Genomic DNA, 112,402 nt, shown 5'->3' with positions numbered 1-112,402 from the left:
TCGCGCGCGGCCAACTGCGCCTGCTCGGCGGCGACGCGGTCGCGCTCGCGCTGCACGTCGCGGCGACGCTTCAGCTCCGTCGCGCGCGCCTCGTGCGCCTGCAGCTGCTCGCGCTGCGCCCGCGCCGTCAGCTGCGCCGCGTGCTGCCGGGCCGTCGCCGCCTGCAGCGCCTCCGCCGACGCGTCGCCTAGGCCGGTTTGCTCCGCCGTCACCTGCTTGAGCGCCACGTCGGCTTCCTTGTAACGCGTCGACAGCTTGGCGTTCAGCTGGCTGCCGTACGCCTCCAGAGAGAACAGCCGCTGCAGCATTTGGCGGCGGTCGCTGTCCCCCAGCGACAGGAACTCCGCGAACTTGCCCTGCGGCAGCACGACCGCACGCGTGAAGTCATGCATCGACAGCCCCAGCGTCTCCTGTACGGCACGCGTCACATCCTTGCTCTTATCGGCGAGCACGACGGATTCCACCGCCGTCAAACCTGCCACCGCCGCCTCGTCGCCAGCCCCTAGCTGAACAAACCGGCTAAGCGTCTGCAACAGCGAGTTCTCGCCGCTGCGTTTGTATTGCCGGTCCACTCGGTATCTCTCTCGTCCCTTGGAACTCGCGAGCTCGAATGTGAAGGAGACGGATAACGTCATCTCCGCATGATTCAGTATCCCTTGCGTGCCGTTGCTCGCCCTCTCGACCACGCCGTACAGTGCCAGCGTCATCGCGTCCAGAATCGTCGATTTGCCGCTGCCGGTCGGCCCGAAAATGCCGAACACGCCGGCGTCGCACAGGCGGGTGAAATCGATATCCTGCTTATCCCGGTAGCTCTGCAAGCCGGCAATCGTCAATCGGATCGGCCTCATCCCGCCTTCCCCCTCTCCTCGTCCGCCGGTTCCCCGCCCTCAAGCAGCAGCTCCATGAACAGCTGCACAAGCTCCGGCTCGGCTTGGGCCCCCCCGGTCTGGCGGGTGTAGAAACGGCGAAACAGCTCGTCCACAGGCAGCCCTTCCCTCTCGGCAGCCGCTCCGGTCGGTTCATCCTCCCCTGCCGAAACCCGATACACGGGACGAATCGTCACGATGCCGGCATGCCGCTTCCGCAATTGGCCGATCTGTTCCATCCCCATCGATTCCGTCAGATGGATGTCCAGCTCGATCCAGGCGTTCGCATCCCGCCCTTCGTCGATCCAGCGATGAACTTCCTCGAGCCCCGCCTTAGCCTGCCAACGGACAAGCGGTCGTCCGGCAGAAAGAAACAGCTCCTGCTGACCTACAGGCGCTTCCGCTCCCGGGGCAAGCTCAAGCACAGTGACCGATTTGGCTTGGCCGGCCTCAGAAAAACTGTAGGCGAGCGGCGAGCCGCAATAGCGAATCCGACCCGGTCCTTTCACTTCCTGCGGCCGATGCAGATGGCCAAGCGCCGTATACTGCGCCCCGCAAGCAAAAACGCTCGGGTCTACCGTATAAGCGCCGCCGACTTGGATCGGCCGTTCGGAATCCGACTCGTAGCCGCCGAGCACATACAGATGGCTCATCGCTAAATTGATTGTATCGGCGCGGAACCCGCGGCTTAAATGCTTCATAAGTCCCGCCACCCGCTCTGAATAAGCGCCGCGCAGCGTCTCTTCGTCGAAAGCCTCCGTCAACAGCTCGCGCAGCCTCGACTCGGACGGGTACGGAAGCGCCGCGATAACGGCTCGCTCCCCCGTACGAGCCACATCGACCGTCACAGGATCCGAGGAAGGCAGCCCGATCAAAGTAATGCCCTGCCGCTCCGCCAGCGGCCCCGACGCGGCCAACCGCTCGGGATTGTCATGGTTGCCGGCAATCGTCACGATAGGAAGCCGTCCACCGTCCGCAATCCGCGCGATACCGTCGTAGAACAGCAGCTCCGCCGCGGAAGGCGGGTTCACCGAGTCGTACACATCCCCCGCCAGCAGCACCAGATCGATTCGCTCGTCCTTGACGAGCTGCGCCAGCTCATCCAGTAACCGCGCTTGCTCCTCCAGCCGGCTGCGGCCTTCCAGCAGCTTGCCCAGATGCCAATCCGCCGTGTGCAGCACACGCATGCGGCGCTCCTCCCCTCATAGCCTGATCGTATGCGCCCCGTCGAAAAAGTAAAGCAGCTGCTCCTTCACGGGACGCTTCCATATTTGCTCGATCGCTCTTGCATATAGATTCAATTGGAACCGATACCGCTCTACCAGTCCGTTCAGCCGTCCGTCGTTTGTCTGATCCGTTTTGTAGTCCACAAGCACGAGCTCGCCGTTTTCCTCGAACAAGCAGTCGATGACCCCTTGAATAAGGATCGTCTCCTCCCTCGCCGACGGTTCAGCATTCGGATACACATCGCCGGCTTTCAACCCGTAGCTGAACGGCACCTCACGGACGACCCGGGCGGATGCCAGCATTCTTCTCCCTAACGGAGATTCGTAGAACGAATGAATCACGTTCGCGTCCGCTTCCGCCCTTTGCTCCGCGGTAAGAAGCTGCTTTGCGACCATTTGATCCATCGTAGCTTCAACCCTCTGTAAAGACACCCCCGCGTCAAGCTCGACATGCTGCATGACCGCGTGATAAACCGTTCCGCGTTCGGCCGCATTCATCCGCCGCTGCTCGACAAATTTGGGACGTCTGTACGGGATCGGCGGAGCAGACGGTACTACCCGCCTTTCCTCGCCTTCACTCTTCATCGGATCCGCTGCTTGCAGCCACAGTACCTGCTCTTCTTCCTCCAGTTGCTTACGGTTGTCCGTAAGCCGCTTTAATTCCGTCACCGACGTCTTCGAGAACAGCTTGGACAGCTCCGCATGCGGATTGCGCCAATTAAGCGCTTCTTTTACCCGCTCCGCAAATGCGGAATGTACAGCAGGCGCCGGCTCCAGCTGCGACACTGCCTCCATCCGATCATCCGCGAATCTACCCTCGACGGCCGCAGCCGCTTGCAGCAAACCGTCCATACGAAAGACGCCGAACGACCACTTGGAAGGCTCGAGCTCCATGCTGAACGTACCTGCTCCGCTGTCCGGCTCCGGCACCGGTTCTCCCATCCCCGCCCATTCCCGCAGCGGCGTCGCTTGCGGATGGCGAACCAGAGCAGGCCCTATCCAATCGAGAAAACATCTGCCCTTCGCCAGCTCATAGTCCGGCAGCACCCATTCGCGATGGCTGAGCATGCCGCTCCATTTGAGCAGCTGCTTCTCCACATTCGCGAGCGTACCGAGCAAATACAGTTTCTCCTTCGGACGCGTCAACGCTACATAGAGCACCCGCATTTCCTCGGCCAGCATCTCCATCCGCATCCGTTTGCGAATCGCCAGCATCGGCAGGGTCGGATAGCTGACTCTTAGACTCGTATCGACGAATTTCGGGCCGAGCCCTAGCTGCTTGTGCATCAAGAAAGAACCGTTCAAATCCATCAGATTGAACTTTTTGCCTAGACCTGCTACGAATACGACGGGAAACTCGAGTCCCTTGCTCTTATGGATCGACATAATGCGGACTACGTCCTCCTGCTCCCCAAGCGCACGTGCCGTGCCCAAATCTCCGCCATTCTCCTGCATGCGCTCGATAAATCGCAGAAACCGGTACAACCCGCGGAAAGAAGTCGACTCATACTGTCTGGCCCGATCATAGAGCGCGCGCAAATTCGCCTGCCGCTGCAGTCCGCCGGCCAACCCGCCTACATAGTCGAAATAGCCGGTTTCTCGGTAAACCGTCCAAATAAGGTCGGCTAGCGAGCCTTCCCGTGCGGACGCCCTCCAACGCTCCGTCTGGCGCATGAACCGGCTCAGCTTGGCGGCAAAAGCCGGTTTTCCCTGCCCGGCTTCTTCCATCCCGCTTTCGATCCCCGGTTCGTCCTTATCGCCCTCGCTCGACAACTCTTCCGCGCAAGCGGCTACCGCCTCGTAATAAGGTCCGTGCTTGCGGAACAATCTGGCTTGCGCCAGCTCGTCGGCCGTCAGCGCGAAAATCGGCGAACGAAGCACCGCCGCCAGCGGGATGTCCTGATACGGGTTGTCGATCACTTGGAGTAAGGAGAGAATCGTCTCTACCTCCGTCGCGGCGAAATACCCGCTGTTCAGCTGGGCATAGACGGGCACGCCGGCCTGCTGCAGCTCCTCCAGCATGGTGGAGGACCAGCCGGAAGGTGAGCGAAGCAAGATAACTACGTCGCGGTATTGCATCGCCCGGAAGCCTCCCGCACCGCGGTCGTAAACTTGGAACGGCGGCTCGCCGGTTTCCCCTCGCAGTCGGCGAATTGTAGCCGCAATGAGCCTCGCTTCGAGCTGGGCCGTCTCGGCCTGCTCCTCTTGCTCGGCATCTCCGGCTTTATCCGCTTGCCCCCCGGCACCCGGATCCTCGCCTTCTTCTTCCCCTTCACCGGCCTCGTAAGCTCCCGGCTCCGGCGCCGCCTTGTCGATCAGCAGCAGCTCCACCGAGCAGTCGTTCGGACTGTCCGGGTAAGCGGCTCCGCATACGAGCCTGGCTGCTTCGTCATACTCCATCTCCGCCACCGCGACGCTCATAAGCTGCTTGAACAAGAAGTTCACGCCGTCGACGACCTCGCGGCGGCTGCGAAAGTTGCGCGCCAAGTCGATCCGCTGCCCTTCCTCTCCGCCGCCATGCCGGTAAGCCTCATACTTGTTCAAGAACAGCCCCGGCTCTGCCAGCCGGAACCTGTAGATGCTCTGCTTGACGTCGCCGACCATAAACCGATTGCCTGGGCCTCGCGCCGCCATCAGCTCCACGATCGCTTCCTGCACCATATTCGTATCCTGGTATTCGTCCAGCAGCACCTCGGCGAATTGCTGCCTGTATTCGTCAGCCGCATCCGACGGCAGCGTATGGGCCGGAGTCGAGTCGGAATGGCGCAATATGCGCAAGCAATAATGCTCGAGATCGGAGAAATCGACCAGCCCCTTCTCCGCCTTCATCGCCCGGAACCGTTCGGCGAACTCGTTCACGATGTCGGCCAGCTTGGCCATGATCGGCGCCATGGCGGTCAACTCGCTGCGGTATTGGTCCGCCGTTCGCTGGAACAGCTCCTCCTGCAGCGCGTACAGCTGCTTCTTCGCTTGCTCCCGCAGCTTCTTGACCTGCTCCTGCACCTGCTTGTCCACATCGCCGCTGCGGCTTGCGTTCAGCTTGCCGAACGCTGCGGTCTGGAACAGTGCGAACAACGAATCCCAAGCTTCAACGCCCGCGGAAGCCGTCTCCAGCAGTTCGGCGACAACGACCCGATCCGCTCTCAGATTCGCTATGTATGCGGTCGGCCCTCCCGGGCTCTCCGCCAGTTGCTCGGCTTCGCTCAGCAGCCCCTCGACGCCCCGCAGCTCCAGTCTCGCATCCTGCAGCAGGCTACTGAGCCAGCCGCCGAAGCCGCCCGCGCTGCTCCCCGCTTCCCCCTGCTCAGCTGTCGCGAAGGTGTCGACGACACCGCTCAGCCAGTTCTCCGGCCATGGATGGCTGCGCGAGAAATCGTACAGCTGCTGAATGAAACCCGACAGCGCCTCATCGCCCCGCTCCCCGCCGAACCAGTCGACGAGCTGCCAGAAGGCGTCGTTCTCCTCGCTGTGGCCGTACTCCTCCTCCATCAGCTCCGCCAGCAAATCTTGGCGCATCAGCTCCGTCTCGGTTTCATTGGCGATTCGGAACGAAGGGTCCAGCTGTACTCGCGCAAAATACCGATGCACGATTTCCAGGCAGAACGAATGCAGCGTAGTAATCGAAGCGCGATGGATGAGCGATATTTGCTTCTTCAGATGGGTCGAATGCGGATTGCGCTGCAGCTCCTTCTCGAGCGCTTCTCGGATGCGCTGCCGCATCTCGCCCGCGGCGGCGTTCGTGAACGTCGCCACAAGCAGCCGGTCGACGTCGATCGGCTCCTGTTCGTCCGTCACGCGGCGAATGATCCGCTCGACGAGCACTGCGGTTTTGCCGGAGCCGGCGGCGGCGGCGACGAGAACGTTGCCGCCCCGAGTCCGGATCGCCTCCCACTGCTCATCGGTCCAACTGCTTCCCGCCGGTTTGGCGTCGAGGCTATTCGCTGTTGTCGTCATGTCGTCGCCTCCTTCGCTTCGATCGCCTGCCAAACGTCGGACTTGCCGATGACCTTCAATCGGTTGTAAGTATCGCTTCCTGCGGCCGGCTCGAAGCGGCAGACCGGCTTGTACGGGCAAAACGTGCAAGCCAGCTTGGGCCCGAGCCTGTACGGCTTGATGTCGACGCGGCCGTCCGTAATTTGGTTGCCGATTTGCTGCAGCACGCTGCGCACATAGCTCCTCAGGCTGTTCCATTGCCCTATGCTCGCCACCGCCGACGTTTTGTAGAAGCTCCCATCCGTCTTGAGCCCGGCCGGGATAAGCGTCGATTGGCCGCTCTCGCTGGCCAGTCTCCGGTCCATCAGCTGCACGGCGTCCAACTCCTCGAGCAGCAGCCCGCGCATCTTGAACCGTTTGAGCAGCTCGGCCTCCGCCTGTTCGATTGTCAGCCTGTTTTTCTTCTGCAGCATCGGATTGTGCACGTGAAAATACAGCACGCCCGCCGGCTTCGCCTCGCGGCCCAGCCACCGTTCGGCGTGGGTAATGACAACGTCCAGGTAGGTAAGCATCTGCAAGGACAACCCGTAATACACATCGCTCATCTTGAGCTCGGTCGGGCTGGACTTGTAATCGATGACGCGCAGCAGCATTCCCTGCTCGCCCTCAGCACGGTCCACGCGGTCGATCCTCCCGATCATCTCCATGACCGAACCGTTATCGAGACGAAACTCGAGCGGCGGCAACGGCTGCCCGGGGCCAAAGCCGAGCTCCAGCCCTACCGGCTCGAACGCTCCATGCTTCGCATGCTCGCCCAGCACGGCTGCGGCGCGCCCTACGATCATCTTCAGCTTGCGCGCCACGTACCGGTGACGGTTGGAGCTGAGCAAGATTTCGGCTTGCAATCGCGGCGCAAGCTCGTCCACGGCGTGCGCGGCCAGCGAGAACAGCTGCTCATGCGACAAGGCCCCCCACGGCGTATCCTCGCTCGCCAGCAGCTGGGCGACCCGGCTGAGCGCGGCATGGAACAATTGCCCGATATCCGGCGATTCGAGCTTGTATACCCTCCGCTCCGACAGCTTGAGGCCGTGGGAGGCGAATTGGGAAAACGGGCAGGCGACGAACCGCTCCAGCCGCGAGACGCTAGCCCGCAGCCTCTCGCCATAAAGCGCCCGGCTCACCGGCGAAGAGAGCGAAGGCTCCCGGTTCGTAGCGAACAACGAATGCAGCGCCTGCCTCAATCTTGGCTGCCAATCCGGCTGTCCGGCGAACCAGTTGTAGACTTCCCACCATATTTCCGGGATCGCTCGCCCTTTGATCCACTCCCGCAGCTGAACGGCGAGCATCGACAACGCCTTGCCCGGATGAGCGATGAAGCCTGACGTCTCCTCCTCGCCTGCGCCCGTAGCGGGCTCCGAGAGCAGCATTTGCTCCAGGGCGTTCGGGAACAAACGGCGAACCCGCTTTACAATCTCTGACGGGAGCAGCGCTCCCCCCTCTTCGTCGGCTAGCGGGTAGCTGATCCATAAATGATGGCTTGGCGTCGTAAGTGCCGTATAGATGAGAAATTGCTCGTCCAGCAGCTTCCGGCGATTGCCTTCGGCCATCTCCATGCCGCCCTCGATGAGCAGCTCGCGCTCGTTCTCCGACAGCAGGCCGTCCTCCTTCAGCTTCGCCGGCAAGACACCGTCGTTCGCGCCGAGCACGTAGGCTCGCTTGATGCGGCTTGATCGCGTCCGGTCCATGCTGCCGATCAGCACTTGGTCAAGCGCCGGCGGCACGAGCGCCAGCTTGAGCTGGTCGAGGCCGGTTTCGATCAGTTCGGCGAACATCGGCAGCGTCAGCTTCTCCGTACCGAGCATCTCGACGATCTGGTCGAGCAAATCGATCGCGCTGCCCCATACTTGGCTATGCTCACGTGCCGCTTCCGGCCTCCCCGCTTCCAGGTGGCCCTCCGCCAACCGCTCCAGCTTCGCCGGTACTTGCAGCTGTTCCAGGAATATGTATAAAGCTTGCGCCATCTCCTCGACTGATTTCGCCGCTTTCATCGCCTGCTCCAGTGCCGACAGCGGCGACACGACCAGCTGGCGGCAATGGTGCAGCAGCTCGGTCAAGCGCTGATCCACGACCGGCTCGACGCCGCCGTCCTCCAGCTGCATGCGCAGGCGGGCAGGCTCCCAGCGGCGAGGCTCCCTCCACCGGGAGCCGCCCTGAATCCCCATCGCCAGCACGATATTTTCCAGCTGGCACATGCCGTCGCGCAGCTCGCGAGGCGAGCACCGTGAGTCCTCCGGCGCGGACCCCGCTCGCATGAGCGGCAGCAGCAGCTCGGTCTTGACGCAGCGGAAGACCGCGTCGTGACGCCAATTGCCGCTCACGACCTCCAGGGCAGCGCGGATGAGCTCCGACAGCGGATGATGCAGCAGCGATCGCTTCTGGTCGAAGAAAAACGGGATGCCGCTATCCTCAAGCGTCACCGCCAGCAAATCGCGGTAGTGCTCCATGTTCCGAACGAGCACCGCCATATCGCGCCACCGGTATCCATTCTCCCTGACTTGGCGGATCATCTCGCGGGCCAGTCCTTCCACCTCCGCTCGCCGGTTCACCGCACTTTGCACGGAGATGTCGATATAGCGGCCGGCAGGTTCCGCGAACGGTGTGGCGGTTCGATCGCCGAAGTTCGTTTCCAGATACGCCAGCATCGGGCTATGGCGATAACGCACCGCCGGTTCGGGAGCCAACACTTGGACGTCTACCTGTTCCGCTCCTACTTGTTCAGCGATTTGCTTGAGTCGAATAAGCGTGCGTGCCGTCGGGTGGAACGGATCGAGCTCGTCCGGCCTATCTTGCGGTCCATAATCTCGATCTACACATAAGGTGATCGTCACACTTCGGCAATTCTTCATCAGCCGTTCGAGTACTACGAACTCTTGCGGCGTAAATCCGTGGAAGCCATCCACCCACACATCCGCGCGAGCCATCGAGGATGTATAGCCAATCTGCTCGGCGAGCAGCGACAGGTAATCTTCGGAATCCACATAATGGCGGTTCATAAACGCCTGGAATCGGCCATAAATGTGACGGATGTCATGCAGCTTGTCCGCCGTCGTGCCTGCAAGCTCCGGCTGCTCCGTATGCTTCTTTACGTGCCGGTTCAGCTTGTCTTCATCGATCCCATACCGCCGGAACTCGGTGAACAGCTTGTTCAGATGCTCGATAAAGCCCCTCCGGTCGGCGGTTTGGCCAAACAGGCGCAGCTCGTCCTTGTGCTGCTGGAGAAGCCGGTGCAGCAGCATCGCTTTGCCGCTGTCGTCGATATGAATTCGTGCCATGCCTCCGGTCTCCTGCATAACGCGGAACGCCAGACGGTGGAAGCTCAGCACCTGCGCGCGGATCATCCCGTCCAGTCCCGGCGTCCCGACCAGCGTCGCTTCCGCTTGAAACGTCGCCTGCTCCGGCACGAGCAGAATAAGCGGATCTCCCTCAGGCGCCTGAAGCAGACGATCGCGAATCTCGTCCAGGCAGCGACGCGTTTTGCCCGTCCCCGCCCTTCCCAATATGTATCGTATGGCCATAAAGACCTCCTGCCGAAACGTATGTTCTCTTTTTTTCTATTCTATCATAGTTTGCGAGATTGCGCGCTCCAAACAAAGCCGATGATCGCTCCGACCATGTTCAGTATAAGATCATCTACGTCGAAGCTCCCTAGCTTGGTCGCCAACTGAGCTGTCTCCACTAAGAGCAGCAGCGCTAGCGACACGAAGAAAAAAGGAAAAAAGCGGGATGTCGCGCGTATCCAAACCGGGACGAACCAGCCGATCGGGATGAACAGCACGATGTTGCCGAACAAGTTTTTAAACCAAGTCTCAAAGTTGAAGTAGGCATAGTTCGTAATGTAATTGGAAATCGTCTGAAACGGAATCAGGTTGTATCGGTAAGGCGCATCTTCCAGCAAATGCTGATGAGGGCGCACGAATAGAAGCTTGAACATAAACACCGCATAAATCAGGCTGAGCAGCATCCAGAACGCTCGCCATCTGTACCGCCTTGGCGGTCTCGTTGTTCGGACTGCGGACGAACGTTTCATCGGCGCTCCCCTTTCAAACGATTAGTAGAACTAGGTTACCACAAGATAGCGAGGATCGAAAGAGGACTACCAAATACAAAAAACCGATTCCGCAGCAGGACTCGCTGAAGAATCGGCCTATTCAAGTTAATTTAATTTTTCTTTATCGCACATTGATCAAATTGGACTTTTGCAACAGCCGTTGCATCGTCGTCGCTACTTCCGCTCTCGTCATATGGGCTCCCGGCGCGAGAAGGGAATCGTCTCTTCCCGAAATGATACCGGCCTTGACACTGTCTGCGATTCCTGCAAGCGCCCAATCGGACACCCGGTCGAAATCCGCGAACGAGGCAACGATCTCGGCTGCGCTCTGCCCAGTAGTAATACCTTGAAGCTTCGTAATCGTCATCGCACGGGACAAGATCACCGTAGCTTGCTCGCGAGTAATGGTCTCGTTCGGGCGGTAAGTGCCGTCTTCGAATCCGTTGATCAACCTGTACTCCGATGCGGTGTAAATCGCCTTGCCGTACCAGTCGGAAGCGCCCACGTCCGAGAATTTGCTAGGACCGCTTTCCAGTCGCAATCCTAATCCTCGTACGATGATCGCCGCAAACTCTGCACGAGTTATGGCTTGATCCGGACTGAATTTGCCGTCGCCCGTGCCGTCAACAACTAACCGCGAGCCCATTTCGTTCACCGCATCCTTCGCCCAGTGCGCCGACACATCGCCGAACTGCAGCGGATGCCATACGACCGAGTAGGTGCTGTTGGTCAAACTATTGATCTTCGCATAGTATTTGCCGTCTATTTGTACCACTTGAGTCGGCACATGGCGAACGGTGCCATCCGGCTCCATAACTACGCCTGTCGTAATCCGGCTAGGGTCGACTCCGTCCGGAATGGCAATCGTCCGTTCAACATAGGCATTGAACTTCGATATCACTTCGGTTCGGTCGCCATATACCGCTGTTACCGTGAAGTTCAACGGCGGGACTACGATCGCCAGCCCGTTCGCTTCAGCCGCTTGCTTAACGGAGCTTACGGTCTCGGTAGAAGGTGCGGCAATTTCAATGCGAATCTTGACATCCTTCAGCTCCAGGCTCACGCCGAAACGTTCGGAGACAGCATCGATATCGATCAGCTGTGCAGGCAGCGTATAACTTGCCTGCTCCGTGCGAATCTCGACAACCGCGTGCTTCGCCTCCATGCTCTTCACCATGCGGCCGTTCAGCTCGCCGATGACGACATCGCTGCTTGTGGTGACTGGAATCGTGATCGTGGCGCGATCACCTGCCGCTTCAAGACGCTGCTGCAGCTTCTCTTCATCTACTAGGATCGTCGTAACCTTTTGACCGTTCACTTCTTTCGTTTCTGCCGTCCCCGCACTTTCCGGCTTTCCGTTAACGAGTACATCCACACCTGATTTAACCGGAGGCGATGTAGGCGGCGTGTTGCCGTTATTCTCAGGTTCCGACGGCGGCGTGTTGTCGATCTCCGACCATTTCGCGTATAGCGTGATGTCGGCTGTCACCGTATCGACGGCAAAATTCCACGGAGTGGTGCCTGCCTCCTCTTTGTACCAGCCTACGAACGTATATCCGCTCATAGTCGGAGCCGTCGGTGCATGAAGGAGTGAACCGGTTGCCACACTTCCGACAGCCGTTACCTCACTGCCTCCCTGCGAATCGAAAGTTACCGTATAGGCTTGCACTACCGTCACTTTTCCGTCCGCAAACGACTTGTCCATTTCGGTCATCGACGGATCAGTCACCGAATATTTCTGCACAGAACTGGAATTAGGAATCGTAAGCGGCTTGTCGCCGGCGGCTGCCGTCGATTTGATCAGGAAGTCGATCGTGAACAGCTTGTCGCCGCCGACAAGCGGCGTTTCACCACCGTCGCTGTCCGCCCACGCCGCTCTAAGCCAGCCGTTCGCATTGTCGTAATTCGAGTCGAAATAATCGCCTGCATTGCCAGTGATGCCCGTCACTTCAAGCGCTGCAGCATCAAAATGGATTTCCATTTGGTAAGATCCGACGCTGTAGGTCGTGCTTGTTACGGTAACCGGAACCTGCACCGACGCACCAGGCAATCCGGTCGTGCTGCCCGCCCCGATCGCGACGGTGTGCAGTGCCCATTTCGCGTACAATGTTATGTTGCCGGTCACTTGGTCAGTAGCAAAACTCCACGGGTTGGTGCCCGCTGACTCCTTGTACCACCCGACGAACGAGTGACCGTCCTTCGCAGGAGCCGCTGGAGTTTGGATGAGCGAGCCTGTGGTCAACCCGCTCACGCCCGATACCGCATTGCCGCCTTGCGAATCGAAGGTTACCGCGAATGTTTGCGCTACTGTCACTTTCCCGTCCGTGAACGATTTATCCATTTCGACCATGGACGGATCGGTCACCGAAAAATACTGTAAGTTACCGGGTGTCGGAATCGTCAGCGCTTTGTCGCCGGCGGAAGCCGTCTGTTTGATCAGGAAGCTGATCGTGAACAGCTTGTCTCCCGCGGCAACCGGCGTTTCCCCGCCGTCGCTGTCCGCCCACGCCGCTCTCAGCCACCCGTTCGCATTGTCGAAATTCGAGTCGAAATAATCGCCCGCTTCTCCGGAAATGCCCGTCACTTCAAGCGCTGAGGCATCAAAGTGGATTTCCATCTGATAAGAACCGACACTGTATGTCGTGCTTGTCACGGTGACGGGTACTTGTACAGTAACTCCCGGCAGACCACCTGAGGTTCCCGCCCCGATCGCTACCGTGTGCAACGCCCATTTCGCGTACAAAGTGATGTTGGCTGTCACCAGGTCTGCGGTAAAGCTCCACGGATTGGTGCCTGCCGCCTCCTTATACCAGCCGACGAACGAGTAGCCGTTCTTCGTCGGGGCGACAGGGGCATCGACGGTCGCTCCATAAACCGCTTGGATGACGCTTGTCCCCATGCTGCCGCCTTGAGGATCGAATGTCACCGTTGGCGCACTCGGCGCCGAGACGGTTACGCCTCCCGCCACGATACTGCTAGGGGCAATCGGATCGTCGCCCTCGTACAGGAAGCTTTGCCCCGTCACCGCCGTCACGACCGACAGCCCTGGCGTCGCATCGCTTTTGATTTTGAAGTGAAGCGTAAACACTTTCTCTTTCCCAAGTAGCACATGTGTCAGTAATACAGCCGTTACTTGGATCTTGCCGGCGCTTGGCATGCTGGATTGAAATGTTTCCAGTCCGCTCACACCCAGTTCGTCCGTTACCTCGTTGCCTAGCACCAGCTCCAGCACGGCAGGATCGTATTCGATCGTGATATCGTACTTCCATACCATATCTTCCGGCGTTACGTAGACCGCTACTTGAACCGTGTCTCCCTTAGCCCCCTCCGCAACTCCCACTTCAACGGGGCCGGTTGTCTGGTCCGCCCCCGCTAACGAAGCGAAGGAACTCATCATCATACAAATAATCAACCAGATCGAAACCATTCTGATAAACGCTCGGGAACGGCCGCTGCCCCATTTACCCATTGGCCGGCGCCCCCTTGCCTGCACAAATCGCCAGAATCGCCTGCACATCGAGTTGATCCCATACGTTATCGCCGTTCATATCCAGCGCCTGCTTCTGGTCGTCCGTCAGCGTAACCTTGCCATTGATGTACTTCGTAAGCAGCAGAGCATCCGCATTCGTAATAGCGCCATCTCCATTACCGTCACCCAGGAGGATCCATTTCGCATAAAGATCGACATTCGCCGTACCCATGCTGAAGGTCGCCCCCACAGCGTAGTTCGTGCCGGTTCCTCCAGCTGCCGTATTCCAACCGACAAATCTGTAACCTGTTTTCAGCAGATTGCCTGTGTTTCCAGCCACTGTAACCGACGTTCCTTGCTCATACGAATTGCTGTCCGACGGAGCCGTACCGCCCGAACTGCCGTTTCCGTAGTAGGTTACCGTATTTCCTGAAGTCCATTTCGCATAAAGCGTCACATCCTCCCCGTCAATGCTGAAGGTCGCTCCAGTGGCGTAATTCGTGCCGGTTCCGTCTGCCGACGTATTCCAACCTGCGAATTTGTAGTCGGTTTTCACCAAAATATTTGTATTCCAAAGGGCCGTTACCGAATCCCCATGCAAATACGGCTTGCTGACACTCGGCAAGTCGCCCCCCGTAGCACCATTTTTGTCGTAGGACACTTTAAAGAGAGGGAAAGAATTGGATTGGAGAATAAGACCTTTATCCCCGACCGCTACAAAGCTATTATTCGAGTAGTAAATGCCTTGAAGCGCCGATGTCGGGATGGTTTTGCTCTGCACCCAGGAAGCTCCGTCCAGGGAGTACCATATGGAACGATTGGCAATTACCGCTGCAAAAATACCGTTGCCGTAGCCGATATCCGTTACTTCGGAATTCACGCCCATCGAGTGGCTCGACCATACCGTCCCGTCGCTGGAGGTGACAATCCCTCCCTGCCTTCCCCCCGCTACGTAAATTTGGTTGCCATACACAACGCTATACAGGTCTAGCGTAGTGCCTGAATCCGGCTTACTCCAAGTTATACCGTCCGATGATGTAACAATCGTGCCGCCTGTTCCGACAGCCACAAATTTATTATTGCCGTAGTGGACCTCCATGAAATAACTGGTGGTGCCGGACGTTTGGGTCGTCCATGTCAGTCCATCCGGGGAAGTAATGATGGTTCCGCTTTGACCGACAGCAACAAACCGGCCGCTCCCGAAGGCAATATCGCTCAGATTCGAGGTGGTGACGGAAACGGATTGAGCGCTCCAGCTCACACCGTCCGTAGATGTCGTTATATAGCCGCCCCCGCCTACACCCACAAATCGGTTGGCGCCATATTGGATACGTTTAATTTGCATCGATATATTAACCAAATCTCGATTTAACCAAAACGTTCCGTCGTCGGAAGTCAGAATGTTGCTCGCATTTCCGGTTGCCACAAATTTGTTGTTGCCGTAAGTGATCCCGTGAAGAGCTCCTTCACTATTCACTGCAGAGCTTCGGGTGGTCCATGCGATCCCGTCGCCTGAAGTGATTATTTTGCCGGCTGCCCCTACGGCGACATAAGTATCATTGCCATAGCTGCTGCTCAGTAAAAGGTTCGTAGTGCTTGCATCCCGAGCTACCCATGTCGCTCCATCGGAGGAAGTATACAAGGTATTCGTGTTGCCCAGAAGGGAATACGCTCGCGCAATGAAGAGGCCGTTAGCAAAGCTTACACCTCCGTTGAACGATTTATCAGTCGGTATCGTCCGAGCGGTCCAGGTCACTCCGTCTGGAGAAGTCGAAATTTTGCCGCCAGATACTATGGCAAAAACTCCGTTGCCGTAGCTGACACCATTTATCAAAGAGAGGATCGTAGTCGAACGCGTTGACCACGTAATCCCATCTCCGGAGCTTAGAACGGTGCCCGAATCCCCTACCGCAACAAAGACGTTATTGCCGAAGCTGACGGCATTCAGAGTATTCGTTGTACCGGACGTTTGCGGCGTCCAGGTGACGCCTCCGTTATCTGAGGTTATTATGATGCCGGTGTATCCGACCGCAACGAATACACCTCCGCCATAACTGACTTTATTGAGAATGGCGGTTGTTCCCGAGCTTTGGGTTGTCCAGTTGATCCCATCGCCCGATGTAATGATCCTGCCGTCCGCCCCTACCGCTACATAAGTGCTGCCACCATAGGTAACATCGTTCAGATGGCTCGTCGTACCGGATGTTTGCAACGTCCAGTCTATCCCGTCTTCGGATGTCATAACAGTACCGTTCGCGCCTACCGCTGTAAAAGTGCCATCGACGAACACTACGCCGGTTAAAGTATTGCCCGTCGGCAATGGCGCCCGCTTCGTCCATACGTCTGCGGTAGCGTCAGCCCACGCCTGCAACGGCCATGCTCCGGACCATGCCAACAGCAGCATAATCGCACTTAGTACAGCCCGTTTCATCTTGCTGCGCATTTCCATTCCTCCTCGTTTCGATAGAATAGTACAAAAGCTTACACGGAACCATTATAGAAGACGATATCTATAGTCCGTAACTCCCAATTTATTTAGGACTAACGAAATAGAACCGCTCCGAATGAGCGGTTCTGAATCGAATCTAGATTTATTTTCTCAGATGAACGAAAAAGCTCGTCCCCCTATCTTGAGCGCTTTCCACATAGAGTGTCCCATTATGCTTTGCAATTACATTTTTACAGTAAAACAGCCCGAGTCCGTAATGACGGTTCGTCTTTTTGGTTGAATAGAACGGATCGAATATCGCGGAGAGCGATTGTTTCGGAATCCCTTGGCCGGTATCGTGGATTTCCAGAATGACATCTTTGGAAGTTTCATGCAGGCTGACAGTGATGATTCCGTTCTGCTCGACGGCATCGACCGCATTCGTTACAAGGTTATGGACCACCTCTTTGACATGCACCGGATCGCAATAAACAGGCGACACTTTCCTGAAGTCTCTCCGAAACGTCACGCCTTTGCCAATCGTATTCTCCACACCGCTGAGCGCCAGCTCCACAATGGACTGAAAATCGGAGCGTTGAAGCTCGACGCGGACCGCCTGCACTTTATCGTGAATTTTGTCGATCATCGACTGGACATGTCCTACTGAGGCTGAGGCCGTGTCTATCAAGTGCTGCATATCGTCGAGCCCTGCCTGGTCGATAGGGCCTGTACGGGACTGATCGCTGCAAACGGTTTTCAATTGATGAAGCAACAGATCGAGCTTGGCGACTTCGTTTTTGACGGTATGGTTGAGCAAAGTTGTACTGTTTTTCATCGTATGCCACGAAACGTCGGCCTTGTATTGCTCGATTTTCAGCTTGACGCCCAGCACTCCCCTACTGATTCCCATAACAAGGAAAATAATCAAAAAGCAAAGAGAAACCACGTAACTGTACCGCCATAAATCAATCCCCGCCATGTAGCCTATATAACTGATCACTATCCAGAGCATCACAGGGATCATCAATACATTCGTGAACAGGCGCTCTCTCTTCTTAAACGGGTGCTTCTCTCTGAAGCAAGCTATGAGCAGTGAAACAGAACCGGCGATCCACATGACCGCGACATAGATCACCATGGGGAGCGCGTTGTAGTCTTCATAATTGATTTGCCGGATCGTTGACAGAGGCGTGAACAACCAGACAAGGAAAATGGCCGCCGCCCCGAGCATTCCAAGTTTTTTTCGTGTGGCGATATCGAACAAATCCGAATGAACGATACCGAACATGCCGAATGTATAAGCCAAAGAACAATCCGCCATAAAATTCAAACTGTTAATCAACAAGGCGGGCGCTTGGCTGAGTTGAATATCTATATAGGAGCATACCACGCTGAGACACACTGCAAACAAAAAGGCGCTCCCCCACAGCATGGATGCACGGTCTTTGTTTTTGATCAGGATGACGCTCGCGAGGATGGATACGATGAGGAAGGAAATGATCATTCGTGAAACTCCCGGTTTTTCAGCCCTCTGCTCTTGATGATGCGCACAACTTCCTTTATGGATTTCGCCTGGAATTTGCGAATGATGGCCGTAATTTGATTTTTGAGCGTGCTCTCCGATTTCCCGAGCTTTTCGGCCATGGTGATGCGACCGTACCCTTCCTCGTTGAGCGAAATGATTTCTTTCTCCGCAGCCGTCAGCCTGTTGATCTGCTCGGTTTCCTTCAGCCTAATAAATTCTTTTACTAGAATCGATTGAGGGGAATTGGCTTGCATCACTTCGCGAACAACCGCCGGGATTTTCCTGAAGTCGCTTTTCCTCACATAATGAACGGCCCCGGCCGTAAAGGTATCCAGGATGACTCTTTCTTCGTCGATGGAAGTCAGCGCAATGACCTTCGTATCGGCCCTCATCAAGCTAAGCTCCAGCGTCGCCTCGATCCCGTCCAATTGATTCGGAGCGAGATGAATATCCATTAGAACGACATCGACCGGGTGGTCGGTGCAATAAGCTATAGCCTCATCCTTCGACTGGACGGCTTGTACAACACGCATCCCCGGCTCCATGTTAAGAAACCGAGTCAGCTGCGTTCTCCATACGGGATCATCTTCTACGAGCAGAATTGTGGTTGACACTCCACATCCCCCTTCGACCCTTTTCAACGAAATGCGGCTCGTACCTCGATTATACCTGAGTTTCGAGGACGTGGCACCAATTTCTTCCTCCCTTCAGCGTCGATGGCTCCAAAATAAAAACACGCGTCGGATCCAATCCGAAACGTGTTTATTGTCGTTGCGTTATCCGCTTGAACGTTTGCCAACCGACTCTCGGACTACTAGCTTCGGCTGCAGCATCACTTGGAGCGAGTCTACGGTAACGTCGGACAGCTTGTCCAGCAGCATCGAGCAAGCCATTTTGCCCATCTCGTAATCCGGCTGCTTGATCGTAGTCAGTGGCGGAGTGACCATCTGGCTGAACTCGATGTTGTCGAAGCCCATAACCGAGATGGCATCCGGCACTTTCACTTGATGCTCGGCCAGCTCATGGAGCACACCGAAGGCGGTCAAATCGTTGCAGGCGAAAATCGCGGTCGGATGCTCCTGCAGCTCCAGCAGCTTGCGGGTAAGCCGCTTGCCGTTCTCGAATTCGAACGTTCCGGTATAGATCGGGGATTCCGATTCCGATACTTGGTAGCAGCCGTCCTCCAGACTAAGTCCGTGCGCGCGAAGCGCTTCCTGGAAGCCCTGCAGGATCAGCCTGCGGCTCGGGCGGTCGAGCGGTGCGGTCACATATCCGATTCGGCGATGGCCTTGCTCGATGAGGTGGCTCGCCGCCATATAGCCGCCCCTACTGTAATCGAACTCGATCTGCAGCACATCGGGCACATCGAGCTGCTGTTCAATGACAACGAGCTGAAGCCCCAGCTTCATCAGGCGGCTGATCAGCTTGCTGTTGCCGGAGATGGAGGACAAGATGACGCCCTTTACCTGCTTCTCGAACAGCGTCTGCAAGTAGTCCTCCTCCAGCTTCCCGTCCTGAAGCGAGTTGCAGAGGAGCACGTGGTATCCTCGCCTGCGGGCGATTTCCTCCACGCCTAGCATGACCGACGCGTAAAACGGGTTGCTGATGGTGGGAATAATGACGCCGATCGTCATGTTTCGGTCCGTCTTAAGCTGCTTGCCGATCATGTTCGGGATGTAATGATGCTCCTCGGCCAGCTGCTGGATTCGTTCCCTCAGCTTCTCGCTGACCGGATAACTGCTATTGCTGAGGACGCGGGAAACAGTTGCGCTCGAGACGCCGGCTATTCGGGCGATGTCGTGGATCGTTACGCGTTTGTTCATCGGCACATCGGCTTAGCCCTGGTTGACAGGCAGCAACGATGCGGAATTTTGGTCGAGGTACAAATGCCAGTCACCATGCGTTTTCAGAATCGTGGCGGGCACGGTATTCGTAATGCCTTCGGCCAGCGTGCTGCGGATCGCCTGCGCTTTGACGGCGTGAGGGACGACGGAAATGATCGTTTTGCTCGCCATGATTTGATGCACGGTCATCGTGATCGCGTGCGTGGGTACAACCTCCAGCGATTCGAACCAGCCTTCGCCGAGCTGCTGCTGACGGCAGGCGGCATCCAGCTCCACGACCTTGTACGCTTCTTTGGTTTCAAAATCGGCAGGCGGGTCATTGAACGCGATGTGGGCGTTTTCGCCGATGCCGATCAGGGCCAGGTCGATCGGGGCTTTGCGGATTTCCTCGGACAGCTCGACCAGATGGGCGGAGACATCTCCCTCTCCGTCCACAAAATGAGCCTTCTTCACAGATGCAAACGAAAGGAAACGCTCCTTCAAATATTTGCGAAAGCTGGCTTTGTGCGTCTCCGGCATGTCGATGTACTCGTCCAGGTGGAACATCTCCACCTTGCTCCAGTCGATGGACTTGCGGCTAATCGCTTCGAAGAACGGGAATTGCGAGGCCCCTGTCGACAAAATAATGCGGGCATAGCCCTGCTTCGCGATCGTATCGTTCAAAAGGCTGGACGCTTGCTCGGCAGCCGCTTCACCTAACAGCTGAGCGGTTTCCAATACATGTTTGTTCATATTTTGTTTCCTCCTAATAGTTCTTGAATCGTTACTACTCTGCCTTCCGCTATTGAGACATTGGCTGCCGCACCGATCAAGAGCGACATCGCTCCTGCCGTGCTCCCGGCATGCTGCCCTAACGGATCGGGAATGCCGCCCCGGAAAATCATGTCCAGCAGCCTCTCGTCCCCGCCGCCGTGACCGCCGCCCGAAACAGGGATGTCATAGCTGACCGTTTCGCCGTTCGGCTTAATAATCCGAATGCGTTCCGAGTGTACGCCTTTGGATAGCGGTCCGCTGTGCATCGCCGCGACCTCCATCCGGCCTTCGGTGCCGGTCAGCGTCATTTTCCAGCCTTCCTCCGGGCTATACGCCACCAACGAATAGCTAAGCTGGGCTCCGTTCTGATACCTCACTTGCACGCTCATCGTGTCGTAAATATCGATCTCGTCGCGGAATACGCATTTGTCGCGGATGTAGCCGTCCTCGCCCTCAGCTTGCAAATAATAACGGTTATGAAGGTCATTCCGCTCCAGATCGAAATAAAGCTCGCAAGCTTGCTTGTGCGCACAGGTGAGACACCGGCTTCCCCTCGCTTCTCGGTTCGGCCCGTAGAAGGCAAGCCGGCCGAAAGCATGCACAAGCTCCGGTGTGGCGTCCATCCACCAATTTACGATGTCGAAGTGATGCGTCGACTTATGCACGAGCAGGCCGCCGCTATGCTCCAGCTGCGAATGCCAGCGCCTGAAATAGTCGGCCCCATGGGAGCGGTCCAGAAACCAATCGACGGAGGCATGCTGGACTTGGCCGATCACGCCTTGCCGAAGCAGCTCTTTGACACGCGCCATGTAAGGCACGAACCGGAGATTGAACGTAACGGTCAGCTTCCTGCCGGATCGCCGCTCTGCAGCCAGAATAGCCCGGCATTTGTCTCCGTCGGTCGTCATCGGCTTCTCCGTTACGACATCGCAGCCCGTATCCAGCCCGGCAATGATGTACTCGTGATGCGTAGCATCCGTACTGGCGACGACAACCGTATCCGGGCGCGCCGTCTCCATCATCGTCCGAAAATCCTGGAATACCGGCACGTTCCCGCATTCCTCGCTCAGCGTTCGAGCGCGAATCTGATTCACATCGTACAGTCCGACAAACTCGACGGCATCCTTCAACTCGGCAGCGAACGGCTTAGCGAACATGTATCTTGCTCGGCTGCCCGCGCCAACAAGCACTACTTTTTTCCGCATCGAATCACCTTCCATTCCATAGAGAACCAATAGAAAATGTATAGTAATCGATTACTATGATTTCTACAGTAAGTTTAGCACACTTTCTCCGCCTTCGTCACGCAAAATGTACAGGAGTCGTGTTCCCCCTTGAATTGTCTTTCTTTTCTCACAATTATTGCCGTTTTCGCGAACTGGAATTGCTTATACTAGCAGTATTAGGAGAGGAGGGCTTGCAGCGATGGAGAAAAAATGGTACCGCAAACGAAAGGACAACGACGGGAAAGTGATTGTCGTGAAAGCCGATATCTCTCCAGTCGGAAATGGACAACCGAATCTCCACACCTCGGTTTCCGAAGATACGGCGGAGACGATTGCGCGAGAACGTCGCCTCATTCATTGGATGGATGAAGCGTACGCGGAATTCGAGCGAGGCGGGGGCATGGAGGGGCTGAAGGGAAAAGGAAAGCCTATCCTCGTGCCCGACAGCGATCCGATGAACTCGATTTTGAAAAACGCCAATATCCTCCCTCCATGGCTGGAGCTCCAGCATCAAATCCGCGATCGGACCCGGAAGCTGGTCGAGTTGCTTGACCGGACAGCCCGAGTCGGCTCTGAGGAAGAAGAGGAGCTTGGCGCGATCAATGCGATGATCAATCGCTACAATCGAATGGTGCCCACGCCTGTTTTGCAGAAAGGCCGCCTGCACCTCGACTCGATCAAGGAACAACTGCAGCTTTGGATATGAGAAAAATGGGTCAATCGGACAGATAGATGCCGCTTGGACGGGATGAATAAGGCCGGCAAGGTCGCCCTTGCCGGCCTATTTTATGCTTTTATAGCTGCCTGCGTCGACGGGGCGGAGCCTTCTCCCTTCTGAAGCCGGTACATCTTGTGATAGCGGCCTTCGGCAGTCATCAGCTCGTCATGCGTGCCGCTCTCGACGATCTCGCCGCGGTGCAGGACGAGGATGCGGTCCGCATCCCGGATCGTGGACAGCCGATGCGCGATGACGAACGTCGTGCGCCCCTCCCGCAGCACATGCAGCGCTCGCTGGATCGTATGCTCGGTTTCGCTGTCGATGCTCGCCGTCGCCTCGTCCAGGATGAGAATGGCCGGGTTGAACGCCAACGCTCTCGCAAATGAGATCAGTTGCCGCTGTCCGGCGGACAACGTATTCCCGCGTTCGACGACCGGCTCATGGAGCCCTTGCGGGAGCTTCTCCACGAACGACTCGGCGCCGACATCGCGCAGTGCCTGCCGGATCGCGTCCTCCGAGATGTTGTCGTCGTACAGCCCCACGTTGAACCGGATATCGCCGGTGAACAAGAAAGGATCCTGCAGCACGATCCCCATATGGCTCCGGAGCTCTTGTTTGGAAATGTTGGCGATATTTTGCCCGTCTATCGTGATGTTGCCCCGGGTCGGCTCATAAAAGCCAAGCAGCAGGTTCATAATGGAGCTTTTGCCGGAGCCGGTGTGACCGACGATGGCGATCGTTTCCCCTTGTTTGGCCTCGAAGCTCACATTGTTCAACACATAATCTTCGCCGGTATAGGCGAAGCTCACACGCTCGAACCGGACATTTCCCTGAGGCCGAGGGACCGTCGGATGGTCCTCGATCTCGACGCCAGGCTGGTCGAGCAATGCGAACACCCGCTCCGCGGATACGAAAGCACGCTGAGCATTCGTCAACTGATCGAAAATCCCGATGATCGGCTGGAAGACGCGGCCCAAGTAATCGATGAACGCATAGAACACCCCGAACGAAATAGCCGTCTGCAGCGACTGACCTCCGAAATACCAGATGACCATCGCAGTCGTAATACTGCCGACGAAACCCACGATATTTCTCGCCGAGAACGAGTACAGCCGGAATTGCTTGCGCTGATTCCTATAGCGGTCTTTGTTCAGCGCTTCGAATTCATCGCTTCGGCTCTTCTCTCGCCGGAACGCTTGGATGATCGGCATCACATTGATCGTCTCGTTCAACATGGCGTTCATATCGCTTAACCGAGCGCGCATAATCGTGACATAGCCTTTGGCGTACTTGAGATGCAGCTTCATGACGAAGTAGAAAAACGGGATAAACGCGAGCAGCAGCAGAGACAGCTTCCAATCCAATATCGCCACGGCCACATAGATGCCGAGCAAATTGACGCCGCTGACGACAAAGGTGGCCATGAAGCTCATGTACAGATCGCGAATCGCTTCTGTATCGTTGGCGATTCTCGAGACGACTTGGCCGATCGGCGTATTGTCGAAATATCGGACCGGGATGCGATGAATATGCTTCATGATGTCCATCCGCATCTTCTGAACAATGCGCAAGGCAGCGGTCTGCAGCACATAAGACTGGGTGAACGTCAACACCCCGGATACGGCAAGCAGTCCCACATAGAGCGCGACGAGCCACATGATCGGTACGAAGTCATGTCTATAAAAGTCGAGCACATTGTCGGAGTCGAGCGTTATATTGGAGCCGTTCGACGGATCGGTCAACACAAAGAAATCGTCCCGCTGGCGGATTTGCACCTTTTGCCAGCCGGCTTCAGCCTGCTCTCCGGACAGCCAATCCTCGCGGATATAGGCACTCCCCTGAAACTCGACGAACTTCGTATCGGTCGGAACTTCGCCTGGAGCAGTCTTGTACCAGGTTTCCTCGATCGCGAGAATATGTTTGTCGATGATCTCTTTGGCGATATACGGACCGGCTAGCTGAGCAGCTACAGCAAGCACCAGGATCAACAAAGCCGCTATGATTCGACCCTTGTACTGCAGCGCGTAGCTCGTCAACCGACGGGCAATCGGCACTTGACTCTCGGGTTCCTTCCATTCCATCGCACTCACTCCTTCTCCAGCTCGCTCATGAGCGATGATTCCATCTGCTGCCGCTCGACTTGTTCCTTATACCAGCCGCCTTGCGACATCAGTTGCTCATGCGTTCCCCGCTCCGCGATGCGGCCGTCCTCAAACACGAGTATCAAATCCGCATGGCTCACGGCAGACAAACGATGGGTGGCGATAAGGGTTGTCTTGCCCGCGCGTTCTCGACGGATGTTCTCCAGAATGCGCGCTTCCGTCCTTGCATCGACTGCGGAGAGCGCATCATCCAGAATTAGAATTTCAGGATCGGCCAGCACTGCCCTGGCAATGGACACGCGCTGCTTCTGCCCGCCGGACAGCATGACGCCGTACTCGCCGATGACTGTGTCGAGCCCTTCCTTCATCAGCGCGATATCCTCGCGCAGCGAAGCGAGCGTCACAGCCTCATCCAGCCGCTCCGGCGGCGCTCCCTCCATCCCCAGCATAATGTTCTCGCGAATGCTCTTGGATAACAGGAGATGCTCTTGAGGGACATACCCGATCCAGCTCTTCAACTTGTCCAGGTTGATTCTCTCGATCGGCACGCCGGTCAGGAGCAGTTTGTTTTGTTCGATCGGGTACTGGCGGAGAAGCTGCTTGAGCAGCGTGCTCTTCCCGCTGCCGGTCCGGCCGACAATACCGAGCGTTTGTCCACGATTCAGCCGGAACGCAACATCGCTCAGACTGTCCGAAGCGGCGTTCGGATACCGGAACGTCAGTCCTTCGAATTCAATCGAGATTGGCAAGTCCACGGCAAGCGGCTTCTCGGACTCGCTCACGTCCGCCTTCTGGGCGAATGATTGATACATACGGTCGGCGGATGCGCTGCCGCGCTGCAATATATTGATGAATTCACCGAAGGATATCATCGGCCAGATGAGCATCCCCAAATAAATATTAAACGAGACCAGCTGGCCTAGCGTCAGCTCGGTGTGAAATACCAAGTAAGAGCCGTACCCGATCCCGATGGCGTAGCTCACACCGACGATCGTCGAAATAACCGGCTGGAACAACGAGTTGACGACGGCCACCTTGCGGTTCATCTCCATGACATTGCCGGTAACCTGGTCGAAGGCATGCAAATCCCGGCTCTCCTGTACATAGGAGCGCAGGACGCGCAAGCCTGAGATCGACTCTACCGCATGATCGTTCATTCGCCCGAACGAGGCTTGCGCTTCCATGAAGCGCATCCGCATCCGTTTGCCGAGCACGTTGATGGCGATCGCCAGGAAGGGCAGAGGAATCAGAGCCGCCAGCATAAGCTTGTAATCGATGAAGACGACCATCGTCACCAGCACGATCGAAGTCCCGACAAGCGTACTCACCAGCGTGAGCACGCCGAAGCCGGCCGTCTGGCTGATCGCGACGACGTCGTTCGTCGCCAGCGCCATCAGGTCGCCCGTGCGGTTGCGGTGGAAGAACGACGGGGTCATCCGCAGCAAGTGGCGGAACAGCTTCGACCGCAAGTCCGACTCCAGCACCGCTGAGTTGCCGAACAGCGTATTGACCCACACCAAATTCAACAAATAGACGAACACGCTTAAACCGACCAGGAACAGAACGGTGCGTCCGAGCTCCTCCGCTGTCAGCGTGCTCGTGCGGATCGAGTCGATGACCGAGCCTATGATGCGGGGAGGAATGACGGCCATCAGATTGACCAGGATGAGCACGCCGATCGCCAGCGCATAGTGCGCTGCTCTTTCTCTGAAAAACCATGATAATTTGGATACGAAATTCATAAACTTCAACCCTCCGAACGATCAGAACATACGTTCCTTTGTCTGGACTATTTTCCCATTATACCTCATTGTCTGTCAAGGGACGAAGGGAAATTCAACTATTACGCAAATTTTCCTCTCTTCTCTTGATTCAAGCCCTCGTTACCGCTATGATGGGGACGAACAGGTAGCAGCCCAAATTCGAAGGAGGTTCTTCCATTGACATATTTACCGTCATCCAACCGTTACGACTCGATGAAATACAACCGCTGCGGGAAATCCGGCTTGAAGCTGCCGGCGATCTCGCTCGGACTATGGCATAATTTCGGCGGCATCGACCGTCAATCGAACATGCGCGACATGCTGATCCGCTCGTTCGATTTGGGCATCACCCATTTCGACCTGGCCAACAATTACGGTCCCCCGCCAGGATCCGCCGAAGAACATTTCGGCCGCATCCTGAAAGCCGATTTCGCAGCATTCCGCGACGAGCTCGTCATCTCCACTAAGGCAGGCTACTACATGTGGCCGGGGCCATACGGCGATTGGGGCTCCCGCAAATACCTCATCTCCAGCATGGATCAAAGCTTGAAGCGGATGGGACTCGAATATGTCGACATTTTCTACTCCCACCGTCCCGATCCGGAAACGCCGCTGGAAGAAACGATGAGCGCGCTCGATCACCTGGTCCGCTCCGGCAAAGCGCTTTATGTAGGGATCTCTTCCTACTCGGCGGAACAAACGGCGAAAGCCTCGGCCATCATGAAGCAGTTGGGCACTCCGCTCTTGATTCACCAGCCTTCCTACTCCATGCTGAACCGTTGGATCGAGCACGGCCTGCAGGATGTACTGGACGAGGAGGGCATCGGCAGCATCGCTTTTTGCCCGCTTGCCCAAGGCGTGCTGACCAACAAATATTTGACAGGCATTCCGGATGATTCTCGCGCCTCCCGCAACGCTTTCTTGAAGAGCAAGGACATTACGGAAGACAAGCTGGCAAAAGTCAGTGCGCTTAACGAGCTGGCTGCCGAACGCGGACAATCGCTGGCCCAAATGTCGCTCGCTTGGGTATTGCGGGGCGGACGCGTCACTTCGGCGCTGATCGGCGCGAGCCGGGTCTCTCAGATCGAGGAGAACGTAGCCGCGCTCAGCAATCTGACATTCAGTGAAGCCGAGCTGCGGGCCATCGACGACATCGTCGGAACCGGCAAGTAAGTACGGAGCTTCATTTGGAACGAATAGACGAGGGGGACCCATATGTCCGATGACAACCGCAAGGATGGAGAACTTGCTCCGCATCCTGATGCGCCTGTGGAAGAGGAGCATCTTGAAAAAAACGAACGCGCAGCGTCTTCCGGGACTGCCGATCGAGGCAGCATCGTGGAGCGGCTTCGACAAGCGGAGTTCGAAAGACTGGACCGCGAATCGGACGGGAGCAAGAGCCAAGCTCCGCCATCGAGGCCCAATCCTGCCAACGTTTCAACTGTCAAACCAGAAGCCGCAATCGTTTCCCGCAGCAGGAAGCAAGTTTGGAAAGGCGTCGGGCTCGTGTTCCTGCTTCACCTGATGTTGATTTTCATTCCGGTCGCATACTTGTTCATCGGGCTGATTCAATGGTTATACCTCATTCCTATTATTCTTATTAACAAAAAAGATCCCTCGCTCGTCCGAGGAATCTGGATTGCGGCGACCGCCACTTTCGTGTTGAATGCCGTTTTCTATCTCATCGTGATCACCACTTAAAGCCGGGCATGCACCTGCAGGATCGCAAATTTCAAGTAATCTCCCTCGTCGACGCCAAGGATGTGCGGGTGATCTTTGCCCGCCCCCTTGAACTCGATCAGCCGGACCGTTTTGTTCGCATCGGCGGCGGCAGCCTGGATCGTCTCCAGGAACAGCTCCGGCCTCACATGATACGAGCAGCTGGCCGTCACCAGGTACCCGCCCTCATTGACCAGCTTCATCGCGCTTAGATTGATTTCCTTGTAGCCTCGACAAGCGGCCTCGACCGCTCCTTTGGTTTTGGCGAACGCCGGCGGGTCCAGAATGACCACATCCCAAGTGCGACCCTGCTTGCCGATCGGCTTCGACGTGTCAACCTTCTTCGTTTGTTCCCCCGCTCCTCGCGACTTCCGCTCCTCCAGCCCGCTCACTTGCTGTCTCAAATAATCGAAAGCATCCGCAACCACAAACTCAACCCGATCCTCGAACCCATTCAGCTGCACATTGCGTCTCGCGCTATCAATCGCATGCTCGGAAATATCGAGGCAGGTTACTTTTTTGGCACCATACTTGCAAGCATGCAGCGTAAAGCTGCCCGTATGCGAGAAACATTCCAGCACCGTGGCGCCGTCCCAATAAGGGAATGTGACTTCCTTGCCGTTCGTATTGAAAGGGGCTTTCCTGACTGCCGCACGACTACCCGCTTCAGGCTCCGTCTCCACTTCGCGAAGCTCGACACCGCTCCGCTTACCCCAACCTAGCATCAGCTTGGATAAAGAGGCACGATTTTCTCGCTGGTCAAAAAAATAACCGGTCTTCTGGCCTTCGACAATATCCACTTCCAATTCCAGTCCGTTCTCCATAATCCGCACATACCGCGGACAATCCCCGTACAGCACGCCGGTCCGAAGCTCCAAACCCTCCAGCTTGCGCACAGGAACGTCGCTTCGTTCGTAAATGCCTGCAGGCTGCAACACATCAATCAATGCACCAACGATCTCCTCGCGGCGGCGATCCATGCCGAGCGACAAAATTTGGACGACGAGCACATCCGCATAACGGTCAACGACCAGCCCCGGCAAAAAGTCCGCCTCGCCGAAGACAAGCCGATAGGCGTTCGTCCCTTCCACGAATCGCTCTCGATGCTCCAAGCATCGTTGGAGCCGCTCTACGAAAAAGGCCCGATCCATTGATTCCAGCGAAGTATAAGACACGATTCTGACGACGATCTGGGAAGCCGGATTGATATACCCTGTCGCTAATACCTGACCTTGATGCGTCGCAACGTTCACCAAATCGCCGGCCTCGTACTCGCCCTCGATCCGTTCCACTTCGTTCTGAAAAATCCAGGGATGCCCTTGCTCCAAACGCTTCTTTCTTTTCCGATCCAACACTACGCTTGCCATCCCGATCTCCCCCTGTAACAACGGGCCTGATCAATTGCTTGTCATGCCTGTCTGCCCTGCCACATATTCTTTGATAAGTTCGTCCATTTCGTCCCCGAAGGAGCGACTATGATTCATTCCGTCCTGCTGCCGCTCGCCATTGGCCTGGGTGTGTTCCTGACCGGCATGAAGGTGATGGAGTTGGCTCTGCACCAATGGGCCGGCCCTTATCTCACCAGGCTGCTGGAACGGTTCACGCGCACGCCGGTCCGCGGTATGCTCATAGGTACCGCTGTAACCGCCGTTCTCCAGAGCAGCAGCGCTATAACTGTCTTATGTATCGGATTGGTCAACGCCGGCTTGATGAGCTTCCCCCGTACGTTAGGGATCATCTTGGGCACGAATATCGGGTCCTGCCTGACGACGGAGCTGATGGGACTGAACATCTCCCATTACTCCCTTCCCATCTTGCTCGCGGCTGCTGCGGTATGGATTTGCACCCTTGTCCTCGCTCCATTCCGTTCGTTCCGGCTTCGCCGCTATCTGCACAGCGTCCGCTGCCTGTCGCTGGCCATCTGCGGACTGGCTGCGGTGCTGCTCGGCATCGTCGTCATGCAGACGATGGTCCCGGACTTGCAATCACGCGGCCTGTTCACGTGGTTCGTCGAGCATGCGCAGCGGAGCGTGCTGTGGGGCGTCCTCGCCGGTGCGGTCGTCACCGCGATCGTCCACAGCAGCGCCGCCGTCATCGCGATGACGATGGGGCTGGCCGCCGTGCAGGCGATTCCCGTGGAAGTCGGCATCGCCATCGTCATCGGCTCCAACGTCGGCACATGCGCCACGGCGCTCATCGCCAGCATCGGCGGCAGCCGAAGCGGACGATTCGTCGCCTGGTCGCATACTTTGCTCAACGCCGGCGGCGCCGTGCTCTTCATCCCGCTGCTGCCGCTATTGCATGAGGCATCCGCATGGCTGAGCGGCGATCCATCCGGCCAAATCGCCCGCGCACAGACGCTGTTCAACGTCCTCAGCTCGCTGCTGGCCCTTCCGATCTGCTACTTGCCGGCGCTTAGTAACCTGCAGGCGCCGAAACGCCCCCGCTCATAATGGCGACGCCGGAGCTGGTGCCGAGCCGGGTAGCGCCCGCCTCGATCATCCGCTTCGCCGTCTCCCAGTCGCGGACGCCGCCGGACGCTTTCACTTGGACATGGTCCGATACGGCCGCCCGCATCAGGCGGACGTCTTCCACCGTCGCCCCGCCTGGCCCAAAGCCCGTCGATGTTTTCACGAAATGAGCTCCCGCTTGTTCGGACAGCTCGCAGGCAATTTTCTTCTGCTCGTCGTTTAAAAAGCCGGTCTCGAGAATGACTTTTACAATCGCTTTACCTTCAACGGCTTGCACAACTTCGCGAATATCGGCCTGAACCGCGGCATGATTGCCTTCCAGCATAAGGCCAACTGCCAGCACCATGTCGATGTCTGTCGCTCCCCGCTCGGCTGCGTTCGCGGCCTCGAACGCTTTGGCCGCAGCGGCTCCTGCACCGAGCGGGAACCCGACTACCGCGGCAATGTTCACATTCGAGCCCGCCAGCTGCTCACGGCAGAACGGCACCCAGAAGCCGTTGACACACACGCTGTAAAAGCCGTACTGCACCGCTTCCCGGCATACCTTGTCGATCATCGCCGAAGTCGCATCCGCTTTGAGCAAAGTATGGTCAATATAACGCGGCACTTGGGCCAGATCAATCGTTCCTGCACCGTGCATCGGATTCGTCACCGGCCGATTACCTCTTTTCCTAATAGTTGAAGCGCTCTGCGCAGCACCCCGTCATTGTTGTCGTAGCCTTGCTCGGATTGCCTCTGCCAAGCTTCTTCGGGCGACACCCATTCGACTCCGTGGATTTCTTCGATTTGAGGTTTATGCTGCCCGTCGATCGCCTGGACTAAGTAATAGTGTACTTCTTTGTCCACGGTCCCGTGAATAGGATGCTCGTATTGATAGACAACCGTCTCCAGCTTTTGATGGATACGTCCGGCAATGCCGGTTTCCTCTTCGATTTCCCGCAACGCCGTCTGCTCCAGCGATTCGCCCGCCTCGATTTTTCCTTTAGCCAGCGTCATTTTTCCATAACGGTCCCTAATCATTTGAATCTCCACGGTATCCCCGTTCCTTCTGAACACGACACCGCCTGCCGAAATCTCCTTGTTAGCCATGCGGCCACCTTCCTTTCCTACGCGATATGTTCATTTATGCATTTATGCAACAAAGATTCCGTCCTTGACTCTGGTCTAGAACGAAATCCCGTTATGGCTTTGTTTTTATTCCTTTGTCTTTCGAATTATTCCTGTTTATCCCGATACGGCCTGAAGCTTCTTCTTCGGAACCGAAACGGAAGACTGCTGCACCCGAATCAGCTGTCCGCGGCACTCATTCACACCCGCTTCCGTAATGCGGACCTCGCATACTCGACCGATGAGCTCCTCCGCGCCTTCAAACACGACGTTCAAGTAGTTGTCGGAATACCCGTTGATCCAGCCGCCGTCCGGCGCCCCCTTGTACGTCCGCTCCGGGATGACTTCAAGCGTTTGTCCCACGTAACGTTCCGCATAGGCCAGCTGCATCCGCTCGGACAAGTCGATCAATTCATGAACGCGCTCGTTTTTCAATTCCTCGTCTACCTGGTCCTCCATGCGCGCCGCCGGCGTCCCCGTCCGTTTCGAGTAAGGAAACACGTGCATTTCCGCAAAGCCCATCTGCTCCATGAACGCAACGCCTTCTCGGAACATCTCCTCGGTCTCACCCGGAAAACCTACGATCACATCCGTCGTAATCGCTACGCCTGGCATTGCTTCATGAATTTTTCTGATTTTCTCCCCGAATTCGGCCGTCGTGTATTTGCGGCGCATGCGCGCCAGTACCCGGTCGTCCCCGGACTGCAGCGGAATATGCAGGTGGCGGCACATTTTCGGCGAGGCGTTCAGCACTTCGATCACGCGGTCGTTGATCTGGCTCGCTTCAATCGAGGAAATGCGGATGCGCTTCAGCCCTTCGACCTTGTCCAAATCCCACAGCAAATCGGCTAAGCTATAGTGTTCCATATCTTCTCCATAGCCGCCTGTATGAATACCGGTCAGGACGATTTCCTGGTACCCGGCTCCCACAAGCATCTCCGCCTGTTTGATGACGCTGTCCGGCTTGCGGCTCCGCATTAGTCCGCGCGACCATGGAATGATGCAGAACGTGCAGAAGTTGTTGCAGCCCTCTTGAATTTTCAGAAAAGCCCGTGTCCGGTCGTCAAAAGCAGGTACATCCAGCTCTTCGAATTCGCGGGTTTTCATAATGTTGCGTACTGCATTAATCGGCTTGCGATCCTGCTCGAAATTTCGAATGAGGGGAAGTATTTTATCCCGGTCCTGCGTCCCGATTACGAGATCAACGCCTGGAATGGCCAGCAGCTCGGCCGGCGAGGTTTGCGCGTAGCAGCCCGTTACGGCCACAACCGCATCCGGATTGCGGCGAATCGCCCGGCGAATGATTTGGCGGCTCTTTTTGTCTCCCGTGTTCGTTACCGTGCATGTATTGACGACGTACACATCGGCGGTCTGCTCGAAATCGACTTGCTCGTAGCCGTCGTTTTTGAACAGCTGCCAGATCGCTTCGGTATCGTAAAAATTAACTTTGCAGCCTAACGTATGAAACGCGACTGTAGGCATACAATCAGCCTCCCATCTCTCCACTTTCGTATAAAATGCACGTCAGCCCAACCATGCCGGCCGTTTCCGTGCGCAATATTCTCGCTCCCAGGCTGACGGCTCGACAGCCCGCCGCTTCCGCCTCCTGCAGCTCCTGCTCGGTAAAGCCGCCTTCCGGACCTATGATCAGCATTAGCTTGAGCTTGTCCCTCGGGGCTTGCTCGAGCGCCTCCCGGATGGCCGTTCGCAGCTGTGACCCGCTTGGTTTCTCATAGCAAAAAAACGCTGCATCCGCCTCGTTAGCTGCCTGGAGCAGTTTTTTCCATGCGAGGGGCGAATCGATCTGCGGTACCTTGTTGCGGTGGGCTTGCTCGGCTGCCTCTTTGGCGATTTTGCGCCAGCGGTCGACCCGCTTTGCTTCCTTGCGCTCATCATATTGGACGATAGTCCTCGCCGACAAAAACGGGATGAACCGGCTCGCTCCGATCTCGGTTCCCTTCTGGATGACCGTCTCCAGCTTGTCGCCTTTCGGCAAGCTCTGGGCGATCCACACTTGGACGGCCGGCTCTGCGTGGAGCGGCAGATGCTCGATCACTTTGGCGCGGACCGTGCCCGAATCCGTTGTTAAGATCTCCGCCAACACTTCCCGGCCTTCGCCGTCGCTGCATATAATCGTTTCTCCCGCGCGCGCCCGCATCACCTTAATGAGATGATGAGCGTCCTCGCCGGTTATTGTCGCTTCGGTATCGGTTAATTGCCCCGCAGGAATAAAATAACGCTGCATGCTCGTTCCTCGCTGATCCAGCCTGTTTGCGCCGGAGTTCCATCCTAGTGTCGAATGTCCACCCTACATCTTACAACTTTTCATCCCAAAAATCCACTAAGGGAAAGGAATGGCACTGCAACTTGACACAAGAACAAACGTTCGATATTATACTAATATCCAAATTTTTACTCAAGGAGACATCCTTATGAGTTCTTACCTGGTTGCCGAGCCTCGAGGTCAATATTCAAGCTCCGGCGCTCCCAAACCTCCAAAGCCGCATGATGAAGCGTTTAAGAAGCTGCTTCAGACGTTTTTCCTCGATTTCTTGCAGCTGTTTTTTCCAGACCTCTATCGAATGATTAATCCCGCGCATACCCGGCTGCTCATGCAAGAGCTGTTGGTTGATCTGATTGGTGAAGAGAAGCGCGTCCTTGATTTGCTCATAGAAACACGGTTGGCCGAGTCCGATGCATATTTGCTGCTACTGATCGAAACTCAGTCTTACAAGGATCCCGAATTTTCCGCGCGGATGTTCATTTACTTCAGTCGGCTGTTCGAACGCCATCGCCGAGAGCATCGTTGGATCGTGCCCATTGCCATATTTGCCTATGATGACGTTACGGATGCAGAATCTGCTTTCACTATGTCGCTTCCCGGAATTCCGATTTTAAATTTTCAGTATTTGAAGGTCGAGTTGCGGAAATGCAATTGGCGAGATTTTGTGGACTCCGGCAATCCTGTTGCCGCTGCGCTCCTCAGTAAAATGGGCTATACTAGAAATGAGCGTCGTCAAGCTCGGATGGCCTTTCTTCGTATGATACTCCGATTGACCTCCAACTTGGATGCAGCCCGTTTGGCACTAATTATGTCGTTTGCCGATTTATATTTCGAACCTGTTCAAGAGGAGGACGAGGCTATCATGAAGGAGCTGCGTAAAGATTACCCGGCCGAGAGCGAGCAATTGCTGGAGTTGATGCCGGCGTGGAAACGTTGGGGCTATGAGGAAGGGATCGAGAAGGGGATTGAGAAAGGGATTGAGCAAGGAAAGCTCCAAGGGAAACTCCAAATTGCTACAGTCATGCTAGACAAAGGCTTTACACCTGAACAAGTAGCCAACATGACCGACTTGCCGCTGGAACAAATCAGATTGCTGCCGCGAACCCCCAAATGAAAAGGGCCTCTCCGGAGGAGAAGACCTGATCACTACAGAAACATACCCACAAAACGTAATAGTCCATTCTTAATATCTTCCGTGTACATCAAGATCGGCTGAAGTGTGACCCGATTGATCGGCGGAATAAATGCCATGATCAAAAAAGCGAATATGCCCCATTGCTCGTATTGTTGCATCTTAATTCGTGTATGTATCGGAGCCAGGTCCTCAATGATTCGGTATCCGTCCAGCGGGGGAAGCGGAATGAGATTAAACAAAAACAACAGGGCATTCAACCCTATCATATAGGTAAGAAACAGCTTAAGTGCCACTATGCTTCCGCTCGGATCGGTGTTGGTCCACAAGCCGAGCTTGTACATAATTCCAATCCCGATCGCCGCGATAAACGCCAACAATAAGTTGCTCAAAGGGCCGACGGCCGAGACGACGATCCCCATCAGCCGCGGGTGTTTGAACCGCCCCCGGTTCACCGGCACCGGCTTGGCCCAGCCGAAGCCGGCGATCAGGATGAGGATCGTACCCAGCACATCCAGATGCGACATCGGATTGAGCGTCACCCGGCCTGCATTGTAAGCGGTCATGTCGCCGAACTTGTAGGCGGAATAGGCGTGTGCGAATTCATGCAAAGTAAAAGCGATCACTAACACTAATAAAATGAACGGTAAATGTTCCAGCGGATAGACGAGAAACCTGTTCGAATCCATGGCTTCACCTACCCTTTCTTCGCTACGAAAGCGATCCAATCTTGATCCCGGTGTTTCTCGACAATCGAGAAGCCTGCTGCCAGCAAGCCTTGCTCCACAGCCTCTTCCTTGTTTTTGTAAATGCCGGATGCGATGTATAAGCCTCCCGGGACAAGCGCCTCATACACATCGTCGATAAACAACAGGATGATCTCCGCCAAAATATTGGCGACGATCAGCTCGACCGGCGGCTTCACGGCAAGCGGCTCGCGATCCGAGTCCCCACCCTCGCCTTGCCGGAGAATGCCCAGCAAATCGCTCAGCGCAACGGACACACGCGACTCCATGTCGTTCAGCTTCACATTCTCCAGTGCACTCGTCACCGCGATCGGATCGAGATCAAGCGCCAATACCCGGTTCGCGCCAAGCTTCACAGCCGCGATCGCCAACACGCCCGACCCTGTGCCCACATCGATGACATTGACGCCGGGCTTCAACGTCTTCTCCAACGCCTGCATGCATAGCGAAGTCGTAGGATGTGTACCGGTTCCAAACGCCATCCCCGGATCGAGCTCGATGATCAGCTCGTCGGAACGCTCCGGGACGTACGTCTCCCAGGTCGGCTTGATCGTCAACCGATCCGAGATGCGCAGCGGCTTGTAGTACTGCTTCCAAGCGTTCGCCCAATCCTCCTCGTCCACTTCGCGCACGGTAATCGTCGCACGGCCGGGATCGATCCCGATTTCGTCGCGCAACATGTCACAAAATTCCCGCAGTCCCTGCACATGCGACTCCAAATCGACCGGCTCGGCGAAATACGCTTTCATCTCCGCCTCTCCCTCGGGAATGTCGTTCAAAGGTTTCTCGTACCATTGGCCGAAGGAAGTGTCTCGTTCCTTGTTCAGAGTCCCCGACTCTTCAATAGAGACGCCACCTGCACCTAGCTCATGAAAATAATTGGAGATCATCTCCACCGCTTCTTCAGTCGTATGTATCGTAATTTCATGCCAGCGCATCTTGCTCGAATACCCCTTTCCCTTGCAAACCTTCCCAGCTATTGTACTATATTCGTGGCAAAGGAGTAAAACGAGTGAAAAACGGCATACCCCGGCTAACTGCCGGGGCCGGCCCACCTATTGTATTCGTGGAACACGTCTCCCCCAAGGTTTAAAAACGGAGATGACGAACATGGAAACTAGCGAAATAACTTGAAATATCAGTCCGACCCATAGCTGCTGAGCGTTGATCACATAAGCTGAGGAATGCACCGCGTCGAGCCCAACGCTTTCCACCAGCTCAATGCCCTTCATGCTCCACATGTAGAAGCCGATAATTCCAACTCCGATGGAAGCGAGCGTCATCACTTGCTTGTAGATCAGCCAGTAATACCGGAACAACCCCCAATGCGTCCATACCGACAACAACACGCCGGTCACGACCATCCCGATGGAAGAAACCCGGATGCTGGAGCCCGCCACGATATTCATGACCTGATAACAGCTGCGCAGCGTATCGGAGGAAGCTGTGGTCAATGCCGTAATACTTAGAATAACGATAACGACCGTACACCCAAGCAAAATGCCGCTAAACAGCAAGTGCAGCGACAACAGCCATTTGCGCGTCGTCTGAGAGATGCGATTCCCGCTCACGTTCCAATCACCTGCTCTCTAAATATTGAAACGGTAGCCGACGCCCCATACCGTGTCTATGTACTGCGGCTTGGATGGCTGACGCTCGATTTTTTCACGCAGCTTGCTGATATGCACGGTCACGGTGGCGATATCGCCTAGCGAGTCCAACCCCCAGATCCGCTCGAACAGCTCTTCCTTGCGAAACACCCGGTTCGGATTCGAGACGAGAAACAGCAGCAGCTCGTATTCCTTGGACGTGAAGCTGACTTCCGCATCCCAGACATACACTTTGCGCGCCAGCTTGTCGATGCGAATGCCGTCTACGACGATTTGATCTTTGCTGCCAATGCTGCCAATGCCTCCAACGGATTCGGCTCCCGACCCGGAAGCCGTCAACCGTTCGAATCGCGCGAGATGGGCTTTCACCCGTGCAACCAGCTCGCCCAAGCTGAACGGCTTCAAAATATAGTCGTCTGCGCCAAGCCCGAAGCCGCGAATTTTATCGACCTCCTCTTTTTTGGCGGAGACGATCAGGATCGGTACATTTTTCGCCTGGCGCACGCGTCGGCATATCTCGAAACCATCGACCCCAGGTAGCATTAGGTCCAGCAAAATTAAATCGAAAGACTCGTTCAAGCTTCGATTCAACCCGGAATCGCCCGAACGCGCCAGCGCGGTTTCGAATCCCGCCGCCTCCAAGTAGTCTTTCTGCACTTCTGCGATTACCGGTTCGTCTTCAATGATGAGAATGCGCTTCTTCATACCCCACCTGCTTCCCTGGCTTGATCCAGCGTCATCGTAATGGCTAGTCCTTCTCCTGGCGCACCGGCCGCTTCCACAACTCCGCCATGAGCTTCGATAATATGCCGGACGATCGAGAGACCTAATCCGCTTCCGCCGGTTGTAGAGTTGCGCGAGAGATCGGCTCGGTAAAAGCTGTCGAACAAGAAAGGCAGCTCGGCAGGGTCTGTTCCTCTCCCATTGTCCCGTACAACCACGCGGATTCGAGAATCGAGCATAGATAACTCAAAAGCCAGTCTGCGGTGTCCGCCATCCATATGCTTCAGGCTGTTGTCCACGATGTTCGAAAAGACGCGTCTCAGCTTGTCGTGATCCGCCATTACCGGCATCGGTCCTGCCGACTCCCGTTCCAGAGTAATAGCTACTCCTTCCAAGCGCGGATCATGCTTCAGCTCCTCCACATAGTCCTCGAGATAGGCGACGATGTCGATCCGCTCGAATCGGAAATGTTCCTTGCGCATATCGAGCTTCGAGAACAGGAACAGCTCGTCGATCAAATGGTTCATCTCATGCATCTTCTGCTGCATCATCCGATAGTACTTGTTCTGGCGCTCCGGCGTGTCCGCGATACCGTCATGCAGCGCTTCGATGCAGTTGGAGACCGCTGTAATCGGCGTCTTCAGATCATGCGAGATGCTCGCCAGCATTTGCTTGCGGTTGTCCTCCGCCTGCAGCTGCGCGGCGATCGACTGCTTCAGCCGCAGCCGCATCTCCTTGAAAGCGGCGCTCAGCTCGCCGATCTCGTCGCCGGTGCGGCGTTTCACTTCCACATCGAGATTGCCTTCCTTGATCTGATGGGCAGCGTGAGTAAGCTCGCGGAGCGGCCTTACGATACTGCGAGACACCGAATAGGACAGCACCCCGTTCGTCCCGCCGATAACGAGCAGCAGGAACAGGAACAGAAGAGGGATAAGCCAGAAGCGAGGAAGCCGGTCCTTGTTTTCCAGCAAATAAAGGGTAATGCCATCGGTGCCCTCTGTCTCGCCGCTCGTGTTCAAGGCCGCGCTTCGGACGAAGTAGGAGGTGCCTTCGGATTCAATCCACTTGTTAAAGCCCGGCCCATGCTCGCGGTTAGCGGGCAAATTCATGAGCTTATCCGCCAAACTCTGATCGGCGATTAGCGAGGAGGAAACAAACAGGAGCCTCCCCTCGCGGAGTACCGCTATCGCCGCCCCTTCCTCCTGCAGCCGATCGTCCGTACGCCTCAGAAAAGTCGGATCGGCCAGCAGCTCCGGGTTCACCCGCAGCAGGAAGCTTAGGCCTGCGAACACCTCGCTGTGCTGCAGCATATTCGCCCCCGACTTGCCTTCGGCCTCAAAGGTCGCCTCTCGGTCATTGAAAAAAAACTGTCCGGCCAAAATCGCCGCGATGACCAGGAGCAGCGCCGGTACAATTATCATCGCCACATGGGAAACGATCAGCTTTCCTCGGATCGACATTTTCACCTGACGCCCCCTCCTTCTACTCCAAGTTCAAATCCCGGTTGAAACTCACTCTCTAATCATAGCGTGCACATCTTAAGCCGATCTAACGAAACTATAAAAAAAGTATAAAAGATCCCAAGCAAACGAAAAAGAGAAGCCCTCATAGACTGCTCCTGCTTCAGCACTTCCCCTACCGGAACAACCCAAGTGCCCTTTCTTTGATTAGCGCCGAAATTTCGTCGTTCACCGGCAGCAAATCGGCATCCGGTCAGCACAAAAGCAAAAACCCCGCCAGCTTCCAACTGAAAGCGGACGGGGCCATCATCTCAATCCAACGCTGCAACCCACAGACCTACAGGACTATAGGCCAAAATCGAAATACTCCTTCGCATTCGTATACGATATATTTTGCACCATCGTACCCAGCAGCTCAAGGTCGTTCGGCGCTTCGCCGTTCTCGACCCATTCGCCGATCAAATTGCACAGAATCCGGCGGAAATACTCATGACGCGGGTAAGACAGCAGGCTGCGGGAATCCGTTAGCATTCCGACGAAACGCGCCAACAAGCCGAGGTTCGCAAGTGCGTTCATTTGCTCCAGCATGCCATCCTTCGTATCGTTGAACCACCACGCCGAGCCAAGCTGGATCTTGCCTGCCACACCGCCGCCTTGGAAGCTGCCGATAATCGTGCCAAGCACGTAATTGTCTTTCGGATTGAGTGAGTACAGGATCGTTTTCGCCAGCGCGTCTTCGCGATCCAGGCCGTCAAGTAGCTTCGCAAGTGGCCCAGCGATATTCGTGTCATTGATCGAGTCATAACCGGTATCCGGGCCAAGCTTCCCGAACATCCGGGAGTTGTTGTTCCGGTGAGCGCTTATATGGAGCTGCATCGCCCAGCCGAGCTTCGCGTACAGCTTGCCCATGAACGTCAGCGTATAAGTCTTGTACTTCATTTCTTCCTCGAGACTCACCGATGCACCACCAAGTGCTTTGGCAAAAATGGCCGCCGCCTCTTCCTTCGTCGTATCCGCATACGCAACATAATCGAGCGCATGGTCGGACACACGGCCGCCTACGGAGTGGAAGAAGTGGATTCTGGACTCGAGCGCCGCCAGCAAATCGTCATAATTGCCGATCGATTGACCGGATACTTGCGCCAGCTTCTGCACCCATTGGACAAACCCGTTGCGGTTGATCTCCAGACCTTTGTCCGGACGGAACGAAGGCAGCACCTTGCAGTCGAAATCCGGGATATCCTTGATCTGAATATGATACTCCAGCGAATCGGTCGGATCGTCCGTCGTGCATACAACCTTGACATTCGACTTCGCAATCAGATCTCGAGCCGAGAAACCTCCGGCGCTCAGCTGCGCGTTGACCTTGTCCCAGATCAGCGGCGCGTTGTTCTCATTGATCAAGTCGTACACCCCGAAGAAACGCTGCAGCTCCAGGTGGGACCAGTGGTACAACGGGTTGCCGATCGTATTCGGAACCGTTTTCGCATAGGCCAGGAAACGATCATAATCGCTAGCGCCTTCGCCGCCGGTGACGTATTGCTCCTCCGCCCCGTTCGCGCGCATCGCACGCCATTTGTAGTGATCGCCGTAGAGCCAAGCTTCGGTTATGTTCTTGAACGATTTGTTCTCGAAAATTTCTTGCGGACTCAAGTGGCAATGATAATCGATGATCGGCATCGCCTTGGCGTAATCGTGGTACAGCGTAATCGCCGTCTCATTGTTCAGCAGGAAGTTTTCATCCATAAACGGTTTGATGGTGGAGCGAGTCTGACTATTCAAACAAATGACCTCCTGACGTTTTGATCAAATTGGAATCTTACTTGACCTTCATAAACTACCGTCTTTTCGAATGGACGTCAATGGCTTTTATTTAGCTTTCGCCCGTTTTTCTATAGATCCGCCACGCAGCGGAAGCCGATATTGCTGGCCGAGCTGTCCGGTGTATTGGAATTGCGGGCCGCGACCCGGTAGCGATTGCAATAGGATTTGTGGCAAAGGAACGAACCTCCTCGCATCGATCGCCGCTCGCCTTCCGCAGGGCCTTGCGGATTGTCTCTCGGCTCTGTCGTGTAAGCGGACGGAGTGAACCAGTCGGATACCCATTCCCAGACATTTCCCGCAACATTGTATAAACCGTAGCCGTTCGGATCGAACGACTTGGCCGGAGCGGTACCGACATAACCGTCCCTGGCCGTATTTTTCTCCGGAAACGTGCCTTGCCAAATGTTGCACATATGTTTGCCGTCCGGCGTCAGGTCGTTGCCCCAGGCATACACCATTTGATCCAGTCCGCCACGAGCCGCATACTCCCATTCCGCTTCCGTAGGGAGGCGTTTGCCCGCCCACTTGGCATACGCAGCCGCATCCTGCCAAGAAATGTGAACGACCGGATGATCGTCCCGGCCTTCCAGATGTGTGCCCGGTCCTTCCGGCTGCCGCCAAAAGGAATCTTTGACCGCATACCACCAAGGAGTCCCTTGTGGCGCGCCCATTATGAAGCGGCGGTTCGCCGGATGCACGAACGGGGCGAAGACGTACGACCAGCCGAATTTCTCAGCTTCCGTCTTGTATTTGGTAGCTTCGGCGAATTGCCGAAATTCCAAGTTCGTCACCGTGCACACATCGATATAAAAAGGACGCAGCTTCACTTCATGCACCGGTCCTTCGCCGTCCGCCGGGAACCCGTCTTTACCGCCGTTGCCCATACGGAAGGCCCCGCCCTCAAGGAGCACCATCCCTTCTCGCTCGGCGGGCGCCTCTGTGGAAGCTGCCAGGAAGGGAATGGATTCCAGCGCCAAACTAGTCAGGGGAACAAACGAGTCCCGGCTCGTCGAGCAGCAGGACGGTTTATTTGTGTCTGACATTGATTTCTAACCCCCTTTACAACGATAGCTTGATTCTATTATTCTATCATATTCGTACCTCGTACGGGTCGTTGCAACGCAAAAAGCCGCCTAGAGGCGACTTCTAGCCATCAAGCAGCAATCCAGCTAAACGATCGCCCCATATTCCTGCATCACGCGGATCGCCAGCGGCTTGATCCGCTCGTCGATGACGGCCGTCATCGTCACGTCTGGCCCGGAGTGATCGTCGGGAACAGCGATGCCCGACAAGCTCTCCATCCGCTGCATCGCATACGCCCCGGCGCCACTCCCGGTTGTGGTCTGGTGCAGGGCATCCTGACCGTAATCGATTTGCACCTGCACCACCCGAAGCGCTCGCAGCTTGACGGCGGCGGAGTGGGCGGCGGCGTGCCCGGGGAAAGTAGCGGACAATATAATCTCAGCCACCTGTATTTGCCTCCTCATAGTAAGCACTTGCTTATCCGACGAAACGGAACATGGAATAGTGTTCATCCTATGAGATCGAAATATTCGTGAGGAAAATAAAGAACCCCCGATCCTTTCGCCGTGACTTGCACGACAAGAATCGGGGATGGCCTTAGTCGCCGCGAAACGCTTTTTTCATCCGTTCAAAAATCGATTCGTGATGCTCCTCCTGCGTATCCTCGCCGCCGCCCTGACCCGCGAACTCGCGGAGCAGCTCCTTCTGGCGGTCGCTAAGCGCAGTAGGGGTCACAATCGTAACTTTCACATGCTGGTCGCCTTGCCCGTACCCGCGAAGTCTGGGCACGCCTTTGCCCTTCAGGCGGAAATACGTGCCCGTCTGCGTGCCGGCCGGAATTTTCAGCTTCACCTTCTCGGAGAGCGTCGGGATTTCGATCTCATCGCCAAGCGCAGCCTGAGCAAAGTTGAGCGGCACCTCGCAATAAATATCGTCGCCGTCGCGCTCGAAAAATTCATGCGGCTTCACGCGGATGACGATGAACAGATCGCCTGCCGGGCCGCCCTTCGTGCCGCCCTCGCCTTCGCCGGAAACACGCAGCTGCGCGCCTTCGTCGACGCCTGCCGGAATTTTCACATGAATCTTCCGTTGCTTCTTCACTTTGCCAGCGCCATGGCAGGTGCCGCACTTGTCCTTGATGATCTGGCCTTGCCCGTTGCAAGCGGAGCATACCCGACGGTTCACGATGCGGCCGAACGCCGTGTTCTGCACGACCTCTTGCTGCCCGCTGCCTTTACAAACCGAACAAGTGTCAGGCTTCGTACCGGCCTTGGCGCCGGAGCCGTGGCAGGTTTCGCAGGTTTCCGTACGCGGAATGGTGATGTCCATTTCCTTGCCGAATACAGCTTCCTTGAACTCGATCGTCATCGTATACTGCAGATCGGACCCGCGCTGAGGCGCGTTCGGATTGCGACGCTGCTGGCCGCCGCCGCCGCCGAAGAACATGTCGAATATATCGCCGAAGCCGCCGAAATCTTGCCCATTGAAGCCGCCTCCCATCCCCTGGTTCGGATCGACGTGGCCGAACTGGTCGTACGTCGAACGCTTCTGGTCATCGCTCAGCACGTCGTACGCTTCCTTCACTTCCTTGAACTTCTGTTCTGCGTCGGACGCTTTGTTCACGTCCGGATGGTATTGGCGTGCCAGCTTGCGATAAGCTTTTTTGATATCGTCGTCCGAAGCACCCTTATCGACGCCTAGCACCTCGTAGAAATCCCGCTTGCTCAAAGTTTCAACCTCCCATGCATTCAAACGAAAGTCAAAGCCTAGGCGGATATCGCCAGGCTTTGACCTCCGGAACCAACTTACTTCTTATCGTCCACGACTTCGTAATCGGCGTCTACGACATTGTCGCGTTGACCGCCCGATTGAGCGCCGCCTGCTGCGCCAGCACCATCAGCACCGCCAGGTGCGGATTGCGCGACTTGCTCATACAGCTTCACGGACAGCTGCTGCACGATTTCCGTCAGCTTCTCGGTCGCTTGATTGATCGTCTCCAGGTCGTTACCCTCGAGCGCTTTCTTCAGCTCTTCCTTCGCCGCGTTCGCCTTCTCGATCTCAGCCGCATCCACCTTGTCGCCCAGATCCTTCAGCGTCTTGTCGACGGTGTAGATGAGCTGGTCGGCTTGGTTGCGAGCCTCGACCGTTTCTTTGCGCTTACGGTCTTCATCGGCATGCGCCTCGGCATCCTTCATCATACGATCGATCTCGTCATCGGTCAACCCGCTCGAGGAAGTAATCGTAATTTTTTGGCTCTTGCCCGTGCCCTTGTCGAGTGCCGAGACGTTCACGATACCGTTGGCGTCGATGTCGAACGACACCTCGATTTGGGGAATGCCGCGCGGAGCCGGAGGAATGTCACCCAGCATGAAGCGACCGAGTGTCTTGTTGTCGGAAGCCATAGAACGCTCGCCCTGGAGGACGTGGATTTCTACGCTTGTTTGGCTGTCCGCATATGTCGAGAACACTTGCGATTTGCTAGTCGGGATCGTCGTATTGCGGTCGATCATCTTCGTGAACACGCCGCCGGCCGTTTCGATACCAAGCGACAATGGAGTTACGTCGAGCAATACGACATTCTTCACGTCGCCGGTCAGAACGCCCGCTTGAACCGCAGCGCCGAGCGCTACGACTTCGTCCGGGTTCACGCCTTTATGAGGCTCTTTGCCGATCAGCTTCTTGATCGCTTCCTGTACGGCCGGAATCCGCGTGGAGCCGCCGACAAGTACGACTTTGTTGATTTCATTGTTGGAAAGACCGGAATCCTTGAGTGCTTGGCGCGTAGGGCCAAGTGTACGCTCAACCAGGTGAGCGCTCAGCTCTTCGAATTTGGCGCGAGTCAGGTTCATTTCCAAGTGCTGAGGAACCCCGTCAACTACCGTGATAAACGGCAAGGAGATCGTGGTGGTCAGCGAAGTGGACAGTTCCTTTTTCGCTTTTTCCGCCGCATCCTTCAGACGTTGAACCGCCGCTTTGTCCTTGACCAGGTCGATTCCGTGCTCTTTCTTGAATTCAGCTGCGAGGTGATCGATGACCACTTGGTCGAAGTCGTCGCCGCCCAGACGGTTGTCGCCGCTAGTCGCCTTAACTTCGAAGAAGCCGTCGCCCAGCTCGAGAATCGAAACGTCGAACGTACCGCCGCCCAAGTCGTAGACGAGAATCGTTTGATCTTCCGTTTTCTCCAAGCCGTAGGCGAGTGCTGCCGCTGTCGGCTCGTTCACGATCCGCAACACTTCCAGACCGGCGATTTTGCCCGCATCCTTAGTCGCTTGACGCTGGCTGTCGTTGAAGTAAGCCGGAACGGTAATAACCGCTTGCGTAACCGTAGTGCCGAGGTAAGCTTCCGCATCGGCTTTGAGCTTTTGCAGGATCATGGCGGAAATTTCTTGCGGCGTGTAATCCGTAGTATCGATCTTTGTCTTGTGGTTCGTGCCCATATGGCGTTTGATCGAGCTGACCGTGCGGTCCGGGTTCGTAATCGCCTGGCGTTTCGCCGTTTCGCCGACTACGCGCTCGCCGTCTTTCTTGAAGCCGACTACCGATGGAGTCGTCCGGTTGCCTTCCACGTTGGGGATGACGACTGCTTCGCCGCCTTCCATAACCGCTACGCAAGAGTTCGTTGTACCTAAGTCGATGCCGATAACTTTACTCATGGGTGAATCCTCCTATACGAAAATGGTTTGAATGTTACTGGCTCACTTTGACCATCGCGGGACGCAGCACTTTGTCTTTCAGCATGTAGCCCTTCTGAATTTCTTCGACGACGATGCCTTCTTCGTGCTCCTCCGACTCCACCTGCATAATCGCCTGATGGAATTCGGGATTGAACGGCTGCCCGACCGCATTCATCGGCGTCAGCCCTTCCTGGACGAGCACTTGATCGAGTTGGCGGAAAATCATATCCACACCCTTGATCAAAGCGTCGAAATCGCGGGATTCCCGAGTCGTCCCAAGCGCGCGTTCGAAGTTGTCCACGACAGGAAGCAGTTGCTCCAGCAGCTTAGCCGATGCGTACTTGGCGAAATCTTCTTTCTCCTGGCGGGAACGTCGGCGGAAATTATCGAAATCCGCTTGCGTGCGCAAGTAGCGCTGGTAATGCTCCTCCGCGGTTTTGCGCTGCTCCTCGGCCATCTGGCGAAGCGCGGCAATCGATTCGCCGGTCGTCTCTTCCTCGGCGGCAACAGGTTCGCCCGCCTCAGCGTCAAGCTCTTCCATCACTTCTTCAACCGTTTCCTCTGTATTTGAACCATTCAGGTTGTTTTGCAGCTCATCGGATGTCGTTGCATCATGTTTGCTCACCTTCAAGTTCACCTCCTTTTCCAATTCCAAAGCTTTATCTATGTAGAAAAAACAGACGGGCTGCGGTTCGCTCAGTCGAGCTAGCCGCCCCTTTATCCGTCTTCTCCCGACCTCATCTTGATCACGGTATGAATCCGCAGCACGGCTGCCGCTACTTCACCCGCCGCGAGCAGCGCGTGCACCTTGACCTGCGTCGGATCGACGATGCCCCGCTCCAGGACGTCCATCAGCCGTCCGGTGTCGCAATCGACCGCGATACGGTCCGTCTGCTCGGCCAGCTGCGCCGCGCGCACCTGCTCGACCTGCTCGAGCGGATTGAAACCCGCGTTCAGCACCATCTGCGCGAGCGGCTTATGCAGCGCCTGGACGACGGCGGCGACGCCGAACGCCTCCATGCCCTTGACCGTCTCGCGGTAGCGGTCGAGCTCATGCGCCACGGCGATCTCGACCGCGCCGCCGCCGGGCAAGTAGCCGCCGCGCACCGCGGCCTGCACCGCCGAGGCGGCGTCGCGGGCGATGCGGGCGCGCTCGCCGACGACCTCGGCGGTGCTGCCGCCGACGAGCACGGTCGCGGCCGGAGCCCCCGCGCCGCCGGTGAGGCGCAGCTGCTCGATGCGCGCATCGTACGCGAGCGTCTCGCAGCCGCCGAGGTACGGCGCCAGCTCGGCCGGCGCCTTCTTCAGCACGCCTCGGCGGATCGGCCGCGCGCCCGTATGCTCGCAGATGCGCTGCAGGTCGCGCTTCGGCACCCGCTGCAGCACGACGATGCCGTGGTCGGCGCAGAACTGCTCGGCCTCTTGATCGACGCCGCGGTCGACGGCGACGAAGCCGATACCGAGCCGAGGAAGCTTGTCGAGGTTCGCCTTGAACTCTTCCTTCAGCTGCAAGTAGCGGTGGAAGCCGGCTTCGGTCATCATCGCTTCCTCGTCCTGCTTCTCCGGCTCAAGCGCATCGTGGAGCACGAGCACCCTAGGCTGCTGGAGCTCCAGCGACAGCATCTGCGTGTGGATCGGCTTGTGCCGCAGCAGCAAGCCGGACCATACCTCGCTCACGGGTTTGTCGTGAGCGCTCACCGCGTCCGCGAGGCGGCAGCTCTCGTCGCGCAGCGTCTCGACGCCGAGCCGCTCGGCCGCGGCCATCACGAGCTCGGCGAGCTGCCGGTCCTCGCGCGCCGCCACATACGCGACCCGGTACAGCCTCGGGTCGCGCAGCCCTTCAATCGCGCGGCTGCGCGATTGCAGCAGTTCGGCGGCCAGTTGGACTCCGTCCTGCAGGCCGCTCACGACCTTGGACACGGGCACGCCCCGTGTCACCTGCGCGACGCCCTCGGCGACGAGGGCGCCGGCAAGCACCGTCGCCGTCGTCGTGCCGTCTCCGACGCGCTGCTGCTGCGACTTCGCGACCTGCACGAGCATACGGGCCGCCGGATGGGTTACGTCCATCCGTTCGAGAATCGTCGCGCCGTCGTTCGTGACGAGCACCTCGCCGTTCGGGCCGACGAGCATCGTGTCAAGCCCCTTCGGCCCGAGCGTACCCTCGACGGCCGAGCAAATCGCGCGAATGGCGCCTGCATTGTTCAGAAGCGTCGCATAGCGATCTTCGCCTTCCCCATTGCCCTGCTTCATCGCCACCCGCTCCTACTCCATAGCCGCCTGAGCGGCTGCTTCGTTACCTGTACCAACGCCCCAGCAGGAGCGCCATATCTTGAGACAGCACATCGAGCAGCTGGATTACCTTGCCATATTCCATGCGTGTTGGTCCAAGAATGCCGATTGTGCCAAGTGATTGTCCGTCTATTGAATACGTAGCGGTAATCAGACTGCAATTGTTGATCGCTTCCACTGCATTTTCGTTGCCGATCCTCACTTGAATCCCTTGCCCTGTGGTCGAGAACAAGCGCATCAGTGTCTGCGTCTCGTCGAACAGATCGAAAATGCCCTTGACCTTAATGACATCGCGGAATTCGGGCTGGGTCAGCATGTTCGTAGCGCCGCTGATAAAGATGCGGTCGTCCTCGTCGTTGAGGAGGACACCCTCAATCAGTTTAACCAAATCTTCGTATTGGTGGCTGAACCGACTGAGCTCCACTCCGATCTCGTTGTACAGCTTCGACTTGAAATGAACGAGCGGGACTCCCGCCATCCGGGCATTCAGCATATTTACGACGCGTTCGATCTCCGAGACGGGCACGCCTTCCGGGATCGAGACCACCTTGTTCTCCACATGGCCGGTGTTCGTCACAATGATCGCTACCGCGGATTGGTCGTTCAGCGGCACAATCTGCAGATGCTTGAGCGTTGTCGACAGCAGCTCCGGCCCCATCACGATCGACGTGTAATGCGTCATATTCGACAGCATTACGGCGACATGCTGGACGACCCGCTCCATCTCGTCGAGCCGCTCCGCGCAGAACAGTTTGATGACGTCCAGCTCCTGCTTCGACAGCTGGCCCCGCTTGATCAGATGATCGACATAATAACGATAGCCTTTGTTCGAGGGAATACGCCCCGCCGACGTATGCGGCTGCTCGAGAAAGCCAAGCTCCTCCAGATCGGACATCTCGTTGCGGATCGTTGCCGGACTGAAGCTGACGTCGTTCCGTTTCGAAATGGTGCGGGAACCGACAGGCTCAGCCGAGCGGATATAGTCGTCAACAATGGCGCTAAGTATTAACTTTTGACGTTCCGACAACATATAGCCTCGCCCCCGAATAATTGGATTTGCCGTGCGGCAGGTGGAACCAACCTCTTGTCGTTAGCACTCAACCGAAAGGAGTGCTAAATCCTATAACCAAAATACCAAAAAGAAAAGCACCTTGTCAAGTCAGTCAAGGCGCTTCAGAACCGCTATTTCGTCGCAGCAGTGCTGCTTTTTGCAATGGATGCAATCCGTCCAAACCTTCTCCGGGAAGATCTCCTTTTCCACGACCGTAAACCCGTTTTTCTGAAAGAAAGCTACTTCATATGTGAGGGCCATCACCTTCGGAATGCGTTGCGAACGCGCTTCCTCTATAAGGAAGTCTACGATCCGGCTGCCGATCCCGAGCCCCTTGTGCCCGTCGGTGATGCCTAACGAACGAATCTCTACCAGATCTTGCCCGAGCTTGAATAACGACCCGCATCCGACGAAGCTGTCTCCCGCTTCCGCAATCACGAATGTATCGATATAGCGCTTCAGCGCCTCTTTCGACCTCGGGAGCATAATGCCTTTCTCGGCATAGCCTTGAATCAAGTCGTATAAAGCGTCGACGTCCCGGGTATCCGCCCTGCGGCATGTGACCGTCAATGTCATGTTCATCCCACCTGTGCAAAACGTACTGAAATATGTGTATAAATATACATCAGTCCGTATTTTTGTTCAAGTGAAATTTTTCCGGGTGAACGACCGTGGTCAATCCTGCAAAAAATGGGCAAACACTTCGTTGCCGAAAAGAACGCCTTGCTCGGATAACCGGTACCCTTCGGCATCGGCGATGAGGAGATGTTTGGTCGTCAACTCGCCCAGCTCGCGTCCGAACACTTCCAGCATCGAGCAACCGAATTGGCGCCGGAACTCTTCATGCCGCACTCCGCTGAGCAGCCGCAGCCCGACCATCATAAAATCCTCCATCGCTTCCTGCTCGCTGACCTCAACGCGCTCCAATATCGGCAATCCAACAAGAGTTCCATCTATATACTCCTGCACGCCTTTGATGTTGACATGCCTGTTGCCCCTCATATAGCCGTGCGCTCCGGCACCGATTCCGTAGTAGCTCTCATTGCGCCAATAAGCGGAGTTGTGACGGCTTGCATAGCCGGGCCGGGCGAAATTGCTGATCTCGTACTGCTCGTAGCCTTCCGCCTTCAACCGCCGCATGATCGTCAAATACATCTCGAGCTCCTCTTCCTCTTCGGGCAGCGGCAGCTTGTTCTTGTGATAGAGCGTGTGAAACAGTGTATTCTCTTCAATCTTAAGGCTATAAATGGAATAATGCTGCAAATTCAGCGCGAGCGCCTTGTCCAGCGTATCCTCCATCGTCGCCACCGTCTGCTTAGGCAGGCCAAACATAAGATCGATCGAAAGATTGTCAAAGCCAACGGTTCTGGCGTTCTCCAAACTGCGGTACACATCGTCCGTATTGTGAATCCGCCCCAGAGCATGCAGCAGCGCATTGTCGAACGACTGGACGCCAAAGCTGATCCGGTTCACGCCGCCTTCCTTCATCGCCTGAAGCTTCTCTAGATCCGTCGTCCCCGGATTCGCCTCCATCGAGAACTCAAGGCTCGGCGTCCGATCCGCGAAATACGTATTTACCAGCTGCAAGAACCGGAACATCTGATCCGGCAGCAGCACCGTCGGCGTCCCGCCGCCCACGAAGATCGTCTCGATCCCCATCGCGGGCACCTCCCGCACCGTCCGCTCCATCTCGCGCTCCAGCGCATCCAGATAATCCTGCACCGGCTGCCCCTTCAGCACATACGAGTTGAAATCACAATAATGACACTTGTTCGTACAAAACGGAATATGAATATACACCGCCCTCGGCAGCGTGCTCTTCTGTATCATCATCTCTTCTTATTTCACCCCTTCGCGTGGAGGTGCTTGTTCTGCTCCTGAAAATCGATGAGGAGGCTGCAAGAGCCTCCCCATCCGTTCGAAGTCGTTATTGAAAGGGTTTTAAAGGAGCCGGAGCAGCGACCTTTGCAGGTTGGTTTCCACCACTAAAAAATTTCTATCAAGAAACCAATCTGCAACGGGAGCGCGGAGGCCCTTTGAAACCCTGACGGTTTTCGACTTCGAATTATTCCTCCTAATGCCTACTCGTCGATTTTCAGCACCGCCATAAACGCCTCCTGCGGCACCTCCACGCTCCCCACCTGCTTCATGCGCTTCTTCCCTTCCTTCTGCTTCTCCAGCAGCTTGCGTTTCCGGGAAATGTCGCCGCCGTAGCACTTGGCAAGAACGTTTTTGCGCATCGCCTTGACCGTCTCGCGGGCGACAACCTTATGACCGATGGCCGCCTGGATCGGCACCTCGAACATTTGGCGCGGAATGATGTCCTTCAGCTTCTCGCAAATGATGCGGCCGCGGTTATAGGCACGGTCGCGGTGAACGATGAACGACAAGGCGTCGACTTGCTCGTTGTTCAGCAAAATGTCCATTTTCACGAGCTGCGAGCGTTTGTAGCCGGACACCACATAGTCGAAGGACGCGTAGCCTTTGGTGCTGGACTTCAGCTGGTCGAAGAAATCGTATACGATCTCGGACAGCGGCATGTCGTATGTCAACGTAACACGAGTGGTGTCGAGGTATTCCATATTGAGGAACTCGCCGCGTTTGCCTTGGCATAATTCCATAATCGCCCCTACATAATCGTTCGGTACGATGATTGAAGCTTTCACGTACGGCTCCTCAACGAACTCGATGCGGCCCGTCTCCGGGTAAAGCGATGGGTTGTCGATGTGAAGCACTTCGCCGTTAGTCAGCGTGACCTTGAAAATCACGCTCGGCGCCGTCGTAATAAGCGGAATGTTGAACTCGCGCTCGATCCGCTCCTGGATGATCTCCATATGCAGCAACCCGAGGAAGCCGCAGCGAAAGCCGAAGCCAAGCGCGGACGACGTTTCGGGCTCATATTTCAATGAAGCGTCGTTCAACTCAAGCTTCTCGAGCGCCTCGCGCAAATCGTTGTAATCCGACGTCTCGATCGGATACAGCCCGCAATACACCATCGGGTTGATTTTGCGATAACCCGGTAGGGCTTCGGGAGACGGCCGCTTCGCATCGGTGATCGTATCGCCAACGCGCGTATCCTTCACATTCTTGATCCCGGCCACGACGAAGCCTACATCGCCGATCGTCAGCTCGTCCACAACGCCCATGCGAGGCTTGAACGCACCGACCTCGATCACCTCGAACGAAGCGCCGGTCGCCATGAACTTGATGTGCGTGCCCTTCTTGATCGTGCCGTCGACTACGCGCACGTACACAATAACGCCTTTATAGGCATCGTAATGCGAGTCAAAAATAAGTGCCTTCAGCGGATTGTCTTCGTTCCCGGTCGGAGCCGGCACCTTCTGCACAACCTGCTCAAGAATTTCCTTGATCCCGATGCCTGCCTTTGCAGAAGCAAGTACAGCCTCGCTGGCGTCTAGACCGATTACTTCCTCGATCTCATGCTTGACCCGCTCCGGATCGGCGCTAGGCAAATCGATTTTGTTGATAACCGGCAAAATCTCAAGGTTGTTGTCCAACGCCAAGTAGACATTGGCCAGCGTCTGCGCCTCGATCCCTTGCGCAGCATCTACGACGAGCAAGGCTCCTTCGCAAGCGGCCAAGCTGCGGGATACTTCGTACGTGAAGTCGACGTGTCCCGGTGTGTCGATCAGGTTGAGGATGTAGTCCTCGCCGTCGTCGGCGCGATAGTTCAGGCGGACTGCCTGCAGCTTGATCGTAATGCCGCGCTCGCGCTCCAGATCCATCTGGTCGAGCACTTGGTCTTGCATTTCACGGGACGACAGCGCCCCTGTATATTCAAGAATCCGGTCGGCAAGCGTAGACTTCCCGTGGTCGATATGAGCGATGATACAGAAGTTGCGGATTTTCTTTTGACGTTGCACACGTTCGGACATGCGGATCCCCCTGCGTTTCAAATACTTTCTATTATAGCAGTTACGGGGACTAGCAGCAATCCGAGCCCGTTCCGACTCAATTCACAATCCCGTCGAAAATCCCGACAACGGTTCGAATCGTCCCTTGGGCCATACCGGAAAGCAGGTCGCCTATGCCGTTGCCGAGCTTGTTGATGCCCGAATCTCCGGCGCCGACAGCAGGTCCACCTGCTCCGATCGGAGGCAGAGGCGTTACAGTTGGAGCACCGCCGCCCTGTCCCTTGCCGATCCCGGCACCAGGAGCTGTCGATGGCGGCGGTGTTCGGACAGAAGTCTGAGTCGGTACCGTTGTAGGCACAGGCGGCTGCGTGTACCCATGTGCCGGGAAAGGTCCCTGAATCCGTTCCATCCCGCGCGAGGCGATCTCCACGCCGAAAAAGATACCGAAAGCGGCCATAAACAGCAGCCCCAGCAAAGTCATTGTATAGCGCGACATGAAGCATCACTCCTCGTCAAAATTGGAAACGAATTTTCCGTAAACCATTTCTATTCTCGCCACACTTTTGCGTAAAATAACGTTATTAGCTCACTCTTTTTTGGCGCACCGCATCTCCTCGCCAACTCCGACACCAATCCGTTCAACCGCCCCGCTTCGCCGGTTCTTTCTTCGCTACCACAGTCCCACCGCCCTGCTCCGACTCCCAGAACAGCTCGGCAATCACTTCCGCAAGCGCGTCCGCGGTCCGGTTCGACTCCTCGAGCGTGTTGTAGGCGCCGCCGACTTCCACGAGCATGCTGTTGGGCGAGTACGACTGGTTGTATTCGCCGTGGCCGCCGGTTCCTTTGTCCCAAATGCCTCTGGATAGCCCGGGGTACTTTTGCTCCAGCTTGTCGTGAATTTGTTGCGCGAACGCGTCGTTTTGCTCCCAGTTTTCGTTTTTGCGTCCGACGATGAAATACACCTTGGCGTAATCTTTCCCGTTGATTTGAGCAGTTGTCACCTCGCGCGCGGCGGAATCCCTATGCAGGTCGAACATGAATGTCATGCCGTCGTTGACCGCCATCGCCTCTTGCACCGTTTGCTGCGAATACTTATAGGAAAAGTTCCAATTGTACTCCGGGACCGTGCTCTTGTAATCCGCAGCCGAGTGTACGGTGCCGATCCCGGCTTTCTCCAGCTGACCAGCTAAGTGTTTGCCTACCAGCGTAATATTTTTGTCCGCATTTTCCGCTTCCCCTACCGTCTTGGCGTTCAGCTCGGGCACCCAAGACTCGCGCGGATGAGAGTGGTACACGAGCACCGCCTTCCGCCCTTGGGTCGACAGCGGAACCAAGCCGTTCACCGGCTGCGTGCTCGGATCGGGCTTGCTCTCCGGCTGGGCGCCAGCTTGCGCCGCCGGAGTGGGGGTCGGCTGCGGCGAAGGAGCCGCGCTCGGCTTGGGAGAGCCGGAAGCAACAGCGCCGGCCGTCGGCTGCGGCTCTCCGCCTTCCGCCTTCATGCCGCGCAGCTCGCCTGCAAGCAGCGATTGCGGCTGGGCCAGGTTCACCTGCAGCCATTGATCCGCCATATAGACCAGTACGCGTTTGCCGGCGAAGGTCGAGCTGCCTTTGCGCTGCTCGCCGAGATGCGGCACCTCCAGACTGAGCATGTCGGTGAAGAAGGACTTCGAGACGGAGGACGCCCAGCTCTGTATAGAAGGCGATGTACGCGCATCGTGTTGAGCCATGACGACACACAACAATCCGGTCCCTCCAACCACCAAGAACGTGGAGACGGCGAGCGCGGCAAAAGCCGCCCGAATCCCGGCACCCGCTCTCCAGAACGCTATCGTATCGGTCAGCCATCGCAGTCTCATGGGGCAGCCTCCTTCAATTTAGGGTTTCGGCGTAGCCGGCGTCGTATTGGCTTTGACCGCTTGATCGCCTTGCCGTATCAGCTCCGCGATGATGTCGGCCAGCAGATCGGAGGTGCGGTACATTTCCTCTAACGAATTGTATGGGCCTCCAACCTCGATCAGCATGCTGGTCGGCGAGAAATGCTGGTTGTATTCCCCGTTGCCGGAAGACGACTTGGCGTAAACGCCTCTTGAGATGCCGGGATAGCGCTCCTCGAGCAAGGCGTGCAGCTTGGCGGCGAATTCGGCGTTTTGCTTCCAGTCCGGATTTTTCGTCCCGACGATGAAATACACTTGCGCGTAATCTTGACCGTTCAGCTTGGCGGTCGTCCGATCGCGGTTCAAGGCGTCCCGGTGGATGTCGAAAATCATATCGAACTGGTTCGCCGCCATCGCTTCCTGCACCGTCTTGGCGGAGTAAGCATACGACTTCGCGTAGTTGAAGCCTTTCTCGATCGTCGGATAGTCGGTGTCCGTCTGCATCGTCGGAATGCCGAGTCCTGCGAGCTTATCCTTCAGCTTTTTGCCGACCAGCGTAATGTTCAGCTCCGCATCGTAGGCGGCATCCGGATCTTTGATGCCCTTGGACTTCAGCTCGGGCAGGAACGATTCCCGGTTATGCGAGTGATAGATAAGCACGCGCGGTTGTTTGGTCTGCGTTTCGGTAAAGGGCGGCGGCGAGGCTCCATTCGACCCGTTGCTTGTGCCGGATCCATTCGCGTTCGAGTTTGGCGGCGTCACCGACGGGAGCGGAGCAATCGCTTGAGGCGCCGGCATGTAGTCCGCAGGAGCGTCGGTATATCTCGTCGCGCTTCCGGAGTAGAGCACCGCGCTGGACTCGCCGGCCAGGCCCGGCAGCTCCGCCGCCATCAGGCTTTTCGGATCGCGCATGTTGATGTTGGTCGCATAGCGGATCAGGAAATTGGCGGTGCTGCCTGGCGAGATCGCATGGTCGCCCCCGCTCCTATTCATAAACGGCATCTCCATCGCGACCATGTCCAAGAAGAAGGTAAGCGACAAATTCGCCGCCATCCCTTTCATGGAGGAGATGGAGGAGGCGTTTCCTTTATTCTGGGCGATGGAGAACAGACCGGTCAGGATGAAACAAGCGAGGGTACATACGGCAAGCAAACTGGCAAGTCGGCTCACCGAACGCACTCGGCGGATGGTCCGATTTACCCGGCTAAGATTGATGGTGGCGGCAACCCATTTCATCGCGATTCCTCCTCGGGACTCGTACTCTAGCTGTTACTACTCTATGAGGGAGCGCCCCTCGATAGAACTCATAGAACGCTAGAATCAATAGAGTCGCGAAAAAAGAGACGATTCGCACTTGCACGGTCATCCCCTGCCCATGCTGCGAACCGTCTCTCCAACTATTCCGGCCAGCTTCCATTTACCGCCTTCTGCCGCGCTTCACTCGTTTTCCGGTATTTTTGCTGTAGGCCCGGGCGTAATTCATGATTTTCCGAAACGGCCGCCAATCCGGCAGCTTCATGAACAAAAACGGATCCGGACTCGTATTGACCTCGATAATCCAAGGATGGGCCGTCGTGGCGTCGAGTCCTACGTCGAGCCCGATCTCCTTGATGCGCGGATACCGTCTGCGCAAGACGGCCGCCGTACGTTTGCCGATTCGGCTCAGCTTGCGCCGCACGACGGACAGCCGGGTGCCGTAGATACGCTCCAGCGACTCGACATGACCGCCGTTTTTGCAGTTCGTCACGACTCGGTCCGGATGGGCGACACGGGCAAGCATGCCGGTCGTTTCCCACCCACCGCCTGGGCTTCGCTGTACCATCACGCGGATGTCGAACCGTCTGCTATGGTACCTTTGCAAGTCCACCCCTTGCTGCGCGAGATGCGGCCTGCGGCTGCTTCTTGCCGACTGAAGCGCCTTGTACAGCTGCGAGTAGCTTGCGAACTTCCTTCTCCTTGTTTCCGCATGGAGCAAGAACTGTCCGCCGCCCAGCCGTTCGGTCCGTATGACGCCGTCGCCATGCATGCCTACATTCGGCTTCACATAGACGACCCGGTATCGGCTTAGCATAGCCGACAAGCCTTTGCGGCTCAGCTTCCGGGCTGCCGGAACATGCCGCCGCAGCATGCGGTCCGCCTGCAGCAAGCCGGACTTCCGCCATTTGCTGTTGACGCGCTGAATGCTCACTCGTCCGCTTCCCCCTTTGCAACAGCCCTGTACGGGCTCTTGTTTATCGTATGCGGGGCGTGGGAGCGGCGGATGTGCGGCTGTCCGGCCGTGTTAGGTATGATTTTTCGACCGAATCGTTAGAAGAGTGCCGCTCCAGATTGGATTTGTACGATTTTTCGAATATGACGTTCCCTTCCATCCCGAACCAAAAAGCTCTCACCGTAGATCTAACAGCATCATCTCGAGCTAAAAGCAATGGAAGCCATGTGGCCCGCAAGGCCGATAAAACAAAAGTAGGATTTCGATACTTAATGCGATCCGTCCCATGGGAGCCGAAATCCATAATCCCCAACACAATACGCGAATCGCTACCCGCCATCCACATAAAATCCACAAAATAAGATCTCCACCTCCGGTCCTTCACTTCAAATTCCGGGTGCAAACCATCAAAATGCCCAATCAGCGGCCACCATACGTCTCGCCTCCTCATGGAATAAAACAAAAATGCCCGACTCCTTTCCAGTCAGGAAAGAAGCGGGGCATGCTTTGCCGCCAAGCCAATATGCTGTTGCATCATAGCTCTAAGTTTGACATACATCCGATACGAAAATCAATCAAACCTGCTCAAAACTACTGCACATTCGGCAAAAAGGTTGCCAGCTTGACGAAGGTGAATTGCTTCTGCAGCTCCGGAATCGAGTCGCGCAGCGCCTCGCCCGTGTTTTTGCCGGTAATGCCGACATGCCCGATCGCGACGCAACGCTCCTCGCCGCTCAGATGCGCGACAATTTTGCGCAGCTGCTTCTTCACATGCGCTTGGCTTGCGATATCGTCGAGGAAAATATGGTTCTCCACGACCGGCACCCCGAGCTCCGCGCCGATTTGGCCGATGACGCTGCGATAGTTCGTCCGGCTGTCGAAGAAAAACAGCCCCCGTTCCTTGCAAACCTCAAGCACGATGCGCATGACGCGTGGGTCCGACGTCGCTTTGGAGCCCATATGATTGTTCATGCCGATCGCATGGGGCACGCTGTCGATCGCCTTGCCCACGGTATCGCGGATCTGCTCGTCGGTCTGATCGGTCATGACCGCCCCGGGGCCGAGCCAGCTTCGTTTGCCGCGGAGCGGCTCCATCGGCATATGCACGATGACGTCGTGCCCCGCCTTGTGCGCCATCTCCGCGTCTCGCTCCGTCGTTGGCATAAACGGCATGACCGCTGCCGTGAGCGGAATCGGCAGCCCGAGAATCAGCTCGGTACCGCCCATGTTGTTGCCGAAGTCGTCAATAACGATGGCGACTTGCTTCCCTGTTGCAGGGTCGTCGGCTGCTTTCACCGCAACCGTTGTTGCCCCCGGCATGCCGCCGCCCCAGCCGGGCAGCAGCGCCAGTAGCAAGCTAGCCGCCAAAGCCCACTTCATCCTGTGCCGCTTCTTCTTCATGGCGATCCCTCTCCTCTTCTACGATCGCGACCCGCACATCCGAGGGCAGCCAAGGCGACTGTTCGGTCAGACGCCGCATCGTAAATGTGAACATCTCTCTACGCGTATTCCCACCCTGTCTCGAGACGAGCGCCGGCAGCGCCACGGTCCGTTCCATCGACCCTTCCGGATCCGGCTTACGCATCAGCTTGTCGTAATCCAGCTTGATCGTCGTCAGAGTGCCCATCCGCTTCATGATCCGCTCGCGCCCTTCCTTCTCCAGTCCGCGTGTCAACAGCCCTGTCAGTGCCGCGTCGCGGAGATGAACGCCTTCCAGGAACGCCGCCGCGACTGTCTCCGCGTCTGCGCGCTGCAAGTATGGCACTATTTGCCCCGCCGCTTTATGCGTCATGAGCTGATGCGCCAAGTCCGGGCGATCCACCTTGTGCGTAGTGCTCTCGAGGAAATGGATGCAGAAATGACCAGAGAAGCCGTTGTCGGGAATACCGTCGCCTCCATGCGGCATGCCGTTCATCGAGCCTGCCAGCCTTGCTTCCCCCTCGCCGCCGCTGACGATGATCGCCCGCCGCTTCCAGCTCCAGGAGCCGCCGTAGATCTGCTTCATGACCGCCGAATCCTGCTTCGTCATCGGCTGCACATCGGCATGCTGGCTGCCTGCCCGGCGCTGCACCCGAAACGACAAGCCGGTCTCCAGGTCGGTGACCTGGAAGACGCTTTTGCGAGGCAGCTTCGCTTCCACCTCGCTCCAGCGCAGCAGCTCGCCGTAATGCCGCTTCCGCAGCGACTCCGCAGAGTCGCGCAAGTCGCGCCAGGCTGAGGCATCGATCTCCCAAGCTTCACCGCTCGACGTATCGATCAGCCGAGGCTCTTCCCCAAGCTGGAACTGTTTCTCCGTCGAGCCATCCCTCCATACGAGGGTCGTATCGCGCAGCGTCAGCTGCTTCTCCGATAGACTGACGCCGTCTCTATCCTCAGCCGTCACAGCCCTTCGCTTCGACCAGGCATAACCCCACTTCTCAGATCCAACGTCCGCGGACTCCGACCAACTCGCTTCAGGACTGGAACGCACCGCTAGTTGAAACTCGCCCTGAAGTGCAGTCGGCTTACTGGCAGCGGCCTGAGCATTTGCCGAACCGCCACCCACCACAAGAAAAGCCGCCAGTAACGCTCGAACTAGTCTCTTCATCTTCAATGCGTATAAGCGGCGACGTTGCTGCTGTCGATCGCTTCATGCAGCGCCGCGTTCAAGCCGCTCGCGATGATATTGGCGATGTCCTCGATGAACTGGTCGATGTCCTTCGGCGTCACGAGCAAATCGTGTCCGACCGGATCGAGCACCTCCTTCACCATCTGCAGCCGATCGTTCTCCGCCATGCTGTCGAGCAGACCGAATATTTCCTTCGTTGCATCAGTCTGTGTCTTGAAATGCTGCAGCATCAAGTCCATCGTGCTGTTGACGATCGTCGACGCGTACACCACAGTCGGAACACCTACCGCCAGCGTCGGCACGCCTAGCGACTCCAGCGTCAGCCCTTTGCGCTTGTTGCCTACGCCAGAGCCGGGATGAATGCCGGTATCCGCGATTTGAATTGTCGTATTGACACGCTCCAACGCTCTCGAAGCGAGCGCATCGATGGCGATGACGAGATCCGGCTTCGTTTTTTGAACGATCCCGTGTACGATGTCGCTAGTCTCGATCCCCGTTATGCCCAGCACCCCGGGCGCTACTGCGCTAACTTGGCGGTACCCTGGACTGACTTGATCCGGCATCAGCTCGAAGAAATGGCGCGTGACCATAATGTTCTCCACCACGAGCGGGCCAAGCGCATCCGGCGTCACATTCCAGTTGCCGAGCCCGATGATAAGCACCTTCGCATTTTTCGAAATGCCGAGCTTGTCCATGAACTTGCCGAACTGCTGGGCGAACTTGGTCGCAATGCGGTCCTGCAAATCGGAATCTTTCTCCCGCAGCTTCGGAATTTCGAACGTCACATAATGGCCGGGCAGCTTACCCACCGCCTTGGAGCCTTCCGCCGTGTCGATATCCATAATCGTCAGCGTGCAGTCTTCATCTTCAATCGTCTCCGAATGGACTCCGGGAAGGGCGCCTCCGAACGCAGGCGAAGCCATGTCTCTCGCTTCCAGTGCCAGGTCCGTTCGGACCGCATACAGTTTGTCGTTGTCATCCACGAATTCACCACTCCTTGTTTGCGTTGATGGCATTTTCATCTTAGGTTGCCATCCTGCAAATGCCGTTATGCAATCCGCCCCACACCCGCCAGAAACCTCAGACGCCGCCGCAACAGAGCCCAGTCCTGTTATTGCTTTTTGCCTAGTGTCGTGATAGAATATCTAAAGTTGTGCTTTTGCAGGTTATACTACGTACTTGTAGCGCTTCACTTAGAAGCGATTACGTTCCGCCAAAGTTTTGAGGGAGGTGAATGCAATGCCTAACATTAAGTCCGCCGTAAAACGCGTGAAAACGAGCGAAAAGCGTCGTCTTCGCAACGCATCTCAGAAATCTGCACTTCGTACTGCAGTGAAATCGTTCGAAACCGCAGCTGCAGGCCAAAACGTGGAAACCATGAAAGAAACCCTGATCGTAGCCACCAAGAAATTGGACAAGGCCGTGACCAAAGGATTGATCCATAAAAATGCTGCAGCTCGCAAAAAATCCCGTTTGGCCAAGCAATTCAACGCGCTGTCGTCCCAAGCTTAATCGAATCGCTTGAATCGCCGGTTAAACTGCAAAAGTCCTTTGCCTCGCGTCGCAGACGCGGTGCAAAGGACTTTTTGTCGTACTGCCGACCCTACAGCAGGCCGCGAATGACTGGAGCGATCCGTTCCGCCATCCGCCAGAAGCCCAGATCGGTCGGGTGGGAGCCGTCCACCGTGCATTCCTCATAGTCTTCGCCAAGCAGGCCGGCGCCGTCGAGGAAATGAATGTGCCGGTCGCCTGCCGCACGTCGCTGCTCCACAAGCTCACTCGCCAAGCGGCGGCGAATATCGTTCAGCTCAACTACGGAAGGCTGGAAGTGGTTATAGCAATAATTGATTTTGGAGATGATCAAGATCGGAACGGTCGGATGCTTCTCCCGATAAATGCTCACGAACTCCGGGAGCGTCTGGCTGTAGTACTCCACCGACACCGAGTTGGCCTCATAGTCCAATACGAGCATAGCCGGATTGTCGATATCGGCGAGCAGCCTCGCCATCTCCGGATCGCCTCTGCCATTTCCTGAGTAGCCTTGGTTGTATATTTCGTAGTTCATCCAACGGCTGATGATATTCGGGTACGCCATGCCCGGCCGCATTGCGCAGCCGCCTTGGGTAATGGATGTGCCGTAGATGATAATTTTCCGATTGTCCGCATAAGGGGTCGGAGCCTCCAGGACCGCGCCGGGCAGCAACCCGATTTCGAGCTCCTCCACGCCCTGATAGAGCGGAAAGTTCAGCGTAATCATCCGGGATTCCGGAGATAGCTCCGGCCAATCGAAAATGATCCATTCGTATTCCGTCAAGGCTATGTCATAGCGGGTCGTTCCGGCGTATTTCATCTGCTCCGGCTCCCCGATGTAACAATCGAAGCCGCATTGGCCTGTCGACGGCATGTGGTACATATTCGCTGCTCCAGCCAGCTTGACGCGCACGGACAGCTTTGTGGAATCGGTGCGGAAGCGGACTTGGCCGCCGGCCGTGCAGTTCGCCAGCTCGTCGACTTCCGGACGAATCGGCCACTCCGGCGCAACCGGCAGTCGCCGATAAATTTGCTCTTGCTGGAACCAAGGCAGCCCGACGACTTGGAACGCTCCTTCTTTGGGCGAATACCAGGCCAGACTGCCGTCCTTCTTTTGATCTAACCTCATGTTCGGATCCAGCTTGTAGGCTTGTCCCGCTTGCACTTGCGTGTTCACTTGTTCGGCCATCGATTCTCTCTCCCTCTCGTTCACCTGTTTGATAAAAACCCAACTTGCCAGATTCAAGCGGACAATTGCAGCAGGAACAGCTCTAGCCCGAGCACCTTGTCGATCTTGCCGCTTTTCATCTTATAATCAAGCTCGGCCAGCTCCGTGAGAATCCGCGTTAGCTGCTCGTCCGTGTACCGGGAGCCTTGCTCTGCAGCCACCTTGACCGCATACGGATGCAGCCCGAGCTGTCCGGCCAACTGCTGCTGGGAATACCCCAGCTTCATGCTTTCTTTCACTTGCAGGATGATGCGGAATTGCCGAGCGATAAGCAAGGTCAGCTTGACCGGCTCCTCCTTCATCTTAATCAACTCGTGAAGAATCGTAAATGCCCGTTGAAGCCGCAGGCGAACGATATCCTCGATCAAAATAAACACGTTCTGCTCCGTGCTTCTCGTTACGAGCTGCTCCACAATATCGCCGGTCACCACCCCTCCGCTCCCCACATAGAGCGACAGCTTATCCAGCTCCGCCGACAGCGTTTGCAAATTCGAGCCCGCATACAGCACCGTCTGGTCGGCAGCACCGTCGGCGAACGAGAACGAGTGCCGCTCCGCCTGCCGTTTCACCCATTGCAGCAGATCTTCAGCGTTCAATACCGGGAAAGCGATAGCGCATTCCTTCAACGCCTTTACTACTTTTTTGCGCTCATCCAGCTTGTCGGCATCGACCAGCAGGATGAGAACCGAGAACTCGCAAGGACTTTTCAAATACTCCAGCAGCTTCTCCGTGTTGTGCTCCACCTTGGACGTATCCTTCGCCCCGGTCAGGAAAATAGCGCTCTTGGCGATGACAAGCTTCTTCTCCGCCATGAACGGCAGCGTCTGCGCATCCTCCAGCACCGCCTCAAGGCTCGTCTCCGAAAAATCATGCCGGGAGATGGCGAAGTCCCGCACATCCGGATCGATCAGCTTGTCCGTTATGTATTGGATAAATTCCCGTATCAAATATTTCTCCGTGCCGTAGCAGACGTACACGGGCCTTGCTCCGCTCTTGGCCACTTCACGGGCCGCCGACCGGTAATCCATCGTGCTCACCTCCGCCTAGTTCCGGTTCATTTGATGCCATTCTAACAAAAACAAAGGGATCACGTCAAAATCCGCAGATTTTAACATCATCCCTTTGTCCCAGCACATCTATATAAACGCAGGCCGGCAAGCTCCTAGGCACTTCCGGCGGGCGGTCATACGGTGTCAGGCGGCGCCCCGTGTCGACTCACGGACTTTCGTATCTTGTTACAATACAATACGTGCCGCCCGGTAATATGTGCATTGGCGCAGTTACTTTTTTATCGAACTTCCAGCCTTTCTTGGACGGGCATTAATTCGATGGAGTAAACCAGAATGCTTCCATCCGCCCGCGTAACCGAATAACTGAACCGCTCCGCAGACGTCCAGCTGTTCAAGTGGATGGAATCGGTCGGCTCCCATATGCGCGCCGATACGAACAATGCCGCTTTCTCGTCGCCCGCCTTCACAACCTTCACCTGGCGCGACGCCGGGTCGTAGACGGCTATGCGCGATGCATCCGGAGACTGCAGGCGGGTGACCGGCACTCTCGGACCAATGCCCGCGATGCCCATCGAAGCATCGGGCGGCAAAGCAGGCATCATGCCGGCGGCCGTACCGGCGCTGTTCGAATCGGTAGCGCCCCCTTCTGTCGAACCGGGACTGCTCTTATTGATGCTGCCGGACAGCTCCGCACTGCCTGCACCTCCGCCTTGAGCGGTCGATTTGTCCCCGCTCGCAATGCGGTCGCCAGGCGAAGCGTAGGTATCCGTCACTTCATTCCCGATTCCGCTGGTGTTCGACGTCTCCGGATTAGGTGGGGGCGTCCCATGCTGATCCCGCACATCGGAAATCGAGACGGCCTCGCCGCCTTTTGGCTGCGATTGCCCCGCATCCCCGAGATTAGCGCCAAACAGTTGTGACTGCTTAGTGGGATCTATGGCACCCGATCCCGCTTCGTTTCCGCCGTCCTGGGCGTTCCCTTGCCGCAGATCGCCGGCTGGCGCAATCTTCTGCGTAGCGCTCGGCGACGGGGGGGCGACAGGAGAAGCCGTATTGGAAGTGACGTCTACCGATCTTTCCGCGGAGCCGTTGCTCGTTGGAGCCGCTCCACCGCTTGCCGTGGCGCCTTCCGAAGTCATTTTTTTGACCGACAGCAGAGTAGTGTCCGCCGTTTCCTTGTTCTTCATCAATCCGCCTTGATTCGTGATGAACAAGGTCAGCACGATACCTGCGGCTACGACACCGCCGATGGCGCTGAACGGAAACAGCCGCTTCCAGCGGGAAGCGCGGCGCTCGCCCCGCTGTCCGGCTGCAGGCGCAGCCGGGAACGGGTGTACGGCGGGGCCCGCATTTTTCTCGGTTTGTTCGAAGATCCGCTCTCGGTCCAGCTCCTCGAGTCGCGGCAGTATGGCATCCACTAAGCTGTAAGGAGGCGTTACTTTGGGCAGTTGCGCGAGTTCGAGAGAAAGCTGTTGGAGTCGGGTAAACATTTCCGCACAATCCGGACACCGGCTCATGTGGCTGACCAGAGCTTGGCGTTCCGAATCGCTCAGATCGTGATCCAGATCACGCTGCATCCATTCCACCGCCTCTTGACATGTCATCCCCGCACACCACCTTTCTGATAATCACGGAGTAGAGCTTGCAGTTGCTGTCTCGCCCTGAACAAATAGGATTTCACGGTATTCAAGGGCAAATCCAAGGAATCTGCAATTTCGTTATACGAAAAGTCCTGTATATATCTAAGCACAACTACCGCGCGGTGATGCTCCGGCAATTTGTCGATTGCAGCCTGAATATCTTTTGCCACATAGGTTGCCAATATCTCGTCTTCCACATCCACGGTCGACGTGAACACCATATTATGCTCCTCGATGGAGACGGTCGACTTCGTTCGACGGAACTTATCGATGCAAATATTCGTCACGATTCGCTGGACCCATGTTTTGAATAGGGCTTTTTCCTCATAGGAATTAATTTTGGTGTAGACGCGGATCAGCGCTTCCTGCGCCGCATCCTTGGCATCCTGCTCATTGCCTAGTATATAAAAGGCCGTTCGGTAAATATGGGACTCAATTTCTCGCAGTAGGGTTATAAGAGCGTCGCGATCGCCCGATTGGGCAGCTATGATCAATTCCTTCGCTACCACAAGGTTCCCCCTCTCTTGCAACATAGTAGACGGCGTCGTTAGGAAAAAGGTTGCAAATGCCGAAACAAAAAAAATGTCGCCGGACACGCTTGGGCCACGCCGCCGCGATCCGTTCGACGAATGATTGCTGACGTTTTCATTTTACCAGATTTACAGGGACGGCACTATGAAGACTTCTTCATGAATTACATAACATTGCTGCTCAACCATTTCACCCAAATGGCGGCCGGAATGAACAAAATTTGCGCCACCACCGTACCCAAAAAACGAGACAAAATGAGCATCAGCACCATATGGTTCATCTGCGAAGCCCGTTTCTTGCCGGACAGCACTTGATCGGTGAGCAAGGCTACTTTCGGATCGATCGTCAGCGCGAGCAAAATCGTGGCGATCCCGTTGATCATCCCGGAAGACAAGGTTGCGGTCGTCGCTCGATCCGGATTTAGCAAACCTGCGTATAGCGCCGACAACACACCAACCGTATAGATCGCAGTAATGCATGTGTTCAGCAGCAGCAATCGTTTGGGAACGCCGCCGATCCGGAAGCTGTGAATCAGCTTCAAGCTGGGGTGGCGAAAATAATGTTTGACCGCCCCCAGATGTTTCGCTTGCAGCGCTTCCTTGAGCAAATACGGAACGGAGCCGCTCGCTTCCAGCCGCTGAATCGCGCGAGCGAATATGGCGACAAACGTAGGCACTAGCAGCGCTCCCAGCACCGTACCGATCGAGGCGGCACCGATAATCCAGCGAAACTGATCCTTGACCCGGTCGACGAGCCCCGTTTCCATCGCCCGATCGATCAGGCTTGCAATCAGCACCATCTGCACCATATTGGCCGTCCGGGAGAAGATGACAATGATGTTGAACAGGGAGAACGCGCTGGCCAGCCGGGCTGTGCGGGTACCGGCCAACCGGGCTGCATAGGACAGCGTCTCGATGGCGTTGATGAGCAGCGTGAACAGCAAAATGACAAGCAGCTTGTCGGTCAATCGGGATGCCCCCATCCAGCTTGTACTAGGTACTAGCTTCTATTCTCTCAAGTCGGAGAATGAATTACAAGCTCAGAACCTCGTCTATATCCTTGATTAAACCTCCATTCAATCATATGATTAATAGAGTAGGTAGGCAAACTAATCACTATTCAATGGGGGATAAGTGATGAAGACGTTCTGGGGTTTTACAATGGAGGATCACTTTTACATCTCGCGAACGAAGCGAACCGTCCAAGACGACCGCTACCTGTCTACTCATTTTCACGACACCTATGAGATGTATTATTTGATCGAGGGCACGCGGACTTATTTCATCCAGGACACCAACTACGTGATGCTTCGCTCGATCTGACGCGATGCTACAACGGACTGCCGGAAGGCGCGAAAATCAAGCGCGACGTTTGGCTATCTGGCGGACAAACGGATCACGAGCCTGCCGCTGTCGTTGTACGGGATACAATCGCTTCCCTGAGACCGGGTGCGAAGCTCGATTATTATTGGCAAGGCGGAACCTTTCTGGCCTGGTCTTTATCGGACGGATGGGCACGTCTTAGCGAAGCTGGCTGCGCCTTGTGGATGGGCGTCTTCATGGAACAGCCCGTATCGGATGGACGCGCAACCCTCGAGCCGGATCCGCTCGAACCGATTCAGCTATACCGGCACGAGGGCAGCCGCGGCATGCTGACGCTCAAGCATTCGCGTCAATTGCCCATCGGCTCCGGGGTCGTATGGTGGGTTTTCTGTTTCGATCATCGCGCAGGCTGGCTGCCGCCGACCGTATCCGAGGGAGAGGACGGTCTCCTTGTCCGCTTGGCCGACCTGCCGTAGTCTTTGCAAACGGTGGATCAAGTCGGATATGGAAATTTGGTCGATACCCGGATCCCGCCTTTCGTCACAATCATCGCCACTTCTCCATGCAGATCCGTCCGCAAAGGGTCGAGCCCCGCTTTCTTGATTCTGTCCAGCACAAGAGGACTCGGATGACCGTAAACATTGTTCACACCTACCGAGATGACCGTCCGCTCGGGATGCCAATAGGCAAGCCACTCTTCGGATGTAGACGTTTTGGAGCCATGGTGGGCGATTTTCAGAACGTCAACTTCAACATCATGATCAGGTGATTGCTGCTGAATCGCCTCCAGAATCGAATGCTCCTGATCTTCTCCCATGTCACCGGTGAACAGGAATCGGGAGTCGTACATCCGCATCAAGAGTACAAGCGAAGCCCCATTCTGATCCTCCTCGACCGGGAGTTCGCTCCCAGCTTCAGGTTGCTGGTTCAGCGGATGCAGCACCGTCAGCTTTGTCCGCGCGTCCACCTGCACCTCATCACCCCATTTGCCGCCGAGCAGCTCCGTGCCCTGTCTCAGTGCCGTCTCGAACAGCTGCTTCGAGCTGGCATTTCCTTTCCAGCTATCGTTGAACAGCAGCCGACGGACCGGAATCGTCTCCAGCACCGCCTGAAGACCGCCGATATGATCGGCATCCTGATGGCTGACGACAAGGAAGTCGATTGCATGTATGCCGCGTTTTTTCAGCAACGGGACGAGCAAGTCTTTTCCGAGCTCAAACGGATCCCGCCGCTCCTTCCATTCCTCTCCGGGCTTGCGGAACGATATCGTACCCCCGCCGTCGATTAATACCGTTCTTCCTTGTGGCGTGCGGATTAGGATGGCATCCCCTTGCCCGACATCCAGGAAGCTGACCGAGCCGGATGGGCTATAGCTGCTTTTCACCGGCGAATAGGCGGCCGTCAGCAGCACAGCCATCGCCAAGCCTGCTGCCGTAACCGGCCACAGCCGGCTCCGAGCCGATTGGAGATGCCACATCCAAGTCGCATAAAGCGCTGCAAGTCCCAGGAAGTAAACGGCAACCCACCACAACGACGGCGTCGGCCAAATCGTTTGCGCAGTCAAAGAGGAAGCCCCCTTGTCGACTAACCAGAACGTCAGCCGATTCGAGCCGTCCGCTAGCCAGGCAATCCACTCACCGGCTGGCTGCCAAACCAATGCAAAGGGCAACGCGATCGACCCTAGCGGCAGCGTCACAAAGCTGATAAACGGCACGAGCAAGAAATTGGCCGCCCAAGACAGCAGCGATAAGGTGTTGAAGTAATAAATCGAAACCGGAAACGAGACAAGCTGGGCTACCGTCGTAACGGAAACTGCGGAATTCAATGCAGGGGAGCGGATCGGCAGCAGTCTGGAAAAGCGCGGCACCCCCAAGATCAGCCCGGCCGTGACGAGAAAGGAAAGCTGGAAGCTGACATCGAGCAAATAATAAGGCTCCCATAGCAGCATCAGCAGCGCAACGGCGCATAACAGATGCAGCCCATCCTTCAGAATGCCTCGCCTGGCTGCGTACAACGCCAACATCGCCATCAATCCCGCACGTACGACGGAAGGCGAACCACCTGCGAGGGCGGTGTACACGGGAACGAGCACCATGGCGGCGGTCAGCGCCCTTTCCCTGGTGAGGCCGCAAATCCGCATCAGCCCCAAGCAGCCGCCTACGAAAATAGCCACATGCAAACCCGAGATGGCCAGCACATGCGTAAGACCCAAACGGGAAAATTGCTGGAACCGGTCCGGGTTCATAAACTCCGTCACCCCGAGAACAAGGCTTTTCATATAGCCGGCTTGTTCCTCATCGAACAGCTCGTCGAATTTGGCTGCGAGAAGGCTCCTCAGTTCGTCGTTCCACCTTGACAGCCGCATCATCGGTTCCGAAAGAAATGTCGCGTTGTGTAGCGACTCGTCATTGACACCCGTATGCACAGCGGCAAGTCCCTTCGCCTGCAGCAGCCAGTGAATATGGTGGAGCGTCAAGTAGGCGCGGTAATCGAACCCGCCAAAATTGCGAGCAGGTTCCGGACGTTTGAGTGTTCCCGACAGCTCCACCCGGTCCCCGCGTCCCCAGCCCATCGCCACCGCCTGCTCTTGCTGCTCCACGAGCCGGATCGAGACTTGCAGCTTCTCGCGAGCTCCGCGCTGAAGCTGCTGCCCCTCTTCCATCGCAGCGACCGAGTCGGCCAGCAGCACGAAAGAAACTTTATCGCCATCCACCTCGACGGCAGAATCGATCCATCCTCTGACCTTAGCCTCCGTCCCGTTTGACAAGTCCGGCAGCGCCGTTGCGTTGCTCCGGTCGCAGGCCTCGTAGTAGGAGGCAGCGGCGACTGCTAACAGAAGCGGCATTAGCCAATGCCTGCCCGGCAGCTTGGCCAGTCCGGCCAGCGCGCAGCCCAGCCCCGCGAGAATCGCCGTCCTCCAGCCAAGCAAGGGGAATGCCCAGGCAAAGGCTGCCGCATACCCGACAATCCAGCATACAGCTACCAACACGATCGGCCTATTTGTAACCCTCTCCATTGTCCCCATCTCCTTCTCCTCCTCTATGACAACAAAAAAGAACCCCGCTGCCTGCATCGACCGGCAAGAGGTTCTTCCCCTGACATTCCTTTATGTTGATCTTCTATCCAATCTAGTTCGTCACTTTGGTCAAACTGCCTGCTGGCGGCTCATAGTCGGACAACGTCCGAAAAATGATGCCCTTGGTCGCCATCATCGTCGATACTTTCTCCTGATCCTTCGGATATGGGCGATGATAGACGATCTCGACAACGCCGCTGTTCGCGAGCATATTCGCACATGTCCAGCAAGGTTGGTCGGTGACGTACACTGTGGAGCCTTCGCGGTCGTCGCGATCGGTGAACAGCAGCAAATTTTGCTCGGCATGAATCGTACGGATGCAACGCTGCTTCTTGACGACAACCTCTTCGCCGTCCGCCAGCTTCACTTCAAACTCCTCAACGAGCATGCAGCCGGCTTCGGAGCAGTCAGGCATCCCCATAGGCGCTCCGTTATAGGCGGTCCCTAGCAGCTTCTTGCCTTGCACAAGCACGGCCCCTACATGCCTTCGCAAACATTGCGAGCGGGTGGAGACCATATAGGCGATATCCATAAAATAAGTATCCCAGCTTTTACGGGGCGGATGCTCGGAAGGCGATACGTGGTTGTTTTCCGGCATATCGTCCAGCCTCCCTCTTTCAACGGCTTCATAGAACTCTATTATTTTCTCATATTCATTTTCAAAAGAAAAGCTTCATTCCTCCAGCGTCACCACGGGCAAAAGAGCGGCGTACAGCTTCGGCCCGATCCCCTTCACCTCGAGCAGCTGCTCCACCCGTTGGTACGAACCGATCTGGGTGCGATAAGCTACGATCGCTTCCGCTTTCGCCGGGCCGATCCCGGGCAGCCGGTCCAACTGGGAGACAGTCGCCCGATTGAGATTGATTTTGCGTGCTGGCTGCGCGGGAACTGGGGATGCGCTTGCTCGAGGAGTCGAAGCAGCAGCACGAGGGGAAGTCGGAGCTTCATCGCCATCCTGGAACAAAGCCGCCATTGCCTCATTGCGTACAACGAGTCCATTCGATTGCACCGGATCCCGCCAAGGCTGCGCCAAGTAAAGAACGATCGCTGCACCCGCCGCCAACCATACGAAAACGATCCCCGATCTTGATTTCCAAACCCGTTTCATGTAGCTCTCCTCCGCGTTTTTGCTATTTTCCACAAATTTTGCATTCTTGCACGTACATTCGCATATAAATAGGAGAAAGGTTTGGCCGCCGGAAAGGCTAGAGCCACGGAGCGGAACGTGCAGGAGGGATTCGTGATGAAGGTAGGGTTTATCGGGACAGGCAGCATGGGGAGCATTCTCATCGAATCATGGATACATGCAGGCGCACTCCAGCCTTCGGACATCGTCGCGAGCAATCGGACGTTCGGCAAAGCGGAGGCGATCGCCGATCGGCATCCCGGACTAAGAGCGGTACGTACCAACTTGGAAGTCGCCGATAAGTGCGAGCTTATTTTTTTGTGCGTCAAACCGGCGGAATATAAAAAAGTGCTCGATGAAATCAAAAACGTCGTCCACCCCGCGCAAATCATCGTCTCCATTACCAGTCCCGTCATGATCAAACATCTGGAACACTTGCTCAATTGCAAAATCGTAAAAATCATCCCGAGCATTACCAATTATGTCCTGAGCGGCGCACTGCTGTGCATATACGGGAAATCTGTGGATTGCGACGACAAGGAACGGCTGATGAGGCTGTTCTCCACAATTAGTACGCCGGTTGAAGTTTCCGAGGACCATACGCGCATATGCTCCGATTTGTCGAGCTGCGGTCCGGCTTTCGTAGCGTTTTTCCTGCAGAGGCTGATCGACGCGGCGGTCGAAGAAACCGGCATCCCGCGCGAGGAAGCGACTCGGTTAACAAGCGAAATGCTGCTCGGAACGGGCAAGCTTCTGACCGAAGGCGGCTTCACCCCGGAGACGCTGCGCGAACGCGTATCGGTACCTGGCGGCATTACCGCGGCGGGTCTGCAGCTCATGGCCACCGAGCTCGACGGGATGTTCAATCGGTTGATCGGCATCACCCATGCCAAGTACCACGAGGATGTCGAGAAAGTGGAAAATTTGTTTTACGGCAAAATTATGGAATAACATCGGCTGAGCAACGCCGGGAAAAGGAAAGCTTACTTGCTTCGCGGCAGGATGATCTCTCTGACGCGGAACAAGTAAGCTTTTTTGTGTGGACTGGTACGGAGGGATTAACCTACGACCAAATTCACGATTTTGCCCTTGACGGCAATGGTCTTGCGGATCGATTTGCCCGCAATCGCCTCTTGAACTTTCTCTTGGCCGAGCGCGATTTGCTGCATCGCGGCTTCGTCCGTATCGTTCGCGATGAGGATCCGGTCTACGATTTTGCCGTTCACTTGCACGACGATCTCGATCTCGCTATCCACGGTGAGCGCTTCGTCATGAATCGGCCAAGGCACGTAGCTGATCGAGCCGACGCCCCCGAGACGCTCCCAGAGCTCTTCGGCCAAGTGCGGCGCGATCGGCGACAGCATCTGAGCGAACTGCTTCATCGCTGCGAGCGGCAGGCGTTCGGTTTTGTACGCCTCGTTCACGAAGATCATCAATTGGCTGATCGCCGTATTGAAGCGCAACGCCTCCAAGTCCTCGGTGATCTTCTTGATCGATTTGTGCCATGTGCGGCTGAACTCTTTGGACGTCTCCGAGGAGTCTGCAATCTTGGGATTGAGCGCGCCGTCGTCGGTTACGATCATCCGCCATACACGGCTCAAGAACCGGAACGAGCCTTCCACCCCGTTCGTATTCCAAGGCTTCGTCGCTTCGAGCGGTCCCATGAACATCTCGTACACGCGTAAAGTGTCGGCGCCGAACTCGTTCACGATATCGTCCGGGTTGACGACGTTGCCGCGGGATTTGCTCATCTTCTCCATGTTCTCGCCCAAGATCATGCCTTGGTTGACGAGCTTGTAGAACGGCTCCTTCGTGTTCACGACGCCGATGTCGTAAAGCACCTTGTGCCAGAAGCGGGCATACAGCAAGTGGAGCACGGCGTGCTCGGCGCCGCCGATGTACAAGTCGACCGGCAGCCATTCCTTCTGCAGCTCCGGCGAGCAAAGCGCCTCGTCGTTGTGCGGGTCGATGAACCGCAAGTAATACCAGCAGCTGCCCGCCCATTGCGGCATCGTGTTCGTCTCGCGGCGCGCCGGCCTGCCAGTCTCGGGATCGACCGTATTCACCCACTCGGTCACGTTCGCGAGCGGCGATTCGCCGGTGCCCGACGGACGGATCTCGTCGACCTCCGGCAGCAACAGCGGCAACTGATCGTCCGGTACCGGCTTCATCGTGCCATCCTCCAGATGGAGAATTGGAATCGGCTCGCCCCAGTAGCGCTGGCGGCTGAACAGCCAGTCTCTTAAGCGATAGGTTACCTTGCCCTGTCCCTTGCCGTTCGACTCGAGCCACTCGGTCATCGTGGCGATCGCGGCTTCATTGGTCAAACCGTCCAGCAAGCCGGAATTGACGTGGACGCCGTCGCCCGCGAATGCTTCCTTCGCCACATCGCCGCCGCTGACGACTTCGATGATCGACAAGTCGAATTGCTTGGCGAACTCCCAGTCGCGCTGGTCGTGGCCCGGCACCGCCATGATAGCGCCTGTCCCGTAGCCCGCGAGCACGTAATCGGCGATCCAGATCGGCACCTTCGCGCCATTGACCGGATTGACCGCATATGCGCCGGTGAACACGCCGGATTTGTCCTTCGCGAGATCGGTGCGCTCCAGATCGCTCTTGCGCGCCGCCTTCTCTTGGTACTCCTTCACGGCTGCCGCCTGCTCCGGCGTGGAGATCTCCGCCACCAGCTCATGCTCCGGCGCGAGTACGCAATACGTGGCGCCGAACAGCGTGTCGGGCCGTGTCGTGAAGACGGTCAACTGACGGCCGGCGAACCCGTCGATGGCGAAGTTCACTTCCGCCCCCTTCGACTTGCCGATCCAGTTGCGCTGCATGTCCTTGATGCTCTCCGACCAGTCCAGCTCCTCCAGATCCTCAAGCAGCCGCTCGGCGTACTCGGTGATCTTGAGCACCCACTGGCGCATCGGCTTGCGGATGACCGGATGGCTGCCGCGCTCGCTGAGTCCGTCGATCACTTCTTCGTTGGCGAGTACCGTTCCCAGCGCCGGGCACCAGTTCACCGGCACTTCGGCCACATAGGCCAAGCCGCGGTTATACAGCTGGATGAAAATCCATTGCGTCCACTTGTAGTAGTCCGGATCGGTCGTGCTGATCTCGCGGTCCCAGTCGTACGAGAAGCCGAGCGACTTGATCTGTCTCCGGAAGTTGTCGATGTTCTTGAACGTAATGTCGCGCGGGTGTTTGCCCGTATCGAGGGCGTGCTGCTCCGCCGGCAAGCCGAAGGCGTCCCAGCCCATCGGGTGCAAGACGTTGAAACCGCGCATCCGCTTGAAGCGGGAGACGATGTCCGTCGCCGTGTAGCCTTCCGGGTGACCGACGTGAAGGCCGGCGCCCGATGGATACGGGAACATGTCGAGCGCGTAAAACTTCGGCTTGGAGGAATTCTCCTCGACCTTGAACGTCTTGTGGGCGTCCCAGTATTGCTGCCATTTCGGCTCGATCTTCTGCGGGTTGTAGCCCTGCTCTCTTTCTTGCGCTTGCTTGTTGTCCGCTTGTGTCATGCCTTCTCGACTCCTTCTACGCTCCATAGAATGCAAAAAAACCTCGCGCCGCTAGCATATCGCTAGGGACGAGAGGTTCAAATTCCCGTGGTACCACCCTAGTTGGCCATAAGCGTACTTCGCTCTCAGGCCCACTCAAGCCCCTTAACGCGGGGATACGGATTCGGTTCGTCCGGCTCGGAATGCGAGCGGGATGTTGCCGATCGGCTCCAAGGCGAGTTCGTTCGTCCATCCGCCGGCTTGCACCTGCCGCCGACTCTCTGGGGGATGGGGATGAAGTACTATTCCTTGTCACAGCCTACTATTCCATTCTAGGAAAATCTTCTTGTCATTATACAGGGGCAGGCAAACATTGTCAAGGGCGATAGGCTGCCTTTCCCCCGAGTAGGGAGTGTGCTACACTTTTGGCATAAGCAGCTATTAAATTAGGAAACGGACGGGATCCAGAATGGGCGACAAAGAGCGAGAGAAGGAAAAAGAGGAGCTGATCCGCTTCGGCGTTTCGTTCCCGGCTCCCTTGATCGAGCAGTTCGATCAGTATATATCACAACAAGGTTATACCAATCGGTCGGAGGCGATCCGCGATCTGGTTCGCAAGACGCTGCTGCAGCCTTCGGAGATGCAGGCGGAGAAGCTGGTGGCCGGTACGATCGTGATGGTGTTCGACCATCATATACGGGATTTGCCGCTGCAGCTCATGGAGCTCCAGCACGCGTACCATCACGCGATCATCTCCAACATGCACGTGCATTTGAATCACGACCAATGCCTTGAGGTCATCGCCGTGCGGGGCAAGCTCAGCCAGCTGCGGCAGCTGCATCAGAGCATTCAGGTGCAGAAGGGCGTCCATTATGCCGAGCTGTCGGTTACGTTTGTCGAGGAGCATGAAAGCGGGCACGAGCATGGGCATCATGGGCATCATGGGCACGATTCACATGAGCATCCGCAAGAGCATGGTTCGCATGAGCATGGGCATGGTTCGCACGAGCATCATCATTCGCATTCGCTTAAGCATGGCTTGGTGCAGATTCGGTCGAAGAAAACAGATTAGCTTACGGGATCACCTTATTTCCTCCAAACCTTTTCATGAGCCGCCATCTGATCGAGCGGCTGTGCAGCGCGTAATCGATTGGAGCGATGCCGCTCCCGCCGTCCTTTCCTAAACCCCGTCCCACTCCCGGACGAACCGGTCGAGGAACAGCTCCATGTACCGATGCCGCTCCTCTGCCATCCGGCGGCCTTCGGCCGTGTTCATCCGGTCCTTCAGCAGCAGCAGCTTCTCGTAGAAATGGTTCACGGCCGTCTGCTTGCCACTGCGGTACTCCTCCCGGCTCATCGCCTGTCGCGGCGGCAGCGCCGGGTCATGCATCGCATGCCCCTTGGAGCCGGCATACACGAACGTGCGCGCGATACCGATCGCGCCAAGCGCATCGAGCCGGTCGGCATCCTGCACGACCCGCCCCTCGTGCGTGCGCATCGGCGGATTGTGCCCGCCGCTGAACGACATCGTGCCGATGATCTCGAGCACATGCTCGCGAACCGCCTGATCTACAGGCTGGCCGTCCAGCCAGCTGCGCAAACGCTCTTCCCCCGCTTCCCGAGACGCGTTCAGCTTCTCGTCCGGTACATCGTGCAGCAGCGCCGCCAACGCGCAGATGAAGCGGTCCGCCCCTTCCGCCTCGGCGAGCGAAGCCGCCAATCGCGCGACACGCTCAATATGCGGCCAGTCGTGACCCGTCCGGTCGCCGCCGTGCACGTCGCGGGCGAACGTTTCGGCTGCGGCCAGCACCCGCTCTTGGTCCAACGTCATGAAATCCCCCTCGCCCGGTTATTTGATCGCTACGAAAAAAGCCCGCTCCGTCCGATCGTCGGACGGCTGCAGCTTGAAGTCGGCGTACCGGTACACCTCGCGAAATCCGCATCGATACAGCTCCGCCTCCAGAAAGTCAAGCTTGTAGGCGCGCTGAACATGAAGCTCATCAATCCGCCGATAGGCGCCATTCGCCTCGTCTCGCACGAATATCGTCAAATCATGCTCCAGCTCGCAGCGGTCCTCATCGAGGTCACAAGTCCATATATAAGAGATCGCTTCTTCTTTTAGAACGAACGGCTGCATTTGTGCATACGCTTTCAGCTGCGCCTCCGTATGCATGTCGAACAGGAACGAGCCTCCTTCGGCCAAAGCCGCATACGTACTGCGGAACGCCTCCACGATATACTCGGGCTCGGTCAAATAATTCAAGCTGTCGCAGAACGACAGCACGGAGTCGACCGGGCGCGGCAGCTCCCACTCCCGGATGTCCTGCTGGATCCAGCTTAAGGACCCGCCGGATGCGAAGGAGGAACGTTTCTTGATCTGCTCCTCCTTGTCTCTGGCTACCGCCAGCATGTCCTCGGACAGGTCGATTCCCGTTACCCGGAGTCCTGTCTGGGCCAGCGGAATGGCGATGTTGCCGGTGCCGCAAGCAAGGTCAACGACCGTCGCCGGTTTGCCGTGTTTCTCCCATATTTGGCTAGCGAAACGAAGCCACTGGGGATACGGCATGTCTTCCATCAGTTGGTCGTATGCATAGGCAAACTTCTCATAAGCCACAGTCGGCTCACCTTCTATCCTTGTTCGTTCGGCTTCTCGTGCTCCTCAGGCGCCGCTTCCGCTTCCCCCGCCTCCGGTGCCGAAGCAGCAGCGGCGTCCGCCTTGAGCGAAGTCCAACTACCCTTCTGTTCGACGCGCCCTTCCTTCATGAGCTTGCCGAGCGCACGTTTGAACGCGCCTTTGCTCATGCCGAACTTGGCCGAAACGATGTCGGCAGGCGTCTCGTCAGAATAAGGCATCGACTTGTTCGGGCGCGACTCCAGGAAGACGAGGATTTTGTCCGCATCCTCGCCTTGCCCGATATGCTTCACCTGCCGCGTGGACAAGTTCACCCTCCCGTCCTCCCGGACGAACGTCACGCGGCAGCTCACCTGCTCGCCAAGCCGCAGCGGTCGGCTTCGCTCGTTCGAGTGGATCATCCCGATCGCGCCGAAGCCGAGCACACCGCCGTCGCACATCACATACGTGGCGTCCTGCAGCGGCTTGTAGACGCGCGCATCGACCCACGTATTGCGCCACGACGCAGGCGCGGCGAAGGCGAGCGGCGCGAGCTCCTTCTCGCCGGCCAGCTTCGCGGTTAGCCGGCCGGACTTGTCGTGCGCGAGCGTTACGAATACGCGGTCGCCGCGCTGCGGGCGCAGCTCCGCCCACTCGGGCAGCTCCCGAATCGGGAGCAGCAGTTGGCGGCCGAGCCCCATCTCTAGGAAGCAGCCGTAGCGCGGGTGCAAGTCGGCCACCTCGAGCAGCGCGAGCTCGCCGAGCCGGATCAGCGGCTGCTTCATCGTCGAAGCGAGCCGGTCCTCCGTATCGTGAAACAAGAACACGTCCACCTTGTCGCCCGGCTGGACTGTCCCTACAATCTCGCTATAGTGGAGCAGCACGTCGCGCGCTCCGTCCGTCAAATAATAGCCGTTCGGAGGCACTTCCCGCGCCACTTCCAGCTTGCGTACCGTTCCCGCCAGCAACGTCATACGTTCTCAACCACTTTCGCGTCCGACCACAGACGCTCGATATTGTAATACTCCCGTTCGTCGCGATGGAACACGTGGATAACGACGTCGCCAAGGTCGACGAGCACCCAGCGGGCCGAATCGAAACCTTCGATTCCCTTGATCGGCACACCGCGCTCATGGGCCTGCTTGCGGATATCCGTCGCGATTGCCTGTACTTGCGTATCCGAGTTCCCGTGACAGATGACGTAATAATCCGCGATCAGCGAGACCCCTTTCAAGTCCAGCACGACGAGATTATGCGCCTTTTTGTCCTCGGCGGAACGGACGGCCATATTCAATACAGCTTCCGGTTTTCTGCTCATCCGGTCAACTCCTGTCTGTAATGTTGTTCGACCCGCTTCTCAGCTCGTCAACCAGCGAGTTGCGGGCAGCCAGCGTAAGCGGATATACTATTTTCCCTTTGTCCAGCAAAAATCGAATCGTCGAATCGAACCCCGCCAATAGCGACAGCTCCAGACTCGTAAGAGAAAGCTCGCGCATGCGGGCTACCTCGGGAAAATCGCGCCCCGGCTCGATATAATCGGCCAGGCACACAATCTTGTCCAGCAGCGTCATTCGCTCCCGGCCCGACGTATGCCAGCGGATCGCGTCCAGCACCGCCTCGTCGGCGATGCCGAGCTCCCTCCGCGCTACCTCGGCGGCCAGGGGTCCGTGCAACAGCTGCGGATCGTAAGCGAGCAGTTCCCCAGGCAGCCCGTACATCTGGTAAGCCTCCACCTGGCGTTCGATCGGCCAGAACTTGCAGTAATCGTGCAGCAGCGCCGCCAGATCCGCCTGCTCGGGGTCGGCGCCGTACCGCTCTGCCAGCTCGGTCGCGGATTGCCGAACTCCTTGCGTATGCATCCAGCGGCGAGCCGGCATCTGCTCCTGCGTCAGTGCGATCCAAGCGTCAAGCTTCATACAAGCCACGCTCCTTAATATAAGCATACACGTCTTCGTGCACCATATACCGGATCGACTTGTCGCTGCGGCATCGTTCGCGGATATCCGTGGATGACAGCTCCATCTGCGACATCGGCACGATCGTGACCGCTTCCCGAATGGCCGCCGGAAGCGAACTCAAGTCGACCGAGTACCCCGGCCGCTGGAGCCCGATAAATGAAATCCGCTTGATGATCTCCTCAATCCTTACCCAATGGGGCAAATATTGCACCATATCCGCCCCGACGATATAACAAAACCGCGCGTTCGGATAACGGCGGCACAATTGATCGACGGTGTCAACCGTGTAGGACGTTCCTTGCCTGCGAATCTCCAGCTCCTCCGCGCGAAACTGCGGGTGCCCGGCGATCGCCAGCTCCAGCATCGCCAGCCGCTGCTCAGCCGAAGCCTTGGGCGGGTTCGGCTTATGAGGAGGCGTGTACGACGGCATGAACCACACCTCGTCCAGTCCGGCTTCCTCCCTCGCCCGCTCCGCCGCCAGCAGATGGCCGAGATGGATCGGATCGAATGTCCCGCCCATAATTCCGATGTTCATGCTCCCCGACACTCCGATCGGCAGACGCGTCCGGCCCCGACTTACGGGAGCTCGATCTGCTTGTTGTTTTTGGATTCCTTGTACAGCACGATCGTCTTGCCGATCAGCTGCACGAGCTCGGAGCCCGACCGCTCCGCCAGCTCGGCGGCGATCTCGTGGCGGTCGTCGGTATTGTTGTTCAGCACCGACACCTTGAGCAGCTCCCGCACTTCAATCGCTTCCTCGATATGACGGATCAGATGATCGTTCACCCCGCCCTTGCCCACTTGAAAAATCGGATCCAAATGATGGGCGAGCGAACGCAAATGTCGTTTTTGTTTTCCTGTAAGCATATCTGATCATTCCATTCTTTCTAGTAGTCTGCAATTCGAGCCGTCCGTAGCGTCAAGCCCGCAGGGAAGCCTCCACGACTTCCCGCATGACCGCTACCGGCGCCTGCCGGCCGGTCCAATATTCGAAGGCGTAGACGCCTTGATAAATAAACATGCCGAGCCCATCGTGCGCATGGGCGCCTCTGGCCTTCGCCTCGCGCAGCAGCCGAGTCTCGAGCGGATTGTACACGAGATCGCTGACGGTCAGCCCCTCGTGAAACCAGGACGTGTCGATCAGCACTTCGTCTACATTCGGATGCATCCCGACCGACGTATTGTGCACGATCAGATCGACATCGCCGCGAATGGCGGCCAGATCGTCATAACCGATCGCCCGCGTATCCGTCAAACTGCCGAGCGAATCGGCCAGCTGCACGGCCTTGTCCGCCGTCCGGTTGGCGATCCACATCGTCTCCGCGCCTTCTCTCGCGAGCGCGTAAGCGACGCCTCTGGCCGCTCCGCCCGCGCCCAGCATCAGCACACGCTTCCCCTGGACGGATAAGCCGGCCTCTTCCCTGAGCGAGCGCACGTAGCCGATGCCGTCCGTATTGTAGCCGATCAGCCGTCCATCCTCATTCACAATCGTGTTGACGGCGCCGATCGCCAGGGCGTGCTCGTCGATCTCGTCGAGATAGTCCATCACTTCCACTTTATGCGGAATCGTGACGTTTACCCCGCGGAACCCCATCGCACGAATGCCTTCGACCGCCGCCTTCAACCGGCCGGGATCGACGTGGAACGCCGCATAGGCTGCGTTCAAGCCAAGCTCCCGGAAAGCCCGGTTATGCATGAGCGGCGACTTCGAATGTTTGACCGGATCGCCGAACAAGCCGTGCAGGACGGTCTGGCTGTCCAATCCTACCCCGCTCCCCGATCCAACCGCTTGCTGCTCCATCCCCATCTACTCCTCCAAGTTAAATCAGCGAATCCCGCATGACGACTTTGACGCCTCTCGGCGCGTGGATGACAAGCTCCGCGCCAGTCGTGCCGTTCACCTTGATCCAGCCCAGCCCCGAAATCAGCACATCTTTGTTTGCGCCCTTCGGGATGCGAATGGCGTGCTTCGTGAATGGCGGCAGCTTGTCCAAGTCATCCTTCCCCGGCGGGGACAGCAGCACTCCGCGATGCTCGCGGTACAGCTCGTCCGCCTTTTCCAGCTTCGTTCGGTGAATGGTGAGCGCATTCGAAGTGTAGCAGGTGAACGACTGCCGCTCTCCCTTCACAAAATCGAACCGGGCCAAGGCACCGAAAAACAACGACTGCTGTTCGTTCAATTGGAAAACGGTCGGCTTGATCGGCTTCTCCGGCAGAACGGTCTGCAGGTCTTGCTTCTCGACGAGCTCGGTCAGCCGGCTCGAGTACACGATCCCCGGCGTGTCAATGATCATCTTGCCGTCGTCCAGCGGGATGTTCACAACCCCGAGCGTTGTTCCCGGATAAGGCGAAGTCGTCAGCTCCGCCTCCAGATCGCTGTAATCGCGAATCAGCCGGTTGATGAGCGTCGACTTCCCGACGTTCGTCGCTCCTATGACCGCGATGTTGCGGTTGCCCCGCATTTCACCCAGCGCTTCAACGACGCGGTCGAAGCCGATGTTTTTGCGAGCGCTGCACAAAACGACGCGGGACGCCCAGATGCCGTTCGCCTTCGCTTGCTTCTGCACCCAATTGAGAATCCGATTCGGGTTCATCGCCTTCGGCAGCAGATCGATCTTGTTCACGACGAGCAGCACCGGCACGTTCCCCACGAACCGATGAAGCCCGCTGATCAAGCTCCCTTCGAAATCGAATAGATCCGCAATATGCACAATCAGCGCATCGGATTTTCCCAGCTGGCTCAGGATCTCCAAGAAATCCGCCGGGTTTACCGTTGCGCTGGCTATTTCGTTGTAATGTTTGATCCGGAAGCAGCGCTGGCATGTGAGCGGGTTGCGCCCCATCGCCGACGCCGGGGTATACCCGATCTTATCCGGCAATTCCGATTGCAGCTTGACGCCGCATCCCGAGCAGATCGACTGTGATACGACAGCGCGTGATGACGTTTCCTCCAACTACGGTTTCCTCCCTTTAACTACACCCTTATACAGTCAAACTATACCATATGTCTCAGGCGGTAGCAAAACAGATTGTCCGATCCGCCAATAGCAAAAGCTCTTCGTGGCTAATCTTCCGATAGCGCCGAAGAGCTTGTCCGATCTGCTTCATTCTTCCCATTTCATCATGTCGCGGCGCCGCATCCATGCGATAGCGAGCCTCTCGATCCTCCGGTTGATCCGGGTAAAAAAACCTTCGTCCGCCGGGGAAATCGGCACGACCAGAATCGTATGCAGCCCCAGCCTGTTGCCGCCGAGCACATCGGTCAGCATCTGGTCTCCGATGACGACGACCTGCTCCGGGTTCAGCTTCATCATCACGAGCGCGCGACGGAAAGCGGAATTGCCGGGTTTGCGGGCCGCCGAAATGTAGGGGAGCCGCAACGGGTCGGAAAATCGCGAGACGCGAAGCTCGTTGTTGTTGGAGACAATGACCACTTGAAACCCCATGGCCGCCAGCTTGCTGAGCCATGTCGCCAGCTCGGGAGTCGCGTTCGGCCGCTTCGCACCGACGAGCGTATTATCCAGATCCGTAATGATTCCCCGGACGCCCGTCTGCCACAGCGTATGGATATCAATGTCGTAGATCGACTTGACGCTCTTGCGGGGAATGAGTTTTCTGATCAATGAGAAAGTCACCTCGAGCTCGTTATGTATACAGCAAACTATACCACATGGCATCGACTCCTGCAAAAAGCTCGAGCAAATGAAAAGCCCCGGCAAACGGAAAATTCCCGCCTCCAGGGCTGATCAGGCACTAGCTCCGCTACATGCTTTGCCGCAGCTTCTGCACCGTTCTGGCCATAATCGACACTTCTTCTTCCGTCATATCGAGCTTGCTGTATTTCGCCTTCTCGAACAAACGAAGCAGCGCCTCCAGATCGCCTCGCAGCCACTTGTCCTTCGAGATCCACCGCTCCGTCATCTCGCGGGCGGTCTCGAACTCGTAGCGCGCGTATCCTTTTCTTCTCGCGAACCTCAGCAGCTTATCGTATTCGAGCACGACGCGCTGATTCAGATTCGGGGAGAATCGTCCGCGTTGGAGCAGCGGCAGCCAAGTTGTACGAGTCGCGATGGCCGCTAGCGCAAGCAGCAGAGCCGCTGCTATACCGCCGGATATCCAGCCGAGCGTACGGATCGGGAAGCTGCTCTCCATCACGTCCTCCGCTGTGTAATCGGTCGGCAGTGCAGGCTCCATATCGATAATCGGCTCGTTAGGAGGCGTAACGACCGGCAGCACGAACCCGGAGGTCGGCTCGAACGGGATCCATCCGAATCCGGCGAAATACACTTCCGCCCAAGAGTGAGCGTCTGAGTTCCGCACCGTGTATTCCCCGGCGCCCGTCGGATCCGGTTCCATCATTTCAACGCTCGGGATGCCTTCCAACTGCTCGGTGCTTACGCCGGACGTGTAGCCTTTGACCCATCGAGCCGGGATGCCCAGCGTACGGCTCATAACGACCATTGCCGTCGAATAGTAGTCGCAATAGCCTTCCTTGATCTCGAACAGGAACCGGTCTACGAAATCGCGGCTCTTGCCTTTGCTCAGGTCAGGCGTATTCGTGTACTTGAAGGTCGTGGACAAATACTGCTCCAGCAGCTTCACTTTGTCGTACACCGTCGCGCCGTTCTTCGTCACCTCAAGTGCGAGATCCTTCACTCGGGCCGGCACGTCGGGCAGCGACAAATATTCGTCGAACGAGCGGTTGTTCAGATCCGGCTGCACTTTGCGGAGCTCCGCCTCTTCCACGACCGGCACCTTCGAAATAATCGAATACGTCTGCGGATAGGCCTGGCGCGAAGATTCGTCCCAATGCAGCTCCTCCAGCCTCGATGCCCATTGAACCGGCGTATAATTCGTGGCCGCTCCGTTGTTGATCGTCTGGATTTTGTCGATGCTGTAGGCGCCGAACAAAACCGGGTATTTCTCTTCATTCAGCATCGTAACCGTCTGGCTTACTTCCACCGTCTTCAGGTTGGACATGTTCAGCCGGCTGTCCTGCTGCAGCTCCGTCTCCGGCACTACGGAGGATTTAGGCGTCCGACGCTCCTGATCGCTCATGACCCAGCCTTTGCCCGTATAGGATGACCGCGTTTCGCCGCGCCAGTAGCTGCGTTGCGTCGTGCTCACTGTCATGACGGGCGTAAAGTCGAACTCGAAGGAGCTGCCGAGCGAGGAGTCGTTGCGGCTGTAGCCCGACGTCGAATCGCCAGAGATGATTGAGCCGTTGCCGAAGCCTTTGTTGAAAAACGCCACCTCTTCGCCTTGCCAATTTTTCCAGATCGTATAAGGATCGCGGATAACCGCTCTAACATTCGGGGCGAGCGTGCCCAAGAATACGATAATGGAAACGAGGATCACGATCGGAACCGCTACGGTAGCCGGATTCTCCGCCAAATTCGACCAGCCGACCGGATTTTTTGTGCGCAGGTTGGCGAAATGGCGAATGATCAGCAGGAACAAGCCGCAAAGGATCGTCATGGCCGCTTGTGGCCATAGAATAACGACACTATAGGAATCCTTGATCGCGAAAAACAGCAGCGTAGCGACCATCAGGCTGAATATGCGCCACTTGGTCTGCACCCACCACCGAGCGGTCCAATAGGCGGCCCAAGCGGTCAAGCTGAACCACAAGTAAGGGAGCAGCTGGGTGCCGTTCAAGTCGATCGTACGCATCAAATTAGCCCATGAGTTGACGTTGACGTCCACATACTCGAAGCCGACTTGCATGAATAAAATGTAGACCATCAATATGAGCTGCAGGACGATTCGAACGAACGCCGGCAGCTTGGGGAACAGCTCGATGAAACCCGTTACGAGCAGCGTCAGCGACACGATCGTAATCGTCTCGGGCAGCCACAGCTGATCCTCTTTGGAAATCCACAGCACAAACTGCGATAAGTACAGCCCCACGAACACAGTCGTCAACCGGAGGCTCCAGTCCTTAATTCCGATCCAGCGAATCCAGCTTCCGTTCATTTAGCCTCGCCCCCCCAACCCTTGCGTCAGATCGTCCAGGGAAGCTACCGGATAGCCGAGATAGCCTTTGACGCTCAGCTGCTTTCTCCACCCATCCTGCACGTTCGTCGGCTGATCGGCGCTGATCCAGAGATGGCACGGGTTGATTTCGCGCTGATCGAGCCAGGACAACGCCTGGACCAGCGGCTCTCCGTACAGCGGCGAGACGATCGTGAAGAACACGCCAGCGCTAAACTCGCGATTGCGATTTTTGAGCACTTCCTGGAGCGAATACGGTCCGTCCGCCTCCACCCCGATCAGATGATTGCTGATCACCTTCTGATGACTCGCGCTGAGACGCGGCTCGAAATATTGCGATTCCTTGCCTACGGACAGCAGGCCAAGCGCCAAATCCTTGCGCGCCCCATAGTCGAGAAGGGAAGCGACGACCGAGACGGCCAGCTCGAAATGCTCTTTGTCCTTATAATGCTTCGGATTGCGGTCGAGCAGAATGACGGTTTTCGGCAGCGACTCGCGCTCGAATTCCTTGGACTTCCACGTGCCCGTCTTGGCCGTAGCGTTCCAGTGGATCCGGGACAGCCGATCTCCGTAAATGTACTCGCGCACGCCGTTGATCTGCGTCGTCTCCCGGTGCGAGCGAGTCGTCGCCGAGTGGTGGTGCAAGCCGCGGAACAGCTGATGCAGCTGCTTCCATTCGCGGATATGCACCTTGCGCGGCAGCACGCCGAACGAATGCGGCATCGACATCCTGCCCTTGGACTCGAACAGGCCGAAGATGTCTTCCGTAGAGCATTCGGTCTGGCCGAACTGATAGAAGCCCCGGCGCAGCGGAGGCGTCCGGTAAGAAATTTCGCCGCGTCGCTTCCAGTCCGGTATCAAATACGCTTCGAACCGCTGCTCCTCTCCGTCCTTGCGAACGAGCGAGTCTTTGATCGAGACATACGGAATCGGCCAGAAGCCTGGAATTTGCACTTTGATCTGCACGGCGAGCGTCGAGCCGGCTTCCAGCACGGGTTCCATGTTCGCATTGAGCAGCGTCCGCTCGCCCTGCGTCTTGGAGATGCCGCTCCAGCGGCTAAGCGCGAGGTAGAGGGACAGGATCGATACGATAATAAAGACCATAAAGGCCAGCTTCCCGCCCTGAAACAGCAAGTAGAACAGGCTGAATAGGAAGCTTAGGGCCACGCCCCAGAACCGGGGTGAAGATTTAGCAAGCAAGCTCATATCTCATCACCTCGTCTTCGCGACAATCATTTCTCGATTCGAATCGGTACCCGCACCTGGGAGTAGATCGATTCGAACACGGTGTCAAGCGTCGTGCCTTCGATCCGGGCTTCCGAGTGCAAAATCATACGATGGCCAAGCACGCTAGGCACTAGCGTCTTGATATCGTCCGGTATGACGTAGTCGCGTCCCTGGACGTAAGCGTAGGCTTTGGCAGCCTGCATGAGTGACAAAGTGGCCCGCGGGCTTGCTCCGAGCAGGACGGAGGTGTGCTCTCTCGTCTTGCGCGTCAGCGAGACCACGTAGTCGGCGACGGCGTCGTCGACATGCACTTCGCGGACCCGCTTCTGCATCTCGAGCACGCGCTGCACCTCGACTACCGGCTGCAGCGTGTCGACCGGATGGCCGCCTGCTTGGGCGAACAGCATCCTTTTCTCCGTGTCGTGATCCGGATAGCCCAGCGAAAATTTCATCATGAACCGATCCAGCTGCGCCTCCGGCAGCACATACGTGCCTTCGAAGTCGATCGGGTTCTGCGTCGCCATCAGCAGGAACGGGGTCGGCAAGTGGTAAGCGACGCCGTCCACCGTGACCGCACGCTCTTCCATCGCTTCCAGCAAGGCGGACTGCGTCTTCGTCGTAGCGCGGTTGATCTCGTCGGCGAGCAGGATGTTCGTCTGAACCGGACCCGGACGGAAAATAAACTCCTCTTCCTTCGGGTGGAATATGGACACGCCGGTGATATCGGTAGGCAGCAGATCGGGGTTGCATTGAATTCGGCGGAACTGACCGTTTATGGATCTTGCAAGCGCTTTAATTAATAAGGTTTTGCCCGTCCCCGGGACGTCCTCTAGCAACACGTGGCCACCGGCCAGCATCGCGGTGAGCAGCAGTTCGATCTCTTTTTCTTTACCGAGAATACAGGAGCTTAAATTGGCTTGAATTCCTTTCAACAGGCGTACGTCTTCGCTGAACAATGCGTCCATTTCGATCTGCTCCTCCTTTGAGTCACTCTCTCCACCATGGCGTTCGTCATTATTAGGATACAAGGGTACTGATTCTATCTTACAGGAATTGAAAATAGCCGTATAGTACCCGTCCTTACAGAAAAATTTGTATTATCAGCCTATTGCTTTCCGAACAAAATTAGGCACTTGTAAAAAGTAACTGTCGGATAATGGCGCGGGTTGAAGCGATCAAAAAAAACGCATCCGCTTGAGAGCAAGCGAATGCGTTCCAAAAAGCTGTCTACCCCTTGGGCTTGGCCACCAGCGCCGCCAGGAAGGAGAAAATGATCGCCGCGGAGATGCCCGCACTCGTCAAGTCGAAGATCCCGGTGATGATCCCGATCCAGCCGTGAATTTTGTATTCCGCCAGCGCCCCGTGCACAAGGGCGTCCCCGAAGCTCGTTATCGGCACGGTCGCGCCCGCTCCGGCGAACTCGATGAACCGGTCGTACAAGCTTTTCTCTCCGATCACGATCCCGTCGAATATGGCGCCAAGCACGACCAGAGTGCTCATCGTATGGGCCGGCGTCAGCTTCAGCACATCGAACATGAGCTGCCCCAGCACGCAGATCAGCCCGCCGAAGACAAACGCCCAAACAAACTGCATTCCATCCATGTTAGCTGTTCACCCCGCTTTCGATGGAGACGGCATGCGCGATACATGGAATGCTCTCCCCTTGCTGGAACGACAACGGCGACAACAAGGCCCCCGTAGCCACGACCAACACCCGCTTCAGCTCGCCCTTGGCCACCTGGTTCAATATATGCCCGTACGTGACGGTCGCCGAGCAGCCGCAGCCGCTTCCGCCCGCCTGCACGTTCTGCTTCTGGATGTCGTAGATCATCAGACCGCAGTCCTTGTACTTCGTCTGGTTCATCGGGATCCCGTTCTGCGTGAACATCTCGTTCGCAATCGTATACCCGACCGAGGCCAAGTCGCCGGTGACGATCAAATCATAGTACGACGGCTGGACCGCCATATCGCGGAAATGCGCCTGGATCGTATCGACTGCCGCCGGAGCCATCGCCGCCCCCATATTGAACGGGTCCTTGATGCCCATATCGATCACCTTGCCGATCGTCGCGGCTGTCACGACCGGGCCGTCTCCGCTCTCCGCCACGATGGCCGCGCCGGCGCCGGTTACCGTAAACTGCGCCGTCGGCGGCTTCTGAGAGCCATACTCGGTCGGATAGCGGAACTGCTTCTCCGCCGTGCAGTTGTGGCTGCATGTGCCGGCCAGCGCATGCTTCGCCGACTTGCTGTTCACGAGCATCGAGGCGAGCGCGAGCGTCTCCATCGATGTGGAGCAAGCCCCGAACACGCCGATGTACGGGATCGAGAGCGTCCGCGCGGCGAAGCTGTTGCTGATGATCTGGTTCATCAAGTCGCCGCCGATGTAGAACTGAACGTCGCCCGGCTGCAGCTTCGCCTTCTGCAAGGCGAGCTGGGCCGCCTCCTCCATCAGCTTGCGCTCCGATTTTTCCCAGGAATCTTCCCCGAATTTGTTGTCCTCATGGACTTTGTCGAATTCGGCGGCCAGCGGCCCTTCCCCTTCATCCGGGCCCACGATCGTCGCGCGGGAAATAATGACAGGCCGGTTATGGAAAACCCATGTTTGCTGTCCTCTCAGCATCGCTTACCCTCCTATGTCCAGAAGCATATGGACGATCCCGACGACGAACGCCGCAACCGTACCGTAGACGATGACGGAGCCGGCCAGCTTGAACATGTTCGAGCCTACGCCCAACACGAGCCCTTCGCTGCGATGCTCGATCGCCGCCGATGCCATCGAGTTCGCGAATCCCGTTACCGGCACGGCTGATCCTGCCCCGGCCCATTGCGCGATTTTGTCGTAGACGCCCAAGCTGGTCAGGATGACCGAGATCAGAATGAGAATCGCCACGGTCGGGTTGCCCGCCGTTTTCTCCGTGAAATTGAATTGATGGATGAACAGCTCGCGCAGGCATTGTCCGATCAGACAAATCACGCCCCCTGCCAAGAAGGCACGAATGCAATTTTTCAGAATCGGGCGCGGCGGCTCGTTTTTTTTGGCCAGCTGTTGATATTTTTGCTGGGCGGGCGTCGGCTGCTTGGATGAATTCGCCAAATGGGTTCAGCTCCTTGTGCAATTTGAATGTTAGGATATGTAAAGAACTTGCGGGTTATCCAAAGCGGAGGTACGACAAAAAAGCCTCTGCGAGTAGGGCAGAAGCTGGCGTGTGATGGATCAGGCAACCGACACGTCACCCGATCAGGAACAACAAGGCGATGATTAATAGCAAAAACAGCACGAGCACGAGCGCCATGATACGCGGATTTTTACTCATTAGCCGGGCTCCTATCCTGGAATTTCCGTTTACCCTATCGTATTCCGGCTCGCCCCGGTTTGCACGGACATTCGCCTATACGCCTTCAAGTTTTTGTAAATGGGCTTGACAAGGACATGCTGGGCGACTTATTGTAGGATACAATATATTTGCAAAGCGATGACGGAGAAAAGTAAGCCGAGACGTCCTTGTCAGGGACGGCGCGCCACCGACTGAGAGCGCGCTGAGGGAAACGCCGGCCGAAGTTCGCTCCGGAGCGGATTCTTGAACCCGTTCGCCAACCGGCGTGCGGCTGTAGAGGCGATTCGGCCGCACGCCGTTAACGTGCTAAAGTGAGGCGTCGTTCCTCTGGCTGTTGCCGGCTTCGGAGCGTACGCGCTAATTAGGGTGGTACCGCGGTTCCCCGTCCCTTGTCGGATGGGGACCTTTTTTTATTTTCACCAAAAACTTCGAAAAGGAGAGAGGACATATGAGCAGCATGGAGCTGGAGCGTCTGCGCGAAGAGCTGGACGCGATCAACAAAGACTTGCTCGGGTTACTCAGCCGCAGAGGCCGAATTGCCCAGGAAATCGGAATCATAAAGGAAGCGCAAGGTGTGGCCAAATTTGATCCGGCACGGGAAAACCAAATGCTGGGTGAGCTGGCGGAGCTGAACGAAGGCCCGTTCGACGATGCGACGATCAAACAGCTGTTCAAGCATATTTTCAAAGCGTCGCTCGAGCTGCAAAAGCCGGACGCCAGAAAACAGCTGCTCGTCAGCCGCAAACGGCAAAGCGAAGATACGGTTGTACAGGCGAAGGACATCTTGATTGGCGGCGGCGCTCACCTGATGGTAGCCGGTCCGTGTTCGGTCGAGAGCTACGAGCAAGTGCGCACGGTAGCGGCGGCTATGAAAGCGGCAGGCGTTCGCGTTATTCGCGGCGGAGCGTTCAAGCCCCGCACGTCCCCTTATGATTTCCAGGGGCTTGGAGTGGAAGGGCTGCGCATTTTGAAGGAGGTGGCGGATGAATTCGACCTCGTCACGATCAGCGAAATCGTGCACCCGAATCATATCGAGCTCGCCCAGCAGTACATCGACGTCATTCAGATCGGAGCGCGCAACATGCAAAACTTCGAGCTGCTGAAGGCCGCCGGCGAAGCGCGGATTCCCGTTCTTCTGAAACGGGGTCTGGCTGCGACGATGGATGAGTTCCTGCACGCCGCCGAATATGTCGTTGCCGGCGGCAATAGCCAGGTGATGCTGATCGAGCGTGGAATACGGACATACGAGAAATGGACGCGGAATACGCTAGACATTTCCGCCGTGCCGCTGCTCAAGCAGGAGAGCCATCTCCCCGTACTGGTCGACGTCGCGCATTCGACGGGCCGCAAGGAGATTATGCTGCCCTGTGCCAAGGCCGCGCTCGCGGCAGGGGCCGACGGCATCATGATTGAAGTACATCCCGATCCGCCCACCGCTCTGTCCGACGCGGAGCAGCAGCTTACGATTCCGCAATTCGAGCAATTTTTCGCCCAGTTGAAAGCTTCCGGCTTGTTCCACGAACGTTAATCCAGGCTTCGACCGAGGCGTTCCTTACCCCTCTTCGTTTCGAGGCAGCAGCCCCGACCACAGAAGTTGCACGATTTCTTCCGCCGCGTCGTCGGGGTTTTCGGCCAGTCCCCGAAAACCCCGATTGCGGATCATCATCGCGGAAGCGAACGTATGCGCGGCGAGCAGCGGACGGACACGGTTGATTTCCCCCCGCTCCATCGCCTGACGGAACGATTCGGCTACGAGCTCGTGAACCGATTCTTCCGCCTCACGAATGTCTGCCATCTGCTGCTTCGTGAGCGCTCCTCTCGCTTCCCGCATCATGCTCTCGAAGTCGAAATGAGGCGTTCTCAAGTGGGCGGCCGCCACCGCCTTCATCCGTTCCCTCAACGTCCCTTCCCGCTCTAGTAGCTGCTGCGTGTAAAATCGTATATTCCCCATCATCTGTATGATGGCAGCTGCGAACAAGGTGGCTTTATTATTGAAATAATAGTAGAGAGAAGCTTTAGTAACGCCGCATGCCTGGGCGATCTGCTCCAGCGAAACATGCTCGAAACCCCGCTCCATGAATAAAAAGGAGGCAGCTTTCAGGATGGAATCCCTTACCGTGGGCCCTTCCGAATTATGCTTCGGGCGACCTGGAGATCGTTTCATAGTTGGTTTCATTATGCACACTCCTTCCCCGTTCGGTCGTTCACACAATTGGCGCTTGTTTAATTAACCTTCCGGTATATATAATTAATATTATCATTTCAACACTAGGAGGTTCCAGCCCGATTATGAACAAAGAACCATTCTTGCAACGTTTCGGCCATTGGGTGGCAGGTCCGCGCACCAAATGGATCACCTTAGTCGTCTGGGTCGTGCTCGCAGCGATGCTCAGCATGCTGTGGCCCGCGGTGAACAGCCAGGAAATCAACAACGCGCCGAATTTGGACGAGTCGTTCCCATCGGTGCAAGCCGATCGGATCGTGAAGGAGCAGTTCCCCGGCACGGCCGGTGTGCCCGCCTTGCTCGTATGGCACCGGGACGGCGGATTAACAGACTCCGATCTGCAAAGCGCGCAAAAGCTGCTGCAATCTCTGGCACAGGAGCCGCTGCCGGAGACGTCTTTCGTTCCACCGCTTCACCAGATCCCGCTGCCTGCGCTGAAGGAGCAGCTTTCCGCCGATCGCAGTACGCTAGTGACACCTGTCTTCTTCAACATGAACGCCGATACGGATATATTGAAGGAAAACATAGAGAGCGTCAAGGAGAAGGCCAAGGCGATCGCAGGCGGTGACCCGTTCGAAGCCGAGCGCACTTCAACGGAACTTAGCGTTCGCATAACCGGTCCCGTAGGAATCCAAGTCGACGCAACGGCACTGTTCAAAAACGCCGACGTCACTCTGTTGCTCTCCACCGTCCTGCTCGTCCTGGTGTTGCTTTTACTTATATATCGATCGCCGATCCTCGCGCTCATCCCGCTTGTCGGCGTTGCCTTCGCCTACGGCGTCATCAGCCCGGTGCTCGGCAAGCTGGCGCAGCTCGGCTGGATTACGATCGACGCCCAGTCGATCTCGATCATGACCGTTCTGCTGTTCGGCGCCGGGACCGACTATTGCCTGTTCCTCATCGCCCGCTTCCGCCAGCTGCTGACCGAAGAGCGGGATAAAGGCGTTGCGCTGCGCAAGGCGCTCTTCAGCTCGACCGGCGCGATCGCGATGAGCGGCTTCACGGTTGTGCTGTCTCTGCTGGCGCTGGCATTCGCGGAGTACGGCGCGTACCAACGGTTCGCCGTGCCGTTCAGCCTTTCGATCCTCGTCATGAGCATCGCCAGCTTGACGCTGGTGCCTGCGCTGCTCGCCATCTTCGGGCGCGGCTCCTTCTATCCGTTCGTGCCTCGGACAGACGAGATGCTCCGGGAGCGCGCGGTGAAACGCGGGAAGCCGATTCCCCAGCTTAGGGAGAAAGGCCGTATCGGCCGCAAGCTCGGGTCGCTTGTCGTCGAGAAGCCGTGGCTCATCTTAATAGTTACTGTTGTGCTGCTTGGCGGGCTTGCCGGGTATGCCACGCAAATCCGATACACTTACGATATTCTCTCTTCGTTCCCGAAGGACATGCCGTCTCGAGAAGGCTTCGCCACGATCGGAGAGCGGCTGTCGCCGGGCGAATTAGCCCCTGTCCAGATCATCGTCGATACGAAGGGCAAGCCGGTGGCTTTGCAGGAAACATTAGCCAAGCTGCCTTACGCCGCTTCGGTCTCGAAGCCTGAGAAAGGCAAAACGAATACCGAGCTTATTTCCGTCACACTTAAGCTAAACCTCAATCCGTATTCGTCGGAAGCCTCCGCGCTGATCCCCGACTTGAAGCAGCAGGCGGAGCAGGCGCTAGGTGCCGCAGGGATTGCGGAATCGGATCGGCAAGTATGGGTAGGCGGCCAAACCGCCACTCAGTACGACACCGAGCAGACGAGCAACCGCGATGACCGCGTCATTATCCCGATCGTCATCGCTCTGATCGCCTTCTTATTGCTTGCTTACTTGCGGTCGGTCACGGCTATGCTCTATTTGATGGGTACGGTCATCTTGTCCTATTTCTCCGCACTCGGCCTAGGCTGGCTCGTCCTGCATCACTTCATGGGTACCGATGCGATTCAAGGCTTCATCCCGCTGTACGCATTCGTCTTCCTGGTCGCGCTAGGCGAAGATTACAACATCTTCATGATCTCGAGCATTTGGCAGAAACGCAAAACGATGCCGTTGCGCCAGGCGATTCGGGAAGGGGTCCGCGAGACGGGTTCTGTCATCACCTCCGCCGGACTTATCCTGGCAGGCACCTTCGCCGTATTGGCGACGTTGCCGATCCAAGTGCTCGTCCAGTTCGGGACGATTACCGCTATCGGCGTATTGCTGGACACGTTCCTCGTGCGGCCGTTTCTCGTGCCGGCGATCACGACGCTGCTGGGGCGCCATGCCTTTTGGCCGAGCCGTCACACGGAAGTATCGCGGGAAACTTTATCCGCCAGAGAGTAAGCAGGATGCGCCTTCCTACCGCATAGGATAGTAATAAACGGCAAAGACCGATGCGGAACAGGAGCGATGGAATGGAATCGTTAATGCGCAGCACCCTGCTCTTCTTGTCGAGAAATAAATGGGCCAATCGGGCGGCCAAAAAATACGGGCTGCGGCTCGGCGCAAGCCGCTTCGTCGCGGGCGTGGAGCTGGAAGAGGCGCTCGATAGCGTGCGTCGCCTGAACGCCCAAGGCATCGCGGCGACACTCGATCATCTGGGCGAATTCATCTCCACGCCCGAAGAAGCCAAAGAAGCGACGAGCTACTGCCTCAGTACGCTCGACGCCATTCACGAGGCCAAGGTGGAGTCCCACTTGTCGCTCAAGCTGACCCAGCTCGGACTCGACTTGTCGCGGGAGCTGTGCCTGGCCAATATGCGGTCCATCCTGTCGCGCGCCCGGCAATACGGCAATTTCGTCCGCATCGACATGGAGGACTACTCGCACAACCAGCCGGCGCTGGACTTGTTCCGCCAGCTGCGCGAGGAATTCGGTCCGAACGTGATCGGCATCGTCATTCAAGCGTACTTGTACAAGAGCCGGGCCGATATCGAGAAGCTGAAGCCGCTAGCGCCGAACCTGCGTCTCGTGAAGGGGGCCTACAAGGAACGGCCTGCAGTCGCATTTCCCAAGAAGGAAGACGTGGACCGGAACTTCATCGCCATCATCGAGCGGCATATGCTGAACGGGCATTATACGGCGGTGGCCACACACGACGAGGCGATCATCCGGCATGTCAAAAAATTCACGGCGAGACGCGGCATCCCGAAGACGCGCTTCGAGTTCCAGATGCTGTACGGCATCAGCGTCCGGCAGCAGCAGCAGTTGGCCGCGGAGGGCTACAAGATGCGGGTCTACGTTCCGTTCGGCCGCGACTGGTACGGCTACTTCATGCGCCGGCTCGCGGAACGTCCCGCCAATGTCGGGTTCGTGGTGAAGTCGATGTTCCGCAAATAGCAAAAAGGCCGGCGTCCCAAGGACACCGGCCTTTAATCATTATTTGGTCTCGCTGACAGCAGGCTGCTTGGCGAAGTGAAGCGAAACCTTACGGATCGCTGCGATGATATCCTCGACGTCTTCGTCGGTGTAGAACTCGCTGACGCCGAAACGGATCGCCGTCTCCAGAATCGCTTCTCCGTTCGGGCAATCGCCCTGGTGGTACGTAATCCCCGTAATGTCGAACGGGAATTGGCTGCCTAAGTAAGCTTGACGCTTCTGGAAAATCGGCTGCATATACATAACGGCGGCAATATAGCCCGCTTGGTTCGGAATGCCTTCGGCTGCCAGCGCCTCGCTGAACTCCTTGCGCGTGCAAGTGAGCTCGGACACATCGAGACGGAGCATGTAGAACCAGTAGGAGCAATAATTCTCTTCATTAACTTGGTGCACTTGGATGCCCGGCAATCCGCTGATGCCTTGCGTGATGCGGTCGCCGTACTTATGGCGCTGCTCGCAGATCCAAGGCAGCTTCTTCAGCTGCGCGATGCCTACGGCGCCTTGCAGCTCGGTCATCCGATAGTTCGGCGCGAGGAAATGCAGATCTTTTTGAACGGCGTCGCCGAAACGTTTGAAGTTTTTGTCCGCGAACGCATGGGTCGCCATGAAATCTTGCTCGTCGCCGGAGTTGACGGTTACGATCCCGCCGTCGCCGGTCGAAATATGTTTGAAATCATTAGTACTGAAGCAGCCGTAGTCGCCGATTGTACCCACGAGCTTGCCTTTGTAGCGGGTCATGTAGCTTTGAGCGCAGTCCTCGATCACTTTGACGTTATGCTTGCGCGCGATAGCCATGATCGCGTCCATATCCGCCGAGTTGCCGGCCAAGTGGACCACGACGATCGCTTTGGTGCGCGGGGTAATTTTCGCTTCGATCGTCTCCGGCGTCATGTTGTACGTGTGCGGGTCCAGATCTGCGAATACCGGAATGGCGTTCTGATACAAAATCCCGATCAGCGTACCTTGGTCCGTAATCGGGCTCGTGATGACTTCGTCGCCGACGGTGACGCCTGCAGCGCCAAGGGCAACGTGGATCGAGGCCGTACCGGAAGTAGTGGCCACGCTATATTTCACTCCATACAGCTCGTTGAAGTCGGCCAGAAACTTTTTCACCTTTTTACCGAAATGGTAAAACAGGGTGTTCTGCTCCAGCGCTTCCAGAAGCTCCTGCGCTTCCTCCAAGCCGAACCGTTTGCCGGTGCCGAAAGGAGTCGTTTTCGCTTTGGGTCCGCCTTGAATTGCCAGTTGTTGAGTGCTCATCGCCATATCCCCTTTGTCATCCCCAAGTTTGCCTTCATTATAGTACTGGACAAGACCCGATACGCGCCAAAAAGGATGTTAATGCAGGTCAAAAATTGCTACAATGGGCGTAGAGAAAGTACATGCCCGGTTCATCGCCGGTTAGGAGCCTACTATGACAACCTTCCCGATCTTCCAGGACAACCTTGGTCTCCATCAATTCAAAAAAGGCGAGCTGCCGTTGTTCGCCACGCATTTCCGCCTGATGCACGGCTATCCTAACCACCACCATGAATTCGTAGAAATCTCGTTTGTGACTCAAGGCGAAGGCACCGGCATCATCAACGGCATTGAGTATCCGCTTACAAAAGGAAGCATCAGCCTCCTACTCCCCCATCATCTGCATGCGATGCGGCTCGAGGCAGGGGCATCCATTGAAAAATTCACCGTCATGTTCGACGTCAACCTGCTGTTCCAGCCGGAGTTCGCGGAAATCGGCCAATGGCTGATCAAGCTGTCCGAGGAGCTGGTGTCGACCTATGACTTGGCGCCGAAGGCGTTCGAATCGATGCAAGACGTGCTGACCGCTCTCATAACCGAACATCGCTCGGACCGGCTCGGCAAACACGGGCTGATGCGAATCAAGCTGCTGGAGGCGGTTTATTTGTTTTTCCGCAGCCACCCGGGATTCTCGGAGCTAAGCCATCCGGTCGTCTCGCAATCGCAGGAATGGGATTTCATCAAATATGTGAACACGCATTTCCTCGAGGACAGCTTGTCGCTGGAGCAAGTGGCGTCCAAGTTCGGGGTGAGCATTTATACGGTCCGAGGCGCCTTCAAACGGCTGCTGGGCAAAAACTTCCTGGAATACTTGCATTTGTTGCGCGTGCGAAGAGCGTCCAGCCTGCTCGCCGCAACCGATATGTCCGTGTCCGAAATCGCCTACGACGTCGGCTTCTCCTCCTTCCGCTCGTTCACGCGAGTGTTCAAGGAGACGACCGGCTTGAGCGCGACCGATTACCGGAACACCCATGCCGTGGGGGACCGCGCTTAGCTCTTCACATGCGGCGGCGTGAACACTTTGTCCAGCACCATCGCCGCCGTTCCCCGGCGGATGCTGTCTCCCCCGCTCAAGCCGGCGAACTGCACCCGCACATGGCGGCGCAGGAACAGGAGCGCCGACTGCTGCATGGTCCGCTCAAGCGTCCCTTGCATGAGCGGATGCAGCTCGTCCAGCTCGCTGCCGATCAGCACGACCGCCGGATTCAACAGGTTGATAACGTTCGCTATCCCGACGCCCAAATACTCGCTCATCTCATGGAGCGCCGTAATCGCGTGGGGCTCGGACTGTTTCGCGAAATGGACGAATTGTTCAATCGTTGCAGTTGTTCCGCTCAGCTCCGCGTATCGGTGCAGCAGTGCCCGCTCGGACGCATAGGTCTCCCAGCAGCCACGGCTCCCGCACGCACAACGCCTCCCGTTCACCTGCACGACCGTATGCCCGATTCTCCCCGCTAAGCCTTCGCTCCCTTGATACGGCAGTCCGTTCAGCAGCATGCTCGCACTTAGTCCTTGCCCGATCCGCACATACAGCACATCCGATTCGCCCGCTGCCGCTCCGGCATGATGCTCGGCAAGCAGACCGGCATAAGAGTCGTTGTTCAGCACGACCGGGCAGTCGAATCGTTCCGCGAAAAAGCTTTGCAGCGGCACTTTGTCCCATTGCAGCGTGTACGAGCTCACGAAGCCGCCGTCGTTGATGCCCGGCACGGAGATGCCGATGCCGATTAAGCCCAGCGGCTTGGCTGGCAGTTGATTGAGGAGCTTTTCGATGGAGTCGGCGATGGCTATGGCCATCTCGATCGGATCGTAAAGTCCCGATGATAGGTCGTCGGCCTCGAATGTCTCGGAGACGATCGGGTCCCCCGACATGTTCGTCAGGTGAAGCTTCACTCGTTTCAGCTTCCAATCCAGGCACACCGTGTAGGCGGCATCCCCGTTGAACTGCAGCAGCGTTGGCGGACGTCCTCCCTTCGAGGTGCCGACACCCACTTCTTGTACAAGCTTCTGCTCGAGCAGCTCGTTCACGATCGCCGTAATCGTGCTGCGGTTCAGGCCGAGCCTCTCCGCCGCCTCCGCCCGCGAGATCAGCCTCTGGCTGCGAATCAGCCGCAATGTCGTGATGATGTTCAGTTCTTTCAGGAACGAATGGTTGCCTGAGTATTGCTTCGTATCCACTGGAACCCACCTCGATTTGAATCTGTTTATGTCAGTTTGTTGTTTTTTCAGATCATGTAGTTGGTAGAAAGGTATGCCCATTTTACCATTATTGTTTTGAAATTGTCCAACCCCTATGCTAATGTGCGCAAGATTTGTATTGCCAGAGCGAGCGGATCGATCTATAATTAATTGTAAATTACAACAAAGTGGTTGGGTGACAGAGCAGAACAGCAATTTATTTTTAAGGAGAGATACTTCTATGACAACAACAATCGGATGGACAATCAGCGAGACGGTGGAGCAGCTTCGCCGCTACGCCTATACGGAGCACGCTTGCGTACGGGCTCTGGCCGGCTGGTTCCTGCGCACCCCGCGTTGGGAGACGAAGCTGCGTCTCGGGTATTTGCTCTACGCGCATGCGGAGCGCGCTTACGAGCTGCAAGGCCGGCTCGAGGAGCTACGCGGCGGCAACCGCGACGTGAACCTCGATCCGGGCTACGAGCAGCTGTGCGAGCAGCTCGTGCACGCGCAGGGGCCGGACAGCTTCCTGGCCGGCCTGCAGTTGATGTACGCGCAGCTGGAAGGCGCGTACAGCGAGTTTGTTCGCCGCGCGGATTCCGCGGCGAACGCCCTGGACATCCGCGTGCTGCGTCGGCACGCGGATGATGTGCAGCGCGGCCGCGACGAGCTGGCCGCGCTGCGCGCGGGGGCGGCCGGCGAGGAGCCGGGGGCGGCCGGCTGGGTCGGCTACCTGAGCGGCTTACTCGAGGCGGCCGGCGGAATTGCGGGCAAACCTCCCGCCGACGCCGCTTCTGTCGTGAGGCCCGCGGACGTTCCCCTGTTCCCGTGGCCTTCTTCGATCTTGTTCGACGAGCGTATCCGCCATGGCGACCTGGGGAGCTATGAAGGCAAGCTGAACCAGCCGATGGAAGAACGCCGCATCGGCGAGTTTCAGGTGTATTTCAACGAATTTTATGCGGCCGCCCTGCTCGCTACAGTTATCTATGACTCTTGGAAGCTTTCGGCGCCGCGGCAGTACTTCATGGACATTGCCCATCATTTCTGGGATGAGGTGCGCCATGCCGAGTTCGGGGCGATCCGCCTGCGCGAAATCGGCGTCGAGCCGTCGGTCGTCAACATGCTGCTATTCGATCAATCCCGCAAAATGCCCTTGCTGCACCGGTTCTGCTACTTGACGCTGGGACTCGAAATTTACTTCATGCCGCGTAAAAGCGTGCGTGTCCGCTATTACGGCGAGCAAGGGGATGCCCGTTCCCAGTTGTTCGCCGACATCGATTGGTCGGAGGAAGTGAACCACGTCCGCTACGGCAAGAAGTGGATCGATCACTTCCTGGAGGACGATCACCGAACGGTCGAAGACTTGCAGCAAGAAATCATCGGCTACCTGGACGGCGTGCCTACGGAGCTGGCTGTAGGTCAGAAGGCGCCTTGGTAACGGATTGTCCGAAGCGAATCGGTTCATCATGAATAACGCGGCATGTCAGGGCATGTACGAGGACCAATCGTCCTCCGTCCGTGCCCTCTTGTTGTGCAGGGGCGAATCGCACGGCATAAACAAGCGGCGTCCCCGCTCTCGTCGGCAAATAGTAGCGCGCTACGTCTGGTTTGCTGGCGGCTCTGCTTAGTTGACGTTCTATCATGTAAGCTTCAGCAACGGCGATCGCCTGCTCCTCGGAGAAAGTCTGCCGCATGATCTGCTGAAGGGACTGCTTCGCCAGCTCAGGATGGATCTCGCCTTCTACTCGTTGAATGACACCCTGATGATTGATTTCCATCCGAAGCGTATCTCCCCAAACCGGCGTATGCAGTAGCTCGTGACGAACCAGAACTCGAATATGCTCCGGATCGCTGCGGTCCACCGCACTCACGACCAGCTCCTGGTCCGGATCGCTCAAGCCATACAGCGCTCTATAGTCGCGTACAAACTCACCGGCAATCCACTCCGGCGTATGCTCGGATGGTGCGCTAAGCCGGCCCTTCAACAATCGCGGCGTCCCCGTCGAATCGTTCCACTCCACATCAAGCGCGCCTCCGCTTTGTTCCGACAATTGCTTCAAGCTTGCCTTGGCGCTCCTGGGTATCTCGCTCCCATACGCAGCTCCTGCGGGAAGAAGCAACATCGCTAATACGGTGGTAACCCCCGCTCTCCAACACCATTTGCTCATCATGCACATCCCTCGATTCTAGTTAGTTAGTAACAGGATGGGATTGGAAACGGGCTGGTATACGTGTGGAAAGAAAGAAATACAAACATGTCTGGTAGAACAGCGGGCGGCTGAGCGAGATGTAGGGGAAATTTGGTCTACTTGGTGGATGAAACGGGCGGCAAGCGGCGATGGAATTCCCCTAGGATTGCCCTTAGCTTACCTTTGCCCGCCTGGCAGGTAAATAGGCAATATCAGCCAGCGTCCGCCCAGCATAGGAATGAGTGCTAAGTGCGAATGTGCCGAGCATCAGTCATGTGCCGTAGACAAGAAAAAGAACCTGAACGGTATGTAAGGCACCCCGTCAGGCTCTTCATATAGTTGTTATTGTTGCAGGCAGCTACAGCGTTTCCGGTCACACCGCCGTGGACAGCTGTGCGATTTCACCGGGAGTCAAAACGCTGGAAGCAAGGGGCCGCTGTTACAGGCTTTCCGGAATGACGATGCTGGTCTCCGTGTAGTAATATTCGGCGTCCGGCCTTTTCCCTGTAAGAAGCAGATCGTACAAGATGCGCAGCGATCGATAGCCTTGCTGCATCGGGTTCTGCATAATCGTAAAGTCGATGATGCCTTGCTTCATGCCCTCTTCCACTTCCGGGATAATGTCGTTGCAGACGAACCGCAGCTTGCCGGCCAATCCGGCATTGCGCACGGCGTCCAGACATCCACCGATATGTCCCGTCGCCATATAGATGCCGTCCACGTTCGAATCCGACTTCAACTGCATGAGTACTTTGTTGTACGTATCCTCGTAACGATCAAAGCTTTCGATCACCGCTTCAATATGAATCCGGCTGCCTGCAATTCCTTCGCGGAAGCCGCTCACTCTGGCGCGATGGGCGTGAAATTGCAGGTTGCTCGTGATGACGAGCACCCGGGAAGGACCTCGCAGCATACGCCGCATCAATCCCGCCGCGATGACGCCGCTTTTCTTCAGGTCCTGGCCGACGAAGCAGATCCGCTTCGATTGCTCCACGTCCGAGTTCATCGTCACGACCGGGATGCCGAGCTCTGCCGCTTCATCGATATGAGCGCGGATCAGGTCGTCGTCCATCATCGCGTATAGGATGCCGCTGGCGCCTTCGTCGATCAGCTGTCGGATCGCGGCGGCTCCGGCTTCGACCCGGCGATTGTCTGCATATAAGTAGTCCAATTGAATGCCTAGCCCCTGCAGCTCATCGGCGGCCGCCTGGATGCCGCTAGTAATCTGTTCGAAAAATGTAATGTCCCGCGGCGGCAGGACGATGCCGATCCGTACGGGCTTCTTGTTGAAGGCTAGCGCCTTGGCCGCCAAATTCGGCACGTATTGCAGCTCGTCCACAATCTCCATGATGCGCTCCCGGACTTCCGGCTTGACGCCGGACCTCCCATTCAGAACCCGATCCACCGTGCCTCGGGATACGCCCGCTTTTTCCGCGATTTGTCGAATCGTTACCGTCATTCCCGTCGCTCCATTTCTGGCGTGCAGCAGTTTGCCTACATTATGAAGGAACGGACGGGGCTTTTCAAGACAAGGCGCATTTTATACGAGAATGTATACTTTGCCTTCCGCCACCTTCACCGAATAAGTCTGCAAATCGACACAGGCCGGTCTGCGTTTGGCCGCTCCCGACGGGATGTCGAACCTTCCGTTATGTTTGGGACATTCGATCTGCGTGCCGATGACGAGTCCGTCCGCCAAATGAACGTTCTGATGCGTGCAGAAACCATCGCTCGCAAACCAGTCTCCTCGATCCGTCCGATAAATGGCGAATGTCCGATCGCCGTAGTCGAACCGCATCACATCTTCCACTTCTACTTCCTCCACGCCGCATGCTTCAATCCATTGCTCGCTCATGAGATGTCGCTCCTAATCGGGGGCTGATAGTCCAGGCCGTATTTGTAAGGTCTAGCCGTCGGAGGCAGCTGTCGTACGATGACGTAGCTCGGATCTTTCTTTTGCTTGCGCAGCGCCACGAACACTTCCTTAAGCGCAGCGTACAGGCTCGGCGAAGGCTCAGGCGTATCCCCCTTCATCTCCTGGTGAAGCTTCGGCAAAGCGTGATACGGCACCATCGGAAACATATGATGCTCGATATGATAGTTCATGTTCCAGTAGAGGAAACGGAAAATAGGGTTCACATAGACGGTGCGAGTATTCAGCCGATGGTCAAGCACATCCTCGTAAAGACCGAGATGCTGCGAAATGCCGAACATGAGCATCAAGACAGGGCCGTAGAACGTCGGCAGGACGACGAACATCGCCGGCAGCAGACTGCCCGTGTAGATGCAGGCGCCGATTGTGCCCAGAATGATCAGCATGTACACCCATGCTTCGATGAACACCTTGCGGTACTCGGACGGCGGGATGTAGGCTTGCTCTTGTTTCTCGATTTTGCCGACCGCATGCAGCAGGAATCGTTTGAGCTCGATCGGACCGCCGTACAGATGAAGAATTTCCATCCAGAGGATCTTGATGATCGGCGGGCGTTGCAGCAAAATCTCGGGATCGCGGCCGACAATGTACGTATCGGAATGATGGCGGGCATGGCTCCAGCGCCAAGGCGTAGCGGAACGCAGCACCATGAAGGAGAAAATATGATAGATAACCTCGTTCATCCAGGGTGTCTTGAACGCTGTGCCGTGGCCGCACTCATGCCATCTGGAATCGCCCGGTGTAGCGTACAGGATGCCGTAGAGCAGGAAAGCCGGAACCGCCCACCATGTGCCCCAGGACAGGAACGCCAAATAGCCGGCGCAGCCGATCGCGCAGAACAGGATCAGCGTGTCCCGGATAGCGGGGCCGTTTTTGCGTTTCATCAGTTCCTTCATCTTCGCCCGAGGAATCGGACTTGCGTACCAGTCGGCTCCGGCGAGCCCTCTCTCTACCGCGCGGACGCTCTCCGGCCCATGCAGGCTGTAATCGCGCTTTTGCGTGCCTGTCGCCATACAGTTGCCTCCATTCGACTAATTCCGTGCCCGAGCACGGTCAGTGTCAAAAAAATATGCATGCCAAGTTAGGCGATGCACGTCCCGGTATGTGCCCGGGCACATTTTTATTGTAAAGGATGGACAGCCGTTCGGCAACAACTATTTTTGCAAGCTCATAGTAGATTGGTTATCCGGATTGCCGGGCAATGATGCGGGCTCCAACAGTGATTTTCTCCGCCGGTCGTGCCGGATGCGCTCTGCGCTGCACGAGCTGCTCGACGGCTCGAAGACCGAGCAGCTCTTTACCGAAATCGACTGTAGTGAGTGACGGCGAGGAGTGTGCAGCCGTTTCGATATTGTCGAAGCCCGCCACTCGGCAGCTATCCGGTACTGCGATTTCTAGATGGGTCAGCAAGGATAGAGCATGCAGGGCGATATCGTCATTGGCGCCGATGAAGGCATCCGGCAGCCCTCCCTCCGCCGCCTGCTCCAGCTTCCGCGCCAGCACCTTGTCCCAGCCCCGCTGCCGATACGGAATCGTCCACTTCTTCAGCATAACCGCCTCTCCTCGTTTGCCCGCTTCCTGCAGCTCCAGCTTGCAGCCGAGCCACCGATCCCGGAAGCTGACCGCATGCGAGTCGTTCCCGAGGAACACAATCGATCGGCAACCGGCCAGCATCAATCGGGCGGCCAGCCACCTGCCGCCTTGCATGTTCGCGTTGACGACGCAGTCGGCGAGCACGGTCGGCTCCTCGTGGTCGACGAGCACGATCGGTACGCCGGCGCGGCTCCAGGCGAACAGCATCGCCGCCGGGCATTCACCGGCTATGATGTGGCCGATCCAGCGGTGCTTGTTAGTTGCTATGGCCGGATCGTCTTCTGGGCGCTCCCGCTGATCGGGATGCTGGAGCAAGATCGGCTCCCACCCCATGCGGTCGCATCCTTCCTCGATGCCGGAGAGCACCTTGCTCCAGAACATGCGCTCCTCTCTGTATTCCGCTTGCATCCAGATCGTAACGAAGGGCCGTTTGTCGGCGTTGGCTTTGGCTTTGGACGACTGATCGTCGGCAGAGTATATGTTGGCGCCTGTTGTGCTCGAGCACGACTGGATCGGAACACCTGCGCCCCGATAGCCAAGCGACCTGGCCAGCTCCAATACGCGGCTTCGCGTTTCTTCACTGACACCCGACTTCCCGGCCAAGCTTCTAGACACTGTATATTTCGATACGCCGAGAGAATCGGCAATTTGCTGCATGGAAATATGGTCCCTCATTTTACACTCCTCCTTCGGTTCCCGCGATTAGCTTTTATTGCTATTGACACGTTTAGCTGGATCCTCTACATTATCGGCGAGCATCAGCTATTGAACCTAACAAACCTAACAATATGATTATACTATTATCTGTTGCGGAGGAAAACGATGAGCCTGCTATTGTTCTACGACGAAACATTCCCTTATGCCGGCGAACGCCCGAGCTCGGCGGCACTCCAGTCGCTGGGAGGGTCCTTGCGAATTGTTAGGGCTGACGAGCTGGCTGTAGCGCTCCTTGCGGGCGAGAACAAGAGCTTTGCCACACTTCACGGGCCGTATTTTCCGAAGACGAGCTGGTCCGCCATTCTCACTCATATCCGTCGAGGCGGCGGCTTGCTGCATGCCGGCGGCGCTCCTTTCAAAATCCCGGTAGTGAGGCGGCAGGGGCGTTGGACGCCTGAACGCGAGCAAACCGCCTACCACCAGCAGCTGCACATCCATGAAACGATGGCGGTGGACCCGGCGCCGATCCGCTCGTTGGCGGCTTCCGAATCGATCCCTGTCTTCCAGGGACATGCGGCTTTGTTCGAGCCGGCTCCCACCTTCAGCTTGATCCTTCATGTGACTCGCGTAAGCGACCATCCCGAGCAATGCGGGTCCGGCGGGCCGATGGATGCGCATATTTATCCGCTGCTCCGCGGAATTTCGGCGGAAGGTCGGGAAATAGCCGCTCCGGTCGTGCTCTTGGAGCATACGAAGGGTCCGTTCGCCGGCGGCCGCTGGATCTTCATCAATCAAGAGCTGCCAGCCCGGTTCTGGAACGGCGGCGGGGCTGAGCTGCTGCAGACGCTCGGGACGTTTGCAGGCCGCGGCGTCACGGAAATGTGGCTGAAGCCGAACTACGCTTCCTATTATCCCGGGGAATGTCCTACCCTCACCATGCAGCTGCAGGCGTTGAACAAGGCTTCTTGTGATGAGAAGTGGCGGGTAGAGCTGGCGCTACGGGCTCCCGACGGGACGGGAGATGTGTGGTCGGCGAAATGGGAGCTGCAGGTCGGCCGGGAAATGGCTTATATCCGCGAGACGATCCCCGTGGCGCTGAAGGCGGGCTACTATGAGCTGCAAGGGACCGTTACTTCCTCCGAAGGAGAAGTACGCCGGCTGAGCCAAGGGTTCTGGGGCTTCGATCGCGAGCTGCTGGAGGAAGGGGAGTTTCTGACCTGCGACCGGGACTATTTCCGCAAAAACGGCAAACCTCTTCCGATCGTGGGCATGACATATATGACGTCGGACGTAGCCCGCCGGTTTCTGTACTTGCCGAACGTCTCCGTGTGGGACCGGGATATGGCGCAAATGAATAAGGCCGGCATCAATTTGATCCGGACCGGCATTTGGACCGCATGGCGCACGATCAGCTTTCTGGACGGGCATCCGAATGAGGATGTGCTGCGTGCGATCGATGCGTTTATTTTGACGGCTAAGCGGCATGACCTCGAGGTGACGTTCAATTTCTTCGCGTTTACACCGGAGGCATGGGATGGGGTCAATCCTTATCTCGATCCTCGCAGCGTGGAGGCTCAGAAACGGTTTATCGCCGCTGTCGTCTCTCGCCATCGCTTCAGCAAAAACGTGCATTGGGACTTGATCAACGAGCCTTCGATGTTTGATCCTTCGAGGATTTTCGCTGGCCCGCGTTCCGCGCAGGATCCGTTCGAGCGAGCGGCGTTTCGGCAATGGATTCGCGAGCGGCACGCTTCGATCGAGGAGCTTCAGGAGCGTTGGAACATGACGCCGGAGCAGTTGCCGGACTACGAATCGGTTGAACTGCCTGAAGAGCGCGACATCAGCCTGCATGCCGAGGATATGGCGCGAGCGAAGAAAAGCGCGCCGTGGCTGGACTATACGCTGTTCACGATGGAGATGCACAACCGCTGGGCTCGAGAGCTCACGGCAACCATTCGCGCGAATCAGCCTGCTCAGCTCGTCACAGTCGGCCAGGACGAGGGGCTGGCGGCGCAACGCCCGTCTCCGCTGTTCTACGCGGAAGCGGTGGATTACACGACAGTGCACTCGTGGTGGAAAAACGATGAGCTCGTGTGGGACGGCATTTTCGCCAAAGCGGCGGATAAGCCTTGTCTCGTGCAGGAAACCGGGATTATGTACGTGGAGACGCCGGACGGCAGAGCCAAACGGAGCGAAATGGAGCTTCGCAACATTCTAGAGCGGAAATATGCTTACTCGTTCGCCACCGGAGGAGCCGGCGCCGTGCAATGGATCTGGAACACGAATTTCTACATGGACAATGTGAATGAGTCCAATATCGGCGCATTGCGAGCGGACGGCACGGAGAAGCCGGAGGCGAACGTGTCCTATGACTTCGGCCGGTTCATGCGCGAGGCGGGACATCTCTTCGAAAGGCGCGCGTTGGAAGAAGTGGCGGCAGTGTACCCGTATTCGAACGATTTCTCGAATCGGAAGCTTGCCTTCGACGCCACCTCGCGAATGACGCGCGTGCTGAGCTATGAGATGAATGTGCCGTTCCGTGCGCTTAGCGAGTATCACTTAGATGCATTGATGGTGGATGTGGATGCGATTGCAGGTGCAGGGGCGCTTGCGGAGGCTGGAGCAGGGGCGAATGCTGAAGCTAGGGCAGAGACACATGCGGGTGCTGAAGTAGGAGCGGGTGCAGGTGCTGGAGCAGAGACACTTGCGGGTGCTGGAGTAGGAGCGGGTGCAGGTGCTAGTGCAGAGGCACTTGCGGGTGCTGGAGTAAGAGCGGGTGCAGGTGCTAGTGCAGAGGCGAATGCGAGAGCGGGTGCGGGGACCGATCAAGAGCTGCCGAAGCTGATCATCGTGCCTAGCGCTCACAATTTCAGCGATGAAGCGTTGGAGCGGCTGCTGGCTTACGTTCAGGAATCGGGAGCAACGTTGCTGTTCACCGGGCCGGTCAGCCTGGATGCGTACTGGCAGCCGGTTCAACGGCTGGCCGAGCTTGTGGGGCCTACGGAGCTCGGCAACGTGCTGCGCGAGGAGTCTCTGCAGCTAGGAGACCGCACGTGGCCCGTCTCTTTCGGCGCTCGGCGCATCGCCGAGCTGGTGAAGGAGCTGCCCGTCGGCCAGGCGGGACGCCGCGCGGCGGAAGTGACGGTCGTCCCGGTCGGCCGGGGACGGTTGATTTGGTGCCCGCTGCCGATTGAGCTGAGCGACCGCACGGACACGCTCCGCGCCGTCTACGCCCTCGCCCTCGACGAAGCCGGCGTAGCGGCGGAGCTCGAGTGGCTGCAAGGCGGCGGCGCGGCCGGCGTGTACGGGCGGAAGCTCCGCTTCGCGGCCGGCGCGGTGTATGTGTTCGTGTCGGAGTCGGGCGTCGACACGCCGATTGAAGTGCGCGACCCCGTGACGGGGCGCCGCTATGTCTTTGCGCTCGAGAGCGAGCGCTCGGTGTTGTTCGCCGCCGACGCGGCAGGCGAGCTGGTGGCGGTGTACCGCCCGAACGAAGTGCGGGTCGAAGTAAATTAAATGAAAAAACCTCTGGTGAACGTTCTCCAGAGGTTTTCTTTATGGGTATTACTATGTGACGTGACGGTGAAACGTTACGGTTACTGTGAAGATGGAGTTAGTGGCGGGTCAAGCGGACGGTCGGGGGCAATGAAGAGTAATATTTGGTCTACTTGGCGGATCTAGCTGGATTGGTTGCGGTGAGCTCTATTGGCCAGTCTTATGAACCACTTGAGTACTCAAGTATCCAGTCTGGATACCGAATTTCGCAAACCCAGCCCTGCAGCAGCAAGCTGAGTACTCAAGTAAACAAATTGCGAAGCCAGCTTCGCGTTTTGTTTACCTAGGTACTCAGCAGCTCCTTTTGTCGCCAAACCTGCGAAATTTGCTTCCTTATCTGTTTACTTGGGTACTCAGCGGCTCCTGATTGAGCCAAATGGCCGCTGAAACTCCCCCCGCCCCCACGGCCACCCGCTCTAACAACCTAATCTCAACTAAGCATGCCAAATGCGCGGCATCGGCAGCGGCTCCTTCCCCAACTCCGCCCAAATATAGCGCAGCAACAGCTCGGTCTTCAACTCCCTGCTCGCCGGGTCGTTCCACAGGTTGCGAAGCTCGCCCGGATCTTCTTGCAGATCGAACAGTTCTCCGTACGTCTGATTGTAATAAACCGTTAGCTTGTAGCGGCGATCCACATATGTTTTCTGATGGATCGTCGTCGGCTCGTGGCGGAACTCACAGATCGCATGATCCCGCGCCTGCTCCTTCTCCCCCGTCCAAATCTCCTTCTGATCAACCCCCGTCATCGCACGCGGCACCGGAATGTCGCAGAACGACAAGAACGTCGGCGCCAAATCGACCAGCGACTGAATCGACTCGGACTCGCGACCGGACGGCACATGGCCCGGGTAGCGCACGATAAACGGCAGCTTGATCAGATCCTCATAGTGGAACCCGCCTTTCGCCTGCAAGCCGTGCTGTCCGAAGAAATGGCCATGGTCCGTCGTGAACATGACAATCGTATTGTCCGCCAGCCCCAGCGCCTCCAGCTTGTCGAGGATATAGCCGATATATTTGTCCATCATGCTGATCATGCCGTAATAGACGCCTACCAGCTTTTTCCGGTCCTCCTCCGACAACCGCTGCTTTTTCCCATAGCCATAGTTCAAGTGCGAGCTGTAGCCGTGGATGCCGAAGCCGGATTCGCGCAGATGCGAGAAATCAGGCCGCTCCTCCTGTGTCATGCCGAAATGCGGCGGATTATTCTCATGCTCCCCAGGTACGACCGCGGGAATGGTGAGCGTATCCGGATCGTACATCGTGTCCCACGGTGCAGGAATCAAATATTCCGGATGCGGATCGAAAAAGCTGGACCACAAAAAGAAGCTGTCTTCACTCTCCCTGTACGATTCCAGCATCGCATTCGTCCGCTCGGCAATCCAAGTGTTATAATGGTACTCCTCCGGAATCGGCCAGTGGAACGTATGCTCAGGGTCCATCGTACCGGTCGGCGGCAAAAAGTAATCTCTCCAGTTTGTACAGCCTTTCTCCTCCATCCAGAGGGTGTAGTGCTGACCGACATGCGCTTCGTTCGTATGATTGCGCGCCAGCTCCACATGGTCGAATCCGTAAAACGGTCCATGAAACTGCTTCCAGAACTCCATATCCTGCAGCACCGGATAAGCTTCCAGCGAAGGATATTCCTCGGTTGATTTTAACGGTTGAAAATGGGCTTTGCCGATCAACGCCGTCTTGTACCCGGCATCATTGAACGTTTCCCCAACAGTCGGTCGATCCTCAAGCAGCTTCGTTCCTAACGTCCAAGCACCATGCTGGCTCGGGTACATTCCCGTAATGATCGACGCCCGGCTAGGCGTACATGTCGGATTCGGACAATAGGCGCGGTGGAACGTCGTCCCTTCCTTCACCAATCGATCCAGATTCGGCGTAGACAGCTCCGGGTTGAACGCCCCGATCGTGTTCCAATGCTGCTGATCGCTCGTGATTAGCAAAATGTTAGGTTTCTTTTTCATCCCCATCGACTCCGTTTCGTAGTAAAATAGACTAGTAAATCGAGATTGCCTAACAAGGAGTGAACCAAGATGTCGAATGCAATAAGGAATCCTAAGGTGGATGGATTTATGCGCAAGGCTAAGGCGTGGAAAGAAGAATTCGAATTGCTTAGAGAAATCGTGCTGGATTGCGAGCTGACCGAGGACATCAAATGGATGCATCCCTGTTATATGTTTCAAGATAAAAACATCGTGCTGATTCACGGGTTCAAAGAATACTGCGCGCTGCTGTTCCACAAAGGGGCTTTGTTGCAGGATCCTCAAGGCATTTTGATTCAGCAGACGGAAAATGTGCAATCGGCGCGCCAAATCAGGTTCACCAGTGTGCGCGAAATCGCGGCGATAAAGCCGGTGTTGAAAGCCTACATTCAAGATGCGATTGAGGTTGAAAAGTCAGGCAAGGAAGTAACCTTCAAGACAACAACCGAGTTCAAAATGCCGGAAGAATTCCGGACGAAGCTCGACGAGCTGCCGGCCTTGAAAAAGGCTTTCGAAGGTTTGACGCCTGGAAGGCAAAAAGGATATTTGCTCCACTTTGCTCAAGCCAAACAAGCGAAGACGCGCGAAGCCAGAATCGAAAAATACATGCCGAAAATTCTCGAAGGAAAAGGGATTGACGATTAGGCCGTCTCTTAAACTATAACGAATCGGCTTCAAACAACAAATAGCAGCATGTCAGATCGAAATGATCATTTTGTTAGGGGCGAGTTCCCGATGCAGGAATCTGAGTTCGAGTTTGCTGATTTTATCTACTACACGCCGTCCGGCATGGATAAGGAATGGCAGCTATGGCCGCTGCGGGCCGGTCGCAATGTGGCCAAACCCGACTATCGAGTCGGTCCGCGGCGGATCGAGTGTTACAGCTTGCATTTTGTCCTCGATGGGGCGATTCGGGTCGAGTATGGGGATGGTCGGGTCGACTTGCGGAGAGGCGATTTGTTCTGCTTGTACCCAGGAAAATCGTACTGCTACTACAGGCTGTCGCCTGAGCATGAGCCTCCCCTTCAGCTTCGTTGGCTGGCGCTGGATGGGCCGAAAGTCAAATCGCTGCTCGAGCTGACTGGGTTGACATCCGAAGCTCCGTTTCTTCACAACGCTTATAACACATCCGTCGAAGAAACGCTAGAGCGGCTCTATGAAGCGTTGAAAGCCGTTGCGACGGTTCGAACAGCGTTGTCCCTGGAGCTGCAAAGCCTGCTGCTCAAGCTGCTAGCCCAACTGATCCCGGATGTGGCCTCCGATAAACAAACGGCATCAGATGGCTACGGCTGGATTCGCCGATGCGTGGATTATATGGAGCTGCATGCGCTGGAAGGCATTACGGTGCAGCAGGTTGCGCATTATGCCGGGTTACACCGGTCGTATTTCTCCGATACATTCGCCCGTCAAGTCGGCGTCCCGCCGGCCGATTATTTACGGCAAATCCGCATGAACAAGGCGAAGCAGCTGCTGCTGGACACGGATGCCTCCGTTTCCGAGATCGCGCTCACGATCGGGTATCCGAACTTGTACTCGTTCACAAGAGCGTTCAAACAATATTTTCAAATATCGCCATCTGCTTATCGTCGCAACAGCTCGCATCTATAAAAAAGAAGACCCTTCACCAATTGTAACGGGTTCCGTTTTGAAGTAGAAGGAACTGTTTCGGCATTGCATTTGACACTAAAATTGGCTTTTAAGAAAAACCATCAGGGAAGATC

The 112,402-nt window shown here is 56.9% G+C and carries 94 protein-coding genes and 1 other annotated feature; of the genes, 18 read left to right on the top strand and 76 right to left on the bottom strand.

From position 1 onward, the window contains the following. The 12 genes from PKO02S_RS04095 to PKO02S_RS04040 all read right to left on the bottom strand — a co-directional run. Positions 1-848: AAA family ATPase (locus PKO02S_RS04095; protein ID WP_164821280.1), on the bottom strand; the 848-nt coding region annotated here is incomplete at its 3' end. Then, a complete protein-coding gene (locus tag PKO02S_RS04090; protein ID WP_127579815.1) occupies positions 845-2,053 on the bottom strand; it encodes an exonuclease SbcCD subunit D in 1,209 nt (402 codons plus the stop codon). The genes PKO02S_RS04090 and PKO02S_RS04095, both read right to left, overlap by 4 nt. 15 nt (positions 2,054-2,068) lie before the next feature. After that, the gene (gene addA / locus PKO02S_RS04085; protein WP_127579814.1) at positions 2,069-6,046 is read right to left on the bottom strand and encodes a helicase-exonuclease AddAB subunit AddA; all 3,978 of its coding nucleotides are present in this window, start codon (positions 6,044-6,046) and stop codon (positions 2,069-2,071) included. Next, positions 6,043-9,600, bottom strand: a complete 3,558-nt coding sequence (addB, locus tag PKO02S_RS04080) for a helicase-exonuclease AddAB subunit AddB (protein WP_127579813.1) — start codon at positions 9,598-9,600, stop codon at positions 6,043-6,045. The genes addA and addB overlap by 4 nt, the downstream gene beginning before the upstream one ends. Positions 9,601-9,644: 44 nt before the next feature. Next, positions 9,645-10,112 (bottom strand): VanZ family protein, encoded by a 468-nt coding sequence (locus tag PKO02S_RS04075; RefSeq protein WP_127579812.1) that lies wholly within the window; start codon positions 10,110-10,112, stop codon positions 9,645-9,647. Positions 10,113-10,254: 142 nt separating this feature from the next. Next, on the bottom strand, positions 10,255-13,602 hold the full coding sequence (locus PKO02S_RS04070; protein WP_164821279.1) for an InlB B-repeat-containing protein: 3,348 nt from the start codon (positions 13,600-13,602) through the stop codon (positions 10,255-10,257). Next, on the bottom strand, positions 13,595-16,045 hold the full coding sequence (locus PKO02S_RS04065) for a DUF6242 domain-containing protein (protein WP_164821278.1): 2,451 nt from the start codon (positions 16,043-16,045) through the stop codon (positions 13,595-13,597). The genes PKO02S_RS04070 and PKO02S_RS04065 overlap by 8 nt, the downstream gene beginning before the upstream one ends. A gap of 148 nt (positions 16,046-16,193) precedes the next feature. Next, positions 16,194-17,534, bottom strand: a complete 1,341-nt coding sequence (locus PKO02S_RS04060; protein WP_127579809.1) for an ATP-binding protein — start codon at positions 17,532-17,534, stop codon at positions 16,194-16,196. Then, complete coding sequence (locus tag PKO02S_RS04055; RefSeq protein ID WP_127579808.1) at positions 17,531-18,169, bottom strand: response regulator transcription factor; 639 nt, start codon at positions 18,167-18,169, stop codon at positions 17,531-17,533. Before PKO02S_RS04055 ends, PKO02S_RS04060 begins: the two co-directional genes overlap by 4 nt. A gap of 162 nt (positions 18,170-18,331) precedes the next feature. Then, positions 18,332-19,378 carry a LacI family DNA-binding transcriptional regulator gene (locus PKO02S_RS04050; RefSeq protein WP_127579807.1) on the bottom strand — a complete coding sequence of 349 codons (1,047 nt, stop codon included), beginning with the start codon at positions 19,376-19,378 and terminating at the stop codon, positions 18,332-18,334. A gap of 12 nt (positions 19,379-19,390) precedes the next feature. Further along, positions 19,391-20,131: a 6-phosphogluconolactonase gene (locus PKO02S_RS04045; protein WP_127579806.1), complete on the bottom strand. Its 741-nt coding sequence runs from the start codon at positions 20,129-20,131 to the stop codon at positions 19,391-19,393. Further along, on the bottom strand, positions 20,128-21,357 hold the full coding sequence (locus tag PKO02S_RS04040) for a Gfo/Idh/MocA family protein (protein WP_127579805.1): 1,230 nt from the start codon (positions 21,355-21,357) through the stop codon (positions 20,128-20,130). Before PKO02S_RS04040 ends, PKO02S_RS04045 begins: the two co-directional genes overlap by 4 nt. Before the next feature lie 220 nt (positions 21,358-21,577). Here PKO02S_RS04040 and PKO02S_RS04035 point away from each other — a divergent pair, with 220 nt between their 5' ends. After that, the gene (locus PKO02S_RS04035; RefSeq protein ID WP_246066821.1) at positions 21,578-22,084 is read left to right on the top strand and encodes a DnaJ family domain-containing protein; all 507 of its coding nucleotides are present in this window, start codon (positions 21,578-21,580) and stop codon (positions 22,082-22,084) included. A gap of 80 nt (positions 22,085-22,164) precedes the next feature. On the opposite strand, the gene PKO02S_RS04030 is transcribed toward PKO02S_RS04035, so the two are convergent. Both PKO02S_RS04030 and PKO02S_RS04025 read right to left on the bottom strand, forming a co-directional pair. Continuing rightward, a complete protein-coding gene (locus tag PKO02S_RS04030; protein ID WP_127579804.1) occupies positions 22,165-24,177 on the bottom strand; it encodes an ABC transporter ATP-binding protein in 2,013 nt (670 codons plus the stop codon). 5 nt (positions 24,178-24,182) lie between these two features. After that, positions 24,183-25,940 (bottom strand): ABC transporter ATP-binding protein, encoded by a 1,758-nt coding sequence (locus PKO02S_RS04025; RefSeq protein ID WP_127579803.1) that lies wholly within the window; start codon positions 25,938-25,940, stop codon positions 24,183-24,185. 198 nt (positions 25,941-26,138) lie between these two features. Here PKO02S_RS04025 and mgrA point away from each other — a divergent pair, with 198 nt between their 5' ends. Further along, on the top strand, positions 26,139-27,134 hold the full coding sequence (gene mgrA, locus PKO02S_RS04020) for an L-glyceraldehyde 3-phosphate reductase (RefSeq protein WP_127579802.1): 996 nt from the start codon (positions 26,139-26,141) through the stop codon (positions 27,132-27,134). A 42-nt stretch (positions 27,135-27,176) separates the two neighbouring features. Beyond that, entirely contained in the window at positions 27,177-27,662 is a 486-nt protein-coding gene (locus tag PKO02S_RS04015; RefSeq protein WP_127579801.1) for a hypothetical protein, read from the top strand. Here PKO02S_RS04015 and PKO02S_RS04010 read toward each other — a convergent pair. Beyond that, positions 27,659-29,047: a class I SAM-dependent rRNA methyltransferase gene (locus PKO02S_RS04010; RefSeq protein ID WP_127579800.1), complete on the bottom strand. Its 1,389-nt coding sequence runs from the start codon at positions 29,045-29,047 to the stop codon at positions 27,659-27,661. The two genes, PKO02S_RS04015 and PKO02S_RS04010, sit on opposite strands and share 4 nt — an antisense overlap. A gap of 108 nt (positions 29,048-29,155) precedes the next feature. On the opposite strand from PKO02S_RS04010, the gene PKO02S_RS04005 reads away from it, so the two are divergent. Continuing rightward, complete coding sequence (locus tag PKO02S_RS04005) at positions 29,156-30,133, top strand: Na/Pi cotransporter family protein (protein WP_127579799.1); 978 nt, start codon at positions 29,156-29,158, stop codon at positions 30,131-30,133. Here PKO02S_RS04005 and deoC read toward each other — a convergent pair. The 4 genes from deoC to PKO02S_RS03985 form a co-directional block, all read right to left on the bottom strand. Continuing rightward, on the bottom strand, positions 30,096-30,791 hold the full coding sequence (deoC, locus tag PKO02S_RS04000) for a deoxyribose-phosphate aldolase (RefSeq protein ID WP_127579823.1): 696 nt from the start codon (positions 30,789-30,791) through the stop codon (positions 30,096-30,098). The genes PKO02S_RS04005 and deoC overlap by 38 nt on opposite strands. Before the next feature lie 8 nt (positions 30,792-30,799). Further along, complete coding sequence (locus PKO02S_RS03995; RefSeq protein ID WP_127579798.1) at positions 30,800-31,240, bottom strand: NUDIX hydrolase; 441 nt, start codon at positions 31,238-31,240, stop codon at positions 30,800-30,802. Positions 31,241-31,375: 135 nt separating this feature from the next. Then, entirely contained in the window at positions 31,376-32,740 is a 1,365-nt protein-coding gene (mtaB, locus tag PKO02S_RS03990) for a tRNA (N(6)-L-threonylcarbamoyladenosine(37)-C(2))-methylthiotransferase MtaB (protein WP_127579797.1), read from the bottom strand. Positions 32,741-32,744: 4 nt separating this feature from the next. Beyond that, entirely contained in the window at positions 32,745-33,503 is a 759-nt protein-coding gene (locus tag PKO02S_RS03985; RefSeq protein ID WP_127579796.1) for a 16S rRNA (uracil(1498)-N(3))-methyltransferase, read from the bottom strand. Between the two features lie 109 nt (positions 33,504-33,612). Here PKO02S_RS03985 and PKO02S_RS03980 point away from each other — a divergent pair, with 109 nt between their 5' ends. Continuing rightward, positions 33,613-34,656, top strand: coding sequence for an Rpn family recombination-promoting nuclease/putative transposase (locus tag PKO02S_RS03980; RefSeq protein ID WP_127579795.1), 1,044 nt, complete (start codon positions 33,613-33,615; stop codon positions 34,654-34,656). 32 nt (positions 34,657-34,688) lie between these two features. Here PKO02S_RS03980 and PKO02S_RS03975 read toward each other — a convergent pair whose 3' ends face one another. From PKO02S_RS03975 to gpr, 23 genes are all read right to left on the bottom strand, one after another. After that, on the bottom strand, positions 34,689-35,363 hold the full coding sequence (locus PKO02S_RS03975) for a site-2 protease family protein (RefSeq protein WP_127579794.1): 675 nt from the start codon (positions 35,361-35,363) through the stop codon (positions 34,689-34,691). Positions 35,364-35,371: 8 nt separating this feature from the next. Further along, the gene (prmA, locus tag PKO02S_RS03970) at positions 35,372-36,358 is read right to left on the bottom strand and encodes a 50S ribosomal protein L11 methyltransferase (RefSeq protein WP_127579793.1); all 987 of its coding nucleotides are present in this window, start codon (positions 36,356-36,358) and stop codon (positions 35,372-35,374) included. Between the two features lie 117 nt (positions 36,359-36,475). Further along, positions 36,476-36,991 carry a hypothetical protein gene (locus PKO02S_RS03965; RefSeq protein WP_246066820.1) on the bottom strand — a complete coding sequence of 172 codons (516 nt, stop codon included), beginning with the start codon at positions 36,989-36,991 and terminating at the stop codon, positions 36,476-36,478. A gap of 18 nt (positions 36,992-37,009) precedes the next feature. Continuing rightward, complete coding sequence (locus PKO02S_RS03960) at positions 37,010-37,735, bottom strand: response regulator transcription factor (protein WP_127579792.1); 726 nt, start codon at positions 37,733-37,735, stop codon at positions 37,010-37,012. Continuing rightward, positions 37,732-39,213, bottom strand: coding sequence for a sensor histidine kinase (locus tag PKO02S_RS03955; RefSeq protein ID WP_246066824.1), 1,482 nt, complete (start codon positions 39,211-39,213; stop codon positions 37,732-37,734). Before PKO02S_RS03955 ends, PKO02S_RS03960 begins: the two co-directional genes overlap by 4 nt. A gap of 345 nt (positions 39,214-39,558) precedes the next feature. Beyond that, on the bottom strand, positions 39,559-40,959 hold the full coding sequence (gene uxaC / locus PKO02S_RS03950; RefSeq protein WP_218033905.1) for a glucuronate isomerase: 1,401 nt from the start codon (positions 40,957-40,959) through the stop codon (positions 39,559-39,561). Positions 40,960-41,105: 146 nt separating this feature from the next. Beyond that, the gene (locus tag PKO02S_RS03945) at positions 41,106-42,080 is read right to left on the bottom strand and encodes a formylglycine-generating enzyme family protein (protein ID WP_127579790.1); all 975 of its coding nucleotides are present in this window, start codon (positions 42,078-42,080) and stop codon (positions 41,106-41,108) included. A 126-nt stretch (positions 42,081-42,206) separates the two neighbouring features. Beyond that, complete coding sequence (locus tag PKO02S_RS03940; protein ID WP_127579789.1) at positions 42,207-42,506, bottom strand: hypothetical protein; 300 nt, start codon at positions 42,504-42,506, stop codon at positions 42,207-42,209. Between the two features lie 151 nt (positions 42,507-42,657). After that, positions 42,658-43,788, bottom strand: a complete 1,131-nt coding sequence (gene dnaJ, locus PKO02S_RS03935; protein ID WP_127579788.1) for a molecular chaperone DnaJ — start codon at positions 43,786-43,788, stop codon at positions 42,658-42,660. Positions 43,789-43,865: 77 nt separating this feature from the next. Next, positions 43,866-45,713 carry a molecular chaperone DnaK gene (gene dnaK / locus PKO02S_RS03930; protein WP_127579787.1) on the bottom strand — a complete coding sequence of 616 codons (1,848 nt, stop codon included), beginning with the start codon at positions 45,711-45,713 and terminating at the stop codon, positions 43,866-43,868. Positions 45,714-45,747: 34 nt separating this feature from the next. Then, positions 45,748-46,365: a nucleotide exchange factor GrpE gene (gene grpE / locus PKO02S_RS03925; protein WP_373865186.1), complete on the bottom strand. Its 618-nt coding sequence runs from the start codon at positions 46,363-46,365 to the stop codon at positions 45,748-45,750. A gap of 86 nt (positions 46,366-46,451) precedes the next feature. Then, positions 46,452-47,984 (bottom strand): TCP-1/cpn60 chaperonin family protein, encoded by a 1,533-nt coding sequence (locus tag PKO02S_RS03920; RefSeq protein ID WP_127579785.1) that lies wholly within the window; start codon positions 47,982-47,984, stop codon positions 46,452-46,454. A 43-nt stretch (positions 47,985-48,027) separates the two neighbouring features. Further along, positions 48,028-49,053, bottom strand: coding sequence for a heat-inducible transcriptional repressor HrcA (gene hrcA, locus PKO02S_RS03915; protein ID WP_127579784.1), 1,026 nt, complete (start codon positions 49,051-49,053; stop codon positions 48,028-48,030). 129 nt (positions 49,054-49,182) lie between these two features. Then, positions 49,183-49,650 (bottom strand): N-acetyltransferase, encoded by a 468-nt coding sequence (locus PKO02S_RS03910; RefSeq protein ID WP_127579783.1) that lies wholly within the window; start codon positions 49,648-49,650, stop codon positions 49,183-49,185. A gap of 99 nt (positions 49,651-49,749) precedes the next feature. Further along, positions 49,750-50,904 carry a radical SAM family heme chaperone HemW gene (gene hemW / locus PKO02S_RS03905; protein WP_127579820.1) on the bottom strand — a complete coding sequence of 385 codons (1,155 nt, stop codon included), beginning with the start codon at positions 50,902-50,904 and terminating at the stop codon, positions 49,750-49,752. A 251-nt stretch (positions 50,905-51,155) separates the two neighbouring features. Then, complete coding sequence (gene lepA / locus PKO02S_RS03900; protein WP_127579782.1) at positions 51,156-52,970, bottom strand: translation elongation factor 4; 1,815 nt, start codon at positions 52,968-52,970, stop codon at positions 51,156-51,158. A gap of 76 nt (positions 52,971-53,046) precedes the next feature. Then, positions 53,047-53,445: a hypothetical protein gene (locus PKO02S_RS03895; protein ID WP_127579781.1), complete on the bottom strand. Its 399-nt coding sequence runs from the start codon at positions 53,443-53,445 to the stop codon at positions 53,047-53,049. 142 nt (positions 53,446-53,587) lie between these two features. Beyond that, positions 53,588-54,805 (bottom strand): stage II sporulation protein P, encoded by a 1,218-nt coding sequence (gene spoIIP / locus PKO02S_RS03890; protein ID WP_127579780.1) that lies wholly within the window; start codon positions 54,803-54,805, stop codon positions 53,588-53,590. Positions 54,806-54,823: 18 nt separating this feature from the next. Next, a complete protein-coding gene (gene spoIIP, locus PKO02S_RS03885) occupies positions 54,824-56,059 on the bottom strand; it encodes a stage II sporulation protein P (RefSeq protein ID WP_127579779.1) in 1,236 nt (411 codons plus the stop codon). Between the two features lie 181 nt (positions 56,060-56,240). Beyond that, entirely contained in the window at positions 56,241-57,011 is a 771-nt protein-coding gene (locus PKO02S_RS03880; protein WP_127579778.1) for a YheC/YheD family protein, read from the bottom strand. A 612-nt stretch (positions 57,012-57,623) separates the two neighbouring features. Further along, positions 57,624-58,433: a divergent polysaccharide deacetylase family protein gene (locus tag PKO02S_RS03870; RefSeq protein ID WP_246066819.1), complete on the bottom strand. Its 810-nt coding sequence runs from the start codon at positions 58,431-58,433 to the stop codon at positions 57,624-57,626. Next, positions 58,390-59,415, bottom strand: a complete 1,026-nt coding sequence (locus PKO02S_RS03865) for a hypothetical protein (RefSeq protein WP_127579776.1) — start codon at positions 59,413-59,415, stop codon at positions 58,390-58,392. Before PKO02S_RS03865 ends, PKO02S_RS03870 begins: the two co-directional genes overlap by 44 nt. 206 nt (positions 59,416-59,621) lie before the next feature. Continuing rightward, the gene (gene gpr, locus PKO02S_RS03860) at positions 59,622-60,623 is read right to left on the bottom strand and encodes a GPR endopeptidase (protein WP_373865185.1); all 1,002 of its coding nucleotides are present in this window, start codon (positions 60,621-60,623) and stop codon (positions 59,622-59,624) included. Positions 60,624-60,879: 256 nt separating this feature from the next. On the opposite strand from gpr, the gene rpsT reads away from it, so the two are divergent. Continuing rightward, positions 60,880-61,152 carry a 30S ribosomal protein S20 gene (gene rpsT / locus PKO02S_RS03855; protein WP_127579775.1) on the top strand — a complete coding sequence of 91 codons (273 nt, stop codon included), beginning with the start codon at positions 60,880-60,882 and terminating at the stop codon, positions 61,150-61,152. Positions 61,153-61,243: 91 nt separating this feature from the next. Here the strand turns inward: rpsT and PKO02S_RS03850 are convergent, their stop codons facing one another. From PKO02S_RS03850 to PKO02S_RS03830, 5 genes are all read right to left on the bottom strand, one after another. Then, entirely contained in the window at positions 61,244-62,359 is a 1,116-nt protein-coding gene (locus PKO02S_RS03850; RefSeq protein ID WP_127579774.1) for an SGNH/GDSL hydrolase family protein, read from the bottom strand. A 53-nt stretch (positions 62,360-62,412) separates the two neighbouring features. Beyond that, positions 62,413-63,426 carry a DNA polymerase III subunit delta gene (gene holA, locus PKO02S_RS03845; protein WP_127579773.1) on the bottom strand — a complete coding sequence of 338 codons (1,014 nt, stop codon included), beginning with the start codon at positions 63,424-63,426 and terminating at the stop codon, positions 62,413-62,415. A 260-nt stretch (positions 63,427-63,686) separates the two neighbouring features. Then, positions 63,687-65,012 carry a zf-HC2 domain-containing protein gene (locus PKO02S_RS03840; RefSeq protein WP_127579772.1) on the bottom strand — a complete coding sequence of 442 codons (1,326 nt, stop codon included), beginning with the start codon at positions 65,010-65,012 and terminating at the stop codon, positions 63,687-63,689. Further along, complete coding sequence (locus tag PKO02S_RS03835) at positions 65,009-65,557, bottom strand: RNA polymerase sigma factor (RefSeq protein WP_127579771.1); 549 nt, start codon at positions 65,555-65,557, stop codon at positions 65,009-65,011. Before PKO02S_RS03835 ends, PKO02S_RS03840 begins: the two co-directional genes overlap by 4 nt. A gap of 185 nt (positions 65,558-65,742) precedes the next feature. Next, on the bottom strand, positions 65,743-66,546 hold the full coding sequence (locus tag PKO02S_RS03830) for a lipid II flippase Amj family protein (protein WP_246066818.1): 804 nt from the start codon (positions 66,544-66,546) through the stop codon (positions 65,743-65,745). Between the two features lie 169 nt (positions 66,547-66,715). On the opposite strand from PKO02S_RS03830, the gene PKO02S_RS03825 reads away from it, so the two are divergent. Beyond that, positions 66,716-66,901: a cupin domain-containing protein gene (locus PKO02S_RS03825; RefSeq protein WP_127579769.1), complete on the top strand. Its 186-nt coding sequence runs from the start codon at positions 66,716-66,718 to the stop codon at positions 66,899-66,901. Positions 66,902-67,137: 236 nt separating this feature from the next. After that, positions 67,138-67,377, top strand: a complete 240-nt coding sequence (locus PKO02S_RS03820) for a hypothetical protein (protein WP_127579768.1) — start codon at positions 67,138-67,140, stop codon at positions 67,375-67,377. Between the two features lie 17 nt (positions 67,378-67,394). On the opposite strand, the gene PKO02S_RS03815 is transcribed toward PKO02S_RS03820, so the two are convergent. The 3 genes from PKO02S_RS03815 to PKO02S_RS03805 all read right to left on the bottom strand — a co-directional run bounded on the left by PKO02S_RS03815 (position 67,395) and on the right by PKO02S_RS03805 (position 71,085). Next, positions 67,395-69,917, bottom strand: a complete 2,523-nt coding sequence (locus PKO02S_RS03815; protein ID WP_127579767.1) for a DNA internalization-related competence protein ComEC/Rec2 — start codon at positions 69,915-69,917, stop codon at positions 67,395-67,397. 112 nt (positions 69,918-70,029) lie between these two features. Continuing rightward, positions 70,030-70,575, bottom strand: coding sequence for a deoxycytidylate deaminase (locus PKO02S_RS03810; protein ID WP_127579766.1), 546 nt, complete (start codon positions 70,573-70,575; stop codon positions 70,030-70,032). 75 nt (positions 70,576-70,650) lie between these two features. Next, positions 70,651-71,085: a ComEA family DNA-binding protein gene (locus tag PKO02S_RS03805; RefSeq protein ID WP_127579765.1), complete on the bottom strand. Its 435-nt coding sequence runs from the start codon at positions 71,083-71,085 to the stop codon at positions 70,651-70,653. 135 nt (positions 71,086-71,220) lie between these two features. Here PKO02S_RS03805 and comER point away from each other — a divergent pair, with 135 nt between their 5' ends. Then, positions 71,221-72,054 carry a late competence protein ComER gene (gene comER / locus PKO02S_RS03800; RefSeq protein WP_127579764.1) on the top strand — a complete coding sequence of 278 codons (834 nt, stop codon included), beginning with the start codon at positions 71,221-71,223 and terminating at the stop codon, positions 72,052-72,054. A gap of 107 nt (positions 72,055-72,161) precedes the next feature. Here comER and leuS read toward each other — a convergent pair whose 3' ends face one another. After that, positions 72,162-74,624, bottom strand: coding sequence for a leucine--tRNA ligase (gene leuS, locus PKO02S_RS03795; protein WP_127579763.1), 2,463 nt, complete (start codon positions 74,622-74,624; stop codon positions 72,162-72,164). Between the two features lie 61 nt (positions 74,625-74,685). After that, positions 74,686-74,928: a binding site (T-box leader), on the bottom strand. A 144-nt stretch (positions 74,929-75,072) separates the two neighbouring features. Here leuS and nikR point away from each other — a divergent pair. Continuing rightward, positions 75,073-75,675 (top strand): nickel-responsive transcriptional regulator NikR, encoded by a 603-nt coding sequence (gene nikR, locus PKO02S_RS03790; RefSeq protein ID WP_127579762.1) that lies wholly within the window; start codon positions 75,073-75,075, stop codon positions 75,673-75,675. A gap of 108 nt (positions 75,676-75,783) precedes the next feature. Here the strand turns inward: nikR and PKO02S_RS03785 are convergent, their stop codons facing one another. The 16 genes from PKO02S_RS03785 to spoVAC form a co-directional block, all read right to left on the bottom strand. After that, positions 75,784-76,434 (bottom strand): HD domain-containing protein, encoded by a 651-nt coding sequence (locus PKO02S_RS03785; protein ID WP_127579761.1) that lies wholly within the window; start codon positions 76,432-76,434, stop codon positions 75,784-75,786. A gap of 18 nt (positions 76,435-76,452) precedes the next feature. After that, positions 76,453-77,217 carry a class I SAM-dependent DNA methyltransferase gene (locus tag PKO02S_RS03780; RefSeq protein WP_127579760.1) on the bottom strand — a complete coding sequence of 255 codons (765 nt, stop codon included), beginning with the start codon at positions 77,215-77,217 and terminating at the stop codon, positions 76,453-76,455. Between the two features lie 14 nt (positions 77,218-77,231). Further along, entirely contained in the window at positions 77,232-78,188 is a 957-nt protein-coding gene (locus PKO02S_RS03775; protein WP_127579759.1) for a CvfB family protein, read from the bottom strand. Then, positions 78,185-78,532 (bottom strand): ribosome silencing factor, encoded by a 348-nt coding sequence (gene rsfS, locus PKO02S_RS03770; protein ID WP_127579758.1) that lies wholly within the window; start codon positions 78,530-78,532, stop codon positions 78,185-78,187. The genes PKO02S_RS03775 and rsfS overlap by 4 nt, the downstream gene beginning before the upstream one ends. Positions 78,533-78,536: 4 nt before the next feature. After that, positions 78,537-79,130: a bis(5'-nucleosyl)-tetraphosphatase (symmetrical) YqeK gene (yqeK, locus tag PKO02S_RS03765; protein WP_127579757.1), complete on the bottom strand. Its 594-nt coding sequence runs from the start codon at positions 79,128-79,130 to the stop codon at positions 78,537-78,539. After that, complete coding sequence (locus PKO02S_RS03760; RefSeq protein ID WP_127579756.1) at positions 79,120-79,707, bottom strand: nicotinate-nucleotide adenylyltransferase; 588 nt, start codon at positions 79,705-79,707, stop codon at positions 79,120-79,122. The genes yqeK and PKO02S_RS03760 overlap by 11 nt, the downstream gene beginning before the upstream one ends. 41 nt (positions 79,708-79,748) lie before the next feature. Continuing rightward, positions 79,749-80,039, bottom strand: a complete 291-nt coding sequence (gene yhbY / locus PKO02S_RS03755) for a ribosome assembly RNA-binding protein YhbY (protein ID WP_127579755.1) — start codon at positions 80,037-80,039, stop codon at positions 79,749-79,751. 52 nt (positions 80,040-80,091) lie between these two features. Further along, the gene (aroE, locus tag PKO02S_RS03750) at positions 80,092-80,973 is read right to left on the bottom strand and encodes a shikimate dehydrogenase (protein WP_127579754.1); all 882 of its coding nucleotides are present in this window, start codon (positions 80,971-80,973) and stop codon (positions 80,092-80,094) included. A 19-nt stretch (positions 80,974-80,992) separates the two neighbouring features. Continuing rightward, positions 80,993-82,126 carry a ribosome biogenesis GTPase YqeH gene (gene yqeH / locus PKO02S_RS03745; RefSeq protein ID WP_127579753.1) on the bottom strand — a complete coding sequence of 378 codons (1,134 nt, stop codon included), beginning with the start codon at positions 82,124-82,126 and terminating at the stop codon, positions 80,993-80,995. Positions 82,127-82,276: 150 nt separating this feature from the next. After that, positions 82,277-82,795, bottom strand: a complete 519-nt coding sequence (locus PKO02S_RS03740; RefSeq protein WP_174819874.1) for a YqeG family HAD IIIA-type phosphatase — start codon at positions 82,793-82,795, stop codon at positions 82,277-82,279. 139 nt (positions 82,796-82,934) lie between these two features. After that, positions 82,935-85,148, bottom strand: coding sequence for a DUF4129 domain-containing transglutaminase family protein (locus tag PKO02S_RS03735; protein ID WP_127579752.1), 2,214 nt, complete (start codon positions 85,146-85,148; stop codon positions 82,935-82,937). Then, positions 85,149-86,372 carry a DUF58 domain-containing protein gene (locus PKO02S_RS03730; RefSeq protein WP_127579751.1) on the bottom strand — a complete coding sequence of 408 codons (1,224 nt, stop codon included), beginning with the start codon at positions 86,370-86,372 and terminating at the stop codon, positions 85,149-85,151. It abuts the gene before it with no gap. Positions 86,373-86,398: 26 nt separating this feature from the next. Continuing rightward, positions 86,399-87,358 (bottom strand): AAA family ATPase, encoded by a 960-nt coding sequence (locus PKO02S_RS03725; RefSeq protein ID WP_127579750.1) that lies wholly within the window; start codon positions 87,356-87,358, stop codon positions 86,399-86,401. 262 nt (positions 87,359-87,620) lie between these two features. Beyond that, complete coding sequence (gene spoVAE, locus PKO02S_RS03720) at positions 87,621-87,986, bottom strand: stage V sporulation protein AE (protein ID WP_127579816.1); 366 nt, start codon at positions 87,984-87,986, stop codon at positions 87,621-87,623. Positions 87,987-87,996: 10 nt separating this feature from the next. Next, positions 87,997-89,013: a stage V sporulation protein AD gene (gene spoVAD, locus PKO02S_RS03715; RefSeq protein WP_127579749.1), complete on the bottom strand. Its 1,017-nt coding sequence runs from the start codon at positions 89,011-89,013 to the stop codon at positions 87,997-87,999. 3 nt (positions 89,014-89,016) lie between these two features. Beyond that, positions 89,017-89,487 (bottom strand): stage V sporulation protein AC, encoded by a 471-nt coding sequence (gene spoVAC / locus PKO02S_RS03710; protein ID WP_127579748.1) that lies wholly within the window; start codon positions 89,485-89,487, stop codon positions 89,017-89,019. Positions 89,488-90,176: 689 nt separating this feature from the next. Here spoVAC and PKO02S_RS03705 point away from each other — a divergent pair. After that, complete coding sequence (locus tag PKO02S_RS03705) at positions 90,177-91,256, top strand: bifunctional 3-deoxy-7-phosphoheptulonate synthase/chorismate mutase (RefSeq protein ID WP_127579747.1); 1,080 nt, start codon at positions 90,177-90,179, stop codon at positions 91,254-91,256. A 24-nt stretch (positions 91,257-91,280) separates the two neighbouring features. Here the strand turns inward: PKO02S_RS03705 and PKO02S_RS03700 are convergent, their stop codons facing one another. After that, positions 91,281-91,904 carry a TetR/AcrR family transcriptional regulator gene (locus PKO02S_RS03700; protein ID WP_127579746.1) on the bottom strand — a complete coding sequence of 208 codons (624 nt, stop codon included), beginning with the start codon at positions 91,902-91,904 and terminating at the stop codon, positions 91,281-91,283. Between the two features lie 113 nt (positions 91,905-92,017). Between PKO02S_RS03700 and PKO02S_RS03695 the strand changes: the two genes are divergently transcribed. Continuing rightward, on the top strand, positions 92,018-94,252 hold the full coding sequence (locus tag PKO02S_RS03695; RefSeq protein WP_127579745.1) for an MMPL family transporter: 2,235 nt from the start codon (positions 92,018-92,020) through the stop codon (positions 94,250-94,252). A gap of 71 nt (positions 94,253-94,323) precedes the next feature. Next, a complete protein-coding gene (locus PKO02S_RS03690; RefSeq protein ID WP_127579744.1) occupies positions 94,324-95,247 on the top strand; it encodes a proline dehydrogenase family protein in 924 nt (307 codons plus the stop codon). Positions 95,248-95,286: 39 nt separating this feature from the next. Here the strand turns inward: PKO02S_RS03690 and PKO02S_RS03685 are convergent, their stop codons facing one another. Beyond that, positions 95,287-96,546: a DegT/DnrJ/EryC1/StrS family aminotransferase gene (locus PKO02S_RS03685; RefSeq protein WP_127579743.1), complete on the bottom strand. Its 1,260-nt coding sequence runs from the start codon at positions 96,544-96,546 to the stop codon at positions 95,287-95,289. A 154-nt stretch (positions 96,547-96,700) separates the two neighbouring features. On the opposite strand from PKO02S_RS03685, the gene PKO02S_RS03680 reads away from it, so the two are divergent. Continuing rightward, a complete protein-coding gene (locus PKO02S_RS03680) occupies positions 96,701-97,579 on the top strand; it encodes an AraC family transcriptional regulator (protein ID WP_127579742.1) in 879 nt (292 codons plus the stop codon). Here PKO02S_RS03680 and PKO02S_RS03675 read toward each other — a convergent pair. Further along, positions 97,576-98,763: an ROK family transcriptional regulator gene (locus PKO02S_RS03675; RefSeq protein WP_164821277.1), complete on the bottom strand. Its 1,188-nt coding sequence runs from the start codon at positions 98,761-98,763 to the stop codon at positions 97,576-97,578. The genes PKO02S_RS03680 and PKO02S_RS03675 overlap by 4 nt on opposite strands. Before the next feature lie 241 nt (positions 98,764-99,004). On the opposite strand from PKO02S_RS03675, the gene PKO02S_RS03670 reads away from it, so the two are divergent. After that, positions 99,005-100,201 carry a hypothetical protein gene (locus tag PKO02S_RS03670; protein ID WP_127579740.1) on the top strand — a complete coding sequence of 399 codons (1,197 nt, stop codon included), beginning with the start codon at positions 99,005-99,007 and terminating at the stop codon, positions 100,199-100,201. On the opposite strand, the gene PKO02S_RS03665 is transcribed toward PKO02S_RS03670, so the two are convergent. The 5 genes from PKO02S_RS03665 to PKO02S_RS03645 form a co-directional block, all read right to left on the bottom strand. Next, a complete protein-coding gene (locus tag PKO02S_RS03665; RefSeq protein WP_127579739.1) occupies positions 100,164-100,823 on the bottom strand; it encodes a hypothetical protein in 660 nt (219 codons plus the stop codon). The genes PKO02S_RS03670 and PKO02S_RS03665 overlap by 38 nt on opposite strands. A 568-nt stretch (positions 100,824-101,391) precedes the next feature. Beyond that, positions 101,392-102,411 carry a LacI family DNA-binding transcriptional regulator gene (locus PKO02S_RS03660; RefSeq protein ID WP_127579738.1) on the bottom strand — a complete coding sequence of 340 codons (1,020 nt, stop codon included), beginning with the start codon at positions 102,409-102,411 and terminating at the stop codon, positions 101,392-101,394. An 81-nt stretch (positions 102,412-102,492) separates the two neighbouring features. Then, the gene (locus PKO02S_RS03655) at positions 102,493-102,807 is read right to left on the bottom strand and encodes a MocE family 2Fe-2S type ferredoxin (RefSeq protein ID WP_127579737.1); all 315 of its coding nucleotides are present in this window, start codon (positions 102,805-102,807) and stop codon (positions 102,493-102,495) included. Next, a complete protein-coding gene (locus PKO02S_RS03650; RefSeq protein WP_127579736.1) occupies positions 102,804-103,898 on the bottom strand; it encodes a fatty acid desaturase family protein in 1,095 nt (364 codons plus the stop codon). The genes PKO02S_RS03655 and PKO02S_RS03650 overlap by 4 nt, the downstream gene beginning before the upstream one ends. 169 nt (positions 103,899-104,067) lie before the next feature. Then, positions 104,068-105,153 (bottom strand): LacI family DNA-binding transcriptional regulator, encoded by a 1,086-nt coding sequence (locus tag PKO02S_RS03645; RefSeq protein ID WP_127579735.1) that lies wholly within the window; start codon positions 105,151-105,153, stop codon positions 104,068-104,070. A gap of 147 nt (positions 105,154-105,300) precedes the next feature. Between PKO02S_RS03645 and PKO02S_RS03640 the strand changes: the two genes are divergently transcribed. Beyond that, entirely contained in the window at positions 105,301-108,651 is a 3,351-nt protein-coding gene (locus tag PKO02S_RS03640) for an alpha-amylase family protein (protein ID WP_127579734.1), read from the top strand. Positions 108,652-109,124: 473 nt separating this feature from the next. Here PKO02S_RS03640 and PKO02S_RS03635 read toward each other — a convergent pair whose 3' ends face one another. Beyond that, positions 109,125-110,663: a sulfatase family protein gene (locus tag PKO02S_RS03635; protein WP_127579733.1), complete on the bottom strand. Its 1,539-nt coding sequence runs from the start codon at positions 110,661-110,663 to the stop codon at positions 109,125-109,127. Positions 110,664-110,732: 69 nt separating this feature from the next. Here PKO02S_RS03635 and PKO02S_RS03630 point away from each other — a divergent pair, with 69 nt between their 5' ends. Both PKO02S_RS03630 and PKO02S_RS03625 read left to right on the top strand, forming a co-directional pair. Then, positions 110,733-111,326: a YdeI/OmpD-associated family protein gene (locus PKO02S_RS03630; RefSeq protein WP_127579732.1), complete on the top strand. Its 594-nt coding sequence runs from the start codon at positions 110,733-110,735 to the stop codon at positions 111,324-111,326. 90 nt (positions 111,327-111,416) lie between these two features. Next, the gene (locus tag PKO02S_RS03625) at positions 111,417-112,289 is read left to right on the top strand and encodes an AraC family transcriptional regulator (protein WP_127579731.1); all 873 of its coding nucleotides are present in this window, start codon (positions 111,417-111,419) and stop codon (positions 112,287-112,289) included. Positions 112,290-112,402: the final 113 nt, after the last annotated feature.

Source organism: Paenibacillus koleovorans NBRC 103111 (genome assembly GCF_004000845.1).
GTDB lineage: Bacteria > Bacillota > Bacilli > Paenibacillales > NBRC-103111 > Paenibacillus_AA > Paenibacillus_AA koleovorans.
The sequence above is the reverse complement of the archived record's forward strand: the minus strand, read 5'-3'. Positions and strand labels throughout refer to the sequence as shown.

What these genes read in the sequence shown, in the direction of transcription:
- PKO02S_RS04040 (WP_127579805.1), bottom strand. Translation starts at nt 21,357, where the DNA reads ATGCGGAAAAAAGTAGTGCTTGTTGGCGCGGGCAGCCGAGCAAGATAC.
- addA (WP_127579814.1), bottom strand. Translation starts at nt 6,046, where the DNA reads ATGACGACAACAGCGAATAGCCTCGACGCCAAACCGGCGGGAAGCAGT.
- dnaK (WP_127579787.1), bottom strand. Translation starts at nt 45,713, where the DNA reads ATGAGTAAAGTTATCGGCATCGACTTAGGTACAACGAACTCTTGCGTA.
- nikR (WP_127579762.1), top strand. Translation starts at nt 75,073, where the DNA reads ATGGGCGACAAAGAGCGAGAGAAGGAAAAAGAGGAGCTGATCCGCTTC.
- PKO02S_RS04065 (WP_164821278.1), bottom strand. Translation starts at nt 16,045, where the DNA reads ATGCGCAGCAAGATGAAACGGGCTGTACTAAGTGCGATTATGCTGCTG.
- yqeK (WP_127579757.1), bottom strand. Translation starts at nt 79,130, where the DNA reads ATGAAGCTTGACGCTTGGATCGCACTGACGCAGGAGCAGATGCCGGCT.
- PKO02S_RS03670 (WP_127579740.1), top strand. Translation starts at nt 99,005, where the DNA reads ATGACAACAACAATCGGATGGACAATCAGCGAGACGGTGGAGCAGCTT.
- PKO02S_RS03760 (WP_127579756.1), bottom strand. Translation starts at nt 79,707, where the DNA reads ATGAACATCGGAATTATGGGCGGGACATTCGATCCGATCCATCTCGGC.
- hemW (WP_127579820.1), bottom strand. Translation starts at nt 50,904, where the DNA reads ATGATACAGAAGAGCACGCTGCCGAGGGCGGTGTATATTCATATTCCG.
- spoIIP (WP_127579780.1), bottom strand. Translation starts at nt 54,805, where the DNA reads ATGAGACTGCGATGGCTGACCGATACGATAGCGTTCTGGAGAGCGGGT.
- PKO02S_RS03985 (WP_127579796.1), bottom strand. Translation starts at nt 33,503, where the DNA reads ATGCAGCGTTATTTTATTCCTGCGGGGCAATTAACCGATACCGAAGCG.
- spoIIP (WP_127579779.1), bottom strand. Translation starts at nt 56,059, where the DNA reads ATGAAATGGGTTGCCGCCACCATCAATCTTAGCCGGGTAAATCGGACC.
- yhbY (WP_127579755.1), bottom strand. Translation starts at nt 80,039, where the DNA reads ATGCTTACAGGAAAACAAAAACGACATTTGCGTTCGCTCGCCCATCAT.
- PKO02S_RS03960 (WP_127579792.1), bottom strand. Translation starts at nt 37,735, where the DNA reads ATGAAGAAGCGCATTCTCATCATTGAAGACGAACCGGTAATCGCAGAA.
- PKO02S_RS03680 (WP_127579742.1), top strand. Translation starts at nt 96,701, where the DNA reads ATGACAACCTTCCCGATCTTCCAGGACAACCTTGGTCTCCATCAATTC.
- PKO02S_RS03850 (WP_127579774.1), bottom strand. Translation starts at nt 62,359, where the DNA reads ATGGCCGAACAAGTGAACACGCAAGTGCAAGCGGGACAAGCCTACAAG.
- PKO02S_RS04015 (WP_127579801.1), top strand. Translation starts at nt 27,177, where the DNA reads ATGTCCGATGACAACCGCAAGGATGGAGAACTTGCTCCGCATCCTGAT.
- PKO02S_RS03805 (WP_127579765.1), bottom strand. Translation starts at nt 71,085, where the DNA reads ATGAAACGGGTTTGGAAATCAAGATCGGGGATCGTTTTCGTATGGTTG.
- PKO02S_RS03870 (WP_246066819.1), bottom strand. Translation starts at nt 58,433, where the DNA reads ATGAAGAAGAAGCGGCACAGGATGAAGTGGGCTTTGGCGGCTAGCTTG.
- PKO02S_RS03825 (WP_127579769.1), top strand. Translation starts at nt 66,716, where the DNA reads ATGAAGACGTTCTGGGGTTTTACAATGGAGGATCACTTTTACATCTCG.
- PKO02S_RS03895 (WP_127579781.1), bottom strand. Translation starts at nt 53,445, where the DNA reads ATGTCGCGCTATACAATGACTTTGCTGGGGCTGCTGTTTATGGCCGCT.
- PKO02S_RS03625 (WP_127579731.1), top strand. Translation starts at nt 111,417, where the DNA reads ATGCAGGAATCTGAGTTCGAGTTTGCTGATTTTATCTACTACACGCCG.
- PKO02S_RS04045 (WP_127579806.1), bottom strand. Translation starts at nt 20,131, where the DNA reads ATGAACAAACATGTATTGGAAACCGCTCAGCTGTTAGGTGAAGCGGCT.
- prmA (WP_127579793.1), bottom strand. Translation starts at nt 36,358, where the DNA reads ATGCGCTGGCATGAAATTACGATACATACGACTGAAGAAGCGGTGGAG.
- PKO02S_RS03995 (WP_127579798.1), bottom strand. Translation starts at nt 31,240, where the DNA reads ATGGCTAACAAGGAGATTTCGGCAGGCGGTGTCGTGTTCAGAAGGAAC.
- PKO02S_RS04005 (WP_127579799.1), top strand. Translation starts at nt 29,156, where the DNA reads ATGATTCATTCCGTCCTGCTGCCGCTCGCCATTGGCCTGGGTGTGTTC.
- PKO02S_RS04030 (WP_127579804.1), bottom strand. Translation starts at nt 24,177, where the DNA reads ATGGAATGGAAGGAACCCGAGAGTCAAGTGCCGATTGCCCGTCGGTTG.
- PKO02S_RS04070 (WP_164821279.1), bottom strand. Translation starts at nt 13,602, where the DNA reads ATGGGTAAATGGGGCAGCGGCCGTTCCCGAGCGTTTATCAGAATGGTT.
- PKO02S_RS03695 (WP_127579745.1), top strand. Translation starts at nt 92,018, where the DNA reads ATGAACAAAGAACCATTCTTGCAACGTTTCGGCCATTGGGTGGCAGGT.
- comER (WP_127579764.1), top strand. Translation starts at nt 71,221, where the DNA reads ATGAAGGTAGGGTTTATCGGGACAGGCAGCATGGGGAGCATTCTCATC.
- mtaB (WP_127579797.1), bottom strand. Translation starts at nt 32,740, where the DNA reads ATGCCTACAGTCGCGTTTCATACGTTAGGCTGCAAAGTTAATTTTTAC.
- PKO02S_RS04025 (WP_127579803.1), bottom strand. Translation starts at nt 25,940, where the DNA reads ATGAATTTCGTATCCAAATTATCATGGTTTTTCAGAGAAAGAGCAGCG.
- uxaC (WP_218033905.1), bottom strand. Translation starts at nt 40,959, where the DNA reads ATGGATGAAAACTTCCTGCTGAACAATGAGACGGCGATTACGCTGTAC.
- rpsT (WP_127579775.1), top strand. Translation starts at nt 60,880, where the DNA reads ATGCCTAACATTAAGTCCGCCGTAAAACGCGTGAAAACGAGCGAAAAG.
- addB (WP_127579813.1), bottom strand. Translation starts at nt 9,600, where the DNA reads ATGGCCATACGATACATATTGGGAAGGGCGGGGACGGGCAAAACGCGT.
- PKO02S_RS03980 (WP_127579795.1), top strand. Translation starts at nt 33,613, where the DNA reads ATGGCACTGCAACTTGACACAAGAACAAACGTTCGATATTATACTAAT.
- PKO02S_RS03725 (WP_127579750.1), bottom strand. Translation starts at nt 87,358, where the DNA reads ATGGACGCATTGTTCAGCGAAGACGTACGCCTGTTGAAAGGAATTCAA.
- PKO02S_RS03810 (WP_127579766.1), bottom strand. Translation starts at nt 70,575, where the DNA reads ATGCCGGAAAACAACCACGTATCGCCTTCCGAGCATCCGCCCCGTAAA.
- PKO02S_RS03700 (WP_127579746.1), bottom strand. Translation starts at nt 91,904, where the DNA reads ATGAAACCAACTATGAAACGATCTCCAGGTCGCCCGAAGCATAATTCG.
- PKO02S_RS03655 (WP_127579737.1), bottom strand. Translation starts at nt 102,807, where the DNA reads ATGAGCGAGCAATGGATTGAAGCATGCGGCGTGGAGGAAGTAGAAGTG.
- PKO02S_RS03955 (WP_246066824.1), bottom strand. Translation starts at nt 39,213, where the DNA reads ATGTCGATCCGAGGAAAGCTGATCGTTTCCCATGTGGCGATGATAATT.
- PKO02S_RS03840 (WP_127579772.1), bottom strand. Translation starts at nt 65,012, where the DNA reads ATGACATGTCAAGAGGCGGTGGAATGGATGCAGCGTGATCTGGATCAC.
- spoVAE (WP_127579816.1), bottom strand. Translation starts at nt 87,986, where the DNA reads ATGCAGTTTGTTTGGGCGTTTGTCTTCGGCGGGCTGATCTGCGTGCTG.
- PKO02S_RS03645 (WP_127579735.1), bottom strand. Translation starts at nt 105,153, where the DNA reads ATGAGGGACCATATTTCCATGCAGCAAATTGCCGATTCTCTCGGCGTA.
- PKO02S_RS03785 (WP_127579761.1), bottom strand. Translation starts at nt 76,434, where the DNA reads ATGACGTTGGACCAAGAGCGGGTGCTGGCCGCAGCCGAAACGTTCGCC.
- PKO02S_RS04010 (WP_127579800.1), bottom strand. Translation starts at nt 29,047, where the DNA reads ATGGCAAGCGTAGTGTTGGATCGGAAAAGAAAGAAGCGTTTGGAGCAA.
- PKO02S_RS03730 (WP_127579751.1), bottom strand. Translation starts at nt 86,372, where the DNA reads ATGAGCTTGCTTGCTAAATCTTCACCCCGGTTCTGGGGCGTGGCCCTA.
- PKO02S_RS03920 (WP_127579785.1), bottom strand. Translation starts at nt 47,984, where the DNA reads ATGAAGCAGGGCAATGGGGAAGGCGAAGATCGCTATGCGACGCTTCTG.
- hrcA (WP_127579784.1), bottom strand. Translation starts at nt 49,053, where the DNA reads ATGTTGTCGGAACGTCAAAAGTTAATACTTAGCGCCATTGTTGACGAC.
- holA (WP_127579773.1), bottom strand. Translation starts at nt 63,426, where the DNA reads ATGGATTACCGGTCGGCGGCCCGTGAAGTGGCCAAGAGCGGAGCAAGG.
- spoVAD (WP_127579749.1), bottom strand. Translation starts at nt 89,013, where the DNA reads ATGCTGAGAGGACAGCAAACATGGGTTTTCCATAACCGGCCTGTCATT.
- PKO02S_RS03690 (WP_127579744.1), top strand. Translation starts at nt 94,324, where the DNA reads ATGGAATCGTTAATGCGCAGCACCCTGCTCTTCTTGTCGAGAAATAAA.
- PKO02S_RS03820 (WP_127579768.1), top strand. Translation starts at nt 67,138, where the DNA reads ATGGAACAGCCCGTATCGGATGGACGCGCAACCCTCGAGCCGGATCCG.
- PKO02S_RS03650 (WP_127579736.1), bottom strand. Translation starts at nt 103,898, where the DNA reads ATGGCGACAGGCACGCAAAAGCGCGATTACAGCCTGCATGGGCCGGAG.
- PKO02S_RS04090 (WP_127579815.1), bottom strand. Translation starts at nt 2,053, where the DNA reads ATGCGTGTGCTGCACACGGCGGATTGGCATCTGGGCAAGCTGCTGGAA.
- PKO02S_RS03640 (WP_127579734.1), top strand. Translation starts at nt 105,301, where the DNA reads ATGAGCCTGCTATTGTTCTACGACGAAACATTCCCTTATGCCGGCGAA.
- PKO02S_RS03815 (WP_127579767.1), bottom strand. Translation starts at nt 69,917, where the DNA reads ATGGAGAGGGTTACAAATAGGCCGATCGTGTTGGTAGCTGTATGCTGG.
- PKO02S_RS04060 (WP_127579809.1), bottom strand. Translation starts at nt 17,534, where the DNA reads ATGATCATTTCCTTCCTCATCGTATCCATCCTCGCGAGCGTCATCCTG.
- PKO02S_RS03910 (WP_127579783.1), bottom strand. Translation starts at nt 49,650, where the DNA reads ATGACATTGACGGTCACATGCCGCAGGGCGGATACCCGGGACGTCGAC.
- PKO02S_RS03630 (WP_127579732.1), top strand. Translation starts at nt 110,733, where the DNA reads ATGTCGAATGCAATAAGGAATCCTAAGGTGGATGGATTTATGCGCAAG.
- PKO02S_RS03685 (WP_127579743.1), bottom strand. Translation starts at nt 96,546, where the DNA reads ATGAGCACTCAACAACTGGCAATTCAAGGCGGACCCAAAGCGAAAACG.
- PKO02S_RS04035 (WP_246066821.1), top strand. Translation starts at nt 21,578, where the DNA reads ATGGAGAAAAAATGGTACCGCAAACGAAAGGACAACGACGGGAAAGTG.
- leuS (WP_127579763.1), bottom strand. Translation starts at nt 74,624, where the DNA reads ATGACACAAGCGGACAACAAGCAAGCGCAAGAAAGAGAGCAGGGCTAC.
- PKO02S_RS03945 (WP_127579790.1), bottom strand. Translation starts at nt 42,080, where the DNA reads ATGTCAGACACAAATAAACCGTCCTGCTGCTCGACGAGCCGGGACTCG.
- PKO02S_RS03660 (WP_127579738.1), bottom strand. Translation starts at nt 102,411, where the DNA reads ATGACGGTAACGATTCGACAAATCGCGGAAAAAGCGGGCGTATCCCGA.
- deoC (WP_127579823.1), bottom strand. Translation starts at nt 30,791, where the DNA reads ATGCACGGTGCAGGAACGATTGATCTGGCCCAAGTGCCGCGTTATATT.
- PKO02S_RS03705 (WP_127579747.1), top strand. Translation starts at nt 90,177, where the DNA reads ATGAGCAGCATGGAGCTGGAGCGTCTGCGCGAAGAGCTGGACGCGATC.
- rsfS (WP_127579758.1), bottom strand. Translation starts at nt 78,532, where the DNA reads ATGAGCAGAAAACCGGAAGCTGTATTGAATATGGCCGTCCGTTCCGCC.
- PKO02S_RS03775 (WP_127579759.1), bottom strand. Translation starts at nt 78,188, where the DNA reads ATGACGTTGCTGGCGGGAACGGTACGCAAGCTGGAAGTGGCGCGGGAA.
- PKO02S_RS03635 (WP_127579733.1), bottom strand. Translation starts at nt 110,663, where the DNA reads ATGAAAAAGAAACCTAACATTTTGCTAATCACGAGCGATCAGCAGCAT.
- lepA (WP_127579782.1), bottom strand. Translation starts at nt 52,970, where the DNA reads ATGTCCGAACGTGTGCAACGTCAAAAGAAAATCCGCAACTTCTGTATC.
- PKO02S_RS04050 (WP_127579807.1), bottom strand. Translation starts at nt 19,378, where the DNA reads ATGAACAAACGCGTAACGATCCACGACATCGCCCGAATAGCCGGCGTC.
- PKO02S_RS03735 (WP_127579752.1), bottom strand. Translation starts at nt 85,148, where the DNA reads ATGAACGGAAGCTGGATTCGCTGGATCGGAATTAAGGACTGGAGCCTC.
- PKO02S_RS04075 (WP_127579812.1), bottom strand. Translation starts at nt 10,112, where the DNA reads ATGAAACGTTCGTCCGCAGTCCGAACAACGAGACCGCCAAGGCGGTAC.
- aroE (WP_127579754.1), bottom strand. Translation starts at nt 80,973, where the DNA reads ATGGAGCAGCAAGCGGTTGGATCGGGGAGCGGGGTAGGATTGGACAGC.
- PKO02S_RS03975 (WP_127579794.1), bottom strand. Translation starts at nt 35,363, where the DNA reads ATGGATTCGAACAGGTTTCTCGTCTATCCGCTGGAACATTTACCGTTC.